This window comes from Bacillus sp. A01H (genome assembly GCF_045277205.1).
In the GTDB taxonomy this organism is placed as follows: Bacteria; Bacillota; Bacilli; order Bacillales; family Bacillaceae_G; genus Bacillus_A; species Bacillus_A paranthracis.
The window spans coordinates 2,559,230-2,674,572 of sequence record NZ_CP117702.1; the positions used below are offsets into that span (position 1 = coordinate 2,559,230).

The 115,343-nt window shown below is 32.1% G+C and carries 119 protein-coding genes, 8 pseudogenes, 2 riboswitches and 1 other annotated feature (2 of these 130 running past the window's edge); of the genes and pseudogenes, 76 read left to right on the forward strand and 51 right to left on the reverse strand.

The genetic code is table 11. From position 1 onward, the window contains the following. The 6 genes and pseudogenes from ddlB to PSR14_RS13455 all read left to right on the forward strand — a co-directional run. Positions 1–343 carry the final stretch of a D-alanine--D-alanine ligase gene (gene ddlB, locus PSR14_RS13430; RefSeq protein WP_001997545.1) on the forward strand. The gene continues 572 nt to the left of window position 1, outside the view, so 343 of the gene's 915 nt are visible here — the last part of the coding sequence; the start codon falls outside the window, past its left edge; the stop codon is at positions 341–343. 74 nt (positions 344–417) lie between these two features. After that, positions 418–523: riboswitch (TPP riboswitch) on the forward strand. 123 nt (positions 524–646) lie between these two features. Then, on the forward strand, positions 647–1,336 hold the full coding sequence (gene tenA / locus PSR14_RS13435; RefSeq protein ID WP_073541699.1) for a thiaminase II: 690 nt from the start codon (positions 647–649) through the stop codon (positions 1,334–1,336). 213 nt (positions 1,337–1,549) lie between these two features. Further along, positions 1,550–1,720 (forward strand): annotated as a pseudogene (locus PSR14_RS13440) (helix-turn-helix domain-containing protein); the annotation flags it as partial. Continuing rightward, positions 1,701–1,820 (forward strand): annotated as a pseudogene (locus PSR14_RS13445) (TenA family transcriptional regulator); the annotation flags it as partial. The pseudogenes PSR14_RS13440 and PSR14_RS13445, both read left to right, overlap by 20 nt. A gap of 295 nt (positions 1,821–2,115) precedes the next feature. Next, positions 2,116–4,503 carry an RNaseH domain-containing protein gene (locus PSR14_RS13450; RefSeq protein WP_000413141.1) on the forward strand — a complete coding sequence of 796 codons (2,388 nt, stop codon included), beginning with the start codon at positions 2,116–2,118 and terminating at the stop codon, positions 4,501–4,503. Between the two features lie 92 nt (positions 4,504–4,595). Continuing rightward, positions 4,596–4,960 (forward strand): annotated as a pseudogene (locus tag PSR14_RS13455) (N-acetylmuramoyl-L-alanine amidase C-terminal domain-containing protein); the annotation flags it as partial. 69 nt (positions 4,961–5,029) lie between these two features. On the opposite strand, the gene PSR14_RS13460 reads toward PSR14_RS13455, so the two are convergent. The 4 genes from PSR14_RS13460 to PSR14_RS13475 all read right to left on the reverse strand — a co-directional run bounded on the left by PSR14_RS13460 (position 5,030) and on the right by PSR14_RS13475 (position 7,572). After that, a complete protein-coding gene (locus tag PSR14_RS13460) occupies positions 5,030–5,458 on the reverse strand; it encodes an SMI1/KNR4 family protein (RefSeq protein ID WP_073541701.1) in 429 nt (142 codons plus the stop codon). 123 nt (positions 5,459–5,581) lie between these two features. Continuing rightward, positions 5,582–5,860 carry a hypothetical protein gene (locus PSR14_RS13465; protein WP_001997557.1) on the reverse strand — a complete coding sequence of 93 codons (279 nt, stop codon included), beginning with the start codon at positions 5,858–5,860 and terminating at the stop codon, positions 5,582–5,584. A 14-nt stretch (positions 5,861–5,874) separates the two neighbouring features. After that, a complete protein-coding gene (locus tag PSR14_RS13470) occupies positions 5,875–6,876 on the reverse strand; it encodes a WXG100 family type VII secretion target (RefSeq protein ID WP_000249924.1) in 1,002 nt (333 codons plus the stop codon). 183 nt (positions 6,877–7,059) lie between these two features. Further along, positions 7,060–7,572, reverse strand: a complete 513-nt coding sequence (locus PSR14_RS13475) for a hypothetical protein (RefSeq protein WP_227494869.1) — start codon at positions 7,570–7,572, stop codon at positions 7,060–7,062. A 27-nt stretch (positions 7,573–7,599) separates the two neighbouring features. On the opposite strand from PSR14_RS13475, the gene PSR14_RS13480 reads away from it, so the two are divergent. The 6 genes from PSR14_RS13480 to PSR14_RS13505 all read left to right on the forward strand — a co-directional run bounded on the left by PSR14_RS13480 (position 7,600) and on the right by PSR14_RS13505 (position 11,509). Then, positions 7,600–8,790 (forward strand): FtsK/SpoIIIE domain-containing protein, encoded by a 1,191-nt coding sequence (locus PSR14_RS13480; RefSeq protein WP_000571534.1) that lies wholly within the window; start codon positions 7,600–7,602, stop codon positions 8,788–8,790. Between the two features lie 31 nt (positions 8,791–8,821). After that, positions 8,822–9,352, forward strand: a complete 531-nt coding sequence (locus tag PSR14_RS13485) for a replication-relaxation family protein (protein ID WP_000110724.1) — start codon at positions 8,822–8,824, stop codon at positions 9,350–9,352. Between the two features lie 111 nt (positions 9,353–9,463). Then, positions 9,464–9,592, forward strand: a complete 129-nt coding sequence (locus PSR14_RS13490) for a hypothetical protein (RefSeq protein ID WP_001997560.1) — start codon at positions 9,464–9,466, stop codon at positions 9,590–9,592. A gap of 208 nt (positions 9,593–9,800) precedes the next feature. Then, on the forward strand, positions 9,801–10,574 hold the full coding sequence (locus PSR14_RS13495) for a DUF3959 family protein (RefSeq protein ID WP_000732208.1): 774 nt from the start codon (positions 9,801–9,803) through the stop codon (positions 10,572–10,574). 175 nt (positions 10,575–10,749) lie between these two features. Then, positions 10,750–11,166, forward strand: a complete 417-nt coding sequence (locus tag PSR14_RS13500) for a DUF3995 domain-containing protein (protein ID WP_406644224.1) — start codon at positions 10,750–10,752, stop codon at positions 11,164–11,166. 139 nt (positions 11,167–11,305) lie between these two features. Further along, complete coding sequence (locus PSR14_RS13505) at positions 11,306–11,509, forward strand: hypothetical protein (protein ID WP_000878365.1); 204 nt, start codon at positions 11,306–11,308, stop codon at positions 11,507–11,509. Between the two features lie 244 nt (positions 11,510–11,753). Here the strand turns inward: PSR14_RS13505 and PSR14_RS13510 are convergent, their stop codons facing one another. Then, a complete protein-coding gene (locus tag PSR14_RS13510; RefSeq protein ID WP_000416564.1) occupies positions 11,754–11,966 on the reverse strand; it encodes a hypothetical protein in 213 nt (70 codons plus the stop codon). Positions 11,967–12,143: 177 nt separating this feature from the next. On the opposite strand from PSR14_RS13510, the gene PSR14_RS13515 reads away from it, so the two are divergent. The 6 genes from PSR14_RS13515 (at position 12,144) to PSR14_RS13540 (ending at position 17,490) form a co-directional block, all read left to right on the forward strand. Continuing rightward, complete coding sequence (locus tag PSR14_RS13515; RefSeq protein WP_000565722.1) at positions 12,144–13,148, forward strand: DUF1835 domain-containing protein; 1,005 nt, start codon at positions 12,144–12,146, stop codon at positions 13,146–13,148. A 144-nt stretch (positions 13,149–13,292) separates the two neighbouring features. Further along, entirely contained in the window at positions 13,293–13,697 is a 405-nt protein-coding gene (locus PSR14_RS13520) for a hypothetical protein (RefSeq protein ID WP_000282686.1), read from the forward strand. Between the two features lie 158 nt (positions 13,698–13,855). Next, the gene (gene cypA, locus PSR14_RS13525; RefSeq protein ID WP_000062107.1) at positions 13,856–15,091 is read left to right on the forward strand and encodes a cytochrome P450; all 1,236 of its coding nucleotides are present in this window, start codon (positions 13,856–13,858) and stop codon (positions 15,089–15,091) included. 267 nt (positions 15,092–15,358) lie between these two features. Next, positions 15,359–16,642 carry an MFS transporter gene (locus PSR14_RS13530; RefSeq protein WP_000106380.1) on the forward strand — a complete coding sequence of 428 codons (1,284 nt, stop codon included), beginning with the start codon at positions 15,359–15,361 and terminating at the stop codon, positions 16,640–16,642. Next, positions 16,632–17,264 carry a Vat family streptogramin A O-acetyltransferase gene (locus PSR14_RS13535; protein WP_001069220.1) on the forward strand — a complete coding sequence of 211 codons (633 nt, stop codon included), beginning with the start codon at positions 16,632–16,634 and terminating at the stop codon, positions 17,262–17,264. Before PSR14_RS13530 ends, PSR14_RS13535 begins: the two co-directional genes overlap by 11 nt. A gap of 70 nt (positions 17,265–17,334) precedes the next feature. Next, on the forward strand, positions 17,335–17,490 hold the full coding sequence (locus tag PSR14_RS13540; protein WP_000046091.1) for a DUF1540 domain-containing protein: 156 nt from the start codon (positions 17,335–17,337) through the stop codon (positions 17,488–17,490). Positions 17,491–17,591: 101 nt separating this feature from the next. On the opposite strand, the pseudogene PSR14_RS13545 reads toward PSR14_RS13540, so the two are convergent. Continuing rightward, positions 17,592–18,044, reverse strand: a pseudogene (locus tag PSR14_RS13545) (PadR family transcriptional regulator). A 92-nt stretch (positions 18,045–18,136) separates the two neighbouring features. Here PSR14_RS13545 and PSR14_RS13550 point away from each other — a divergent pair. The 5 genes from PSR14_RS13550 to PSR14_RS13570 all read left to right on the forward strand — a co-directional run bounded on the left by PSR14_RS13550 (position 18,137) and on the right by PSR14_RS13570 (position 25,862). Continuing rightward, a complete protein-coding gene (locus PSR14_RS13550; protein WP_000954454.1) occupies positions 18,137–18,715 on the forward strand; it encodes a cysteine dioxygenase family protein in 579 nt (192 codons plus the stop codon). A 176-nt stretch (positions 18,716–18,891) separates the two neighbouring features. After that, positions 18,892–19,743, forward strand: coding sequence for a Cof-type HAD-IIB family hydrolase (locus PSR14_RS13555; protein ID WP_000766401.1), 852 nt, complete (start codon positions 18,892–18,894; stop codon positions 19,741–19,743). 475 nt (positions 19,744–20,218) lie between these two features. After that, positions 20,219–22,006, forward strand: a complete 1,788-nt coding sequence (locus tag PSR14_RS13560; RefSeq protein WP_000994080.1) for an ATP-binding protein — start codon at positions 20,219–20,221, stop codon at positions 22,004–22,006. Positions 22,007–22,220: 214 nt separating this feature from the next. Then, positions 22,221–24,347: a penicillin-binding protein 2 gene (locus tag PSR14_RS13565; RefSeq protein ID WP_073541702.1), complete on the forward strand. Its 2,127-nt coding sequence runs from the start codon at positions 22,221–22,223 to the stop codon at positions 24,345–24,347. Between the two features lie 336 nt (positions 24,348–24,683). After that, positions 24,684–25,862, forward strand: a complete 1,179-nt coding sequence (locus PSR14_RS13570) for a macrolide family glycosyltransferase (protein ID WP_000932125.1) — start codon at positions 24,684–24,686, stop codon at positions 25,860–25,862. Between the two features lie 49 nt (positions 25,863–25,911). Here PSR14_RS13570 and PSR14_RS13575 read toward each other — a convergent pair whose 3' ends face one another. Next, entirely contained in the window at positions 25,912–26,592 is a 681-nt protein-coding gene (locus PSR14_RS13575) for an aspartate/glutamate racemase family protein (RefSeq protein ID WP_000864406.1), read from the reverse strand. Positions 26,593–26,745: 153 nt separating this feature from the next. After that, positions 26,746–26,861, forward strand: a riboswitch (SAM riboswitch). 139 nt (positions 26,862–27,000) lie between these two features. On the opposite strand from PSR14_RS13575, the gene PSR14_RS13580 reads away from it, so the two are divergent. The 4 genes from PSR14_RS13580 (at position 27,001) to PSR14_RS13595 (ending at position 30,296) form a co-directional block, all read left to right on the forward strand. Then, the gene (locus PSR14_RS13580) at positions 27,001–27,549 is read left to right on the forward strand and encodes an ECF-type riboflavin transporter substrate-binding protein (RefSeq protein ID WP_046199162.1); all 549 of its coding nucleotides are present in this window, start codon (positions 27,001–27,003) and stop codon (positions 27,547–27,549) included. A gap of 10 nt (positions 27,550–27,559) precedes the next feature. Next, a complete protein-coding gene (locus PSR14_RS13585; protein ID WP_061536455.1) occupies positions 27,560–29,260 on the forward strand; it encodes an ABC transporter ATP-binding protein in 1,701 nt (566 codons plus the stop codon). Further along, complete coding sequence (locus PSR14_RS13590) at positions 29,253–30,053, forward strand: energy-coupling factor transporter transmembrane protein EcfT (RefSeq protein ID WP_000282909.1); 801 nt, start codon at positions 29,253–29,255, stop codon at positions 30,051–30,053. The genes PSR14_RS13585 and PSR14_RS13590 overlap by 8 nt, the downstream gene beginning before the upstream one ends. Before the next feature lie 135 nt (positions 30,054–30,188). Then, a complete protein-coding gene (locus PSR14_RS13595) occupies positions 30,189–30,296 on the forward strand; it encodes a YjcZ family sporulation protein (protein ID WP_000120182.1) in 108 nt (35 codons plus the stop codon). 92 nt (positions 30,297–30,388) lie between these two features. Here PSR14_RS13595 and PSR14_RS13600 read toward each other — a convergent pair whose 3' ends face one another. Together PSR14_RS13600 and PSR14_RS13605 are read right to left on the reverse strand one after the other, a co-directional pair. Beyond that, positions 30,389–31,657: a HAMP domain-containing sensor histidine kinase gene (locus tag PSR14_RS13600; RefSeq protein WP_098487553.1), complete on the reverse strand. Its 1,269-nt coding sequence runs from the start codon at positions 31,655–31,657 to the stop codon at positions 30,389–30,391. Positions 31,658–31,745: 88 nt separating this feature from the next. Beyond that, entirely contained in the window at positions 31,746–32,627 is an 882-nt protein-coding gene (locus PSR14_RS13605; protein ID WP_074532994.1) for a serine/threonine protein kinase, read from the reverse strand. A 128-nt stretch (positions 32,628–32,755) separates the two neighbouring features. On the opposite strand from PSR14_RS13605, the gene PSR14_RS13610 reads away from it, so the two are divergent. The 12 genes from PSR14_RS13610 to PSR14_RS13665 all read left to right on the forward strand — a co-directional run bounded on the left by PSR14_RS13610 (position 32,756) and on the right by PSR14_RS13665 (position 45,312). Further along, positions 32,756–33,268 carry a GrpB family protein gene (locus PSR14_RS13610; protein WP_000437685.1) on the forward strand — a complete coding sequence of 171 codons (513 nt, stop codon included), beginning with the start codon at positions 32,756–32,758 and terminating at the stop codon, positions 33,266–33,268. Positions 33,269–33,435: 167 nt separating this feature from the next. Continuing rightward, positions 33,436–34,425: a zinc-binding dehydrogenase gene (locus tag PSR14_RS13615; RefSeq protein ID WP_073541705.1), complete on the forward strand. Its 990-nt coding sequence runs from the start codon at positions 33,436–33,438 to the stop codon at positions 34,423–34,425. 261 nt (positions 34,426–34,686) lie between these two features. Beyond that, positions 34,687–35,286, forward strand: coding sequence for an undecaprenyl-diphosphatase (locus PSR14_RS13620; RefSeq protein ID WP_001104979.1), 600 nt, complete (start codon positions 34,687–34,689; stop codon positions 35,284–35,286). 313 nt (positions 35,287–35,599) lie between these two features. Next, positions 35,600–37,738: a penicillin-binding protein gene (locus tag PSR14_RS13625; protein WP_000549357.1), complete on the forward strand. Its 2,139-nt coding sequence runs from the start codon at positions 35,600–35,602 to the stop codon at positions 37,736–37,738. A 179-nt stretch (positions 37,739–37,917) separates the two neighbouring features. After that, on the forward strand, positions 37,918–38,514 hold the full coding sequence (locus tag PSR14_RS13630; RefSeq protein WP_001042680.1) for a TetR family transcriptional regulator C-terminal domain-containing protein: 597 nt from the start codon (positions 37,918–37,920) through the stop codon (positions 38,512–38,514). An 84-nt stretch (positions 38,515–38,598) separates the two neighbouring features. Beyond that, entirely contained in the window at positions 38,599–39,420 is an 822-nt protein-coding gene (locus PSR14_RS13635) for an SDR family oxidoreductase (protein ID WP_000504475.1), read from the forward strand. Positions 39,421–39,475: 55 nt separating this feature from the next. Beyond that, positions 39,476–39,734: a binding site (T-box leader), on the forward strand. 65 nt (positions 39,735–39,799) lie between these two features. Further along, entirely contained in the window at positions 39,800–41,038 is a 1,239-nt protein-coding gene (locus tag PSR14_RS13640; RefSeq protein ID WP_073541706.1) for an MFS transporter, read from the forward strand. Between the two features lie 111 nt (positions 41,039–41,149). Then, entirely contained in the window at positions 41,150–42,172 is a 1,023-nt protein-coding gene (locus PSR14_RS13645; protein ID WP_000849933.1) for a serine hydrolase, read from the forward strand. Between the two features lie 4 nt (positions 42,173–42,176). Then, a complete protein-coding gene (locus tag PSR14_RS13650) occupies positions 42,177–42,770 on the forward strand; it encodes a GNAT family N-acetyltransferase (RefSeq protein ID WP_000350625.1) in 594 nt (197 codons plus the stop codon). Between the two features lie 142 nt (positions 42,771–42,912). Beyond that, a complete protein-coding gene (locus tag PSR14_RS13655) occupies positions 42,913–43,545 on the forward strand; it encodes a VanZ family protein (protein WP_000281835.1) in 633 nt (210 codons plus the stop codon). 254 nt (positions 43,546–43,799) lie between these two features. Beyond that, positions 43,800–44,306, forward strand: coding sequence for a DUF3189 family protein (locus PSR14_RS13660; protein ID WP_000576331.1), 507 nt, complete (start codon positions 43,800–43,802; stop codon positions 44,304–44,306). A 199-nt stretch (positions 44,307–44,505) separates the two neighbouring features. Then, positions 44,506–45,312 carry a DegV family protein gene (locus tag PSR14_RS13665; protein ID WP_000831948.1) on the forward strand — a complete coding sequence of 269 codons (807 nt, stop codon included), beginning with the start codon at positions 44,506–44,508 and terminating at the stop codon, positions 45,310–45,312. Between the two features lie 173 nt (positions 45,313–45,485). Here PSR14_RS13665 and PSR14_RS13670 read toward each other — a convergent pair whose 3' ends face one another. Next, positions 45,486–46,058 carry a DJ-1/PfpI family protein gene (locus PSR14_RS13670; protein ID WP_000684439.1) on the reverse strand — a complete coding sequence of 191 codons (573 nt, stop codon included), beginning with the start codon at positions 46,056–46,058 and terminating at the stop codon, positions 45,486–45,488. A 250-nt stretch (positions 46,059–46,308) separates the two neighbouring features. Then, entirely contained in the window at positions 46,309–47,538 is a 1,230-nt protein-coding gene (locus PSR14_RS13675) for an IS110 family transposase (RefSeq protein WP_098487274.1), read from the reverse strand. Between the two features lie 847 nt (positions 47,539–48,385). Between PSR14_RS13675 and PSR14_RS13680 the strand changes: the two are divergent. The 5 genes and pseudogenes from PSR14_RS13680 to PSR14_RS13700 all read left to right on the forward strand — a co-directional run bounded on the left by PSR14_RS13680 (position 48,386) and on the right by PSR14_RS13700 (position 53,465). Next, positions 48,386–48,917, forward strand: a pseudogene (locus PSR14_RS13680) (recombinase family protein). Between the two features lie 63 nt (positions 48,918–48,980). Continuing rightward, on the forward strand, positions 48,981–49,943 hold the full coding sequence (locus PSR14_RS13685) for a YafY family protein (RefSeq protein ID WP_001124121.1): 963 nt from the start codon (positions 48,981–48,983) through the stop codon (positions 49,941–49,943). Positions 49,944–50,017: 74 nt separating this feature from the next. Then, positions 50,018–50,650: a type 1 glutamine amidotransferase family protein gene (locus PSR14_RS13690; RefSeq protein WP_001193573.1), complete on the forward strand. Its 633-nt coding sequence runs from the start codon at positions 50,018–50,020 to the stop codon at positions 50,648–50,650. Between the two features lie 320 nt (positions 50,651–50,970). After that, the gene (locus PSR14_RS13695; RefSeq protein WP_000072998.1) at positions 50,971–51,420 is read left to right on the forward strand and encodes a GNAT family N-acetyltransferase; all 450 of its coding nucleotides are present in this window, start codon (positions 50,971–50,973) and stop codon (positions 51,418–51,420) included. A gap of 821 nt (positions 51,421–52,241) precedes the next feature. Continuing rightward, positions 52,242–53,465 carry a MerR family transcriptional regulator gene (locus PSR14_RS13700; protein WP_000690086.1) on the forward strand — a complete coding sequence of 408 codons (1,224 nt, stop codon included), beginning with the start codon at positions 52,242–52,244 and terminating at the stop codon, positions 53,463–53,465. 127 nt (positions 53,466–53,592) lie between these two features. Here PSR14_RS13700 and PSR14_RS13705 read toward each other — a convergent pair whose 3' ends face one another. Further along, positions 53,593–55,026: an IS4 family transposase gene (locus PSR14_RS13705; protein ID WP_098487850.1), complete on the reverse strand. Its 1,434-nt coding sequence runs from the start codon at positions 55,024–55,026 to the stop codon at positions 53,593–53,595. A gap of 216 nt (positions 55,027–55,242) precedes the next feature. Here PSR14_RS13705 and PSR14_RS13710 point away from each other — a divergent pair, with 216 nt between their 5' ends. Then, positions 55,243–56,547: an MFS transporter gene (locus PSR14_RS13710; protein ID WP_073541707.1), complete on the forward strand. Its 1,305-nt coding sequence runs from the start codon at positions 55,243–55,245 to the stop codon at positions 56,545–56,547. A 40-nt stretch (positions 56,548–56,587) separates the two neighbouring features. Here PSR14_RS13710 and PSR14_RS13715 read toward each other — a convergent pair whose 3' ends face one another. After that, positions 56,588–57,286 (reverse strand): hypothetical protein, encoded by a 699-nt coding sequence (locus PSR14_RS13715; protein ID WP_001990662.1) that lies wholly within the window; start codon positions 57,284–57,286, stop codon positions 56,588–56,590. 508 nt (positions 57,287–57,794) lie between these two features. On the opposite strand from PSR14_RS13715, the gene PSR14_RS13720 reads away from it, so the two are divergent. The 3 genes from PSR14_RS13720 to PSR14_RS13730 all read left to right on the forward strand — a co-directional run bounded on the left by PSR14_RS13720 (position 57,795) and on the right by PSR14_RS13730 (position 59,942). Beyond that, the gene (locus PSR14_RS13720; protein ID WP_001009625.1) at positions 57,795–58,595 is read left to right on the forward strand and encodes a GNAT family N-acetyltransferase; all 801 of its coding nucleotides are present in this window, start codon (positions 57,795–57,797) and stop codon (positions 58,593–58,595) included. 45 nt (positions 58,596–58,640) lie between these two features. Continuing rightward, positions 58,641–59,507, forward strand: coding sequence for a glycerophosphodiester phosphodiesterase (locus PSR14_RS13725; protein WP_000725530.1), 867 nt, complete (start codon positions 58,641–58,643; stop codon positions 59,505–59,507). 87 nt (positions 59,508–59,594) lie between these two features. After that, positions 59,595–59,942, forward strand: coding sequence for a VOC family protein (locus PSR14_RS13730; RefSeq protein ID WP_001022864.1), 348 nt, complete (start codon positions 59,595–59,597; stop codon positions 59,940–59,942). Positions 59,943–60,097: 155 nt separating this feature from the next. Here the strand turns inward: PSR14_RS13730 and PSR14_RS13735 are convergent, their stop codons facing one another. Continuing rightward, complete coding sequence (locus PSR14_RS13735) at positions 60,098–60,559, reverse strand: DUF2306 domain-containing protein (RefSeq protein WP_000021777.1); 462 nt, start codon at positions 60,557–60,559, stop codon at positions 60,098–60,100. A gap of 159 nt (positions 60,560–60,718) precedes the next feature. Between PSR14_RS13735 and PSR14_RS13740 the strand changes: the two genes are divergently transcribed. Then, on the forward strand, positions 60,719–61,249 hold the full coding sequence (locus tag PSR14_RS13740; RefSeq protein ID WP_000495173.1) for a DUF4269 domain-containing protein: 531 nt from the start codon (positions 60,719–60,721) through the stop codon (positions 61,247–61,249). A 44-nt stretch (positions 61,250–61,293) separates the two neighbouring features. Here the strand turns inward: PSR14_RS13740 and PSR14_RS13745 are convergent, their stop codons facing one another. Then, complete coding sequence (locus tag PSR14_RS13745; protein ID WP_000213547.1) at positions 61,294–62,727, reverse strand: PLP-dependent aminotransferase family protein; 1,434 nt, start codon at positions 62,725–62,727, stop codon at positions 61,294–61,296. Positions 62,728–62,875: 148 nt separating this feature from the next. Here PSR14_RS13745 and PSR14_RS13750 point away from each other — a divergent pair, with 148 nt between their 5' ends. From PSR14_RS13750 to PSR14_RS13815, 14 genes are all read left to right on the forward strand, one after another. Then, positions 62,876–63,787, forward strand: coding sequence for a DMT family transporter (locus tag PSR14_RS13750; RefSeq protein ID WP_098487554.1), 912 nt, complete (start codon positions 62,876–62,878; stop codon positions 63,785–63,787). A 106-nt stretch (positions 63,788–63,893) separates the two neighbouring features. Continuing rightward, positions 63,894–64,352, forward strand: a complete 459-nt coding sequence (locus tag PSR14_RS13755; RefSeq protein ID WP_001025608.1) for a GNAT family N-acetyltransferase — start codon at positions 63,894–63,896, stop codon at positions 64,350–64,352. Between the two features lie 30 nt (positions 64,353–64,382). Continuing rightward, positions 64,383–64,721, forward strand: a complete 339-nt coding sequence (gene cutA, locus PSR14_RS13760) for a divalent cation tolerance protein CutA (RefSeq protein WP_001160785.1) — start codon at positions 64,383–64,385, stop codon at positions 64,719–64,721. Between the two features lie 25 nt (positions 64,722–64,746). Next, positions 64,747–65,193, forward strand: coding sequence for an NUDIX domain-containing protein (locus PSR14_RS13765; protein WP_000066164.1), 447 nt, complete (start codon positions 64,747–64,749; stop codon positions 65,191–65,193). Positions 65,194–65,396: 203 nt separating this feature from the next. After that, entirely contained in the window at positions 65,397–65,663 is a 267-nt protein-coding gene (locus PSR14_RS13770; protein ID WP_001071388.1) for a heterocycloanthracin/sonorensin family bacteriocin, read from the forward strand. Positions 65,664–65,764: 101 nt separating this feature from the next. Next, positions 65,765–66,781, forward strand: coding sequence for a serine hydrolase (locus tag PSR14_RS13775; protein WP_098487555.1), 1,017 nt, complete (start codon positions 65,765–65,767; stop codon positions 66,779–66,781). 31 nt (positions 66,782–66,812) lie between these two features. Continuing rightward, positions 66,813–66,956, forward strand: coding sequence for a hypothetical protein (locus PSR14_RS13780; RefSeq protein ID WP_000653680.1), 144 nt, complete (start codon positions 66,813–66,815; stop codon positions 66,954–66,956). Between the two features lie 284 nt (positions 66,957–67,240). Next, positions 67,241–68,449 (forward strand): OFA family MFS transporter, encoded by a 1,209-nt coding sequence (locus tag PSR14_RS13785; RefSeq protein WP_000815154.1) that lies wholly within the window; start codon positions 67,241–67,243, stop codon positions 68,447–68,449. 270 nt (positions 68,450–68,719) lie between these two features. Then, positions 68,720–69,346, forward strand: a complete 627-nt coding sequence (locus PSR14_RS13790; protein WP_000258891.1) for a cadmium resistance transporter — start codon at positions 68,720–68,722, stop codon at positions 69,344–69,346. 189 nt (positions 69,347–69,535) lie between these two features. After that, the gene (locus PSR14_RS13795) at positions 69,536–69,961 is read left to right on the forward strand and encodes a GNAT family N-acetyltransferase (protein ID WP_000706719.1); all 426 of its coding nucleotides are present in this window, start codon (positions 69,536–69,538) and stop codon (positions 69,959–69,961) included. A gap of 214 nt (positions 69,962–70,175) precedes the next feature. After that, a complete protein-coding gene (locus PSR14_RS13800; protein WP_000757639.1) occupies positions 70,176–70,619 on the forward strand; it encodes an NUDIX hydrolase in 444 nt (147 codons plus the stop codon). Between the two features lie 30 nt (positions 70,620–70,649). After that, on the forward strand, positions 70,650–71,780 hold the full coding sequence (dnaN, locus tag PSR14_RS13805) for a DNA polymerase III subunit beta (RefSeq protein WP_000394454.1): 1,131 nt from the start codon (positions 70,650–70,652) through the stop codon (positions 71,778–71,780). Positions 71,781–71,802: 22 nt separating this feature from the next. Then, positions 71,803–72,324, forward strand: a complete 522-nt coding sequence (locus tag PSR14_RS13810) for an 8-oxo-dGTP diphosphatase (protein WP_000276526.1) — start codon at positions 71,803–71,805, stop codon at positions 72,322–72,324. Between the two features lie 45 nt (positions 72,325–72,369). After that, positions 72,370–73,203, forward strand: a complete 834-nt coding sequence (locus tag PSR14_RS13815) for an alpha/beta fold hydrolase (protein ID WP_000269889.1) — start codon at positions 72,370–72,372, stop codon at positions 73,201–73,203. Positions 73,204–73,256: 53 nt separating this feature from the next. Here PSR14_RS13815 and PSR14_RS13820 read toward each other — a convergent pair. After that, positions 73,257–73,658, reverse strand: a pseudogene (locus PSR14_RS13820) (MBL fold metallo-hydrolase); the annotation flags it as partial. 249 nt (positions 73,659–73,907) lie between these two features. Between PSR14_RS13820 and PSR14_RS13825 the strand changes: the two are divergent. The 3 genes and pseudogenes from PSR14_RS13825 (at position 73,908) to PSR14_RS13835 (ending at position 76,611) form a co-directional block, all read left to right on the forward strand. Beyond that, positions 73,908–74,885 (forward strand): annotated as a pseudogene (locus tag PSR14_RS13825) (LAGLIDADG family homing endonuclease). Between the two features lie 135 nt (positions 74,886–75,020). Then, positions 75,021–76,106, forward strand: coding sequence for a hypothetical protein (locus PSR14_RS13830; protein WP_000494909.1), 1,086 nt, complete (start codon positions 75,021–75,023; stop codon positions 76,104–76,106). Between the two features lie 109 nt (positions 76,107–76,215). Continuing rightward, complete coding sequence (locus tag PSR14_RS13835) at positions 76,216–76,611, forward strand: RidA family protein (RefSeq protein WP_001169703.1); 396 nt, start codon at positions 76,216–76,218, stop codon at positions 76,609–76,611. Between the two features lie 724 nt (positions 76,612–77,335). Here PSR14_RS13835 and PSR14_RS13840 read toward each other — a convergent pair. From PSR14_RS13840 to PSR14_RS13860, 5 genes are all read right to left on the reverse strand, one after another. After that, entirely contained in the window at positions 77,336–78,151 is an 816-nt protein-coding gene (locus PSR14_RS13840; protein WP_000799784.1) for a YwqG family protein, read from the reverse strand. Positions 78,152–78,229: 78 nt separating this feature from the next. Next, on the reverse strand, positions 78,230–79,855 hold the full coding sequence (locus PSR14_RS13845) for a DnaJ family domain-containing protein (protein ID WP_000207492.1): 1,626 nt from the start codon (positions 79,853–79,855) through the stop codon (positions 78,230–78,232). 87 nt (positions 79,856–79,942) lie between these two features. After that, positions 79,943–80,308 (reverse strand): hypothetical protein, encoded by a 366-nt coding sequence (locus tag PSR14_RS13850; protein ID WP_000428034.1) that lies wholly within the window; start codon positions 80,306–80,308, stop codon positions 79,943–79,945. A gap of 253 nt (positions 80,309–80,561) precedes the next feature. Next, a complete protein-coding gene (locus PSR14_RS13855; protein ID WP_000765967.1) occupies positions 80,562–80,933 on the reverse strand; it encodes a YxiJ-like family protein in 372 nt (123 codons plus the stop codon). 12 nt (positions 80,934–80,945) lie between these two features. Beyond that, a complete protein-coding gene (locus PSR14_RS13860) occupies positions 80,946–81,797 on the reverse strand; it encodes a patatin family protein (protein WP_000789271.1) in 852 nt (283 codons plus the stop codon). Between the two features lie 179 nt (positions 81,798–81,976). On the opposite strand from PSR14_RS13860, the gene PSR14_RS13865 reads away from it, so the two are divergent. After that, a complete protein-coding gene (locus PSR14_RS13865; RefSeq protein ID WP_000522480.1) occupies positions 81,977–82,354 on the forward strand; it encodes a PH domain-containing protein in 378 nt (125 codons plus the stop codon). 121 nt (positions 82,355–82,475) lie between these two features. Here PSR14_RS13865 and PSR14_RS13870 read toward each other — a convergent pair. The 5 genes and pseudogenes from PSR14_RS13870 to PSR14_RS13890 form a co-directional block, all read right to left on the reverse strand. Next, positions 82,476–82,949: pseudogene (locus PSR14_RS13870) on the reverse strand (GNAT family N-acetyltransferase); the annotation flags it as partial. 1 nt (position 82,950) lies between these two features. Continuing rightward, entirely contained in the window at positions 82,951–83,472 is a 522-nt protein-coding gene (locus PSR14_RS13875; protein WP_406644228.1) for a YfiT family bacillithiol transferase, read from the reverse strand. A 16-nt stretch (positions 83,473–83,488) separates the two neighbouring features. Continuing rightward, on the reverse strand, positions 83,489–84,016 hold the full coding sequence (locus PSR14_RS13880) for a GNAT family N-acetyltransferase (RefSeq protein ID WP_000708331.1): 528 nt from the start codon (positions 84,014–84,016) through the stop codon (positions 83,489–83,491). A 63-nt stretch (positions 84,017–84,079) separates the two neighbouring features. Next, complete coding sequence (locus tag PSR14_RS13885) at positions 84,080–85,402, reverse strand: FAD-dependent monooxygenase (protein ID WP_000482072.1); 1,323 nt, start codon at positions 85,400–85,402, stop codon at positions 84,080–84,082. Between the two features lie 82 nt (positions 85,403–85,484). Further along, positions 85,485–86,264, reverse strand: coding sequence for an undecaprenyl-diphosphate phosphatase (locus tag PSR14_RS13890; RefSeq protein WP_001104264.1), 780 nt, complete (start codon positions 86,262–86,264; stop codon positions 85,485–85,487). A 132-nt stretch (positions 86,265–86,396) separates the two neighbouring features. Between PSR14_RS13890 and PSR14_RS13895 the strand changes: the two genes are divergently transcribed. Beyond that, a complete protein-coding gene (locus PSR14_RS13895) occupies positions 86,397–86,603 on the forward strand; it encodes a hypothetical protein (RefSeq protein WP_001225587.1) in 207 nt (68 codons plus the stop codon). A 53-nt stretch (positions 86,604–86,656) separates the two neighbouring features. Here PSR14_RS13895 and PSR14_RS13900 read toward each other — a convergent pair whose 3' ends face one another. The 4 genes from PSR14_RS13900 to PSR14_RS13915 all read right to left on the reverse strand — a co-directional run bounded on the left by PSR14_RS13900 (position 86,657) and on the right by PSR14_RS13915 (position 89,890). Then, positions 86,657–87,037, reverse strand: a complete 381-nt coding sequence (locus tag PSR14_RS13900; RefSeq protein WP_001048949.1) for a nucleotide excision repair endonuclease — start codon at positions 87,035–87,037, stop codon at positions 86,657–86,659. Positions 87,038–87,114: 77 nt separating this feature from the next. Continuing rightward, positions 87,115–87,678 (reverse strand): GNAT family N-acetyltransferase, encoded by a 564-nt coding sequence (locus tag PSR14_RS13905; protein ID WP_000282916.1) that lies wholly within the window; start codon positions 87,676–87,678, stop codon positions 87,115–87,117. Positions 87,679–87,705: 27 nt separating this feature from the next. Continuing rightward, a complete protein-coding gene (locus tag PSR14_RS13910) occupies positions 87,706–88,278 on the reverse strand; it encodes a hypothetical protein (protein WP_001079219.1) in 573 nt (190 codons plus the stop codon). A gap of 181 nt (positions 88,279–88,459) precedes the next feature. After that, the gene (locus PSR14_RS13915) at positions 88,460–89,890 is read right to left on the reverse strand and encodes a sorbosone dehydrogenase family protein (protein WP_000169972.1); all 1,431 of its coding nucleotides are present in this window, start codon (positions 89,888–89,890) and stop codon (positions 88,460–88,462) included. Positions 89,891–90,026: 136 nt separating this feature from the next. Here PSR14_RS13915 and PSR14_RS13920 point away from each other — a divergent pair, with 136 nt between their 5' ends. Both PSR14_RS13920 and PSR14_RS13925 read left to right on the forward strand, forming a co-directional pair. Further along, positions 90,027–90,284 (forward strand): hypothetical protein, encoded by a 258-nt coding sequence (locus tag PSR14_RS13920; protein ID WP_000173558.1) that lies wholly within the window; start codon positions 90,027–90,029, stop codon positions 90,282–90,284. Positions 90,285–90,374: 90 nt separating this feature from the next. Further along, positions 90,375–90,554: a hypothetical protein gene (locus tag PSR14_RS13925; RefSeq protein WP_000026330.1), complete on the forward strand. Its 180-nt coding sequence runs from the start codon at positions 90,375–90,377 to the stop codon at positions 90,552–90,554. Positions 90,555–90,656: 102 nt separating this feature from the next. Here the strand turns inward: PSR14_RS13925 and PSR14_RS13930 are convergent, their stop codons facing one another. The 8 genes from PSR14_RS13930 to PSR14_RS13965 form a co-directional block, all read right to left on the reverse strand. After that, complete coding sequence (locus PSR14_RS13930) at positions 90,657–91,319, reverse strand: serine/threonine protein kinase (protein WP_113732703.1); 663 nt, start codon at positions 91,317–91,319, stop codon at positions 90,657–90,659. A gap of 335 nt (positions 91,320–91,654) precedes the next feature. Then, positions 91,655–92,095 (reverse strand): NUDIX pyrophosphatase, encoded by a 441-nt coding sequence (locus PSR14_RS13935; RefSeq protein WP_001202608.1) that lies wholly within the window; start codon positions 92,093–92,095, stop codon positions 91,655–91,657. A 202-nt stretch (positions 92,096–92,297) separates the two neighbouring features. Further along, the gene (locus tag PSR14_RS13940) at positions 92,298–93,413 is read right to left on the reverse strand and encodes an FAD-binding oxidoreductase (RefSeq protein WP_002163627.1); all 1,116 of its coding nucleotides are present in this window, start codon (positions 93,411–93,413) and stop codon (positions 92,298–92,300) included. A 125-nt stretch (positions 93,414–93,538) separates the two neighbouring features. Further along, positions 93,539–94,192 (reverse strand): YdeI/OmpD-associated family protein, encoded by a 654-nt coding sequence (locus PSR14_RS13945; protein WP_073541710.1) that lies wholly within the window; start codon positions 94,190–94,192, stop codon positions 93,539–93,541. 148 nt (positions 94,193–94,340) lie between these two features. After that, positions 94,341–95,108 carry an arylamine N-acetyltransferase gene (locus tag PSR14_RS13950; protein WP_073541711.1) on the reverse strand — a complete coding sequence of 256 codons (768 nt, stop codon included), beginning with the start codon at positions 95,106–95,108 and terminating at the stop codon, positions 94,341–94,343. A gap of 138 nt (positions 95,109–95,246) precedes the next feature. Further along, positions 95,247–95,750, reverse strand: coding sequence for a MepB family protein (locus tag PSR14_RS13955; RefSeq protein ID WP_163262431.1), 504 nt, complete (start codon positions 95,748–95,750; stop codon positions 95,247–95,249). A 108-nt stretch (positions 95,751–95,858) separates the two neighbouring features. Beyond that, on the reverse strand, positions 95,859–96,227 hold the full coding sequence (locus PSR14_RS13960; RefSeq protein ID WP_000403460.1) for a DUF4180 domain-containing protein: 369 nt from the start codon (positions 96,225–96,227) through the stop codon (positions 95,859–95,861). Between the two features lie 135 nt (positions 96,228–96,362). Beyond that, positions 96,363–97,055 carry an HAD family hydrolase gene (locus tag PSR14_RS13965; RefSeq protein ID WP_113732701.1) on the reverse strand — a complete coding sequence of 231 codons (693 nt, stop codon included), beginning with the start codon at positions 97,053–97,055 and terminating at the stop codon, positions 96,363–96,365. Positions 97,056–97,319: 264 nt separating this feature from the next. On the opposite strand from PSR14_RS13965, the gene PSR14_RS13970 reads away from it, so the two are divergent. Both PSR14_RS13970 and PSR14_RS13975 read left to right on the forward strand, forming a co-directional pair. Next, positions 97,320–97,856, forward strand: a complete 537-nt coding sequence (locus PSR14_RS13970; RefSeq protein ID WP_073541714.1) for a DinB family protein — start codon at positions 97,320–97,322, stop codon at positions 97,854–97,856. A gap of 147 nt (positions 97,857–98,003) precedes the next feature. Further along, on the forward strand, positions 98,004–98,186 hold the full coding sequence (locus PSR14_RS13975; RefSeq protein WP_000273226.1) for a hypothetical protein: 183 nt from the start codon (positions 98,004–98,006) through the stop codon (positions 98,184–98,186). A 169-nt stretch (positions 98,187–98,355) separates the two neighbouring features. Here the strand turns inward: PSR14_RS13975 and PSR14_RS13980 are convergent, their stop codons facing one another. The 4 genes from PSR14_RS13980 to PSR14_RS13995 form a co-directional block, all read right to left on the reverse strand. Further along, positions 98,356–98,955 carry an undecaprenyl-diphosphatase gene (locus tag PSR14_RS13980; protein WP_073541715.1) on the reverse strand — a complete coding sequence of 200 codons (600 nt, stop codon included), beginning with the start codon at positions 98,953–98,955 and terminating at the stop codon, positions 98,356–98,358. Positions 98,956–99,306: 351 nt separating this feature from the next. Further along, positions 99,307–101,853, reverse strand: a complete 2,547-nt coding sequence (gene pulA / locus PSR14_RS13985) for a type I pullulanase (protein ID WP_098487558.1) — start codon at positions 101,851–101,853, stop codon at positions 99,307–99,309. Between the two features lie 482 nt (positions 101,854–102,335). Continuing rightward, the gene (locus PSR14_RS13990; protein WP_073541717.1) at positions 102,336–104,039 is read right to left on the reverse strand and encodes a M4 family metallopeptidase; all 1,704 of its coding nucleotides are present in this window, start codon (positions 104,037–104,039) and stop codon (positions 102,336–102,338) included. A gap of 382 nt (positions 104,040–104,421) precedes the next feature. After that, positions 104,422–104,922, reverse strand: a complete 501-nt coding sequence (locus PSR14_RS13995; RefSeq protein WP_073541718.1) for a GyrI-like domain-containing protein — start codon at positions 104,920–104,922, stop codon at positions 104,422–104,424. Between the two features lie 219 nt (positions 104,923–105,141). Between PSR14_RS13995 and PSR14_RS14000 the strand changes: the two genes are divergently transcribed. Then, on the forward strand, positions 105,142–105,609 hold the full coding sequence (locus tag PSR14_RS14000) for a VOC family protein (protein ID WP_000589645.1): 468 nt from the start codon (positions 105,142–105,144) through the stop codon (positions 105,607–105,609). A 353-nt stretch (positions 105,610–105,962) separates the two neighbouring features. After that, complete coding sequence (secY, locus tag PSR14_RS14005) at positions 105,963–107,267, forward strand: preprotein translocase subunit SecY (RefSeq protein ID WP_073541719.1); 1,305 nt, start codon at positions 105,963–105,965, stop codon at positions 107,265–107,267. A gap of 18 nt (positions 107,268–107,285) precedes the next feature. Here secY and PSR14_RS14010 read toward each other — a convergent pair whose 3' ends face one another. Continuing rightward, a complete protein-coding gene (locus PSR14_RS14010) occupies positions 107,286–108,317 on the reverse strand; it encodes a DnaA N-terminal domain-containing protein (RefSeq protein WP_073541720.1) in 1,032 nt (343 codons plus the stop codon). A 421-nt stretch (positions 108,318–108,738) separates the two neighbouring features. Here PSR14_RS14010 and PSR14_RS14015 point away from each other — a divergent pair, with 421 nt between their 5' ends. Then, positions 108,739–109,602 (forward strand): alpha/beta fold hydrolase, encoded by an 864-nt coding sequence (locus PSR14_RS14015; protein ID WP_048557908.1) that lies wholly within the window; start codon positions 108,739–108,741, stop codon positions 109,600–109,602. A gap of 110 nt (positions 109,603–109,712) precedes the next feature. Here PSR14_RS14015 and PSR14_RS14020 read toward each other — a convergent pair whose 3' ends face one another. Together PSR14_RS14020 and PSR14_RS14025 are read right to left on the reverse strand one after the other, a co-directional pair. Further along, positions 109,713–110,048, reverse strand: a complete 336-nt coding sequence (locus PSR14_RS14020; RefSeq protein WP_001257754.1) for a hypothetical protein — start codon at positions 110,046–110,048, stop codon at positions 109,713–109,715. An 11-nt stretch (positions 110,049–110,059) separates the two neighbouring features. Next, positions 110,060–111,229 carry a ParM/StbA family protein gene (locus PSR14_RS14025; RefSeq protein WP_000025610.1) on the reverse strand — a complete coding sequence of 390 codons (1,170 nt, stop codon included), beginning with the start codon at positions 111,227–111,229 and terminating at the stop codon, positions 110,060–110,062. Between the two features lie 209 nt (positions 111,230–111,438). On the opposite strand from PSR14_RS14025, the gene PSR14_RS14030 reads away from it, so the two are divergent. Next, the gene (locus PSR14_RS14030; RefSeq protein WP_001015806.1) at positions 111,439–111,843 is read left to right on the forward strand and encodes a hypothetical protein; all 405 of its coding nucleotides are present in this window, start codon (positions 111,439–111,441) and stop codon (positions 111,841–111,843) included. A 44-nt stretch (positions 111,844–111,887) separates the two neighbouring features. On the opposite strand, the gene PSR14_RS14035 is transcribed toward PSR14_RS14030, so the two are convergent. From PSR14_RS14035 to ypeB, 6 genes are all read right to left on the reverse strand, one after another. Further along, positions 111,888–112,424 carry a DUF1697 domain-containing protein gene (locus PSR14_RS14035; RefSeq protein ID WP_048557909.1) on the reverse strand — a complete coding sequence of 179 codons (537 nt, stop codon included), beginning with the start codon at positions 112,422–112,424 and terminating at the stop codon, positions 111,888–111,890. A 16-nt stretch (positions 112,425–112,440) separates the two neighbouring features. Beyond that, a complete protein-coding gene (locus PSR14_RS14040) occupies positions 112,441–113,508 on the reverse strand; it encodes an aromatic acid exporter family protein (RefSeq protein WP_048557910.1) in 1,068 nt (355 codons plus the stop codon). Between the two features lie 108 nt (positions 113,509–113,616). Then, the gene (locus PSR14_RS14045; protein WP_048557911.1) at positions 113,617–114,114 is read right to left on the reverse strand and encodes a GNAT family N-acetyltransferase; all 498 of its coding nucleotides are present in this window, start codon (positions 114,112–114,114) and stop codon (positions 113,617–113,619) included. A gap of 25 nt (positions 114,115–114,139) precedes the next feature. Next, entirely contained in the window at positions 114,140–114,496 is a 357-nt protein-coding gene (locus tag PSR14_RS14050; RefSeq protein ID WP_000976537.1) for a hypothetical protein, read from the reverse strand. 112 nt (positions 114,497–114,608) lie between these two features. Further along, a complete protein-coding gene (locus PSR14_RS14055; protein ID WP_000698002.1) occupies positions 114,609–115,205 on the reverse strand; it encodes a YhcN/YlaJ family sporulation lipoprotein in 597 nt (198 codons plus the stop codon). Between the two features lie 26 nt (positions 115,206–115,231). After that, on the reverse strand, positions 115,232–115,343 hold the 3' end of the coding sequence (gene ypeB, locus PSR14_RS14060; RefSeq protein WP_000943715.1) for a germination protein YpeB. It continues 1,229 nt past the right edge of the window; the window shows 112 of its 1,341 coding nt (coding positions 1,230–1,341); its start codon lies off the right edge, out of view; the stop codon is at positions 115,232–115,234.

The window sequence follows — 115,343 nt, forward strand, 5'->3', positions numbered from 1 at the left end:
TATCATTTCAATTCGACATGCGGCTGAGTTCTTTGATTACAATGCGAAATATGATGATACTAGTACAATTGAAGAAGTTATTGAACTTCCAGCTGAACTTAAGGAACGTGTAAACAAAGCGTCACTGGCTTGCTATAAAGCATTAAAATGCAGCGTTTATGCAAGGGTGGATATGATGGTGAAGGATGGTATTCCATATGTAATGGAGATTAATACATTACCAGGGATGACGCAAGCGAGTTTACTACCAAAAAGTGCAGCTGCAGCGGGAATTGAATATAGTAAACTATTAGATATGATTATTGAAACTTCATTAAGAGTAAGAAAAGACGAAGGATTTTAAGTAGTGGTATCATGAATAACTTTTGACAGTTACATGAAGTATGTTATGATGAATACAATACGAAAATTAAATATTTTATCCACTAGGGGGGCCTATTATAGGCTGAGATCAAATTGGAATTTGAGACTCTTAGTACCTGATCTGGTTAATGCCAGCGTAGGGAAGTGGGAAAGACATTGCTGTTTCATGTATAAATACTGTCAATTTCACTTTCTTTACGTCTGTAAAGAAAGTTTTTTTGTTTTACAGATTTAATAATGGTGGGTAAATACTTAAATTTCATACATAATTGGAGGGATTTACATGACTTTTTCACAATCATTACGTAAAGAAGTAGACTCAATTTGGGAAGCTAGTTTTCATCATCCTTTTGTAAAAAAACTTGGTGAAGGAACGTTAAATTTAGCTAGTTTTCGCTATTATGTGCTTCAAGATTCGTATTATTTAAGTCACTTTGCTAGAGTACAAACTTTAGGAGCTGCAAAAGCACTAGAATTAGAAACGACAGCTCGTATGGCACACCATGCTCAAAATACATATGAAGCGGAATTATCTTTACATGAGAATTTTGCGAAGAAATTAGGGATAACACAAGAAGAAAAAGATAATTTTATCCCTGCTCCAACTGCATATGCGTACACTTCACATATGTATCGTGCTGCGTATGAAGGACATTTAGGCGATATTATTGCAGCAATTTTACCTTGCTATTGGTTGTATTATGAAATTGGTGAGCGTTTAAAAGAGTGCCAGCCAGAAGAGCCGATTTATAACGAATGGATTTCTGCTTATGGATCTGATTGGTTCCGAACATTAGTTGAAGAGCAAATTACAAGGTTAGATACTATCGCTGAACAAGTAACAGAGGCAGACCGTAAGCGTATGAAGCAGCATTTTATTATTAGCAGTCAATATGAATATTCATTTTGGGAAATGGCTTATACATTAGAAAAGTGGCCGATAAGTACAAAAGAGAAAAACGTAATAGGATAAAGAGAAGAGGTATTGCTATTTACAGGTATGAATCATACTTATGTATATGATTTAACAAAAGAAGTATCGCAAAAAGGCGCATCAATCTAAATGCGTCTTTTTTTAATTTGACGAATTGTATTATTAAGTGCGACACCTAAAAAAACAAAAAAACTCACCTCGCTTCGTGTAAAGTAGAAGTTACCACACCACTTACTTACACGGAGGACGAGTATGAGCTATTCCCATGTTACTACGTTTGAATGTGGACAACTAGAAGCACTTCATAAATTAGGTTATTCAACGAGAGAAATTGGTGCCATTCTGAAGCGACATTACTCCTCTATTGCACGAGAATTAAAAAGAAACGTACAGAAAGATGGTACGTACCGCAGTGAAACAGCATTGTATTATTAGCAGTCAATATGAATATTCATTTTGGGAAATGACTTATACATTAGAGCAGTGGTCAGTGAATAAAGAAGCGAAAAAGGTAATAGGATAGTGAAAAGAGGATTTGATATACATATGTATGGTCAATACCTCTTTTATAATCTTTTGTAAAATTATTGTAAATCACAAATACAATACGTGACTAATATTATATAATCTCAATATATTATATTTATTATATAAAAGGAGGGATATGTATGAAAATTTCTTTTAACTTTTATCAGAGTCATGTCATTAATATATAAGTCGGATAAGCAGTATTTGCTTCTCTTTTAAATAATTAAATTATGTGATGATACTTTAGTTTTTTGAGATCAAGAAAAATGAAGAAAGGAAGTAATCATTTTATGGAAAAATTAAAGTTGTTAACATTTGAAAATATAATAGAACCCCTTTTAAACGAAAGCGTATCATTTATATATTTTCCTATTGAATGGCTCGATATTGTAGAGATACATTATAAGACATTTTTATTAACGAGTAAGTTGAAACGATTAAATGAAAGATTATATGATATGTTTTCTGATATATTATTTATTCAGCATAATCCATATGTACTAAATGAAAATACACCATGGATTGTATGTAAAGAACCTATTAGAAAAGAACAACTTGATTATATTTTTCAAAGTTGGTATGAGATTATTCATGATTGGAAACCTAATAAATTAATAGGATCGCCAAAATATGAATGGCATTACGATTTAATTTCTAATTTAACAGTACTACATGATAAGGAAGTATATTCTAAATGGGTGCCCGCTTTAATTTCACATATTTTTTGTGAACGTCCTGTACAATTAGAAAATATAAATGAAGAAGATATATATTTTTCTCCTCTTAGATCACAAAATATTTGTGAGGCGATGTCAGAGCCTATTAAAGATGAAAAAACACAAGACTATTTCGCCTATGTATTTCGGTTCGAATATATAACGCGCGGAGGAGAGAATATTCCATTATTAAATGTTTCAATAGGAATTCGGAGATTTTATCAAGAATATAACCATCCAGACATCCCTTTGCTATTAAGACGAAAACGGGGCATGATATTAATTTCTACTCCAGAATTTGCATTGAATAATAAGAAATTACGATTTGTAAAACTAAAAGTTCAGCAGGCTACAAACGGCATCAAATGGATTAAGATATTTAGAAATTTAAAAGATGATTTTCGTATAGGTGGAGAAGTTGAATTAGATCATATTCTTCAATATCCGAAAGATTATATGCTAGGAGCAAATCTTAGGGTACTTCTTCCATACAATGAGAGAATATATAAAGTTCAAGGTACTAAAATAAGATCTGGTATAAAAGCAAAAGAAAGAGAGTATCTATTTAAAGGGTTTCAGCAAAAATTTTCTTATTTCACATTACTACCAGAATGTAAAAAGATTGAAACAGGCAATAGGAAAGAAGTATTCCCTTTAATTGCACCAAAAGGATTAGAGACTATAACGCTAGAAATATGGTCTGAAAAAATATCGCTGGAAGTAGAACAAGCATTATTTGAAAGTGAAATGGTGTTAGCTCAAATCAGTGAGTCATCATATATATTAAATGCAGATTCTCCAGTGTTGTTAAAAATAGTAAGATGTAATATTGAAAAAGTATTGCAAAATCCATATAAGATGCAATATTGCCAGAAGTATAAAACGAATTTAGTAGAGGATGTTATGAAAGCGGTTTATGCTACTGCAGGTAAGCGTAATGATGCGACATTGGCGTTAATTGCAATGAAAAATTGTGATGGACGTGAAAAAATTGATCCAAAGCAAATTGTTAGAGAAGGATTTGCACGAACAAACCGTATTTCAGCATTTATTAATTTATTTATAGGCCAAAGTGTGTCTCGTAAAACGATTATAAATGGTATTTTGAGTTTATTAGAACAAAAAGGATTTTTAAAACGTAGTTGGAATAAGATAAATTTACCTTGTACATATGTTAATTTATCAATTGAACGAATCTCGAAATTTGATTTCTTACCCATTTTTTCAAAAATAAAAGGAAAAGAAATTTCATATAAATTATATGGGAATATAGAGTGGCAAACGATTGATCGTTTATTATTAAATGTAGATAAACATAACACTTTTTTACCGCAGCCTTCAAAAAGAAATGATATGGGCATTCAATTTAAACAATTTGTTTCTGAAACATTAGCGGAAATTTTACAACCTGCAAAAGAGCAAAATGAGCAAGTATACTTCATTATAGATGCGAATGTAAGAAAACATTGGATAAAAGAGTTACAAAATGAAAAAATTGATATAGATACTTTCCCTGACATTGTTCCAGATGTGCTAAAGGTTCCAAACTTAAATGCTGTAAGAATAAATACATCTTTTGATGTACCCAAATACGGTGTGATAGAATGTGATGACGTATTAGATAGTACGAGTTTATATATAGATCAAAAGGGAATGTATTATAGCACTGGTGAGTATCTGTGTAATGATAGTGAAACATTGCATCGATATATACTTGAAATATTACCTCTAGGTGTAAAAGCTGTTGAAAGGAACTATATTGCCAAAATGGTACATTACATGTGCTGTAATTCAAGTATGCTTTTGGAAAAGAATATACACATGCCATATTCCATGCATATGGCGAAAGTAATAAAGAGCTATATGACGGATATAGATGCAAGAGAGTTTAAAGAGTTTGATGATGAATTGGATGTAGATATTATAAAAATAGAAAAGAAAGATTCAATTATTCTACTTTAAATAATAATAGACAAATCCATGGAGGATATGAGAGCCGGCATATAAGCCTTTATCGATGAGTTATACTGTTGAGGTGCTAAGAAAGTTGGTAATATGTTGGTAATAAGCCAGCATATCCTTGCGATTTTTGGCGTACATGGAAACAGGAAATGTACCTGGTATCGGTAATTGTGATTTAAATCAATTGATAGGAGGAAAGCTGCTTTCTTGGTTTACTGGAGCAGTGCAAGAGCAAGTTCAAACAACTAAACTAAATATCATCCAATCAGGAGCATTTTCAAGAGAGTATATTGAAGATGTTATGGGAGCATTGACATCGTTAAAAATGACAGCTAAGTTCATTTTACAACCTGATGGATTAGCATATTTTATTTCTGATCCAACTTCAGATGCTCAATTAAATGCGATGAAGGAGTACCTTGATCGTAGAGATTGGTGGTATGAGTATTTGAAGTAAAACAAAAGGATAGCTTAATCAAAAATAACAGCCGACTCGATATAAATGATTCGGCTGTTATTTTATTAACTATGACAACAATTCCTCTACTCCGACACCATCTATTAACAATGCTTTTAATGAAGGAGCTATTTTAATTGCTTCTTCAATATCTAAATCTCCAAAATCCACTGTATATAATCCGAATCCTTCTTTTCCATCTCCATATAATAATGCTTTTCCGCCTTCATCATCACCGATTGCCAGTGAATTTGGTATATATTTTTGAATATCATGTGCTTTATTCATCTCTATGCAATCAGTAGGGCCCCAAATACGTATGTAAAGTTCATTTTGTACATTAATCTCTGCGTTTGTACAATTTTGGATTACTTCTAAATAATCTAATGGTACATCTATTGATGAGAACTTTTGTAATTCTTGAATGGTCTCTTTACTCGCTGGTGATTCCTGAGCTTCTAAAGTGAAGGAATCGTTTAATTTTTCTAGAATATTCATTAATGATCAATCCTTTCATACTCTTGGGTGGTATGAAGTTAAGTGAGATTTACTATGTAATAGCAAATGAAACCTATGTATATGTGAAGTGAAAAAGGTTCTCTTAACTGAGAACCTTTTTATTTATCTCCAACGCCATTCTATTTCATTTGAATCAAAGTAGACGGCAGGTATTCCAATTCCCTCTAATTGATTATTTTTAGATACAAACCAATTATTTTCATCCAATAGGATTGGATTTACATCATCTAAAGGCGGATTATTTTCATCTACCATTTTGTTAAGAAACTCTTTGAAATCAGAAATGTTATTAGTGAAATTAATATTTCCATACATCCAAAAACCATCACCATTTACATTTGAAATGTCTCCTAAATGTATATCTTTAAAGTATAGTTTCATAGCGAATATCCCTCTCATTTCTTAATGTTAAAATATTTACTAGGAATTTCTCCTCTAATAAGGTATTCAGTATCTCTTTTAGTCCAATTTAAAGCGAGATTTTTCCAGTGATCTGTAGTGGCGGAATCTTGCTTTATTAAACGCTCTATTTGCTTAGGGCTTAAAATAGCAACATCTTTTACTTCACCGTCCCTAATCCCCTTTCTTAGAGCAGGTAAATCAATATCAATAATATTTTTACCATAATTACTTGCAACCTCAGGTTTTATCGAGAAACTAGTATAAGGACTATTATGTTTTGCTCCTCTGCGATATCCACCTAAGATATGTTCAGTTACAGTTACTTGTCGGCCTTTATACATCCCTTCTTTATTTGCTGGGATTAGGTTTCCGTTCTCACCAATATGTGGTTTACCGATACCATTTGGTCTTGTTGCTGCTTTTAAGTAATCTTCTCCTCGTAAAAGGTTTTTACTTTCTATTGCAGCATGCGTCATCTTAACGCCTTTTCCCACTTTAGCAAGTTTCCCGACTGGTGTAAGACCAGCTACTGCCATCCCACCCGCAAAGATTCTATCCCAGGTTGATAGTTTTTCACCAGTAGATGGATCAACACCATCCCACGCTCTTTTAATATCATACTCACCACTTATTTCACCGGCTATATCTCGAGCTAGTTTACCGCCATCAAAACCTTTTTCTTCAGAGGAAGGTTTACCACACATTGCACCTTCTTCCATTGTAACATCTTGATTATCTGCATTGCGGAATTTTTCAGCAATCCGTTTCAAGTCTTCTTCTACTTTTACAAGTGAATTGATAGATGTAAAAGCCTTTGGTCTCGCATCATTGAACATTTGAATGAACTGTTGATTAGAGGCACCAATCCACTGAAAACACAATTGATCTATTTCGTTACATAAATTATTATGTATAGATTCTAATGCGATTCTGGTATTATTTGCACGATTAGCCACTTCTTCTAGCATTTCAGGTGTTACTTTGATTTGAACCATTTTTTTCCTCCCTTTCCCAATTAAAATTATGAGATAAAAAGAAAAAAATGTAAATACGGAAATTTTAGATTAGTATAATAATATTTATGTGAACTAAAATCTGCTTAATTGTAAATAAAGCGTATGTGTATGTGAAATAAAAAAGAGCCGTCCTGTTGGGCGGCTCTTTTTTATTTCTATCAATTATTTTCTTTTAACACTTATGTCTATTCTTTCATAACCATTTGATGCAGGCATTGTGCCTAACTCCATTTTGTAGTTACCCTTATCTAAATATGCGTGATAATCTCGCTCCCCTGAATTTTTGAAAGGCAATGCAACAATATCGTTAATTTCTTTATCTAGATTTAAATCTGGATTTATTAAAGTAATCCAATTTTTTGCTAACTCTACAGTAGCTTTATCAATTATAAATGTAATCATGAAATCATTTTCATTCTCACCTACTAAATAGAGTTGCCCTTGTCCATAATCATAAATCTTTCCTAAATTAGGATTAGAGGAAAGTAATTCTACCCTTTCACCATCGCCCATCTGGCCGCCGCTGATATATACGCTTTCGTATTTGAAATCTTCATTATAATTCTTGTTTATTTTAGTAATTAGATTTTGAGCTTCTTTAGATACAGATTTTAGTAGCAACGGTGAACTGTTTATCCAGCTACTACTGTCGTAATGAAATTCACTTGTAATCATAGAGCTTGGGAGATCAAACGGTGGTAATTGATTGAATTATTACTCGTTCCAGCTGCAGGTTTGACAGTGGCATTATTCGGTGAAAAGTTCAAAAGTAAAAATGATGATAAGAGAAAAATACAGGTGTTTTTTGAGGTGGCTGGAATTGCGATTAAAAGAAATAATGAAGACAAATTGCAATATCCAAAGTTCCAAAAACAAATTGATGATGATCGTAGTACGACTTATGTATATACTTTACCGCTTGGTATGCCGAGTAAAATCATACAGAAGGTTGAGGATGTAGTTTCAGAAGGGCTAAATAAACCAGTACGTATCCAGTACGATAATTATAAATTGAACATCCGTGTGTTCCGTAAAGAAATACCGAAGAACTGGTCATGGTCAATGGATTTAGTAACGAAAGGGAAATGGCGTATTCCAGTTGGCCAGAGTTTAGAAACAATTGTTTATCATGATTTCGATGAAACACCGCATATGGCTGTAGGGGGATTAATTCGTATGGGGAAAACAGTCTTCCTTAAAAATATGTTCGCTTCCTTATCATTAGCAAATCCTGATCATGCTCATTTTTATTTGATTGATTTAAAAGAAGAAGGACTTGAATTTAGTGAATATAAAAAACTGAAACAAGTCGAACAAATCGTAGAAACTTCAGAGCAAGCACACGGCATGCTGCTGAAAGTGATGGAAAAAATGCATGAACGTGGGAAGTACATGAAAGAACGTGGTATCAAGAATATTGTTCACACGAAAGAAAAGGACCGGTATTTCATTGTAGTGGATGAAGGAGCAGTACTTGCACCTGCAAAAGGGCTACCGAGAGCTCATAATAAAATGCTGGAAGAGTGCCAATACATGATTAGTCATATTGCGCGTGTTGGAGGGGCACTTGGGTTTCGTATTGTCTTCTGTACGCAATATCCTACAGGAGATACATTGCCAAGGGTAGTAAAACAGATGGCGAACGCGAAACTCGGCTTCCGTTTACCGACTCGTACCGCATCAGAGGTTGTAATCGATCAGTCCGGATTAGAACAACTACCATCTATTCCAGGAAGAGCTATATATATGAAGGAAAGCTTCACCGTACTGCAAGTGCCGTATATCGATGACATAGTTATGTGGAAACATCTAAAAGAATATGAGGTGGAAAAACATGAACATCCAGAGCCATATGAAAATCAACCGTCAGATGGCGATACTTGCGACGATTAGGAAGCTTCAGTTTGCAACGAGAAGACATTTAATGAGTGTGCATAATATGGGTGGTATACGTAATGCAAACCGTATTTTGGGGGATTTAAAACCATACGTGAGTAAAACCATGCAAGGGAAAGAATATGTGTATTATCTCAATAACGAAGGGCACGCGATGTTTGGTGATGATGGTAAGGTTGTTTCGAGAGGGAAGCTTGCGCATGCGTTATTACGGAATAAAGCGTGGTTACATTTATTTTGTCCAGATAACTGGCAGATTGAAACGGATATACGTTATATAAAGAATAAAGAGAAAAAGAAAATAGTTCCGGATGTGAAGTTTCGGGATGAAGAAAATATACTTCATGCAGTTGAGATAGATCGCTCGCAGAAAATGAAAGTGAATGAAGAGAAGATAAAAAAATATGAAGAGTTTACCCAAATTTATAAACAGAAGCATAACGGGAAAATGCCAGTGATTCATTTTTTTACAGTGACGAAATATAGAGAAAAGAAATTGGAAGAGTTAGCTGCTAAATATGATGTTCTTGCGAAGGTGTATGTAATAGAAGAAATATAAAAAAGTGCTAACAAGTTTGCAAACGAACTTGCTAACACCTATTCGGAATAGACATAAATTATCGCTGATATGTCGTCTTTGAAAATAGCTTTAGTTAATGAAATCACACTTATGCGAAATGCTTATAAAATCATTCGTGATATGACGGATATAGATGCAAGAGAGTTTAAAGAGTTTGATGATGAATTGGATGTAGATATTATAAAAATAGAAAAGAAAGATTCAATTATTCTACTTTAAATAATAATAGACAAATCCTGTTCATTATATAGGTCAGGATTTGTCATTTTTTCATGTAAATAAGGATATCTTTTGTCATGTATCTTCTCTTTTACATATTTACTTTATTTCCATACAGGATTAAGATGTTTTTTAGAAATAAAAAACTACATCATATGGAAAAGCAATATGTATTAACTCAAAAGAAATTTGAAAGGAATGAGGAATTGTGAAGAAATTAGATGTGCTATTAATGCTATTGAGCGGCCTCTTTCCAGTTGCAGGAATTTTAAAGCAAATCCCGCTAGAACAATCTTTATATATTGGAGGCCTTTTATTTTTTACTAGTTTCGGTAGTTATTTTGCGAAAAAAATATATTCACGTATATGTAGTTGGATAGCGTATGCACCATTTATTACACTATTGTTAGTCATTTGGCATCAAGATATTTCAACTAGTTCAATAATAGCGAATGCGAAAATTGCCGCTTGTATCGCTTTAATTCCATGTTTATTTCGTTTTCGTACATATGGACTTACTTTCGGTTTATTCGCATTATGGGCCGCTTTAATATGGGATATGAAAGAAGTACAGTCGTTAGTCATACTTGAACGTATGTCTAGTTTAATGACAAGCAATTTCAAATATATCATGCTTTTAGTTGGTGGACTGATATTAGGTGGATTACTTGCGATGTTAATTCACCGCAGAGAGAAAAATGATAATAAAGAAAATATAAATCTATTTAAACAAAAAAAGAAACAGAAAAAATTATCCTTTAAGATTCCACTTCCAAGATTACCGAAATTTAGGATGCAATTATTTAAGTTTGGTGGAAAAGTATCAAAACGAAAAACGCCAGAAAAAATACGTGAGCATAATTACGAAGAACCGGCTCCAGCTGCAACATATGAACTGAAAGAGCAAATACATCAATATAAAGAAGGTACTGTTCAAGGACAAACAAGGATGGAACGTCGTAGAAATAGGTATAATGCATAAGAAACTTTAGTAAGCCTTTAATGAGTTATCATTGAAGGCTTTTTTGTAATTACATATTGATTGCTAATGAGAAATGTATCCCGCTTTAATGGGCAGTAAGACCCCCACTAATTAAAGTTTCACTTTATAGCATACCTTAAAGTTAAGGAGTTAAATAAAATAATGGGAGGACAAAATGCTTATTATTACATATATTTCTGTCTGTATATTATTTTTAGTTAGCTTTTTACATGTTTACTGGGCTTTTGGAGGTAAGTGGGCGACAAATAGTGTTATTCCAACAAAAATGGGAAAAAAGGCGTTTACACCAGGTGCAGGAATGACATTGCTCATTGCGTTATTATTAAGTATGGCAGCGATGATTTTATTACAACAAACAAATATTGTTCATTTTGCATTTCCTAATATTATTGTTCGAGTGGGATCCTGGGTGTGTATGATTGTATTTTTCATAAGAGTAATTGGTGAGTTTCATTATTTTGGTATTTTTAAGCGAAAAAAAGATACCCAATTTGCTAGAATGGATACTGCTTTATATACACCACTTTGTGTATTTTTATCTTTATCATTCTTATTAGCAATTATAGCGTGAACATAAAATAGTGGTTGTTTTCTTCAAAATAATATAAACGTGAATTGGCAAATGTAAAAGTGAAAAATCTAGGAGTAAATAAAAGGATGTAAGTGCCTTTTTACCGAATTATAGATTATTATGAAAGGCGGGTGACACTATGAAGTACGTAAAAGTCAGTATGAATGGTGGAAGTGAACACAAATTCTCGATGACTTTAGCTCGGTTTGAAGAACTTATTACTACAGAGAATGGGCTACTAGAAAATAAATTAGTTAGTATTGAAAATGTAATGATTAATCCTACTAATATATCTTCTGTAGTTGAAAAAATTGGTGTACCGGCTAAGTTTATGGAAGCTTAAAAATCGGTACATAAAAAAACATCCACGGGGGATGTTTTTTTTATGTATAAATATGTTAATTGTACAAGGGATTTATGAGGAGAATTTATAGTGATACTTCGTACATGCACAAAAAATAAGTACAAGCATATATTAGATAGTGGGACAAGACCTTCGTGTCCTACTTAATACTCAGAAAAACCTCTATCACATGAGAGCATCTGATTGCAGGGTGCTCTTTTTTTATCCCACTTTATCCGGATCTTTAACTTTTAATTTTAAACATATCTTTGATGCTCATAAATATTAAAAATAAAATAATAGCAAAAATTAAGTTAGATAAATAGAAATCTTGATGAAATATTAATTCAAAGATGACATCAAAAGCAAATAAAAAGGCGATAGTAGGTAATATACAAATAAATATAAATCTCCAATTTTTTAGATAATGTTTATAATTAGGAAATACTTTCTCCATAAACATAGCTCCTACATTTTTTATTTTCTATATAATTATACATTTAAATAAAAGGATTTACAAAAGATTATTTAGCAATCTTTCTAATACATGATTTGACTAAAAAACTTTTAAAGATTAACACTTAAATGATACACTATAATCTACGTTATTTTTGAAATGAATAGAGGGGTTTACATGATAGATAAAATCAAAAATGTTGTAGAGGATATGTACGAAGATGAAGCAAAACATTTACTTCAAAGCATTCTAATTCAGTTAAATTTATTAGAAGAAAACTATAGTGAAGATACTATTAAAAATTTAATGGATATTCCTAATCAACTACTGAGTAATACATCTTATAAAAGAAATGTAAAAGAAAGCTCACACATTCATATTGCATTTGATGATTCAACAGCTGGATGTTTAAAGCATATGCTAAGTCAAGAAGAACGATTGGAAGAGATGGTTATTGCTTTTTCTGAATTCTTTTCAATTGGGCCGATACACAAGTTACATATGAATAAGTGGCAACTAGCAAGACAGGAATGGTTAGTAAACAACTTAAATGCTTATGAAAATTATTTTGAAGAAGAGTATTTACCAAGGTTTTTAGAAACTATGAAAGAACTATACGCTATTCCTAGTGAAACGCCTATTACAATTTGGAAAGCCGATAACGCACATGAACATGTAGGTCTATGTTTTGTAATGGCGCAATTAAAAGATAAGAAAAATATTCGCGTTATGAATACATCTGAAGCAAGTAAAGAAATATTAAAACTAGAGTATGTTATTCGTGGAACAGGAGAGTTACCACCTGAAAGTTTAGCTCTAATTCAAAAAAGTTTTGTAAAATTGCCGTATTTAACTGTAGAGAATCGGATGCAGTTTGAACATGAGTGGGATAGTCTCTCGAAAAGTACGGGATTTTTAAGAGTTTGGACAGACAATGAAGTGCGTTCTGTACAAGAAAATTATTTTGATCAATTTATTATTGAATGTGCGAAAAGTATAGGTGCTGATCAAGAATTCCTAAAAGCTCCTAGAGTAATTGGTGAAGCACTTGGTCTTGTAGAGCAATCAGTTGGCGATACGTTTTTAGAATATCGCTTAAAGGAATTAATTAAACAAGAAGTATTTGAATTTGAAGGTTCATTAGATGAAATGCGTTTCTATAGTGTGAAATTAAGAAAATAATACATCTATTCCGTTTATGAAGAAGCTCGTATTTTTAAAATACGAGCTTTATTTTTTGTTGAATTTAGGCTATACATAAGCTTCCCAGAGAGGGCATATCACATATGAATGGTAAAGGTAATGAAAAGAAGGTGATTTATTAATATGTATAACCAACAAAATTATCCATATGATCAAGCGATGTATTATAATCCACAAAACTACGGGTATGAACCTACAAATGAAGTGAGAGATATTGAACAAGAAGATTACAGACCAGATGATGCGGAAGATGCTCCAACGTCACCACCTCCGTCACAAGCGCCGTCGTTACCGTCTACATTTGCTTCTCCTGCACAACCAGGTAATATGAAATCTTGGATGTGTAACTGTCTAGGAAGATGGGGCTATTTACGCTTACATCGTCCTGGTCCTTTCGGAAGGGATTTATGGTTCTTCCCGACCGAAGTGAGAAGAAATGGAGTATCAGGTTACACGTGGCAAGGTGGTCGTCGTCGTAAAATAAGTTATCGCTATCAACAAATTAGTAATTTCATGTGCTTCGCATAAAGAAAAGTGAGAGAGTAGAAAGATTTTACTCCCTCACTTTTTTATTTTTCAATATACGAAGTAAGGTTTTGATTAAAAAGTTGCAATTTTCACGTTTTTATTAGCGTATAATGCATATGTTGGTTGTTTTTTTAAACAAATGAGAGTGAGGGAATACAATGTCAATGAAAAATAAAGTTGGGCTAAGAATAGAGGATGGCATCAATTTAGCTTCAGCTCAGTTTAAAGAAGATGCATATGAAATTTATAAAGAATCTCGTAAAATGCAACCTATCTTATTTGTGAATAAAACTGAATTAGGTGCAGAGTGGCTTATTACAAGATATGAAGATGCTTTACCGCTTTTAAAAGACAGTCGCTTAAAAAAAGATCCGGCCAATGTATTTTCTCAAGATACATTAAATGTGTTTCTTACTGTTGACAATAGTGATCATTTAACGACGCACATGTTAAATTCAGATCCACCTAACCACAATCGTCTGCGATCACTTGTGCAAAAAGTTTTCACACCGAAGATGATTGCACAACTGGAAGGAAGAATTCAGTATATCGCAGATGATTTATTGAACGAAGTTGAGCGAAAAGGTTCATTAAACCTTGTGGATGATTATTCATTTCCTTTACCGATCATTGTGATAAGTGAAATGCTCGGCATTCCAAAAGAAGATCAAGCGAAATTTAGAATTTGGTCGCATGCTGTCATTGCTTATCCAGAAACACCAGAAGAAATAAAAGAAACTGAAAAGCAACTATCTGAGTTTATTACATACCTTCAATATTTAGTTGATATGAAACGAAAAGAACCGAAAGAGGACTTGGTTAGTGCTTTAATACTTGCAGAAAGTGAAGGACATAAACTTAACGCTCGGGAACTATATTCAATGATAATGTTACTAATTGTTGCAGGGCATGAGACAACGGTAAATTTAATAACAAATACGGTATTAGCACTTCTTGAAAATCCGGATCAATTACAGTTATTAAAAGAAAATCCAAAGTTAATTGATGCAGCAATTGAGGAAGGATTACGATATTATTCCCCGGTTGAGGTTACAACTTCAAGATGGGCAGATGGACCTTTTCAAATTCATGACCAAACAATTGAAAAAGGAGATATGGTTGTCATTGCCTTAGCTTCTGCAAACCGTGATGAAACAGTATTTGAGAATCCAGAAGTATTCGATATTACTCGCGAGAACAATCGTCATATTGCCTTTGGTCATGGTAGCCATTTCTGCCTAGGTGCTCCACTTGCTAGGTTGGAAGCAAAAATTGCTATTACTACTTTGTTTGAGAGAATGCCAAAACTACAAATAAAAGGGAATCGTGAAGACATTAAATGGCAAGGTAATTATTTAATGCGTTCTTTAGAGGAATTACCATTAACATTCTAGAATATTTATTGTAAGACATGCATACATAGAAAATGATTTACATAGAGTATGTATGTGTAATTTAAATTCGAAACGGAAGGGTGAAAACATCCCAATGATCAACTAATTCTATTTGTAAGAGATCTTCGTTAAAAAACGAAATATTCTTCTGAATAGGATTAGTCTGTACATTTATAGAAAAGGGATGTATTTCGCTCTGCGAAAATATAGTCTTTTCATATGATTTGTGCTGCCTCCTGTTCAGAACATGAAATAGGGGGCTTTTTTATGTCGACAAATGTAGAAACGAAACAAAATAATGGGGTATCACAAGTATTAAAAAACCGGTTTGTACAGGGGATTCTAGCATCAGCATTATTTTTACAAATTGGAATATGGGTTCGGAACTTTGCGGTATTACTATATGTAATGGAAATGACAAAGGGTGATGCTTTTGCTATTTCGATGATTTCAGTGGCGGAGTTTGCTCCAATTTTCATCTTTTCCTTTATTGGTGGAACGTTTGCTGATAGGTGGAAGCCGAAGAGGACTATGATATGGTGTGAGACTTTAAGTTCTTTATCAGTATTTGCAGTATTAATTACTCTAATGTTTGGAACGTGGAAAATCGTGTTTTTTGTCACACTTATTTCTGCAATCCTTTCGCAATTTTCTCAGCCATCTGGCATGAAATTGTTTAAACAGCATTTATCGGCAGAACAAATTCAATTAGCAATGTCTATTTATCAAACAATATTTGCGATATTTATGGTGTTAGGACCGATTCTTGGAACATTTATTTTTCATAGTTTTGGAATTTATATTTCAATCATTATTACAGGTATCGCTTTTTTACTTGCAGCAGCTGTGTTGTTATTTCTTCCGAAAGATCTTGAGAATGATAATGAGAAGAAAGAAATCACTATATTACAGGAAATGCTTGATGGTATTAAATATGTGAAAAAGAAAAAAGCATTAACTTTGCTAGGGCTTTGTTTTATGGCAGCAGGACTAGGAATTGGTTTAATTCAGCCGTTAGGTATTTTTATTGTGACTGAGCAGTTAGGATTATCAAAAGAGAGTTTACAATGGTTACTAACAGTAAATGGTGCAGGAATGATTGTTGGCGGTGCTTTAGCGATGGTGTTTGCAAAAAATGTTGCGCCGCAAAAGATGTTAATTATCGGTATGCTTGGTCAGGCAATCGGCATCGGTATTATAGGTTATTCCACCAATTTATGGGTAACACTCACAGCACAACTTTTTAGCGGTTTAGCTCTTCCTTGTATTCAAATAGGTATTAATACGCTCATTATTCAAAATAGTGATACTGATTTTATTGGTCGTGTAAATGGCATTTTAAGTCCGCTATTCACCGGTTCAATGGTAGTAACGATGAGTATTGCTGGTTCATTAAAAGAAATGTTTTCATTAAGTACGATGTACGAAGGCACAGCTTTACTATTTATAATTGGATTATTATTTATTTTACCTATATACAATTTAAAGCCAGTTATAGCAATAGAGAGTGAAATGAATAGGAAAGGAAGTGCTGTGCAACATGAATCCTAATCCAAATGTTAAATACCCTATCGAAGGAAATAAAAATGTTCACTTTATAAAAAATACAATAACGAAAGCTAATATACTCGCCGGAGATTATTCATATTATGATGCGAAAGATGGAGAAACATTTGAAGATCGAGTATTACATCATTATGAATTTCTTGGAGATCGCCTTATCATTGGAAAGTTTTGTTGTATTGCAAATGGAGTTACCTTTATTATGAATGGAGCGAATCATCGGATGGATGGATTCTCGGCATATCCATTTAATATATTTGGAAATGGATGGGAGAAGTATACACCTAATTTGTCTGATTTACCTTACAAAGGTGATACAGTTATAGGAAATGACGTTTGGATCGGTATGGATACAACAATTATGCCTGGAATAAAAATAGGGGATGGTGCAATAATAGCAGCTAAATCGGTTGTGACTAGAGACGTTGCACCATATACAATTGTTGGTGGAAACCCTGCATATAAAATAAGGGAGAGATTTTCAAATGCAATAATAGAAGAATTATTGCAAATACAATGGTGGCATTTTCATATTGAAAAAATAACTGAAAATATAGGTGCTATTGTACAAGGAGATATAGAGCCATTAAGAAAGCTAAAAAGGGAATAAAAAATGCATAACAAAAAGTATCATACCTCCGAATTTTGTTAATGATAATAGAACGAGGAGGTGTGATACTATGGCACAAGACGTTTTATGTGAAGTAAACAACTGTAAATTTTGGGCTAACGGCAATAAATGTAGCGCAGACGCAATTTATGTAGTAAGTCATAAAGGAAAACAAGCATCGACTACAGAAGAAACAGATTGCAAAACTTTCGATCCGGAAGTATAAATTTTTGAAGGGTAGCCAAATCGTGGTTGCCCTTTTATTAATTATAGTATTGATAATAAATCTCATTTTCATTCATTGTTTTTAACTTTTCTTTTATTTTTTCATATTTTCTTCATAAGTGATGTAATCCAGAGCAATTCATGTTCGATACGTGATTTACTAAATTCAATTACTTCTGTAATAAAAGGTGAACTAGCATCTAAAGATTGAATAGCAGTAAGTTGTTTTATGTAGTATGTCTTGGCGTATTGTTAAAACTTCTTTTCTAGCTTCATAATCAAGCTTTTCAAAAAGCGCGATACGAACAAGAAATTCTATATTGTTTGTCGCGAGTTTTTTGGGAAACTCGCGCAACATTTCAGAAAAATTTCTTCTCCTGTTTCAGTAATTTCATACATATTTCGGTTTGGTTTTCCGACTTGTGTATGTACTTTTTTCGTTATAGCCCTCATACTCTCAAAACGTCGAAGAGAAGGATAAAGCATATTATGATTTAATTCAAAATTCTTACCTATTCGCTTAAAACTCAATAAACTGTTCAGCAAGGTACAAATTTACTGTACCTTGTTTTTTTATTTCTCAATTGTAAAATTTTAGTTGGTTATTTAGTATGGAAGTGTGTGAATAAGAGTAGAGGAGGATGCTTATGTTAACGTGTAATGGAAGTAAGACGTTCCAAACATTTATTAAAGCTGTAACGGATTTAATAAATAGTAATTTGTTAGAAGATCAAATTGTTTGTGGGATTGAAAAATTATTAGAAGAACTTTTAGAAAAGAAAACATGGCTTCCGTTAGAAAAACAGAAGGCGAATTCGGCTCAATATGCACGACACTTGCTTTATGAAGATCCTTTAAATCGTTTTGAAGTATTAGCTCTTGTATGGAAAGATGGACAATCGACTCCTTTACATGATCATGATGGCACATGGGGAGTAGAAGGCGTATTTACAGGAAGAATAATGGTGCAGAACTTTATACAAACGAAGCAGCTTGAAAATTCACTTGTTTATTTAACTCATACAGGAAATCTTTATTTGGGAGAAGGAGAAACAGATAAAGTCATTCCACCAGCTGATTGTCATATTCTTGAAATAGCAGAAAATGAAAGCGTTGTCACTATTCATGTTTACGGAAAACGTTTAGAAAAGTTTAAAATATATGTCCCAACTGAAGAAAAGAATGTGTACATGTGTGAGACGAAATATATTAGTTATAGTTCATAGTTTAAAATCAGAAGCTTTTCTTTAAAAAGAAAAGCTTCTGATTTTATTTTTAATTATTTCTTGACCTGAAACGCTTTTCATAAATTATAACTAAAGAGAACCTCACGAGATCAGTGTGAAAACGATACCTTGAATATAGGTAGAACTCGTGTATTTTAGAAAGTGGTGAAGAAATAATGAAATTAATAGCAATTGATTTAGATGGAACCCTTCTTTCAGGGAATAAAATGATTAGTACAGAGAATGCAAAAGCAATTCGAGCATGTCAAGAAGCGGGCCATGTTGTAGCGATTTGTACAGGACGTTCTATTGTCGATATTGAACGATTATTGTTAGAAGCTGATTTAGAGTGTCCGATCATTGCAGAAAATGGTGCACTTATATATAAAGATAAAAAAATGATGAAAAGATATCCAATTCAAAATATGCAGGCACTTAAAATAGTAGAATATCTTGAAGAGAATGGTTTATATTATCAACTTTATACAGATAAAGGCGTATATGTTCCAGAATATGGAGTGGAAAGTGTACGCAGGGAAATTGAGGATTTGAAAAATTCAAAAACAAATGTGGATATACAAGAATTAGAAACAATTGCAGCATTATACCTTGAGCATACAGCATTTCATAGTACGGAAAGTTGCAAGTCAATTGTAGAAACAGAAATACACGTGCATAAATTGTTGCCATTTTCTTATGATATAGAGAAATTAAAAAAACTAAAAGAAACATTTCTTCATAATTCAGATTTAGCAATTACATCTTCATATTGGCACAATTTAGAGATTAATCATCGAGATGCTCAAAAAGGGAATGGATTATACACTTTAGCTGAATATCTTAATATTTCAGTTGAAAATACTGTTGCGATAGGTGATGGGCTAAACGATGTTTCTATGATGGAAAAAGCGAACATTTCAATTGCAATGGGAAATGCTGTTGAAGAAATAAAAGCGATGTGTAAATATGAAACATTATCTAATGAAGAACATGGTGTTGCACATGCTTTATATAAATATGTAATGTAACATAAAAAGAAAAAAAGAATCCAATTGGATTCTTTTTTTCTTTTTATTAGGGGTAAGGTATTCTATGAGATTCATAGAAGCCTTATTACATTTTATTATATAGAATATATTGGAATAAATGTTTATATTTTTCATGATAATTGTGAAAGTTTTATGAACTTTATATGTAATGTATTTTTATATTGCTACTAGTGTGTATAAAACTATGTCAAAACTTAACGAATGTAAGGATGTTAAGGAGAGTTCATGCAACATAAAAGATCATGATTGGCTCAGCTAATAATCAGTCGGAGATGAATAAAACTTACTAATTAGAGTTTCAATTTGCATGCATATATTTTTTGTTTTTAATTGAAAAATAAAATTTGTTCGAATAATTATTCTTCAGCTATATACCTACAGGCACATTCTTCGTATAATGGAGAAGTATGAATTTAAAGTTTGTATGAATTTTACATATTGAGGTGAAAAAGGAATGAATGCGCGGCTAATGGAACTTATTGATGTGAGTACAATAGAAACCATGGCAGAACAATTTTATCAATTAACCAACATATCACATCAACTTCTTGATGCTGAAAAAGAATGTATATTTTCATTTGGAATAAATGAAAAGAAAATATGTAAACTTCCCAAAATTGAAATCCCCATTTTTTTATACAATCAATATTTAGGATCTTTTGTTGTATGGTCTCAGAAAAGCGAAATTTTCAATTCCCAAAAATACTTTGAAATGCTTTCAAATCTAATTATAGGTGGGGTAATGAAAGGATTTCAAAATAAAAATACAACGTTACTTACTCGAAAAGAGGAGGAACTACATACAATCTTACAAAACATGCCTGTTATGGTTGATGCACTTGATTATAATGGAGATTTTGTTTTGTGGAATCGCGAATGTGAAATTGTAACAGGATATACTGCGGAAGAGGTAATTGGAAATCCAAACGCACTTCGCTTACTGTATCCTGATCATAATTATCGTCACGAGATACAAAAGAAATTTTTGACTCGTGGAAAGAACTTTAGAGATTGGGAAATGCGCTTAACATGTAAAAATGGTGAAATTAAAACGATAATGTGGTCCAATATATCAGAACAGTTTCCTGTAAGTGGATTTAGTTATTGGGCTGTTGGTGTAGATATTACACATTTAAAAGCAATAGAAGAGAAATTAATACAACAAACGTCTGAATTGGAATTAATTTTTCAAGCTTTACCAGACTTATGTTTCTTAACAGAAGATGACGGCACAATTATTGATTATAAAGCAGGATCCCCTACAAAATTTTACGTACCCGCAGAAGCTTTTATGGGAAAAAAGTTTTACGATGTCTTACCATCTCCAGTAGCACAGCAGTTTCAGGAAGCCATTAGTCAAGTGAAGGAAAAAGGAACGAATGTAATAGTAGAATATCCACTTACACTTAATGGCAGTGTTGACTTCTTTGAAGCCAGGTGCTTACCATTATTACAGGATAAAATTATGATTATCGTACGCGATATTACAGAGCGAAAAAAGACAGAAGAATTGCTAAATAAATCAGATACGCTTGCAGCAATTGGACAATTAGCGGCTGGTGTAGCTCATGAAGTAAGAAATCCGTTAACTGTAATTAAAGGGTTTATTCAATTATTCCAAATTAATAAAGAAGATCAAGAAAAATATTTTAATCTTATGCTTTCTGAAATTGAACGGATAGAAGCAATCCTTCAAGAATTTCTATCCATTGCTAAAACGGATGAAATAAATACAGAAAAGAAAAATATTTATCAAATTTTTAAAAATGTCGTATCGCTAATGAATACAAAGGCAATTATGACGAATATTCAAGTTGAACTATTTACAGATACCAAAGATATAATCATTGAATGCTCAGAAAATCAACTGAAACAAGTATTTATTAACATTTTGCAAAATTCAATCGAAGCTATGCCAGATGGTGGGAGAATTTCAATTCACATAAAAGAAATAGGCAAAGATGGTATCATTATTAGTGTAATTGATAAAGGAATAGGAATACCTGAAGAACGAATTAAAAGATTAGGTGAACCATTCTATAGTACGAAAGAAAAAGGTACCGGTATTGGATTGATGTTAAGTTATAAAATTATTGAAAGTCATCAAGGGAATATAAGTATTATGAGTGAGGTTGGCGTCGGAACAACAGTAACGATTTACTTGCCAAAAATTCAGAGTAAAAAGCCTTTATCAAATTATGATGATAGATTAGAATCAATACGTTCAATTATTAATTCTTAAATACCCAATAACGAAAAGTTAAGCTTTTCGTTATTGGGTATTTTTGTATTTAATTTAGAAAACTTTACCTTTTCTTTAGATTTGCTTTAATTTCTATTAAGTTTTTATCAATATATTAGTATTTGTGCAAAGTAATGTATAGAAAATGTGCATTACTTTTAATATATAGATTCAATTATTAATAGAAATACAGTAAGGAGGAGATTATGACAAGGTGAAAAAACAAGAGAAAAAAAGCGGTAGAGCAGTACCGATGCGGTTAAACATTTTATTCTTATGTGTATTTATATTGTTTTCTGCCATGATTATACAATTAGGTAAAGTACAAATTATTGATGGTGAGACGTATAAAAATGAAGTGGAGAAGAGAGAAAATGCAACCGTAAGCCTTTCTGTGCCGCGGGGGAAAATATTTGACCGAGAAGGGAATCCAGTAGTTGCTAATAAGTCTTTACGTACAATTACATATACAAAGATGAAAGGTGTAAAATCAGAAGAAATATTAAAAACAGCAAGACAACTTGCAGACATAATTGAAATACCAAAAGAAGATATAGATAAACTAACTGAGACGGATAAGAAAGATTTTTGGATGCAATTAAATCCGACACTAACCGAAAAATTAGTATCTAAAAAAGAAATAAATAGGTTCAGAGATAAAGATATTACCGGAAAAAATTTAGATAAAAAAATTGAAGAGTTAAAAAGAAAACGAGTTACGGATAAAAATCTTCAAGATTTAACAGATAAAGATATAAAAGTGTTAGCTATTAAAAGTAAGATGACTTCTGGTTATCAAATGGCTCCACAAATTATAAAAAAAGACGTTAGTGAAAAGGAATTTACTATAATTAGTGAAGGTTTAGCAAATCTCCCAGGTGTAGACGTGTCGGTTGATTGGGAGAGAGTGTATGTGAATGATGGATTATTCCGATCTGTTCTTGGAAATGTTTCTAATTCTGATGAAGGATTACCAAGTGAACGATTAGATTATTACTTAGTACGTGATTATAGCCGAAATGATAGGGTTGGAAAAAGTTATATCGAGCAGCAATATGAAGATGTACTTCATGGTACAAAAAAAGAAGTAAGAAGCGTTGCAGATAAACAAGGTACTACAATTAGAACGGAAACAATTTCTGAGGGAAAGAGCGGTAAGAACTTAACTTTAACGATAGATATGGAATTACAGAAAAAAGTAGAAGAAAGTATAGAAAAAATATTAAAGGCATATAAAGGATCTGAATCTATGTTGGACCGTGCTTTCGTTGTAATGATGAATCCGAAAAACGGACAAGTATTATCAATGGCTGGGAAAAGACTTGTAGAACAAGACGGGAAAACAGAAATTGAAGACTATGCATTAGGTACAATGACTAGTTCATATGAGCTGGGATCAACAGTTAAAGGTGCCACAGTTTTAACTGGATTTGAAACGAAAGCTATAACACCAGGTACTTATTTTTATGATGCACCTATGAAGTTTAAAGGTACTAGGGAGAAGAAATCTTGGAAAGAGTTTGGAAACATTGATGATTTAAGAGCGTTACAAGTCTCTTCAAACGTTTATATGTTTCATACAGCATTAAAAATTGCAGGTGTGGATTATGTGAAAAATAGTTCATTAAATATTAAACAGGAATACTTTGATAAAATGAGGTACTATTTCAGACAATTCGGATTAGGTGTTCCAACGGGTATTGATTTACCGAATGAAACAGCTGGACAAATTGGTAAAAAAGATAATCAGCCGGGTTTCTTATTAGATTACTCAATTGGTCAGTATGACACGTATACACCACTTCAGCTCGTACAGTATATTTCAACAATTGCAAACGGTGGATATCGAATGAAGCCACAAATTGTACAAGAGGTAAGAGAGCAAACGTCGCAAAAAGATGAGATTGGTAAAGTGGTGCATGCAGTAGAACCAATTGTTTTAAATAAAATTGATATGAAAGAGGAATATATAAATCAAGTAAAAGAAGGATTTAGAAAGGTATTCCAAGAGGGTGATGGAACAGGAGTAAGGGCGTTCCAAAAAGCATCTTATAAACCAGCAGGTAAAACAGGAACAGCACAGACAGTTTACGGTGGAGAAAGCGATATTGGAAGAAATGAAAAGGGCGAGAGAAGAGAATGTTATAACTTAACGTTAGCAGGGTATGCGCCATATGATAATCCAGAAGTAGCATTCTCTGTAGTTGTGCCGTGGGTTATGAATGATAAATCTGGCATTAACTCTGATATTGGAAAAGAAGTTTTAGATGCTTATTTTGAATTGAAAAATAAGAGATTTACTGGAGAAAATTTACAAATAGATAGCTCTCAAGAAGGTTAAAACATATGAAATAATATAGAAACTAGAGTCATTTAATTTAGGGATAGATTCAAAATGGGTGATAGAAAGGTAAAATCATTCTATCAATTGTTCACGTTTTATAAAATAAATCATATATTGATAGCATAGGACAAGCTGAAAAGCTTATTCTAACCTCACAGAACACTCCTTATCACGGTTAGGCATCTACTTATGTAGATGCCTTTTTTAATTAAATAACTGACAATTATTTATCAATCTAAAGTAGCAAGTATATTAGGACTATTAGGGGAAGATTGACGGTAATCATTACAGTATGATTAATAAGAGTGTTGAAATGTAAGGAGTGAGAAAGAAGTGCTAAATATTTTAATGATTAATTTTCCAGCAGAGGGACATGTAAACCCGACATTAAGTTTAGTCAAAGCCTTTACTGAACGGGGGGATCACGTACACTATATTACTACAGAACACTTTAAAGGCAGAATTGAAGATTTGGGAGCTACTGTATATACCCATCCAGATTTATTAAAGGATATTTCTATTGATACTGAAACTTCATATGGATTGAACTCTTTCTTTCATGTACATGTTCAAACTTCTTTATATATATTAGAAATTACGAAACAATTATGTGAAAGCATTAATTTTGATTTCGTAATTTATGATATATTTGGTGCTGGAGAGTTAGTAAAGGAGTATTTACAAATTCCAGGCATAGTTTCTTCTCCTATATTTTTAATTCCTACTGAATTTTTGGAGACTTTACCTTTTCATCCTAATGCAGAAATACCATTCCAACCTGATGAAATTTCTGAACAGTTACTATATCGAATGGAACATGAATTTGGAGTAAAGCCTAAAAACAATCTTCAATTTATGCATAACAAGGGAGATATTACTCTTGTGTACACAAGTCGTTACTTCCAACCTAATAGCGATTTGTTTGGAGAAAATAACATTTTTATTGGACCAAGTATTTCAAAGCGTAAAACAAATGTAGAGTTTCCACTTGAATTGCTTAAAGGTAAGAAAGTTATTTATATTTCAATGGGGACACTGCTTGAAGGACTTGAACCATTCTTTAATACTTGTATTGATACTTTCTCAGATTTTAAAGGGGTAGTTGTAATGGCAATTGGTGATAGAAATGATCGTTCTAAAATTAAGAAAGCGCCAGACAATTTTATAATTGCTTCATACGTACCCCAATCAGAAATATTAAATGAAGCAGATGTTTTTATTACACATGGCGGCATGAACAGTGTACACGACGCTATTTATTTTAATGTCCCATTTGTCATCATTCCACATGATAAAGATCAACCGATGATAGCACAAAGACTAACTGAGCTGGAAGCTGCACATAGGTTATTGAAAGAGCATGTTAATGTACAAAGTTTAAAAGAAGCGGTAACAGACGTACTTTTAAATGAAAAGTATAAGCATGGTATACGAAAACTGAAGGATAGTTTTTTAGATTGTGGTGGTTCAAATGAAGCAATCACAGTGATTACATCTCTTTTAAATAAATAGTGTGGGTAATATAAAAGCATAGAGGCTCAACCTTTATGCTTTTATATGATTATCCCGCAAACTGCACAGCAGTATTTGCATGTAAAAAAGCAGTATCAAAAACAGGAACAGTAAGGTCGTTTTGGGAAATGAGCAACGGTATTTCGGTGCAACCTAGTAGTATACCTTCTGCGCCATTTTGAATTAATGATTTTGTAATTTGTAATAGCTTTTCTTTTGATGTTTCTGAAATAATTCCTTTACTTAATTCATTTAAAATAACATGATGAATAAAATTTCTTTCCTCTTCATTTGGGATGATTGTCTCAATGTTATAGTTTGCTAGACGTGATTTATAGAAGTCTTGTTCCATCGTTTGTTTCGTACCCAATAATCCGATACGCTTTATATTCTGTTCTACCATTTCTTTAGCACTTACATCACCTATGTGAAGAAGTGGAATGGATATTGCACTTTCTACTTCTTCAGCAAATAAATGGACCGTATTGGAACACATTAATAAACATTCAGCTCCGGATTTTTCAACCTTCTTTGCAACAGTAACTAATTCGTTTTTCACTTCTTCATATTGATGATTTTGTAATAAAGTCGTTACTTCACCAAAGTCCATGCTATATAAAACAAGCTTTGCATTTTGATCGTATTGAGAGAGTGTAAGTGTATTAATATGTTTATAATATAATGATGTAGATTCCCAACTTAGTCCACCAATTAAACCGATTACTTTCATCGTACATTCCTCCCGTAACTATTTTGAATTCATTATTTCACAATTCCGATAAGAATACAATGATTTAAATGTATTGTTAAACAAAAAATAAAAATAATTAGAAAAGTGTTGAAATTTATACTTTTTAATGCCATAATACGAATTATAAATTAATACTTATCCAGAGAGGTGGAGGGACCGGCCCTATGAAACCTCAGCAACCCCTATGTAAATGTATAGGAAGGTGCTAATTCCGCAGAGAACACGATGTGTTTTTTGGAAGATAAGAGGATTCTTGAACGTGAAAGAAAATGGCCTCTTATATAAGAGGCCATTTTTTGTTGTATAGAAAGGGAGTGTCGATGCATAATTCATTTTGAAAATAAATATAGAGTAATAAAAGTTGACTAATAAGAGAGGGGAATTGTAATGAACAAATTATCAACGAAGTTAGTAGTGGCAATCGGGATTGGAGCAGCATTATACGGGATATTAGGACTTTGGGGATTTTCTATTGCACCAAATACATTTATTAAACCTGCATTAGCTATTTTAACCGTTTTTGGAGCGTTATTTGGTCCAGTGGCAGGGCTGTTAATAGGACTTATCGGTCATACTGTAACAGATACAATTGCTGGCTGGGGTATTTGGTGGGGCTGGGTTTTTAGTTCCGGCATTATCGGCTTTGCAATGGGGTTCATTCAAAAAAGAGTTGGCTTTAGTGTGAAAAACGGGACATATAATAAGGGAGATATTTCTTATTTAGCCATTACTGGCTTAATTGGAATTGTCATTGCTATTATATTTGCTGGGGCATTCGATATTATTGTAATGGGAGAACCGTTTGACAAAATTGTTATACAAGTGTTAGGTGCAACAATTGCTGACGTTATTGTATTTTTAGTTCTTGGATTGCCGATTACAATAGGCCTAGCTAAATCGAATAAGAAACATACACATTTAAAAATTGAAAAGTAGGGATATTAAAATGCAACCAATTATTTCTTTTGAACAATTCAACTTTCAATATAAGCATGCAGCGCAGCCTACTGTGAAAGACATTACATTTCATATATATCCTGGGGAAAAAGTGCTAATTGCTGGACGAAGTGGTTCAGGGAAATCAACGTTAGCTCATTGTATGAATGGGCTAATCCCATTTTCTTATGAAGGGACTAGTACTGGTAATATTTTAATTGCTGGAAAAGATCCGAGGAAAAAGAGTGTTTTTGAACTGAGTAAACATGTAGGCACAATTTTGCAAGATCAAGATGCACAATTTATTGGTCTTACAGTAGAAGAAGATGTAGCCTTTTATTTAGAAAATGAATGTGTAAATCAGGATGAAATGAAAAAGATTGTCTCGGAGTCATTAAAAAAGGTAGGGATGCATACTTTTCATAAACAAAGTCCGCATGAATTATCTGGAGGGCAAAAACAAACTGTTTCTTTAGCGGGTTTGTTAACAACAAATGCTCCTATATTATTGTTCGATGAACCGTTAGCAAATTTAGATCCAGCTAGCAGCTTACATACAATTGAACTTATTAAAAATATACATAAGCAATATAATAAAACAATTGTAATTATTGAACATCGAATAGAAGAAATGTTAAATCTGGATTTAGATAAAATTATTTTAATTGATGAAGGGGAAATTGTTGCGATAGGGGCACCAGATGAGATTTTAGCGTCAAATATATTACCCTCAATCGGATTAAGAGAACCTATGTACATAGAAGGATTAAAAAGATTACATTTTGATAGTAATAATGACGTAATATATCCACTTGAAAATCTTCATAAGGAAAGTATTAGTGGCGTAATAAAAGAGTGGATGGAGAAAAAAGCTTTTTGTAAAGATACTCCTACAAAAAAAGAATTATTGAAAGTAGAGAATTTATCATTTTCATATCCTAATAAACAAAAAGTATTAGAGAATGTAAAATTATCCATATATGAAGGAGAAATTGTAGCACTTTTGGGCCATAACGGAGCTGGAAAATCAACATTAGCTCATAGTCTTATAGGAATAAACAAAACAAAAAATGGAAGGATTTTAATTGATGGAGTAAATATCAATTCTTGGTCTATACGTAAACGCGGTGAGATTATATCTTATGTCATGCAAAATCCAAATCACATGATTACACAACCTACTGTTATAGAAGAGGTTTCATTCACATTAAAATTAAAAAAGGTTTCAAAGAAAGAAATTAAGTTTAGAGCGGAGGAAGCGTTAAAAATTTGTGGTTTGTATCCATTTCGAAATTGGCCAATTCAGGCGTTAAGTTATGGACAAAAAAAGAGATTAACGATTGCATCTGTACTAACAGCAAATCCAAAACTTATCATATTAGATGAACCGACAGCGGGACAAGATTATTATCATTATAAACAGTTTATGTCGTTTATTAGAAAATTAGCTAAAAAGGGAATATCATTTATTTTTATCACACACGATATGAATCTCGCATCAGAATATGCGGACAGAGCAATAGTTCTACATGAAGGGGAAATTATTGCGAATAATACCGCGTCTACTGTATTAGGGCATCCAGAAACATTAAAAAGAGCGAACTTAAAGGAGAGCTCTTTATTCAAACTCGTTAAATTTAGTGGTATTGCAAATCCTGAAAAATTTATGGAACTTTATTTTAATGATATTAGGAGGGAGGAAGGTGTATAATACATATTTCCATCGCATGGACGGAGCAGTGAAATTGTTGTTATTTATTTTTGGTATGACGCTTACCTTTTTATTTTTTGATTTTCGCGTATTGCTATTCGTATTTATAATTGGATGTATCGGACTTTTAGTTGCTAAAATTCCATTTCGTAAAATTTTTATTGTTTTTACTGTTATATTTACATTTAGTTTATTAAATTCTGTCATGATCTTATTTATTACACCAACCCATGGATCTGAATTAACTGGATCGTATACTTCATTTATGTATATTGGATATGCAACAATTACATACGAAACATTATTTTATGCAGCTACACTTTCGTTAAAGTATTTTACGTTATTACCATTTACACTTATTTTTATTTATACGACTGATCCAAGCAAATTTGTGAGTAGCTTAAGTAAATTTCGAATTCATTATAAAATTACTTATGCGATAAATATTGCATTACGTTATATACCTGATATTCAGTCCGAATATAAAGTTATTAAACATGCCCAAGAGGCGAGAGGAGTAGCTTTCGAAAAAGGAGAAGCAAGTTTATGGATCCGCATGCAAAACCGTGTCTTAATTTTTTGGCCTTTAATTATTCATTCTTTAGAGAGAATCGATACAGTTTCAAACGCAATGGATTTAAGAGGGTTCGGAAAGAAGGATACACGTACGTGGTTCTATACAAATAAAGCGAAAAGCCAGGATTTCATTGCTTTATTTGTAGGTATTTTTATTTTAATTGCTGCAGTATATGTAAAGTTACATGTATTTCAAAATTTTTGGTATCCATTTTAAAGCACTCTCAAATGAGTGCTTTTACTTATTTTTATATAGACATGCTCAAAAAAGGGATATTTACATAATGTATAATACGAACCAGTTAAAATGATCAACTACCTATTAGTTTTCAAACCAAAAGGAGGAGAAAATATGAGTTACGGTGGTTCTTGTGGTTTTGGTGGAGGTTTCGCTTTATTAGTTGTGTTATTTATTTTATTAATTATCGTTGGATGCAGCTGCTGGGGCGGAGGGTACTAATTTTTAATTAGTCTCCACAAATGTAAAACTAAAAAACATAGAAGATACTTATGTATCGAAACAAATAAAAAAGGAGCATAATTGCTCCTTTTTTATTTATTGTTAAATGCGTTTGTATTACATTTCGGAAATGTAATTGTCAAAGTAGTACCTTTATTCATAACGCTTCGGATTTTCAAATTACCTTGCATCGTTTCAATGATCTTAACAGCAACCATTGTACCTAAACCTGTACCTTTCGTTTTTGTACTAAAATACGGTTCGCCAAATCGATTTATTTGCTCTTGTGACATACCAATTCCGCTATCTTCAATTCGTATGATAACTTTATTATTACTAATAGAAGAGGAGATATTTAAAGTACCGCCATTAGGCATTGCTTCAATACCATTTTTTAATAAGTTTAAAAAACATTGCTGAAAGTGCTGTTTATTACCAACTATTGTTGCCGTAGAGAAATCTTTTGTAATATGTATTGTATTCATATTACATAAAGGTAAGATCATATTAATAACTCGATTTAATTCTTGTTCTACTGAAATCTCATCTAATTTTTCTGAAGCAGGTTTGGCAAACGTTAAATAATCATCAATAATTCCTTGGGCGTGATGTAATTCTTCCAGTATATGCTTAATATACTCGTCTCTTGATTCTGGAGTTAAATTTGGTGTTTTTAAAAGTTGTGTAAATCCTTTTACAACAGTTAAGGGATTTCTTACTTCGTGCGATATACTAGCAGCGAGTTGGCTAACAATCTCCATTTTTTCCATTTTAATTAACTTCGATCGTATGCATACTGCATCTTTTAAAACTTCATTAAAATAAACTACAAACAACATTAAAACGGTTGGTAATATTATGAAATAAATGATGTACAAATTATTCACTTCAAAATCTGATAAAGTTAATACAATTACAGTTGTAAATATTGCTAAGAAAAATGTTAAAAACATTGCATAAGCTACTTTAATTTTTCTATTATACGTATTAAATTTTGCGGATGCGAATGCTGTAATGATAAACATTGTTCCATACACTACTATTGTTAACATACTAAATCCATAAAATGAAAATCTTGTAATTAATAAAATAGCAAACAATGTTATACCGACAGGGAAGCCACCATAAAGTGTACCTACTATAACCGGTATTTGTCTTAAATCATGAATACAATTTTCATCCATATAGATAGGATAGCGCATACATAAAATAAGAGGGATACTCGTACAAAGTATAATAAGTAGTTTTTTATATTTCTTCAAATTGCGCCCGCTATCATATATAAAATAAAAAATAAATATGCTACTTAAAATGTATAGAAGGTTATTTAACACGTGTTGATTGATATACACAAAGTTCATAATATTTGCCTCGTTATTTTTAATTTCCTTTTCATATATATTATCATGATAATAGTATAAACTATATATTTGTTTGAATAATATAGATTTATATCTTTTTAGTATTCGACACGTTTACCCACTCTTCATAAAATTCTTTAACTGATGCATATCGTTCGGTTCGGTTTTCATTTACTGCGCGATACGCTATTTCATATAAATCCCTACTTGCTTCCCATTTTGTAAAGGAGCGATCTATTCCACCACCTAAAATCGCGAAAGCCATTGCCCCCATATTAAATACATTTGTTCTCGAATCAATTATAGCGTTTAGCTCAAATTCTTCAGGAGACATAAAACGTGAGGAGCCCCATAATCTTCCCATTTTATTTACGTATGGTTTTTTAGAATATAAATCAATATCACAAATTTTCGTTTCATTTGTATTAAAATTATACATAATACTACCATCATAAAAATCTATCGCTACATATTTTTTCTTTTCGACATATGTATGGAAAGAAAAAATGGAATTTAAGGATTGAACTCGTTTTCTAACAGGTAAATGCTTAAATTTATAAAATGGAGAGTTTGGATTTTTATATTTTTCAGGAGGCGGGAAACTCCAGTGCGAATGAAGACATTCACCATCAAACCAATCGAAAATTAATACATATCCAGATTGAACTGGAAAGTGTTCAATTAGTTTTATAAGCGAGTTGTGTTTTAATTCCTCGTATAGGAAAACTGAATTTTTCAAACGTTCAATAGCGTCGTTTATTGTTCCTTCGTATGCAATTGTTTGTGCCCCTGCGTATTTAATGAATTTTTTATGGCCATTTTTTTCAACACCAAAACTTATATTACCTGAATCTTGCTGGTCAAAAACTGCAAATACGGTTCCTAATTTCAATAGCCAATCAAAATTATGATGTTCTTTTAACTGGAATGTAACTTGATTTAACTGAATTTCAACTGGAATATCTTTCATATTATACCTCGCATTTATTATAATTAAGTTATATATTTCAGTATTCGACACGTTTTGTAAAAATCCTATGTGAATCACATGAAATTTATATAAATATAATAATAAATAATTATAAAAAGGTGGATAAAATGGAACAACAAATCGTTATTAAACCATATGAAAAAGAGTGGCACGAAGAGTATTTAATAGAAAAAGAGAAATTTATTTCTTTATTCGGGGAAGATTGTATTGCTATTGAACATATAGGGAGCACATCTGTACAAGGGTTAGGAGCGAAACCTTTAATTGATATGATGATTGGCGTAACAGATTTGCAAATTATCGAAAAGTGGATTGATGATCTATTAAAAATCGGATATGAGTATGTTCCAAAAGAAACACCTAATTGGCGTTTTTTTAGAAAGGGAAAATGGAGAGCAGGTACTCATCATTTACATGTTTATATTTATAATAGTGACGAATGGAAAAACAATCTTTTATTTCGAGACTTTCTAATAAAGCATGAATGGGCACGTAAAGAATATAGAGAACTAAAAGAGAGACTTGCAGCTACATATCCTTTTGATCGTGTTTCTTATACAAATGCAAAAGCACCATTTATTCAAAAGATATTAGAATTAGCTAAAACTCAAAAGAATTAACATTACAGATTTTTATCTGAAAAAATTTAAAAAATCCCTTCCTGCGTTATTTATAGGGAGGGATTTTTTCTTTTGTCATAACGATATACATCTAATTATTAGAGACAGATTAGTTTATTTATTTCGATATTTCTAGTACATTGAAAATATTAAGGGGGAATGAAGCAATGAAAGCTATTGTACATCAATATAAAAAAGGGGTAGAGGGATTAGAATATAAACTTTCATCTGAAACAAATCCTAATGCCGGGGAAGTAAAAGTAAAGTTAAAAGCAGCAGGATTAAATCATAGGGATTTATTTATTATAAACAATAGAAAAGAAATGGATCTACCGTTAGTAATAGGGTCAGATGGTGCAGGTATTGTTACAGAAATAGGAGAAGGTGTTTCAGCTGATTTATTACAAACCGAGGTCATTATTAATCCTAGTATTGGATGGGATAATATTGCCGAAGTACCAGAGTTACCAGAGGTGTTAGGGGGACCAAAAGATGGAACGTTTGCTGAATATGTAATAGTGCCCGCTGAAAATGTAGTAGGAAAACCGTCATATCTTACTTGGGAAGAGTCTGGCGTTCTATCTTTATCGGCACTAACTGCATATAGAGCGCTTTTTACAAAGGGTAGATTAAAGCGTGGGGAACATGTTTTAATTCCTGGGATAGGCGGCGGTGTAGCGACATTTGCTATGTTATTTGCAAAAGCAATTGGCGCAAAAGTAAGTGTTACTTCAAGGGTAGAGAACAAAAGAAAATTTGCCGAAGCATATGGCGCAGATTTTTCTTTTAATAGTTCTGGAAATTGGGAAGAGAGTTTATGCGAAAGAAAAGTAGATTTAATAATTGATAGTATAGGTCCAGCAACATTCTTAAAATACTTTGATGTATTAAAACCGAATGGGAGAATTGTTAATTTTGGTGCAAGCTCCGGAGATAAAATTGAATTACCTTTACGAGCGTTATTTTATAATCAAATCGATATTATGGGGACATCTATGGGTAGCAGTGAAGAATTTAATGAAATGATTAAGTTTATAGAGAAATATAAGATTAAACCAATTATGGATAAAGTTTATTCGTTGGAAGAAGCGATTCAAGCGTTAAGACGTATGGAGCAGGGAGAACAGTTTGGTAATATCGCTCTACGTATGGAATAAAAATATGATTTAATAACCTATGTTTTTATATGTATATGTTATGTAATATATACACTTTTAGTTAGTGGGTTATATGATTTTAAAGGTTTTTCCATCATATATATTTTTAATGCGTGTAAATAGTTACATAATTGTCAAATGAAAAATAGTAACATGAATAAAGTGAAAATCTAAATGTGTGTAAATGTTGTATACTGTGTAAATCAAGTAAACTTGTATCTTAATTTCAAGTGAAATAAGAAATTATAAGGAGAGAGTAATGTGAATTACGCAGTATTTCAATGGATAAACAATTTAGCAGGTACATCTGTACTCTTAGATAAGGTAATGATTGCTATTACAAATAGTGCTGCATATGTGGCTATTCTATTCATGCTTATCTTATGGTTTCATAACGGAAAGAAAGAGAATGCGATAAGAAAACAATATACAGTGTTGTATACGACACTTTCAGTAATAATTGCATTGCTAGTAAATGTTTTTATTCATTTAGTATACTATCATCCACGTCCTTTTGTATCATATGATGTGAATCAATTAGTACCCCACGCAGAAAACTCATCCTTTGTTAGTGATCATTCTGTACTTGTATTATCGATTGCATTCATGTTTATTCTTAGAGGAGAAAAGTTAAGATATATCGCACTTTTGTGGGCAGTATTAGTTTGTATATCACGTTTGTATGTAGGTGTTCATTTTCCTTTAGATGTAATGGGTGCGGCTGTCATAACGATTTTAACAAGCTGTTTATTATTGCAGAAAAAACGTATTTTTGAACCAATAGCAAAACTTGTTTTCAAAATGTATGCATTCGTAGCGAAACGAATTCGTTTTTTAGAGAAATATAACCATGTAGCTTAAATTTCATAACTAGCCTTTTATAGTTTAGGAAAAAATCCCCCTTTGGAAATTCAGAGGAGGATTTTTTGTTGTATACAAGTGAATAGATTACTTGCAATAACAATTTGAGTGTTATGTAAAAAAAGAATGAATATTCTTAAATTTCACGTACTGTATTTTAAGTATTTAAATAACTGACAATAACTATAACTAGTTTCACACTGTTTTAAAGGAATTCATACGAAAACTTCGAAACATATAGTATTGAAAGTAAAAACTACATATTTTGTAGCACATCTTTGTAGTAATTAATGGTGAAAGAAAGGAGCGAAATATGCATAAACTTCAAACGAATAAAGGCGCGCGGTATTTTATGATTGCTTTTATTGTTTTGTTTCTTATTATGCTTTTGCGTTTTTTCTATATTCAAGCAGTAGGGGTCGTGCATAATGTGAATGTAAAGGATCTTGCAACTGAACAACATAATAAAAATGGTGTTTTGGAAGCGAATCGTGGCACGATTTATGATCAAACTGGAAAAGTGCTCGTTCAAGATTCAACAACGTATCGTGTTGTTGTGAATTTGAAAGGTAATGGCAAATTGAAAAATAAAGATGAAACCGCAGCGCAATTAGCTGATGCGCTTGAAATTAATAAAGAAGATGTGTTAAAGAATTTCCATGAAGGGCGTACGCAAGTTGAAATCGGAAAAGTTGGCCGGAATTTGTCTAGGGAAAAGAAAGAACAAATTAAAAAATTGAAAATCCCAGGTGTTTCTTTTATGCCTGAGAAAGCAAGAGTGTATCCAAATGAAGATTTTGCATCTTATATACTTGGTTTTGCTAGACCAGACGATAAAGGAAATACAGAAGGGAAGTTTGGGCTTGAAAAAAGTTTAGATAAATATTTGCGCTCGACAAATGGGAATATAGAATATGTGGGAGCGCGAGGAGGTATCCCGCTTACAAATGATATAGGAAAAATAGAACCTGCTAAACATGGAAATAACGTATATCTTACGCTTGATAAACAAATTAATAGTTTTTTAGAAGAAGCGATGAATAAGGCGCAAGAGCACTATGATCCTTCTATGTTAGTAGGTATTATAGCGGATCCAAAGACGGGGAAAGTTTTAGCTATGTCTAGTAAACCTAGTTTTAATCCTAATAAAGGGGATATTGAATACTTTTTAAATGATCCAATCGCAAATGCATATGAACCAGGTTCAACGATGAAAGTATTTACGTTAGCTGCAGCAATTAATGAAGGTGTATATAACGGGAAAGAATATTTTCAATCCGGCAAGTATTCAGTAGGTTCATCTGATATAAAAGATCATAATGGTGGATTTGGATGGGGATCTATTACATTTGATGAAGGTTTTGAAAGATCATCAAACGTAGCTTTTTCTATTTTAGAAGATCAGTTATTAAAACCAAATAAATTTAAGCAATATATGAACAAATTTGGTTTTAACCAAAAAACGGGAATAGATTTACCTGGTGAAAGTAAAAATACTTTATTATTAAATACACAAATTCAACAAGTAACAACTTCTTTCGGACAAGGTTCTACAGTAACTCCAATTCAATTAATCCAAGCTGCAACCGCTATAGCAAATGACGGGAAAATGATGCAACCATATATCGTTGACAAAGTTGTAAATCCAACAAACAAGCAAGTTATTATGGAAAATCAACCGAAAGAAGTTGGCAATCCGATAAAAAAAGAGACTGCGGACAAGGTAAGAGACTTAATGGAGCGTGTTATTACGTCTTCAAAAGGTACAGGTACAATGTATAAAGTCGATGGTTACCCAATAGGAGGCAAGACAGGAACAGCGCAAATTCCGAATCCTGAAAATGGACGATATATGGAAGGAAAAGAAAATTATATTTTTTCATTTTTAGGTATGGCTCCAATTGATGACCCAGAGTTAATTGTATACTTAGCTATTAAGCAGCCAAAGTTAAAGGGAGATGAATATGGAGCTCAGCCACTCGCTGAAATATTTAAACCAGTTGTGAAAAATAGCCTTGAATATTTAAAGGTGAAACCATATACAGAACAACAAATGACCGATGCAACGAAAAAATCCCAATTAAAAGTGCAAAACTATGTGAATCAATCAATAGATACGGTAGAGAATAATGTAAAAAAAGAGAAACTCCAACCGATAATTTTAGGAGAAGGAAAAATTAAAAAACAATATCCGCAGTCTGGTGAAGTAATGAGCGAAGGTGATCGTATATTTTTATTAGGAAACAACGCAACAATGCCCAATTTACAAGGTTGGTCCATGCGTGATGTTATGTATTTTTCTAAACTATTAAAATTAGATTTAAAAACTTCAGGTACGGGTTATGTAACAAATCAAAGTATTGAAAAAGGACAAGCTATACAAGAAGGCGATATATTAGAACTAGAATTAGAACCACCGTTACAACCGTTAGCAGAGGCAAATACAAATTAATTCAGGAAATATGAAGGGTCTATATAATAGACTCTTTTTTTATGATTCAAGTAATTTCACGCACCGTAATTTTTAGGGGAAATATTAAACTTAACAGTTACTAAAACAGAAAAACCTACATATATTGAAATTAGAACGACTGTTCAAATTTTTGTATGAAACGACGGAAGGAGTCTACATTGAATAAAAGACGATACGATAGCGATTTAGCCAAAGAAATAATAGCAGAGAAGGCGACAGAATTATTTTCCTTAAAAGGATATACAAGAACTTCAATTGATAACATTGCAAAAGCCTCTGGTTATAGTAAAGGACATATATATTACCATTATAAAAATAAAGAAGAATTATTTGTTTATTTAGCTAAAGACAGTATGAGAAATTGGCACGATAAATGGGAATTAGCAGAAAAACAGTATACAAACGCTACTGGGAAATTATATGGGATAGCTAAATTTGTACTTTATAATTACACAACGCCATTATTAAGAGCAGGACAAGAACTTGCCTCTGATCCGAGCGCGAACCCTTCTACAATTCAACAACTCTATGGTTTAGCTGTTATCCCTTTAAAAACATATCAAAAAATTTTGGATGAAGGTATACAAAGTGGTGAATTTTATATAGAAAATGTTGAGGATTCAAGTCTTTTATTAGGTTCATGGCTAGGTGGATTATGTCAATTCATTCATTCATTTGAAACAGAGAAATTAGAAGTTTTATTTAATGAAGCCATTACGATTTTTTTACTTTCTATTTCAAACAAACATGCGTAGCATTACAAGCGAATTAGAACGATTGTTCAAATCTTTACACTCGTCCGTTTTCATTATATGTATTAACAACAGGAGGTTTTTTATATGGGTGAACAAAGAGTCGCAATTATAACTGGCGGAGCTTCTGGTATCGGTAAAGCTTTAGCTATTCAATTAGCAAATAAAGATATATTTGTAATTATCGCAGATATTAATGAAACAAGTGGTCAAGAGCTTGTGAATAATATAAAAAATAATAATCAACTAGCTAGGTTCGAATATTTAGATGTTACTAACGCTGAATCCGTAGAGGAACTTATTATAAAAATAGTTAATGAGTTTGGTAGAATTGATTATATGTTTAATAATGCTGGGATTGCTATGTATGGAGAAGTATTCGATATGTCTTTAGATAATTGGAAACATATTATTGAAATAAATTTATTAGGAGTAATTTACGGGACACAATTGGCTTACCAATTCATGAAAAAACAAGGATTTGGTCATATCATTAATACTGCGTCTGCAACAGGTTTAGGACCTGCTCCACTTTGTACCGCGTACGCAACAACAAAACATGCTATCGTCGGTTTAACAACGTCATTACATTATGAGGCAGAAGAATACGGTGTAAATGTAAGTGTACTTTGTCCAACTTTTGTAGATACACCCATATTTGAAAAATCAATTGCAATTAATATGAATAAGGGCCAAATTATAAAACAACTAAAAACAAATAAGCCGATTTCAGCAGACAAGTTTGCTGAAATTGCACTGAAAGCTATTCATAAAAATAAATTAGTTATATGTCCAATGCCGTTTAAAAAAACAATGGACGTATTCTTTACCTTATTTCCTTATCTTCATAAAAAGCTAATGCGTTTCATATGCCGAATTGGTCGAAAAGCAAAAATGAGGCAACTATAAATATCTGATTATTTTGTATTTACAGTTAAAGTAAATTGTGATAATATGGAAAAAATCAAATGCAGTGAAGAGAAGAGTAAATAAGATGAATTTTTCACAGAGAGCTCCATTTAGCTGAAAAGGAGTAAAAATTCTTTATTGAACCAAGCCTCTGAGCAGCGCATCGGAATCTATTAATAGAGGGTGGTGTGACGGGAGCTCCCGTTATAGAGCTATGGTATAAGCATGAATGAAAATGCAGTACCAGATAAGGTTAATATGGTGACATATTAACAAACTAGGGTGGCACCGCGATGATAAATCTCGTCCCTAAGATTAAAAGTCTTGGGGGTGGGATTTTTTTATTGGTTTAAAACAATTTGGAAAGCGGGGGCCAAAAATGAAAAACTTACTTAAAGATTGGAAATATCCTTTATTACTACTGTCCGGAGTTGGTATTGCAAATTTAGGGGCATGGATTTACTTAATAGCACTGAATGTACTTGTCTATCATATGGGTGGCTCAGCCTTAGCTGTTGCTACTTTATATGTAATTCAACCATTGGCTGCTCTATTTACAAACGCTTGGTCAGGAAGTATGATTGATCGTTTAAATAAACGGAAATTAATGATTTACCTCGATATATATCGCGCGGTATGTATCGCTATTTTACCATTACTTCCATCACTTTGGATCGTTTATGTATTCGTATTCTTTATTAGTATGGCCAATGCAATTTATGAGCCAACTGCGATGACGTATATGACGAAATTAATACCAGTTGAACAAAGACAACGTTTCAACTCATTGCGTAGTTTAATAGGGTCTGGTGCCTCTGTAATTGGTCCATCGATAGCGGGAGCATTGTTAATAGCAAGTACACCAGAGTTTGCTATATATATGAATGCTATAGCATTTCTCTTATCAGGAGTAATTACCTTGCTGCTACCTAATCTTGATAAAAAACCTGATATTCATACATCAAATGACAGGTTGTCTTTAGCTTTACTAAAAAAAGATTGGACCATCGTTTTAAATTTCAGTAAAAAATCTTTGTATATCGTTTTCGTGTACTTCTTATTTCAAGGGATGATGGTGTTAGTTGCCGCAAATGATTCACTTGAATTGTCATTTGCGAAAGAAGTTTTATTGTTAACAGATAGTGAATATGGTTTTTTAGTTAGTATTGCTGGAGCCGGATTTATTTTAGGAGCAATAACAAATACAATTTTATCAAAAAAATTAACACCTTCATTTTTAATTGGAATAGGATCATTATTCATCGCAATCGGTTATATCATTTATGCTTTTTCAAATGATTTTTTAATAGCTGCTATCGGATTTTTTATTTTATCTTTCTCTATGGCATATGCAAATACAGGGTTTAATACCTTTTATCAAAATAATGTCCCTGTCCATATAATGGGACGGATTGGGAGCATATATGGATTATTTATTGCAGGTATCACCATTTTAATTACGATTTTGTTCGGAGTTGCCACTCAATTTATTTCTATACAACTTGTGGTTATTATAGGTTCTTTAGTAATGTTATTTATTACTATCATCTTGTGTGTGTTTACTTTATTGCCATCACATTCTAAAGTGCATTCTTCTGAATCAATACATTCGAAATAATTCTCTTAGTTTTGATTTAAATCTTACGATGTTCAATAGGAGGGTTATCCCTCCTATATATGGAAATATAAGAAAGGAGAACAATATTGATAAACGAGGGTGATTTTTGTAATGAAAACAAAAGATCAAATAGATAACATTGTAAAAGAAACATATCGTCATATAGATTTCTCTGGGGTAATTTTAGTGAAAGAAAAAAAGGGCATAGTTTATGAAGAAGCGTTTGGTTATGCAAATCGAAATGAGTGTATAAACAATACGCTACAAACTAGGTTTGGAATTGCCTCTGGGTGTAAAATATTCACAGCTATCGGTGTCTGTCAACTTGTTGAAAATGGGGTAATTACTTTTCAAACAAAGTTAAAAGAGTGTTTAAGTGTTAACTTTCCAAACTTTAATGAAGATATTACAATACATCACCTTTTGACGCATAGTTCGGGTATTCCAGATTATTTTGATGAAAGTATTATGGATAACTTCGAAGATCTTTGGAAACAAACACCTATGTATTTATTAAAAAGTTTAAAAGACTTTTTACCATTATTTCAAAACAGAGATATGATGTATGCACCAGGAAGTAAGTTTCACTACAACAATGCAGGTTTTATCATACTGGGATTAATAATCGAAGAACAGACAGGACTTAAATTTACGGAGTATATAGAAAAAAACATATTTAATCCAATTGGTATGAATCATTCGGGCTATTTTTCTTTAGATAGATTACCAAGGCAGACAGCTCTCGGATATATAAAAGATGAAATTAGCCAGACATGGAGAACAAATGCTTACTCTATTCCGATAAAAGGTGGTTCGGATGGTGGAGCTTTTATTACTGCGTCAGACATGCTGAAGTTTTGGGAAGCGTTATTTAACTATGAAATTATAAGCCAAGAATATACAAAAATACTTTTAACTCCTCACATCCAAGTAAATAATAATCAATCTTATGGCTATGGAATATGGATTGAAACAAGAGAAAACAAGATATTCAAATATCATGTAATGGGATATGACCCAGGCGTCAGTTTTCGTTCGGCCGTATATCCAGACTTAGGAATTACATTAGTTATTCCATCAAATAAAGAAGCAGGACCCGAAAAATTAATGATAGAAATAGAAGGAGGTTTTTAATTATATGGATATAGAAATTAGAGCGTATAGAAAAGAGGATGAAACCGGTTGGGTACGTTGCCGTGTGTTATCTTTTTTAGATACAGCTTATTACGATAATGTATTTAGAGAAAAGGAAAGATATGAACATCCGGCTATTGAACTAGTAGCTGTATATGAAAATCAAATTGTAGGTTTAATAGATATCGAATATGAATTAGAAGAACGTACAGTTTGTTCAAGAGGAACTGGTCTTGGTGGTATGATTTGGCATATTGCAGTTCATCCGGATTTCCGTAGAATGAAAATTGGTAATCAGCTATTAAAGGAAGCGGAGAAGTTAGCGAATGAACGTAACCTAAATCGCCTAGAAGCATGGACTAGGGACAATCTATGGGTACATGGATGGTATGAAAAGAACGGATTTGTAAAAGTAGATTCCTATTTACACGTATATAGCGATCATACAGACGAGATAAAAGGTGTAATGAAAAGTAATATAGATCAGTTATATCCAGTTCAAACATTTGCTCATTATACAGGTGAAAATAAAGAAGACATAAGAAAACAATTTAAACGAGTGCATGATTGTTTTTGTTTTGAAAAGTATTTTAGTTAACGAGAAACCCTTTATTTACTAAATAAAGGGTTTTCTAATTCTGTACGATTACATATGGATATATGGATTTTTAAATTAAAAAACATTACTATATAGTTATAAATTTTAATTATTAATTCATATGAAAGGATGTGTTAACAATTTGTATATGATCAACGGTAGCTTGTTTATTATTTTAGGGGTTATTTGTTATTTAATTGTACGTGGAATATTAATTGGTATCAAAAATAAAAAACATGTGATTTGGTGGAAAGAAATAATAAGTTTTTTATTCTTGGTCTACATTTGTATGGTTGTTGCAGTAACTTTATTCCCTTTACCAATCGGTTTTCCTTCTAATATTGAAAATCTGAATCGCTCGGTCAATATAATACCATTTGCATCAATTATTAAAGACATCAATCAAATTGGTAGTGCTTATGATGGAGATGCCCTATTTATGATTGGTCTAATTATAAGAAATGTAGGCGGAAATATTTTATTATTAATGCCTTTAGGATTTTTAGCACCAATCCTATGGGATAAATATAAAAAATTCAAAAATACAATTTTATTAGGATTTTCTATATCAACTAGTATTGAATTGCTACAATTAATTCAGTCTTTATTTAGTGGAGTGGGACGAGTTACTGATATTGATGATGTAATATGTAACGTTATAGGTTGTATTCTTGGATACTTTATTTATAAAATCACTATTATGCTAGCTGCTAAATTTAAAATTCAAGTATTTAATGAGACGGATTCTAAAAGAATAGAAACTATTGATAACTAACAATTCATACGTGTTAAAGTATACATTTATTTTGAATAAAGATGATAAAAGACGTACGAGTCAAAAGTACGTCTTTTTACTTTTATAAATAAGCTTATGGCTATTACATGGTGTAACATAATAAATAGACAATAGTATAATCGGAAATGAATAATACATTAATAAAAAAGTATAAATACATTCATCCCTTGTTTATCAATGCTGTGAACGGTAATACTAAATAACATTGAACTTTTATAACAAGGGATGATCATATGATATTCATTTACACGGATTTCGGCGGAACGCATTCAACTGCACTTGCAGCAGCTTATCATTTAAATAAATTACCAACGGATCGTAAGCTAACAAAAGAAGAAATATTAAATGTGGATTACTTTAATAAATTGAAAACTGAAGATATGGGGAAAATTATTTTTCATGGAGTAGATGAAAATGGTAACCCGGTTTATACGATTGGATGCGGCGCATCAAAAATCGTTGTACCTGCGATGAAGCATTTAGGAGAGATTCTGCAAAAACATTATCAAAGTCATGAAAAGATTGTTTTTTCTAATACATCACCAACAGTACCTTTACCAATGACTTTTGGCGGTCTGTTTTCTAGAAGGTTTCACATCGACTTTATCGGCGTACCATTACTCGTATGGGGTGCAAAACTTAGCTGTGATAATGTACAAAGACTTGTTAGTTATACGAAAGAAGCCGGACGATTAACAAATGATTATGTTGTGATTTTAGATAATGAAACTTTTAAATAATGTAGGATAAAAGGAAAATCAAGCAAATTTCTTGATTTTCTTTTTAATTTGTGAAAAAGACAAGAAATATTCACATTTATCATCTATCTACTATAGCCAAAACAATAAAGTCCTGTTACTATTACAGGGATATTCTCTTTTCATAACATAAATATATAGAAAAATTAGAAAAGAGGAATTGAATTAAGGGAGGAACAACATGAAGCGTGTTGCTTGGATTACTGATAGTACAACTGCGAGTTTTACAACAGAAGGAGATAACTTTGTTATCCCAATTGAAGTTATTATTGATGGTGTGTCGTACAAAGATTGTGAAGAAGGTGTGCGTGAGCGCGTTTATAATGCTTTAAACGAAGGTAAAACTGTCACTACATCACAACCTAACATAGGGGAAATGGTAGAGTTATTTTCGAAATGCAAAGAAGAATATGAAGAAGGATTTGCAGTTGCTATTAGCGGAAAAGTAAGTGGAACCTATCAAAACATGAAGTTAGCTGCAGAAATGGCAGGTTTCCCATTAACGGTATTAGATAGTGAAACAACAAGTTATCCAATGGACGAACTAATTAGAAAAGCAAAATCGTTATACAATGATGGTATGACTTTACAAGATATACACAAAACATTAGTAGATGAAAAAAGAAGACCTTTCCACGTATTCCCGAAAAGTTTAAAAGGCCTTTATGCAAGTGGACGTGTAAAGGGAGTTCAATTTTTACTTGGAAGTTTATTAAGTGTCAACTTAATATTAGAAGTAAAAGGTGGAGAGCTTTTACTTGAAAAGAAAGTACGTAAAATCCAAAAATGTCGAGAATACATTAAAAATGAACTTGAAAAAGAATTACCAAAAGTACTTCACATGTTCCATGCTAACGATAAAGATGGAGCTGAAGAATGGATTTCAGATATTAGACAAGCATTCCCTGAAATGGATTTCAAATTATATCCATTACCAATTTCATTTGCGGTACATGCAGGTGAAGGTACAATAGCAATTAGTTATTAAGAAGAAAACCCGTGAATGATACGCGGGTTTTTTTATTTATAAATGGTGCATACCACGCCACCATCAAGTTGAAGTTTTATAGCACTCTAGAACGAAATTTGTGTTAACTCGAAACAAAAATCTTATTTTATCATTTTTGGAGAGCAACCACAATTTCTTGACTTGATTTGAGATTAAAAATATAAACCTTTTCCTACTGGCTGAACAGTTTCTAGTACAATATCAACCATTTCTTCATTAAGTAGGGTCCTTATAATCCAAGCCGATAGTTCTTGAGCAGCAAAACAACCCGCAGCAGTCGATATATTTCCTTCGTTTACGAAACTTTTCTCAATAACGTCTACACCAAATTCTTTTAGCTGTTCTACTGCTGAGGGATATGTAGTAGCTTTTTTACCAGTTAGTAATTTTTTAGCTCCTAATAGTAGTGAACCAGAACACATAGATCCTATTAATTGTCTTTGAGGATCTACATGAATGCTATTAATATATTGTTGATTTTTATATAAATCCTTTACACCTTTACCACTCGCAAAAATTACAGCGTCGGCAAAAGGGATATCAGATATGCTTCCTGTCATGGGAATACGCAAGCCAGACATAGATATATGAGATTGTTCCGTCCCTAAAAGCTGGACATCCCAATCGGAAATACCACCGACTAAACGTACACGATTTAATAAATCCCATGGTAGAAAAACATCTATATCGGTAAAGTTATCGAAACAGACTATTGCAATTTTCATTTTCTAACCCTCCACTTATGTATATCATTTTATTAATAATATAAACATCTCTTTTTTATGTTCTATATCCAGTTATAAATCCCTGTATATTACACGTATATGAAGACCTGCGGTAGTATGTCAACTTAGAAATAACAAAGTTTAAAGTTGTCAAAGGTCAATTTGTTTAAAAAAGGCATCACAAAACTAAACCAGTAACGAATGTAATTTACTGGAAAATAATGAAAGGTAGCGATGACAAAATTTTATGTCATTCTTTCACACACCTTCCAGGCGTAAAAAGTTGGTGGCTACGTAGTAGCGCATCCACCAATCGCACAAATTTTCTTGCGGTTAGAACGAGTGCACGTTTGTGTTGATGTTTTGGTACTTCATTATATTTTTTCACGTAATACTCTTGATAATCTGATACATGCTTTCTTACTGAATTGGCGGCTTCAACTAAGTAATAACGCAAGTAATGATTACCTGTACGGGATAATGAAGTATCTTCGGCTGTAAAACGACCGGATTGGTGCTTTCGCCAGTATAATCCAGCGTATTTGGCTATTTTTGTTTCATCGTCAAATCTTTCGATTTGGCCAATTTCAGCAATGATACCGGCAGCGAAAACAGGGCCTACTCCAGGAATAGATTCAAGTGTTTGGGTCAAACCAGCCATGATTTTTTTAATAGACTTTTCTAATTCCTTGATTTGCTGTTGAAACGTACGAATGACTGCGATGGATGTACCTAAGATGACATCTATTGAATCTTCTACAACCTTATCCAAGCGATAAGAAACTTTCACAGCTTTGTGAATGGATGCTGCTACGCATTTTGGATCACCAAAACGGTTTCGACTTTTTTTCTGTAGGAACTCAGCGAGTTCTTCTAAAGGCATATTAGCGAGTTCCTCTAAGCTGAATTTTTCAAGAAATAGTTCTGTCATGGCGCTACCGAATACGGAAGTATCCACCTCTTGTGAAAATGTATTACATTTAAAACTTAGGTGTTGAAGAAAGTGTTGTTTTTCTTTCGTTAACATTTTGACAAGTTGGTATCGTGATCGAGTTAATTGCTGCAGTGCCACGTACTGGCTTTCTTTTACGATAGACATTTGATTACGGCCAAATCGTAAGTAATCAGCAATGACAAAGGCATCAATCTCATCGGTTTTATTCATGTCAGAATAACTTTTCTTAAAATTTGCGACTTGCTTTGGGTTTAGGAGAAATACTTTTGCTCCAAAACGCTGTAAATCTATATCATGGTGAAGAAACATAGAAGGATGAAAGCTGTAAACAGAGGTGGATTCTAGACCAATCTTAAGGATGTCGACCTCTTTACCTGCAACACACTGTAATAATTTTTCTTTGAGTGTAGTAGCTCCCGGTAGGTCATTACTGACCGAAAAAGAATCCAGTTTTTCTCCATCACCATTTAAAAAGCAAACTTTCATATCAAACGAACTTACATCTAAACCAACAAATAATCTCATGTAAGAGACCTCCCTTCTATATTAGAATCATTTCTTGGACGTCTCGAGATATCTCTAGTGTGTACGCCGACCAACAACCTCGTGTATGAGAGCTAGTCCTGAATCGAAAGCCGCCCTAGAGCTACTATCATCTAGGTTCGAGGGTCAGGCTGCTCAGCCTGCGAGTAGGGAGTCCCGCACGTTCACTGAGAAACACTCTTCAAATGTGGTAAATCCACAGGAGGTGAAAGAATTGTCCCAAATGATCCTAAAATCATTATCTAGAAATATCTTGGGACGTCCAAGTATTTTTATTTATAGGGCTCTTATTAAGAAGAAAATCTAAGCCTGTAATAGGGCTTAAATATTAATATACGAGGAGGTGTAGTAATTTTTTAACGCCTCTAAACATAAAAAGATATAAAATCTTTTTCTTGGTTTCTATCTGTTTTTTGTACAAAACCAAGATCTGTAGCAATAACTCGTAAGGTATTGGGGATGAGAATCTTTAAAATTCTCAAGGAAATAGGTGTAATTTATTACACATACAAATAGAAATAAAAACGTCATCATTTTTTATAAATTCTCAGATAGAAACACGTTTTTCGGTTTTAGGAGGGCATTTTTTCATTAGCTTGTTAATCTATATATAATATGATTTTTATAATTTCCCTAAAATAATTTTGACGTATTTATTTTTTCAATATAAAATAATATTCATCCAAATTTAACCAATACCATATAAAAGATGTATCTTTTTATATGCATAGGTATAAATCTCTTTAGTTTTAAGGGGAAAGGTTAATATGAAAGTAAAGAAACTAGTTACGCTTGTAGTACCATTTACACTATTATACGTGTCAGTTCAATTAACCGAAATTCTTCAAGGCCATTTCAGCAACTGAACGAAATCGGAATGGATATTAATTTGAAGGAAAAGTCCCCAGAGAAACGAAAGATTGTAAGAAACCCCCAAAAATGTTACATGGTATACAAGAAGGTGACATCATTTATGTTACGGACTTAACTCGAATTACTCGTAGTACAAAAGATTTATTTGAATTAATCGATAACATACGGAGTAAAAAGGCAAATTTAATATCCTTAAAAGATACATGGCTAGATTTATCAGAAGATAATCCCTACAGCTAATTCTTAATTACTGTTATGGCGGGTGTAAACCGATTAGAACGTGATCTTATCCGTATGCGATAGCGCGAAGGAATTGAACGAAAGAAAGTTTAAAGGTCGGTCAAAGAAGTACCATAAAAATCATGCAGGAATGAATTATGCAGTAAAGCTTTATAAAGAGGGAGATATGACTGTAAATAAAAAACTTATGAAATTACAAATGTGTCTAGGGCTTATTATATAGAAAGCTATCGGAAAGGAACAGTTGATGAGTTATACCAAAGATCGGAAATATATAATAGAAAATAAGTTTCATATAGAGGTGAAATTATATGCCTAAAATTGACAATATGCTAGCAATTCTATGGATGCTTCGTTCAGGTGAAAAAATCACTGCAAAACAAATTTCAGAAAAGTTAGAGATAAATATAAGGACTGTGTATCGTTATATTGATACAATTTCAACTAGTGGCGTACCTATAATTTCAGAACCAGGACATAACGGTGGATACACTTTATTGAACAATTTTGTAGAGGCTCCTCTTTTTTTTGATTTTGAGGAGCAAACTTCACTATTTCACGCTGCTGTTTTTGCAGAAGAAGCCGGATATTATGGAGGTGAAGCATTAAATAGGGCCATTTCAAAACTAAGTAAATACTCAAATCAAGATCAAGAAACAAAGATAAACCAACATTTAACTAGTCTTGAAGTAATAAGTCGATTAAGTTCACTTTCTATAAAAACTTTTTTGAAGGAGTTGGAGCAGGCCGTAGCTAACGGGTATTCAGTAAAAATTCTTTACCATAAAAGTGGCGAAAAGCAATTAAATTATAGATCGGTCGATCCATACAGAATTATCTATTGGAATAATAAATGGTATGTAATTGGATTTTGTCATCTTAGGAATGATATCCGTAGTTTTAAAGTAGATCGAATTGAAAGTTTAATACAAACCGAAAATAAGTTTAACCGGCCAGATAATTTTTCAGCAAGTGATTTTTTTATAAAAAGTCTTCTTCCAACTATAGAAGATAAGGAAAGTATTATTTCTTTGGTTATTAATGGGGATAAAAATGTATTGGCTGATATTTGCCAACATTGGTTTTTAGGACATTATTTACAAGAACGGACTTCAAATCAAGCAGTTTTTCTTCTTGAAAAAGATATGATACATAAATATGTACCTTATTTACTTTTACCGTACAATAAATCTATTAAAGTTATTGAGCCAATAAGTCTTAAGAATAGAATTATTGAAGTTCTGTCTGAATTAATAAAATTTCATCAAGTATGATAACTTCCCTGACGTTAACTGTCAGGGAAGTTATATTATAATAGCTATATAAATTGTGATTGGAGTGTTATTAGATGCAAACAAAAAAAGCTTTTTTATATGTATTTAATACAATGTCGGACTGGGAATATGGATATTTAATTGCTGAACTAAACTCAGGAAGATATTTCAAAAAAGATTTAGCACCTTTAAAAGTAATTACAGTAGGAGCTAATAAAGAAATGATAACTACTATGGGAGGACTGAGGATAAAACCAGATATTTCCCTTGATGAATGTACTCTTGAGAGTAAAGATCTTTTAATTTTACCAGGAGGGACTACTTGGAGTGAAGAAATTCATCAACCTATCTTGGAAAAAATTGACCAAGCTTTAAAGCGTGGCACTATTGTTGCTGCAATTTGTGGTGCAACTGATGCCCTTGCGAATATGGGATACTTGGATACTAGAAAGCATACAAGTAATAACTTAGAATATACTAAAATGGTATGTCCTAACTATAAAGGAGAAAAGTTCTATGAGTTGGGACCTGCGGTATCTGATGCGAATTTAGTTACTGCCTCAGGAATAGCTCCTCTGGAATTTGCAAGGGAGGTACTGAAAAAAATAGATGTATTTACACCAGATACATTACATTCATGGTATAACCTAAATAAGACTCATAAACCTAAATACTTCTTCCAGTTAATGAATTCAATAAAAAAATGAAATAACTAAAAAGCTCAATTTCTCTATTTTGATTTGCAGAGAAGTTAGGCTTTTTAATTTGGAATTCTCTTATCGATAACGATAAAAATGAACTTCGGTGTTATAAAAAACAAAATTCCCGTTTAGAGGATACGATAAAATCTTAGCTTGATAGGTATGTATTTGTACCCCTAGTATGTCAATTTTAATCTGTTATGAGAAAACACACGGATTTGTATCATCTTATGGTAAAATAAAGTTAAATATTCAGAAAAATCATTGTTTAAAACAAGCAGGATGATAATTAAATAAGATTTAAGTGATGGGGGTATAGTTAATACATGAGTAATGTACATTTTAGAGATATAGATGATACTAATGAATTCAAAGTTAGAAATATAAAATTAAGGTCTGGACAAGAAAAATTTATTGAAACCATAGATGAATGTTTAAATGAAGCTAATACCTATCATGAATGGCATCCGGTAGCTATATATTATGATGAAGAAATTATCGGATTTGCTATGTACGGTTCTTTTGGTCCTAATAAGGATACTTGGATTGATAGAATAATGATAGATGAAAAATATCAAGGCAAAGGCTATGGGAAAATTGCTATGATGAAACTTATTAATATAGTTTCAAAAGAATATGGGGTAAACGTTATATATTTAAGTGTCACTGAGGAAAACAGAACAGCTTATAACTTATACGAAAGTATAGGATTCGAGTTTATGAATGAAAGAGACCTAAATAATGGAGAACTCTTATTTAAGTACGCAATTAAATGAGAGCCATTTGAAATCGATTATTTCTTTACCAAAAGGTAAAGAAATGTTTACTATTCAACTCTTATAGGAGTAGCTCCCCATTGCTATTAAGATAGCAGAACAAAATTTCCTTAAATTAAAAATTACGCTATTCTATTTTTAGAATCATAGGAAAGGATGGCGTTTTTGTATGTTTATTCCTGTATCTGATGAATTACAATTATTTGCACAGGACATTCAAAGTTTTTTATCTCCAAATGCCTTACGGGATCTTGCTAGAGATGTTGGTTTTGTATAACGAACCAGTAAGTATCCTTTGGTTAGTGGTTTATTAAGAATAAGCTTTTTATACAGAATATCTTTGATGTTCGAGATAATATATTTAGATTTATTTAATTCTAAAGAGTCCATTTCCCACCTCATAAATTATAAAATAAAGTAAATTCCCACTTAATTATATCATCATCCTAATTGAAGATTTCGCCTTTTCCTTGCTACCGATAATGAGACGTTATGTGAGCATTATACAACCTAAAATACAGAACATATCACTTTTCACTTTACCCCTATGTAATCTTCTACAGTAATCCTACTCCAATAGTTCACCGTTTATAGGTACATTTCATTAAGTAGAAATTAATAAATTTATTGAGGTTTAATAATTCTAATACTGATAATTTGACATACATTAAACCAAAAGTTGCATGTTATATTACTAGGCACAACAATATAAATGATACCATTTGTTTATTCCGTAAATATTGTTGATAAAAAAGGTGAAAGGATTTTTAAAGGTAAAAATAGAAATCTATATAAAAAAATATTTAAATGGTAGGGATATTATGAAAATCGGTAAGTTTGGAGAAGTAAATAACTTAAGTATTGATACAATTAGACATTATATGGATCTCAGTCTTATTATTCCTGAAAAAAAGGGAGGCCACTATTTTTTTGATGAGTATTGTCAAACAGATTTAGAACTTATAATACATTACAAAGATCTAGGATTTAGCTTGAATGAAATCAAAGAACTATTTTTTTATAAAAATTTAGCAAAATCTATGAATTACGAAAAAGATATCTTTTACCAATCTTTATTCAAACTAAAATATGACAAAATGGAACAGGAAATAGAACTTTTGGAGAAGAAACGGGATAAATTAAAGGGAGTGTTACATGATTTATTATTAACAAATGAAACTTCCAATACAATTATAGGGATAGATTTAAGTATACTACATTTACTTACATGTTCTAAGTGTAGACAAAAACTAATTCTTCAAGATGGAATTATTAATAACAATCAAATTACCGAGGGAAAGTTAATTTGTAATTGTGGTGAAGAATATATAATTACTTCAGGAATAATAACTGCTGGTAAATCATTTAAAGCAAATGAGCGAACGTCACTTGAAGATACTATTTCGGATTATATTCATGAAACTGATAATGCATATTTGGAAAATATGCTTAAAGAAGGGGAATGGGCGAAAAAGAAACTAATACATTTAGATTTAAATAACAAATTAATACTAGATATAGGATCAGGACTTGGGTTCTTTTTGAGGAGCATTTATGAAGAACTACCCGAAGATTGCCTATACATCGCAGTAGATAGAGATTTCAATAAACTTTTATTTTTAAAAGACGTATTAGCGAGAAAAAATCCGAGAAGAAATATTCTCTTTATCTGTGCGGATTTTTTGAACATCCCTATTCAAAATCGGTCAGTAGATATTGTAATTGATCACTCTGGTACGAGCAATTATAGTTTTGAACATGCGGATTTTTTACTTCACGAATTAAACCCACTTTTTAAATCCAATTGTTATTTATTAAGTTTATTTATTTTATTTAAAAATTTCAGCTTAAATAGCCAAATTACAAATAATTTTCGAGCAAATTTTACACTTTCAAAAATAAAGAAAGAACTCCAAAATCTACAGTTTCAATCCATTGATGAAAGTACTTCAAATTATTTGAAACGAGGCGGAAAGTACGAGGATTTCTTTGTTCAAGGTGAAGAAATTTATACATATTCATTTTTCGGAAAAAGATGGGGTTAACCCATGCCCATCAACTTAAGGATGGATACAAAACAAAATTTTGTTCATTTGAACTAAAATCTCCCCAAATGGAGGGATTTATTAAAAATAAGCACGCAAAATAAACCCTAACGGGTTTCATTTTTTCTTATGCAGCTTTCTTTTGCTTGCTGCATCCACTATACTCATAGATAACACCCATGATATCAAAGACAGTTTTCTTCTCATATCGATGAGATTTCCGTCCGTTTTGTTGTAGAAGGTGGAACAGGCGGGTTAGAAGATTTGTTATCTCTTGGGTGTTTTGTATGGATTGATAGAGGAGAAATAGATGGTCTTGAATCATTCCAATTGCTTTATATTCACTTAATTCTTTTTGCTTCTTCTGTAATAAAAGTTGACGCATTTTAAACATGGTAGAAGAACATAAGAAAATAGCGATCAGTTTTCCGTATAAATGGCACTCTATTCTTTCTTGTTTGACAGTGCGACAATGATCTATATCAAATAATGATTTCCACGTTTTAAAAACAATTTCTATCTGCCAGCGTAATGTATACAATTCATGTACTTGTTCCATCGGAACCCATTCCCAAGGTGCATTTGTCACATATACATTTAATCCCGCTACTAATTTACTTTTCTCTGAATAGGTTCTGTGTTTTGACTTTTCTTTTTCTGTAATTTTCTCTAGGCGTTTTTGTAATTGTGCCGCTGTTAAACGATGAAAAACGAGACGTGAAAATAACTGCTGTTTATCTCCAATATAAGCTTGCTGATATTCTATCGTTTCCCCTGGTTGGAGTTGATTCAAAATCTGTATGACATTGATTTGTATGTATTCTGATTGTTTTTTAATGGAACCATTTTTAAAATACTCCGGATCTGGATTTTTTACATATACGTTTGTATTTAACTTTAACCGCGAAATATAATACGTACCCCGTTGATCCATTTGATCTAAATCCTCTAATGAAAAATACCCTAAATCACGAATACATAAATCGCCTGGCCGTAACGTATCTAAACATTCTGTTCCGAATGTTTTATCATTATTTTTTCCAGGTTCCACTTGAAAATTAAGAAATTGTCCACTATGCAAATCATATTCTAATTGAATTTTGATCCCAGCGGTTTGCGCACAGCCACCTGAACCAGGATATATATGTTCCAAAGTATGGGGTACTTGAAACATAGTGGCATCCATGATGCGAATACGTTTAAAATGCGCAAAAAGTTGGCTAGAAATGTGTGTTTGTTCACAGATTTTTTGTTGTAACAACAAAGAAAAGATATGTTTTAAAAATAACACTGATTTTTCATTAAATCGTTTATTTAAGCCCTCCGGGCTAAGTACAGTACCTGTAACTGCGTGAAGTCTACTACATAATCGTACTAAAGGATCACTGGCCACCCTTTGACTAATCCAAATACAAATGGTAGCTAAATCTGATCCCGAAAATTTGCGTTTTCTCTTTACAAACTTCATCTCTCTTGCTAGTTCTTCCAAAAATTCAGGTGTGATATAGCGCTGTAATTCTTCCGCAAATGGTTGTAATTCATCTTGAATCGCGAGATTCATAAAAAAACGTCACCCTTTCTCATTTATATTATGTAAGAAAGAATAACGTTTTTTTGTACTTGGGGGTAGTAAAAAGCCTTAAGTTGATGGGCATGTGGGGTTAACCCCATCTTTTATTTATTTCCCCTTAAAATTATTCAAATCGTACATATTGCGATTGGGTTGACCCAAGAACTTACAATGTACGTAACACAAAATTAGGCAGGGGGAAAAGTTATGACAAGTTTACGGTTACATATAGAAAATAAAAAAAGAAACCAAGAACTAAGGAATATTTGTTTATATTCAATTGCAAAAACAGTATCAATATTCGGTAGCTCTATTTATAGTTTCGCATTAGGATTGTATGTATTACAAATAACCGGATCTGCTTTAAATTTCGCGATTACGCTTATTTTAGGAACGATTCCAATGATTGTTATGAATCCATTTGCCGGTGTAATTGCTGATAAGGTTGATAAAAAGAAACTCGTCGTTTGTATGGATGTACTAAGCGGATGCTTATTAATAACTGTTTATATAGTAAGCAACTATTATGGGTTAAACTTATTCATCATTTATACTACTACCTTTCTGATGACAGTATTTACAACATTTTTTGTAATAGGTTTAGAGGCTGCAAAACCAAATATCGTCTCTAAAGAGAGACTAATGAGTCTTAACTCTATAAGTAAAATTATCGATTCTATATCTTTAATTCTAGGGCCTATGTTAGGGGGCATTGTTTTTGCAGTCTTTGAGATGAACACTTTTATAATCATTAACGGTATTTCATTTATCCTTTCGGCTATATCCATATTGTTTATCAACTTTAAATTATGCGAGCAATACATAAATAAGGAATGTTCAATAAGGGAAATTAATTTTATGAAAGATATAAAGGAGGGATACTCTTACTTAATGGAGCGGGAGAACTTAAAAAATACGTTTCGTATTTTAATTTCACTTAATTTTTTTCTAGGATTTTCTGTAACTGTTCCATTGCCATACATTATGAATACAGTTCTCAATATTAGTTCTAAACAATTTGGTTTGATTCAAGGGACTTTTCCAATAGGTATGGTAGTTGGTGCAATAATAGTAAAAAAGATAACGAATCGTTTTTCTTATTCCTATCTATTGAAAAAAACAAGTTTTATGATGGCAATTTTTATGATAGTTTCAGGTGCACCTGTTCTATTCAAAAGTATTGAAGTGAATAAAATTGTATTTGTGACCATGTACTGCGCCATTATGTTCTTTTTAGGGTTAATGATAGCATTAATCGATATCCCTTTAATTTATTTTATGCAAAGAGAGATTCCAGATGAATATAGGGGCAGAGTGCTTAGTATTGGATTAAGTTTAGGTAAAATGATGCAGCCGATAGCACTGGCATTATCAGGTCTATTATTAAATCATATTCCATCCTACACGCTTCCAATTGGAGGAGGAATCGTATTTCTTATTTTAAATCAGGCTTACTCAAATAAATTGAATTTAGAAATTCATTCAAAAGGGTATAGTGTTGAACGTAATTAAATAATATCGAAATAGCGCAGGATCATCATCCTGCGCTTATCTATCGTAATTCAGCTGTTTTTCTAATAACAATCTTATCAATATCGTCTTCTTCATCACCAATAAATAACCCGCGTTCTTTTAAATACGCCTCAAAATATAAATCTGCTTCTGCACGTTCATCATATGGTTTTACAGATAGAACGAAACCTAATTTGTTTTGTTCCTCTAGATGAGAAGTGGAAATGTATGCCGGTACATTGTGGCGTAAAAAGAGTTCTTTAACCGGAATAATCATATCTTTCATTAATTTCGTTAACATACCCATTTCAAACTCGAAATTAAAACGATCTATACTACATAAATCGGCGAATACTACACCAATAAAACCTGTATTATATACTTCTTGATATTCTACTTCCTCGTTACCGTAAAAATTCTTTTCGATTAAATAATTTATAAAGTAAGCAACACCGTCACTTTGTTCAAAAGGCTTCGTTGAAAGAACAAATCCGATTTTCTTTTGTTTATGTAAATATACACATGACATGTATGCTGAAATGTTATGCTCTTTAAATAGAGAGCTTGTTGCCCCAGATAGACCATCTAATACGTGATGAACAATTTGAAGTTTTTTACGGGCGAAATAATAGGATTTCTTTTGTAACTCCAATGTATCAATAAAGACAGAGCCGATAAAGCCTGTATTTGAAATAATAGGTGTTTGCTTTTTTCTTCCTCTGCGCTTTGTTTGAGCCATTGTAAAAATCATCCCTTCATGTACAATTAAAATAAAAAAGAACATTTGTTCGTATATGTATATTTTACTATTAAAACGCTCTAAAGTAAAGGGTTTTTGACGAAAAAACAACAAAAAAGACACCTGTAAAAGGTGCCTTAAACGTTGTAGGGAAGAGGGTTCATCCCAACTATTTATATTATGATACAGAAACAATCTCTTCCGTATCTTCTACATCTAAATGACAGTCCATTGTACGAACATCTTGATCTTCATGACTTCCGAAATAAATAGTAATTTTCATATGTATCGCTCCTTTATTCTAGGAATACCTAAAATAATTACTAGTAATGTTAATATTTATTATATACCACTTTTTTCATTCCGACAACGTTATATCATATTTAATTCTTTAAGGAGACAAAGAGTGATTTATAGAGATATTTTTATAGAAATAGGTATATTTCTTATATGTTATATTTAATACTGAAAGATTCGAATTTGAATTTTTATGAAAGGGGCAAAATGAATGAATTTTAAAAAGTTACTAATAGATAATTTTACATATAAAACTTCATATATTGCGCGGCAGGCACAGGGAATGAATGTGAAAGAAACGAAGGATTACATCGCTGTCGACTGTGGTTTACCTGCAGATACATTTAATATCATTACTTTACTAAACAATAATGTAACGGAAAATATCGAGAAATTATATAAGGAGGTAGCGTACTATAATCAAAAGAAATATCCAATGAGTGTTTGGTTTTGGGATGAGAAGCTAGAGGGTAATATAAAGAATGAATTAATAAAGCTTGGATTAAAAGAAGCAGAACAAAATATCGCGATGGTAGCAAACTTACATACAATACATCCAACAACAAACTTGCCAGAAGGTTTTACAATACAAAAAGCATCTTCGTCAGGACAAATTAAAAAGTTTGGAGAAGCGTTAGCTAGTCTATTTGGTACATCCGAGGAAGGTATACATGTACAAGCATTCTACAATCAAACTGCTTCTTTCCATTTATGGAATAGTGAAAATATGAAACTATACTTAGGGTTTTATAAAGATGAAGTCGTATCGGTTGGTTCATTAGTGTGTACACAAGATAGTATTGGTATTTATGATATAGCAACGAAAGAAGAAATGAGAGGAAAAGGATTTGGTTCTACTATGTTTCATTACTTGCTGCAAGAAGCAAAGGAATTAAACGTTGCTCAATGCGTATTACAAGCTTCACCTGATGGGATTACTATTTATAAAAAAGCTGGTTTTCAATCTGTTGGACAAATGACTGTATTTGAAAATCGACATTTATTTGAATAAATTATCCAAGCCAAATTGCTTTCATGTAGGAGCTAATACATCATTATGAAAAAGATTTATATCGTTACAATCATTTGCGCCTTTCTATTAATAGGTACTTTTGTTTATCATAAAGTAAATGAACTTAAGTACACGAAAGCTATTAATCAATCAAATCACATAAAAAATATTGCACATAGAGGCGCCTCTGCGTATGCGCCGGAACATACAATACCAGCTTATACATTAGGACAACAATTAAAAGCAGATTATATAGAAATAGATCTCCAAATGACAAAAGACGGATATTTAGTAGCTATGCATGATGAAACAGTAAATCGTACTACAAATGGTACAGGGCTAGTTAAGGGACATACATTAGAGGAATTAAAGCAATTAAATGCAGGTTCTACTTACAATAAAAAGTATCCAAATTTAGCAAAGAAAGAATATGAAAATGCTAAAGTTCCAACACTAGAAGAAATAATTGAAATGTTTGGGCATCACGCGAACTATTATATTGAAACCAAATCACCTGATGAATATCCAGGAATGGAAGAAAAGTTATTAGAAATTATCAATCACTATGAAATACAGGATAAAGTTATTATTCAATCATTTAGTGAAGAAAGTTTGCAAAAGCTACATAGTTTACATGTTAATATACCTCTAGTCCAATTACTATCTTACAAAAAAGCAGTTCAATTAACTGAATCAGAAATAGAGAAGTATAGTACATATTGCATAGGTCTTGGTATGAACTACAAATATATTGATGCAGCTTATGTAAAGAAAATAAAGAAACACGGATTAGAAGTTCATCCATTTACTGTAGATAATGAAGCAGACATGAAAAAGTTAATATTATGGGGAGTTGACGGGATGTTTACGAATTATCCGGATCGATTATATTCAGTTTTGAAGTTTAATTAAAAGATACTATTTTTAACGTAATAGTTTATAGAAATTTTCGATTAATATATAATTAATCTAGTTAAAATAAAAAGGAGTGTAAGTAGGATGAATATATTAGCTGTTGTTCCACGCCTCTATGTTTCAGACTTACAAACTCATCTAGAATTTTACAAAATACTATTAAAGCAAGAAAAACCACAGGAATTTCAAATGAATGGAACGCATGTAATTAGATTTACAAATTTACTTTTAATTGAAGAATTAAATGAAACAATTAAGAATCATGTTGCTGCAACGATCGTAATTGATGATCTCAACGAAGTAAAAGAACTAATCTTAAACTATAACGGCGTAATGATTACTGAACCAATACAAGTACCTACAGGTATGAAAATGATAATTCGTCATCCGGATGGTAACATTATTGAATACATAGAGCCTACATTAAAATGAAATTCGAAAAAGAATCCAATACTTTATTGGATTCTTTTTATTTAGCTATAAGTGACTAACTTAAAGCAGTACAATTTTGAATTTATTAATAAAATATTACATTGAGTATAATGTTTTATAATAATCATCAGAAAGTAACGAAAATGTAATGAATTTTAACTACGCTTTTTATATTTTTTTGATACACTGGCTACGAGAGGAATACCGATTAATGTAGGTAAAAACCAAAACCATATAGGTGGCAGTAAATTAATTAAGGGGATATGAATGCCGACGTTTACTAAAAGTGCGGTTACCGCACCTATATAAGAACCTAACATACCTCTAATATGGTGGTGGATCCAATTTTTCCAGCGTTTTTTTCGTGCTAGGTATCCATAAATCGCAAAAGCATAAGAGAAAATTGCTACATAAAATAAATATGCGATTTTATCCCAGTTTATAATGGATAATATAATTGCAGTGAGGGTAATGACAACATAGGATGCATGATATATTTCGCCCCATTCCGTATGTTTCCCTTTCTTCTTTTGAGCAACCATCGCTACAATACCGGTAATTAAACATATTGTTCCAAATAAAATGTGGATGGTTAAAAGAACATTGAAAATACTCATAATAATTCCTCCTTTTTTATTTTTATAGTATTGCAGTATAGGAGAAAAGTTGAAACATATCGTTTATTCGTCTTAATATATTGAAATAAAGGTACTCTTAGAACAAATTTTCTTGAATTTAGTGAGTCACGTATTACGTGAAATGAAGGAGAGACTTCCATGTTTACATCTATTACATATTTACAATCAGGGAATGACAAGCAACAAAAGGTTTATGATGTTTTGAATAAACTAAACATCATGGAGGATTTAGCTTTATATAATCCCGTTCTTTGTGGGACTATACCTATAAGAATTGATACGCTTCAATCTGACTTAGATATAGTAATGGAAGTACATAACTTTGATGTTTTTGAACAAGAAATGAGATCTTTATATGGCTCTTATGAAGGATTCAAAATAAAAAAGAAAAAAATTAAAAATACTGAATCGATAAAAGTAAATTTTGAATTTGAAGGTTTTAAATTTGAATTATTTGCTCAGCCTAAGCCAGTGCGCAACCAAAATGCATATAGACATATGATAGTAGAGCACATGTTATTAATGCAACATCCACATATAAGAGAAGAAATTATTCGCTTAAAAGAGAACGGTTTAAAAACAGAACCTGCTTTTGCTCAAGTATTAAACATTGACGGGGATCCTTATGAAGGACTTATTGTGTTGGGGCAGGAAATGCGGTTGTGGTAAATAAAATACACAAAAACTCCTCTATGGAAAAAGAGGAGTTTTTATTATGTCATTAACTTACGAATTAATTCGCTTAACAATTTAATACCGTTAGTCATTTGCTCTGGAGAAGCATATCCATATGATAAACGAATGTATCGATCTGTTTCTTCTTCATAGATACGTCCCGGGTTTAATAGAATCCCTTTTGATAGTGCCTTTGAAAATAATTTCTTCATCGGAATGCTAGGTACTACCTTTAGCCATATAAAAAATCCACCACTAGGAATATCCCAGGTGGCAATATCTGCACAATACTTATCTAAAGCTTGTATCATTATTTGTCTTCGTTCTTTTAGTTTAATTCTTACGTTTGCAACATGTTCCTCATAAAAACCTTTATTTATCCATTCAGCAGCAACTCTTTGAGATAATGAACTCGATCCATAATCTGTTTGCATTTTTATATCTGATAATCTATCAATAACTGGTTCAGGTCCAATAATCCATCCAATTCTAAGTCCTGGGGTAAGTGTCTTAGAGAGACTACCAATATATAATACATGTCCATGTTTATCCCTTGATTTTAAAGGCACTGGTGGTGGTTCATCAATCCATAACTCGCGATAGATATCATCTTCAATAATAGGTAACTGTTCCTTTTCGCATATTTTTAATATTTCTTTTCTTCGCTCTTTAGACATTAATACCCCTGTTGGATTTTGAAAACAAGGGATTGAGTATAAAATATTTTTCTTCTGACTGTATTTAATTCGTTTTAATAACTCGTTAGGTAATATACCGTGAGGATCCATAGATATACCAGATAGATTTATATTTGTTGATTGAAATACATGAAGTGAATATAAGTAAGAAGGTTGTTCAAGTAAAACGGTAGACTCTCTATGTAAAAGACCAATTGATATTAATTGCAATGCTTGTAATGCACCCGAGACGATTAATATGGAACCCGGTGATGCTTGTATTCCAAATGATTTTACGTATTTACTTATTGCTTCACGTAACGGATAAAACCCTTTTTGTTCCTCATATCCAAAATAGTCTAATTCCTCACTTACTTTCTTCATAATGGACTGCATCGTTTCTAATGGAAAAAGATGAGGAGAAAGTTCGCCTTTACTAAGATGGATAAGTTTGTTATTTGCTTCTGCTTCATTTATTTCTCGTACCATTAACTTGCTTGGTTTATGAATACCAGCCTTTACATATTCACTCCAATCAGGTGGTGGATTTGTTGCTAATAATGACCATGTATTATTCGTTACAATTGTTCCTGCTCCAATTTTCCCTTGAATCAATCCATCAGCCATAAGTTCATCTAGTGCAGTTATTACAGTGCTGCGATTTACTTGAAATAATTTCGCTAACTGCCTTTGACTAGGGATCTTACTTCCAATTGGCCATTCTCCATTTTCAATTTTTTCTTTCATATAATCTACTATCTGCTGATACTTAGGTAGTTTTTTACTAGTGGTCATCAAAAAACTCCTTCGCTCACTTGAAAAATGCCAAGTGGTTGGTTTTTACGATAAAAAACTGGTTGAAGACATTGTATCAACTATTAAATATGATGGGAAGAAATAATTGGTAATTATAAAGTGGTTGGTTTGAAGGGGGAGAGAAAACATGAATTATAAAAAATGGGATTATCGAATTATATGTGCTCATTCTTTTACAATTTTAATTTGGGGAACGGCCTTTCCGGCAATTCGTATGGGCCTTGAATCTTACACACCTGAACATCTTACTTTACTTCGTTTGTTAATCGCTTCATTCATACTTCTTTTGTTTTCGTTTTTATACAAACTACGATTACCTAATCTAAAAGATATTCCAGCGATTTTTTTATTTGGTGCTTTAGGATTTACTTTTTACCACATTGCATTAAACTATGGTGAAAAAACAGTAAATGCTGGATCGGCAAGTTTAATCGTTTCAGTTACTCCTATAGTAACGGCAATTCTTGCTTTTGTTTTTTTTAATGAAAAAATGAAAGCAAATGGATGGATCGGTGGTGTAATTAGCTTTATAGGAATTGCTTTCATATCATTTAGTCAAGGGGGGGCTATTCAATTTAATAGCGGGGGATTATTTATATTATTAGCAGCCGTTTCAGAAAGTCTATTTTTCGTTTTTCAAACATCGTACTTAAAAAAGTACGGCTTCTTGCCATTTACCATATATACAATTTTATCTAGTACGGTATGTATGCTTATTTTCTTACCGGGAATGTATCAAGAAATACTGGTGGCTCCTCTTGAAGTGAATTTGAGCGTTATATATTTAGGTTTATTTCCAACAGTACTCCCGTATATTGCATTGGCCTATATTATATCTCATACTGGTGCTTCCGAGGCAACAAGCTCTCTATATTTAACGCCAGTAATTGCTTGTTTTATAGCTTGGGTATGGTTAGGTGAAGTACCTACTTTTATTTCGGTAGTTGGTGGAGTAATTACTATACTTGGAGTTTTAATAGCGCATGTATCATTAAAGAAAAATATTCGAAGTGAAAAGTACAGCGATATAACTGGATAGATTTTTTAGAAGTGATAATTCCCTGTTTCTTAAAATTAAGAAACAGGGAATTATTTTATTGCGTTGAATATATAAATACATTCTTTTTATAAAGGAGCTTACCATATTGAATATCCAGTTAAAGGTTGTTACGAGAGAGAATTGGGAAGATGCATTAAAGTTACAAGTTAAAGAAAATCAAAGGAAATTTGTTCCGGCTGTAGCAGTTTCACTTGCTAAAGTATATATAAAACCAGATGGGGACGCTGTAGAATACCAACCATTTGCGATATACAATGGCGATCTAATGGTTGGTTTTGTTATGCATGCTGTTGTAAAAGAAACAACTGATATGTATTGGATAAACGGATTTATTATCGATCAAAAGCAGCAAGGTAACGGTTATGGAAAAGCAGCATTACAAGAAAGTATATATTTAATAAAAAATACGTTTAAGGCGTGTAAAGAAATTAGATTAACAGTACATAAAGATAATATCTCTGCAAAGAAACTATATGAAAGTTACGGTTTTCAGTCATTGGGACATGATTATGATGGCGAGCAAGTATATCGCTTATTCGTTTAATTATTATGTAGCAAAGGTGTGAAATGAATTATGCAATTTACTGAAGTCAAAATTGAAGTATTTATCCCTGAAGAATACATTGAAATGTTGAGGAATGAGTTAAATAAAATTGGTGCTTGTAAAACGGGAGAATATGATCATTGTCTGTCCTATAGTTCTGTGAAAGGATACTGGAGACCGTTAAAAGGTGATGCGCCTTTTAACGGGGAAATTGGTCAGATTTGTGAAGGGCAAGAATGTAAAATTGAAATAAAGTGCAAACGGGATCTTGTAAAGGATGCACTTGAAGTTATTAACGAAATTCATCCGTATGAAACACCTATGATTTATATTATCCCGATATTAAATGACTATTTTAATCAAATATAAAATAAATGAATGGGAGGAATAGCAATTGAGCAATAAATTTCATCATATTGTACGAGCTGTTATGATTAAGGATAAAAAATTGTTAGTGGCTGAATATATTGGCCATCATTATTTTTTACTAGGTGGTCATGTTGAAGTTGGCGAATCAGCTGAGAATGCATTAATAAGAGAACTAAGGGAAGAGCTCGGAGTAAATTGTAGTATAAAACAATTTTTAGGAGTCATAGAAAACCGATGGCAAGATCGAGAAGTTCTTCACCATGAAATCAATCATATTTTTGAGATAGATTCACAAGAGCTACATATTGATTTCATACCAAAATCTAAAGAATCTCATTTGGCGTTTCACTGGATAGATTATAATCAAGAAGCTTTACATACTTATAAAATCATGCCAGAACCTTCAGTTAAAGAGTTACTAGAAAGAAAATTAAGTGATGAACTACTAAACTGTTGGATTAGTAATTTTTAAAAACCTCTATTAATAATAAATTCGTCCAGCAAAAAGTGATTAAGAAAATAGGCTGAAAAACAAGGTACATCACCTAGTGTAAGTTCATATTTTGTTGATGTACGTATTCAAGTATATAGCCATTTGTTTCTACTTTGTTTATTAAAATTTATTAACTTCAATATGTGGACGGAATTTATATTTATAAATGGAGGGGTTTCATAATGAATCAGTTTCAACAAGAACTACAATCATTAAACCTTAATGATTATCAAACTGGTAATGTTGTGTATTGGGATCAACAACAAAGTCAATATCCATACTACTACATTCAAGACGATGCACGTCGTTGCGGCGGATGCGGAGGTTGTGGTGGACGCTGTGGCGGATGTGGCGGCAGATGTGGTGGTTGTGCAGGTCGTTGCGGCGGATGCATAGGATGCGCTGGATGTTTCGGTTGCTTTAATTGCTGGAACTGGTGGATCATTTAAGTATAGAACATCAAAGATATTTTGCTTGAAGGAAAGGTGTGAAAACTATTTTGCACTTTTCTTTCAAGCTGTAATTTTTATGTGTATTAAGGGGGATTTATTTGTATACATATGATAAGTTGATTTCTTGGGTAGAAAATATAAAAGAACAAAACCATAGCTCTGCAGCAGCGCTTTGCATAATGAAAGATAACAAAATTGTACTGGAGCATTATAGTGGCTATCACTCAAATACATCTACAAGCAAGAAAGTAACAGCATCTTCACAATTTAACGTTGCTTCTGCTAGAAAAAGTTATTTAGGATTAATGATAGCGTATGCGCTTTACGAGGGGAAAATAAACTCTATTGATGATGAAGCGATAAAATATTTTAAAGACTTTGATCCTGTATTGCTTAGTAAAACGACGATAAGAAATTTAGTAACACATTCGCACGGATTAGAAGAAACGAATGACGGGATAATTTTTCGTGAATTTGAACCGGGGCAAGGATGGGCGTATAGAGATATTAATGTAAGAATGATGACACGTCTTATTTATCAGCTATATAACAAAAGTTTTCCTGAATTGTTAAAAGAGCGTGTGTTTAAACCTGCTAATTTCCAAGAAATAGGATGGAGAATACAGCAAGATGATAATTTAGTTGCAGTTGTTGATGATCCAAATAAAGACGCAATTAGTGAAATTGGTACAGTAGATGACGGTACTGAAAAAAATCTGTTTGTCTCCGCTAGAGAATTTGCACAGTGGGGCAACCTTCATTTAAATCAAGGTATGATAGATGATAAACAAATTGTTCCAAAAGAAGTTATAAAAATCGCTACGAGTTTGCAGAGTCCAACATATGCAAATAAAGAGCTACCACAAAATGGCTTGTTTTGGTTCGTTCAAAATGAACCTGCACAATTAAGTGAACTAGGCGAACGTGTACCAAAAGGCTCGTATCAAATATTAGGAATTACGGGACCAACTATATTAGTAATACCTGAATATAATGTAGTTGTTGCGAAAATGTATAATAAAAGATACAACTACGGCGGTGATAATTATTTATATTATTTACGTGAATTTAGTAATTTAGTCGTTGATACATTTCGTAACAGTAATAGGGAATAATTACTCCTATAACAAAAAGGAGTGATTGAAAGTGAAAGATAAAGTGAACAAAAATAAAAAGCAAAATATAAAAGATGTAAATACAGAACAAAATGCAATTTATAGTGATCCAAAAGATGCAGCTAATATGCAAACGGTACCGCAGCCGAAAGATTTTGATGAAATTGAATATTAATTTTTCGTTTATCCGACTATATGATGAATGAAAAATACATCTTAAGTCCCATCTCATGACAGAAATCTTTTGGTATTCTATATACATAAGCATTTGAAAATGTCTTATCTTAACAAAGCTTTCTTTAAGTAAATCTAATATAACCTGCAGAAAGACACTTCATAATGGAGTGTCTTTTTGTGTACATGAATTCAATTTCCATTTTTCATGCAGTATCTTGCTTTTTAGGATGGTTATACTAACTGTGAAAATTCATGTCACGATAAAAGAAGGGGACAGTTAGTATGAAACAAACTTCTATAAATCCGTTACTAATTGTTCTAGGTACAATCATTGTTCAAATTGGCCTTGGAACAATTTATACATGGAGTTTATTTAATCAGCCCCTTGTAAGTAAGTTTGGATGGAACCTTAATTCAGTTGCTATAACTTTCTCCATTACAAGCTTCTCTTTATCATTTTCAACATTATTTGCAGGAAAGTTACAGCAAAAATTAGGGCTTCGAAAACTCATCGCTACTGCAGGGATTGTGCTGGGACTCGGTTTAATACTAAGTTCACAAGTTTCCTCCTTACCATTACTATATTTATTAGCTGGTGTAGTAGTTGGTTATGCCGATGGAACTGCTTATATCACATCATTATCTAATTTAATTAAATGGTTTCCGAATCGGAAAGGGCTTATTTCAGGTATATCTGTATCAGCATATGGAATGGGCAGCTTAATCTTTAGATATATAAACGGAAATCTGATCGACAGCCTTGGTGTATCACAAGCCTTTTTATATTGGGGGATTATCGTCTTACTTTTAGTATTAATCGGATCGTTCTTCTTACGTGAAGCAATAGTAAGTAACACTGTAGCTGAGACTTTACACAATGATTATACACCTCGTGAAATGATGCGAACGAAACAAGTATATCTTTTGTTTTTTATGCTATTCACATCGTGTATGGGCGGTCTATATTTAATCGGTATGGTCAAAGATATCGGAGTGCAGCTCGTTGGACTTAGCGCAGCAACCGCTGCTAATGCCGTCGCAATGATTGCGATTTTTAACACTGTAGGTAGAATCGTTCTTGGAACGTTATCAGATAAAATAGGTCGAATGAAAATCGTTTCTGCAACGTTTATTATCATTGGATTGTCAGTCTTTACATTAAGTTTCATTCCGCTAAATTACGGCATATATTTCGCATGTGTAGCAAGTGTTGCCTTTTGCTTTGGCGGTAATATCACTATATTCCCAGCTATTGTTGGAGATTTCTTCGGATTAAAAAACCATAGTACAAATTATGGGATTGTATACCAAGGTTTCGGATTTGGTGCACTTGCAGGATCATTCATCGGGGCGCTTCTTGGAGGATTTGAACCAACCTTTATTATAATCGGCGTTCTTTCTGTTATCTCTTTCATTATATCTATTTTAATTCGTCCACCAAAAGCAGAAAAGAAAAAAGAAACACAACATTTATATCGAAAAGTAGCTTAAGTTTAAAAAGAGTCCTCATAAAGGGCTCTTTTTATATTACACAACATTTAATTTTCCCTTTTTAGCCATTGTGTAGGAAGAATACACTTACTTAATTTAAAATGAAATGATTTGAGAAGCAATAAAGTTGTTTATTTATTAACGAATCAAGTAGCAGATAAGTAAAATATTCATATTGTTTTATAAAAGAATCAAAATATTGATAAAAAACTACAGTTAATCCGCTTCGCTAGTAGGCATACATTTCATTATAAAGGTAGTTGGCTTATTTTGGTTACAACTATAATTTCTTCTTTTATTGCATTTACTTCAACAAATATTGATGATATTTTTATACTCCTTGTTTTATTTTCACAAGTAAAGACAGGAGTATGTAAGGAAGAAGATAGAACTTTCCAGGGGAAAACTAAGATAAAAGAACTTTATATTGTTATTGGACAATATTTGGGGTTTAGTGTAATTATTTTTCTAAGTATTATTGGTTTCTTAAGCTCTTTTTTCATTCCTATATCGTGGATCGGATTATTAGGATTCGTGCCAATTTATATGGGGATTAAAGGACTATTCTCGCTTCGTTCTAACAAAAGTAATGAAGTCATTGATAACACTTCTGGCTCATTATTTAAAGTAGCTGCGATTACATTAGCTAATGGAGCTGATAATATCTCAATTTATATACCAATGTTCACTAGTCAATCCTTGGAAGCAAATTTCGTTACATTAATTATCTTTTTTTGCATGATAGCAATATGGTGTTTTATTAGCTACACATTGTTAAGAGCTCCTATTTTAGCTAAAGTACTTGAGAGAAATTGTCATATTATCGTTCCAATTGTTCTAATTGGTTTAGGAATGTTCATTCTTTTTCGCAGTAATACAATTGAATTATTGTACTAATACGTTCAAACTAATGGAAGTTTTAAGTAAAAAGAATCAAACGCGGTAAAAAGCTGTACTACAAATAAAATGTAGTACGGCTTTTTTAAATTTTAGTGAAATGAAACATTGCACTACGACAATTAAGTTAGACAGGATATTACGATTATTAAATTGAATAGATACTTTAAAAGGAGCGTGATAATTAAAATGAAAATAGTAAAACAATGGGTCCAAGAAGATAGTGATTACATAAGAGAAAAAGTAATTGAATATAATCAAAAACATATTTCAGATGAAGAGAAAAAGCCTTCAGAAAAAATTAGTTTTATAGTGAAAAATGAAAATGAAGAAATAGTAGGCGGAATAACTGGAATTACATTTTGGCACCACGTACATGTTGATTTCTTATGGGTTTCTGAAGAATATAGACACGAAGGTTATGGAACCAAGTTAATAAAACTTATTGAAGAATTTGCACTTGAAAAAGAGTGTAGCCTAATCAATTTAGATACTTTTAGCTTTCAGGCACCTGCTTTTTATAAAAAACATGGATATAAAGTAATTGGAGTAAGTGAAGATCACCCTAAAGGGCATAATCGATACTATTTGGAAAAAAGGTTAGAAAATATATAGAATCCCAAAATGAATCAATCAAATCATAAAGAGCGTACGTTGAATAATTACTTTCAAAATACGTTCTTTTTATTTAGAAATGAAGGGGGATCAATTATTACCTTTACTAAGGGTAGATAAATGAAATACTCTATTAATTTTTTTATATTTTAAAACGATTAAATGGTAGAATGTAACAAAGACAGAAAATTCTCGTTATTGAAGGTGGACTTAGATGAAAAAAGTAAATGTTACATATGCGCTTTTATACGATAAAACAAATGAAAAGATCTTAATGGTAAAAAACAAAGGGAAGAATGGTTCTTATTACACACTACCAGGTGGTGCAGTTAAATTAGGAGAAACGTTAGAGGAGGCAGTCATTCGAGAAGTAAAAGAAGAAACCGGTCTACATATAACTGTAAATGGTATTTGTTACATTAGCGAAGCTTTTTTCGAGGAGAGAGGACACCATGCAATATTCTTTAATTTTTTAGGTGAAATAATCGGCGGGGAAACAAATATAACAAGGCCAAAAGAAATTGAAGAGATTACTTGGATGGAATTACATAGAGCAGAACCGCATTTACGTATACCAGAACACTTATTAAATATATTACAAAAGAAAGAAACAGTACCTTACTTTTTTAACGGAACAATCATTCATCAATCTTCATAAAACTATCATTTCATGTAAGGCGGGGAAAAAATGGAGTTTATCGTTAATCATAAACATTTCACTCAAGCACTTTCAGAAGTAAGTAAAGCAATATCTACGAAAGCTATAATTCCTATACTATCCGGTATAAAAATAACTGCAGATCAATCTGGAATTACTTTAATCGCAAGTAATTCAAATATTTTCATCGAAAAATTCATCCCTAGTTCCATGGATGACGAACAAATTACGACTACCTTAAAAGCAGGAACAATTGTTGTACCTGCAAAATACTTCATTGAAATTATAAAGAAAATGCCAAGCGATATAGTAATAAAAAGTAAGAATGAGCAAACAATTACCATACAATCAGAAGAAATCACATTAAACTTAAATAGTTTTCCAGCGAATGAATTTCCTAACGTACCACAAATAGACGATCATGCAGAAATACAAATAGAAACAAAACAATTGATTGATGCGTTTAAACAAACAGTCTTTGCAGTAGCGAAAAATGAATCTAGACCCGTTCTTACTGGCGTACATATCGAGTTAGACCACAACAAATTAATATGCGCTGCAACTGACTCTCATAGACTAGCTATACGTGAAACATTAATTTCTACTAATGTGAAAGCGAATTGTATTGTACCAAGTGCAACCATTAATGAACTTTTAAAATTAATGAACAGCAATTTAGAATTCGTTTCTATTTATCTATCAGAAAGCCACATTATTTTTACATTCGGCACAACTACATTATATTCAAGATTAATTGAAGGGAAATATCCTAATATATCTAGTTTAATTCCAAATGAATTTCAAACAGTCATTAACATAGATAGACAAAGAATGTTACAAGGGGTAGATCGATCAAGCTTATTAGCAAGTGAATGGGCAAATAACAATGTTAACTTAGAAATTGTAAATGAATCTACAATTAAAGTTTCTTCTAATGCTTCTCAGATTGGAAAAATATCTGAGACACAACAGATAGATGTAATTCAAGGTGAAAAACAATTCAATATATCTTTCGATGGACGATTTATGTTGGATGCTTTAAGGGCAATAAAAGAAGAAACGGTTACTTTAAGTTTCAGCGGTTCTATGAGACCGATATTAGTTGAAGCAGGGACACACTCTGCAGCAATCCATCTTATATCTCCAGTAAGAGCTTATTAAAAACGGAGGAAGGAATCACGTTATGTACAAGCACACTTTATGTTTTATAAAAAGAAATGAAGAGATACTTATGTTAAATAGAGAATATGATCCGGTAAAAGGATTATGGAATGGTGTAGGAGGAAAGATAGAAAAGGGCGAAACACCTTTAGAAAATGCCATTCGTGAAATAAAAGAAGAGACTAATATAAAAGTTACGCATGATCAAATTCAATTTAAAGGCATTATTACATGGGAGGATTCTTCATATTCTGGCGGAATGTATGTTTATCTAGTAGAGTTACTTCATGAATTTATATATCACACTCCAAAAAAAGTCTCAGAAGGAATTCTAGATTGGAAAGAGATTTCTTGGATTCTTAGTGATTATAATTACGGCGTAGGAGAGATGATACCTAAATTTTTAGTTGAAGTGCTCCACAATGAATTCATATTAGAGCATAATTTTATTTTATCTAATCATAAATTAATAAATTATAGGAATCAGAAATTGGTTAAGCAGGATAGGTTACTTACTTCTTTATATAATACTATTCGCTTATAAATAACAAACTAAGAGAAAATGAAAATTTCAGATAGGAGATTCGATATGTGGACAACAAATATTATCAAAACTCCAAGAGGAAAGTTTGAATATTTTCTAAAGGGAGAAGGACCTCCACTTTGCGTTACTCATTTGTATAGTGAGTATAATGATAATGGAAATACTTTTGCAAACCCATTTACTGACCATTATAGCGTATATTTAGTTAACTTAAAAGGATGTGGCAATTCAGATTTGGCTAAAACTGATTCTGAATATAGTATGACCGAAACGATTAAAGATTTAGAAGCGATTCGAGAAGCTTTATATATTAATAAGTGGGGGTTTGCTGGTCATTCGACAGGAGGGATGTTAGCTCTTGTATATGCGACTGAAGCACAAGAAAGTTTAACGAAAATAATTGTTGGTGGCGCAGCGGCGAGCAAGGAATATGCATCTCATAAAGATAGTATATATTGTAGTGAAAATGTAAAATTTAATAGAATCGTATCAATTATGAATGCATTAAATGATGATAGTACAGTACAAGAAGAAAGAAAAGCATTAAGTAGAGAGTGGGCACTTATGTCTTTTTATTCTGAAGAAAAGCTTGAAGAGGCATTAAAATTGCCAAATAGCGGAAAGACAGTTGGCAATCGGTTAAATTATTTTAGACAAGTTGAATATAAAGATTATGATGTTCGTCAGAAACTTAAATTCGTAAAAATCCCAAGTTTTATATACTGTGGTAAGCATGATGCACAATGTCCCTACATATTTTCTCGTGAAATAGCAAATTTAATCCCGAACGCAACATTAACTAAATTTGAAGAAAGTAATCATAATCCATTTGTTGAAGAAATAGACAAGTTTAATCAGTTTGTCAACGATACATTATAATCAATAAGTAAAAAGCGAATCTTTTATATAAGACGATTCGCTTTTTATTATAATTAGACTTTTTGCCACCAAGCATACCTAGGATAGTCTGTAGATTTTAACGTAATAGATTCGCCAATTTGAGGTGTTGTAATTTTAACTCCTAAACGGTTAGCTTCTTTCGTAACACGTTCTATCGGGTCACTCCATTCGTGTAATGCTAATGTAAAAGCACCCCAATGAATCGGAAGAAGTAATTCTCCTTGTACATCAATATGAGCTTGTACTGTTTCTTCAGGCAACATATGAATTGCAGACCACCTTGGATCATATTGCCCGCATTCCATTAACGTAAGATCGAATGGACCGTATTTTGCATCAATCTCTTGAAGATCTTCATGCTCTAAAGAAAAAGCACCACTATAACGTTTACTATTAAACAGAGGAAACGGGGAAGAGGCATCTCCAAACTGTGGCTATTTGTAGTTTAAACGAAATCATTTTACCTTTCACCGTAATTGCAGTACATTTAATAAATTTGTCAAATTCATTATTCTTATATACAAAATAAAAACCATGCAGCAGCAGATAAAACGAATACTAAGTAAATGTAAATTGTTTTAATTTAGTAAATTTCTTCTTACAAGTAACAAAGAACATACGTTTTGTTATATGTTATAGAAGAAAATATGTCCCTAATTATTAAAAGGAAGGGGAGGATGTAAGTGCAAATAGAGAGAAAAAAGAAATCAAAATGTAAACTATCAAAATCTGAAATAACGCAGCTATATACAGAAGGGAAGAGTACCTCAGAAATAGCTACGCTTGCTAATGTGTCTGCAAGGTATATTCGTATGGTTCTATCAGACAGCAACGTGCCAAGGCGCACTATAGGGAGCTGGAAGAGAAAGTATGACATAACAGAAGATTATTTTAAAACGTGGTCAAATAACATGGCTTATATTTTAGGGTTTATAGCAGCTGACGGTGTTATACCAAAAGAAAATCAATGCGTCAGTATATCACAAAAAGAAAGTTATATTTTAGAAGACATAAAAAAAGAACTAAAAACAAATCAGCCGCTATACCAAAACAAAAAAACAGGTGTATATATGCTAAATATTAATAGCAAAACAATAAAAGATGACCTTATGAACATACATGGAATTATGCCATGTAAATCTTTTAACATTGAATTCCCTTTCGTACCAGAAGAATATTTACATCATTTTGTTCGTGGATATTTTGATGGGGATGGTTACGTCAAGTATGAAACTTATACAGTAAGCTTTGTAGGAGGATCATATAGCTTTATGAATTCTTTAAATCAGGTACTACAAAATCATAATTTACCAGCCGAATTACTAAATCAAAATAAACATTATCGCGTCATTTTAACCGGAAGAAAACCAATACAACTATTTCCAAAGTGGATTTATAAAGATAAAGATATTTATCTGCATAGAAAATATAAAGAATTTCAGAAAGAAAGTCTAAGTCTAGATCAATTAAAAGATCGAAAGCTAAAAAGAACTTAAGCTGCTGTTAAGCAGAGAAAACAAAATTTCCTTAAGGAATATATGAAAAATAAATGTATCGCTAAAACTTGTTCCATTTTAGAAATAAAAGAACCAACTTTTAAAAGTTGGTTAAAAAATGATAATCAATTTAAAAAAGACTATGAAAGAATTCATTCATTATAAAAATGTAAGGAACCTTAGTATATCTATGCTAAGGTTTTTAATTTGGGATTATTAGAGGACACTCATTTTCGTTTATAGAACTTAATAAATACATAGATTTTATAATGAATTTATTAGTAAGGGAGAGAATATGAAATGTTCACTAATAATAGTCCGGAGAATATATTACATACAGCTTATGAAGCAAAAATGATTTCGTCTGGAGATAATTCGCCATCTATAAAAATAAAAGGAACGAAACTTCAATATTTACTTGTATTGATTCATCTTGGTTTTGAGTCAAATGCTATAAAAATGATGTTAAATTGGACGAATGATGAATTTGAAAAGCGCGTTAATTTATTAGAAGCAGAGGGGCTATTGAAACAAATAGGAGGGAGGTACTATCCAACGTGTATGATTATAACAGTTTGTGAAGGAGAAAAGCTTTATAATCTTTGTGAACCTCTAATTAAACCAACACTTAAGATTTTTGAAAACTATTCAAGTCATATTGAAGATATTTCAAAAAGAATCGACACGTTTAATCATTTATCTAGAGAATCTTATAGTCTTTTATTGTATAGTGGTGTGTTATTAGATTTTGGACAAATAAATTACATTGAAGAAAACTATTTAAAAAAGAAACGACCTTTAAGAAATAAGAAACGATATTATTATGCTATTCAAGAACAAGAACTAACAGATATAGAGGCTTTCGGGATGTATGGTAATACGTATTTAGATTTAGGAGAAGTTCAAATTGGTCTTTATGGAAATTCTCGATATTCAACATTAAATTTAATAACAGCAGATAACGAAACATTTAAAGAATATTTTCAAAACAATAGTACCGATATTAATTATAAGAAAAAACAATTAGTAAAAGGTTTCGTAGCAGCAGATAGACAAAAAGACTTACATTTAAACGTAGTTTACGAAAAATTAGGCTTATATCAAAATTCACAACCTGTTATCCCTGTATTTAAACCAACAGACTTATTTATACTTAACGAAATTGCAAACACAATCAGTGAAGATTTAGTCTTATTATTCAATGAAAACGATAAACCTTTAAAACAATACTTTGCCAGCAGCAGATACTCAAAAGAAATTACTTATGAAGAGTTTTTTATCTGGTGGTATCACTTTTTCTATACAAAAGTAACTGAAGAATTAATAAAACAAGGTGTAATTATAACAAGCACACAAAAAAATCAAACGTACATAATCCATCAATAACTTTAAATTAAAGTGTTAATATACTTTTACAAATGTAGCAGCTGAACGGTAAAATTTGAATTTAAAATCTAATATAAAGAAAATAAGATATTCAAAGAGGAGAAGAGCCATGCAAAAGAAATTTATCAATCCAGAAACGATGCCACCAACTTTTGGATACTCACATGTAGTGGAAGTTAGTAACGCTAAACGAACGATTTACATATCTGGACAAGTAGCAATTAATATAGACGGTCAAATTGTTGGAATTAATGATTTAGCTACACAAACACGACAAGTATTTGAAAATATTAAAATCGCATTAGAAGCGTCAGGCTTAAATTTCAATGATGTAGTAAAATTAACATTTTTCTTAACAGACATTTCTCAAATGGCCGTTGTTAGAGATATTCGAGATCAATACATTGATACTAATAATCCACCGGCAAGTTCAGCTGTCGAAGTTAGAAAGTTAATTAACGATAACTTATTAATTGAAGTCGAAGCAATTGCTGTAGCAAACTAATTTTAAAAACTTATTATGAATCATATCCATGCAATTCGTTTAATGTGTTCATTTAAAACGAATTGCATTTTTTATTGTCTTAAATATAATTTATATCTGGAGACATTATCATCAACAACTCATAAAACAACAACAAATAAGCACACAATTGATTATACAGAATGAATCTGATGAAAAGGGAAGCGTAACAATATAAACTAACATATAATAAGTTTATTACTTTTATCCAGTTAACATAATATATATTATAGGCAGTTATAGAAACGAAGTAATACCAGGTATCAAAACCCAAGTAAACTATACTTAATGAGACGAAACAGAGATTTTTAGTGAGATTCACATAAAATCTTCTTTAAACGCATTTATACAGTTTTTTATCTTTTTTTTATTTATAAATTCATCACAGCAAATCTTAATCGATTATTGATTAAGATTTAACGAATCAAAAACATTTTTGATCAGTAACAATTTTTTTATGCGGAAAAATCTTTTTACAAAATATAAATTAATAATTTTATTTTATGTTGTACTTTATAAATTTATTGCTATTTACACACGTTTTACAACTTTACATTATTTCTTGTTATTTCTGTTATTTACGCTTGACTTTTATTATTCGTATTATCTTACACTCTAGTTAACATAACGTTTATTTTTAACATAAAAAAATCTCCCTCACCTTCAGGAAGATTTTTTAGCTTGCTAGTATTTCATTTATATCTTTTTAGTAGCAATCCCAGTTGTAAATAACATTGGAAAAATCTAGATTTAACAAATCTTCTTTTTTAATAAAGAAATTAGCAACACCAGAATCTCCCCACATAATATTTAATGAGTCGTCTGTATCGATTTGTAGTAATAATATATCATGTTGTTGGTATTTTTCTTCCCATTCCCTTGGATCTGTCTGTGTAAAAAATGGATAACCACCAATTTTATGTCCGAAATCTTTACATAAATCATCATACAGTTCGCCTAATTCTGTATTATTTTCTTCATCAACAATTTCTTCCCAATCAATATCCTCACTAAACATCTTTTCAAATCGATAATCTCTAGATGTTATGGGTTGATAATCTAATTCAAATTGTAATTTTGCCGCTTCAGGTATGATAAAGTCTTCTATTTCTAAAATGTTTAAATAACTAAAATCAGTAATTACCTTATTTAAATCTTCAGTAATTGTAGAATGATAAATAATTCGAAAGTCTTTTTGGATTGTTGGGTGATCAAAATCTGCTCCATAAAGCTCATCATCAGTACTTACGAAAAACTGCAATATTCCTTTTTGGGGCATATATTCAACATGCGGAATTTCTTCAAAGTTTAACTGTGCAAGTAACATCATAGGTTGTCCATTTGAATCTTTAGGATGCTCTTGATCTATAGGTAAATACGGATAACCACCAAACTTACTTTCAAAAAGGGTTGTCTCTGCTAATGTTCCAGACACTTTAATATACGGTTTTACACTTTCTTCTAAAATACTACGATACTGCTCTAGTTCTTTCGGAATTTGAAGTTGATACGTATTCTTCATCACATTTGCCTCCCTTTCATAATGAATTGAAAATGCCTTACTTAATTATATAGCAAGAGATAGCTTCATGAAAAATTGTTAAAAGTCCGTTTTCACCCTCGTTTTTTGCGCACTTGCTGGACAAAGTAAATTATGTTCTAAAACCTTTTTATTAATAGTCCGAATTAAATTCGCTGCTTCTGCAGTATTTGTATTTTCTTTTAGTTTTTCTTTTAAGTCATCAATTTCCTTTGAAATCTCAATCCACCTAGGTAAAACATGATTATTTTTCAAAGTTCTATACAGTTGTTTTTCAGGATTGTACGAAAGATCTTTATCAAGATTCAGTGGTTTCCCTTTACCAGGTAAATTATCAAAAGACCCTTTCTTTTCTGCTTCTTTAACGATAGAACTAATATGATCCTCATACGTATAGGACCAAACTTTCTCATCTTTTACTAAAATCTCTTGCTTTTTTAGTTTTTTATCTAGTTCTTCTTGATTCATAGATTCTCTCTCCTTTTTATTTTTTAGTGTCGTTTTTGTAAGTTCTAATGCCCTTAATCCATCGAATAGCTTTTCTCGCCACCACACGCTATCATGTCCGCCTTGAAACTCTTCATAAGTGGTTTGGTATTTCTTTTCTTCTAAAGCTCTATATAGCCGTTTATTAGCCGTTAAAAGAGGTTCGTTTTCAAGTTCACCTACTGCTATGTAAGAATTGAGATGAGTCGTATTAAAATCTATTGATGAAATTTGATTTTCAATCCAAGGAATTGTATTTTCGTAATTATCCTTTTCCCAATGTACGGATCCAGACATTGACAACACATTTCCGAAAATATATGGATTTTGAAGTGCTGCATAAAAAGCTGCTAGGCCACCAAGACTGAAACCTGCAATTGTTGTATGTTTCGCTTCTTTATGCACACGATACTTAGCCTGAATCCACAGAAGTAATTCCTTCCTTAAAAATGTATTCATTTTATCGTTATAAGTTAGCTCTTCTAATCTATCAACAGGATCTATGGCAACAGCAATACACGATGGGATTTCTTTTTCGTAAATTAAATAATTAAGTGTTTTTATGATTGAAAGGTCATTAATGAATGAATTCCCATCAAATACAATGAGAAGTTCTTGAAGATGTGAAGTGTGAGAATAATCATGAGGCGTATAAATATGAATTTTACGTGTGTTATTTAAAATCGAACTATAAAAAGAATATGTTTCAATCTTTCCGGATGGATAATCATTTGAAGGAAAACGACTGCTATACTGCACTTCCATATCTATTTTTAACACAGACGCTTTATTGGCACCTTCTCCAAATACATTTTCATTGAATGGGTCTAGTCGGTACTGTTCACTACGCTTTCTCCAATCATTTTTGAAAAAATCATTTACTGTAAAATAATAAGTTGAAATGAACCTTTTATTCGTCCTAAACGTAACATACCAAATATCTGTCTGTAACAATCGTTGTAATTGATTTACAGACAGATCCCAACCAGGAAAACTACCGACTACATAAACATTTTCAGTATTTTGATCACCTAACCATATATACGTTATAAGTTTATACTGATTATCTATAGGACATTGTTCTACTAGTGGTGTATGATTTGACTTGATTTCATCCAAAAAAGTATAAAGAGCTTTTTCGTTTCCATTCTTTAATTGATTTTTAAGCTTCTCTAACTTAGGACTGATTATTGTAGTCACCTCTCTTCCTCCTTTGTAGTATTCTATATGTAGTTTTTCATTAGAATCCCTATATAAAAGTAGTCGTAAGTTATGTGTTTAGAGAAGTTATTGATTAGAAAAATGATCAATTGCTTGAATAGAAAGTTCCAATGATTTTATTCTTCTTTCTAAAAGAGTTCTTTGAGGACTCCCGAGCTTTGACTTAACATAAATCTTTTCAATTGATGGAAGCAAACCAATTAGAACATTTCGAGCGTCTGCTAAATCCTCTTGCGTGTAATGATGGGTTTCTTGATTCCAAATACTTTCTAACATAGCTAAGCCGATACTAGCTGCTTTGAGTCTTTTTTTCACTAAAGTAGTGTTTGAGCCTTTTTGAGTCATTTGAGATAGCGCATTTTCAAGTTTACGGATTGTTGACTGTAAAGATTTAATTGATTCTACTTTATCTACATTTGATATGTTTTCCATATTAAACCTGTCCCTTCTTCGTTTCTAAATTAGTTTTCTTGATATTTGATAATACCATTTAGAAGCGAATTTTACTCGAAATATTTGAGTTGGACATGAATTGAAAGGAAAACAGCTAACAAACTTCTATCTCCTCCCTCACACATTCTCTATATGTACTTCTTTTTTCTCGTTAAAATACCTACATGAACAAGTTGTTAATATTGAATATTTTATGAACAAAAAACGTACAAGTAGCACCGCTTGTACGTTTTTAATCAGTAAGGTAATAAAGTAATAACTTTCGAGTCTTTTCATAATTCATGAAATCTCTATACAAAATGGGATACTTCATAATCTCTGTTTCTAAAAAACGATATTGTGGAAACCATTCAAACAAAGATTTCCTTAGCCACTTTATTTGATTGAACACAATCTCCTGTTCATTATTATTAAGCACGTAACTTAAAGTACCTGCTGTATGCATCCAATAATAATTTAAATCAGCGCTTATACAATCATCTTCTGTAAACATATTATTAAAATCTTTTCGTATTTTTCGAATGTCACAATTCGGAAACGGTTTATGCAGTGGACTATGCATTTTCTGCAATTCATTAAAAATAACCCTTTTTCCTAACTTCAACTTTCCACCCCTTTAGTTTTCTATCCAATTTAATAAGTTTTCATAATGATATTGAGCATCTGTATAGCCAAGATTATATAAATTAACGAGCTTTTCTTTACTTCTTTCTATTCCGCTTATTGGAAGCTGTACGCTAGGCTGAATAATATAAAAGTTGTCTTTTTGTTCTATTTGATTCATATAAGATATCGTCTCATTATAAAAACGATAATGTTCTACTAAAGATTGTGCGATATTCGGATATTTCCTATATAAAATTTTAGCTAGGCTAGAAAATTTATTTCGTTGCTTCTCATATCCTTCTGGTTTTGTCATAATTACAACGTTCTTTTCATAACCATCAGTTTGCGCTTTTAAAACCGGAATAGGATCTATAATTCCTCCATCTAGTAATTTTCGATTATCATATTCTACAGCAGGCGCTATAAACGGTACTGAGCTAGATGCACGAATGATTTTTAAAATATCATTTCCGTGTTCTGCTTTATTATAATAAATAGCTTGTCCTGATTTGCAGTCAGTCGTTCCTATAACAAACTGTTCATTTGAGTTTAAGAAAGTTTGAAAATCAAACGGTACAATTTTATTCGGTACTTCATCAAATAAAAAATCCATTCCAAATAATTCACGTTTTCGAATTAAATTTCGATAAGATATATAGCGATGATCTGCTACTAACTCTGTATTTACTTTTTTATTTCTCCCTTTTTGACGTGATAAATAAGTTGCTCCCATACAAGCTCCGGCGGATACGCCCACTACATAAGGGAAAAATAAGTTCTTTTCCATAAAATATTCGAGTACGCCTGCAGTATATAAACCTTTCATTCCTCCGCCTTCTAATACTAAACCGATATTTTTCATGCTATATCCCTCTGCTTCTTTTTTCTTACTTACATATTAGCATAAGATATTAAGATGAGGTTGTATAAAAGGATTACAACAATAGCCAGAAACTACTAATGTAATATCATAACTTCACACCGAGTTGCATGGTACAATATAAGTAACACATTCCACAAATAATGGAGGAGGAATTTCCTATGGGTTTATTTAGCGGTATTTTAGGAAATGCATCAAATACGAGTACAGAAAGTGTAGAACGTGATTTAGAGAAGATTATGTTAGACGATGAGAAAGTTGAACATGCTTATAAATTAATTCGTGATTTAATTGTATTCACAAATCGTCGTCTTATTTTAGTAGATAAACAAGGAATATCAGGTAAAAAAACTGAGTATCATTCAATCCCTTATAAAAGCATTACACAATTTAGCATTGAAACAGCTGGGCATTTTGATTTAGACGCTGAACTTAAAATTTGGGTATCTAGTTTGAGCACGCCAATTACGAAAGAATTTAAAGGTGACGATAGTGTTTTAAGCATTCAAAAAGCGTTGGTAACATATACGACGAAATAGTGCATTTTTGCATGTTTATTCATTTTAAAAATTACTAATCCGATTGTTTTGGAAGAATATACATTAAAATTGTATATTTAATCTAAAATAACATAAAAAGGTAAAGCGTATTTTAAACGCTTTACCTTTCTTTTTTGTAATAAATAAGTGTAGTTTTATCATTTAATTTCTTAGTTACTTCTGTTCTTTTATATCCCATCTTTTCGTATAGAAAACAATTTCTTTCTTCTTCTAAAATCGTAGCAAGTTCAAAACTTCGTGCTTCTGGAAACATCTCTTCAATTAAAATAAGTACCTTCTGAGCAATTCCTTTCCCTTGATAGATTGGATGAATAAACATTGGACTGATCCAAAATTTATAAGGTAGTTCTTTTTGGGATATACATATCGCTCCAACAAGTTTCGAATCTATTATCATCTTATAAAAATTACTGCTGGGATTATTTATTCTAAATATAGTTTTTTCAATAGATTCATTTGCTGGGTTTGTTTCATAGTCTTTATATTTATGTAATAAAGGGTTAAATGAGTCTATTTGCATTTGAAATAAAACTGCTGCATCACTTTCTGTTGCCTTCTCTAATGTAATCTCCATGTTACCAATTTAGTCGTTTTCTTAATGAAGTTATATGAGCTGTATGATGACGACCATGCCATGCATATAGTCCAATTGCAGCAGCAAGTTTTGTTTCACCAGTATCTGGATGGTTAAATGTCTTTTCTAAATCTTCAAGTTCTAAAGAATATAAAAGGTTAACCCATCTTTTATGTAATAACTCTAACATTACTAATGAAACATCTACTGGTAATTTAGAATCAGGTAATTCTGCCCACTTTTCTTCTTTATATGGTTTAATCGTTGGATTCTTTTCTGTTAGTGCTAATTTAAAGCGTATGTAGCTATTCATGTGGCTGTCAACAACGTGATGGACTACTTGACGAACTGTCCATCCACCAACGCGGTACGGTGTGTCTAACTGCTTCTGATCTAAATCTTTAATAGCTTTCGTTAGTTCATTAGGTAAATCTTCAATTTCTTGAATCCATGTATCTATCATGTCTTCCGTTATAGGACGTTTGTATGTAAATTGCCCAATTGGATATCGTAAATCATTCATGAATAAGTCCCCCTTCTTATAAGCGCGAAGTATTTCTCCAAATATAATGTACAAAATTCACCTGTTCCCCATTCAATTGTACAGATGTTGTATCTGCTTCGTTTTGATAAGAAGAAAACCCGCTTTTTTCTAGTACAATTTGTGATGCAAGATTATTAGAAGTTGTTTTAGCATGAACCTCATTAATTTCATTATTTTTTGCTACGTCTAAAATTAATTTTACGGCTGCAGTTGCAACTCCTTTTTTAGTAAATTTTTCTCCGACCCGATAACCTAACGAACTGATTCGAGTCTCCGAATCTATATCTATTAAATTTATTCTTCCTACAATTTCATTTTCTTCGTTACGAATTAAATAAAAATAAGATTCTCCATCCGCCTGTTCTATTAATAAATCATCTAGTAGTTTTTGAAAATATTCAAAATCAAAATATTGCGAGCCACGATTAGGTACCATTGTTTCAAAAAAAGACTTATTCGTAAGTTCAAACGTAAATAAATCCTTAGCATCGTGTTTCTTTAATTGTTCTATGTATATTTTCATTTCGATTACCCCTTCTATATCTACTAACTGTTATATATTCTTTTTTAATCAACTATTTTCCTGCTATTTCTTTCGTTTTAATAACACAGCAAGTAGCACTTTTGGATGAAATAGGTGAAATGGATTACGAATTAAATTCATCACTCGTACTAACCGAATATAAACATCAGAATTACTTGCGGATAGTCGATATATTTGTTTCGTATACCATAGCTGAAATTTTTGTTTTGTAGTTAATTCTCTCTGTAGCTGCGGGTGACGTGATATTTCCGTTGTTGTCATATCCCAAGGGGTTTCTATTATAGTAGCTGCCTTTTTATAAAATTGTTTTGTAAATGTTTTATCAAGTTGTTTTCTACCTTGCAGAAGTAATTGCAACTGGTGAGCTTCCATAGCTGCAACGGAAACACCTTGACCGAAAACAGGATCAAAACGACAGTGTGCATCTCCAACGACTAATAATCCTTCTGGCATATTTGTAGTGAGATCAAATCTCCGACGTACTTGATAAGGAATTTTATACGTTTTGATATCTGAAATTGCCTCCGCTTTATTTAGGAAATCTGTAACATTGGAGATTGATAGATTTTCAGCAAAATTATAAAATTCCTCATCTGTTTGTGGTGCTTTCTCACTTGCATACCCGCTGAAAGTAACAAAATAACGATTATCCTCAATCGTTTGAATAAGAACACCATGCGGATTGTCAGGGAAACTTGGAGACATTAGCATATTACAGCAGTCTAACTCCTCATTTTCTTTAAGTTTAAACATTTTCGTTGCGTAAAATAAATTAATACGAACTTTCTCTTCTTGTACTTCAATTTCGTATTCTCGTAGCCACTCTATACTTTTTGAACTAAATCCACTTGCATCAACAACAATATCTGCATGTATTTCTTCTTGTATGCCTGTCTCTAAACATTTAACTTTTACTCCACATACTTTGTTAGCCTTTCTGTCTACTATTAACCCTTCCACTAGTGTTTTAAATTTACTGGTGATATTTGAAATTTGATGTATTCGTTTTTGAATATGCCATTCAAGCAAAAACCTACTTTGTTGAATCATATGTACTTCTCCTGTGAATGGCTGTTTCCATAAACCAAATTGATGCCATTTTAAATCGCGAGTAAAGTTATTTACGATACTACCTGCTTCTATTAATTCGTTCGTAATATTTGGAAACAATTCCTCAATGGCGTTTTCTCCGCCTTTTAATAACACATGAGGATGATTACTTTGTGGAACTCTTTTTCTCGAAGACTTTCCATCCCATCTTTCACCAGCTTCTATAATGATTATTTCTTTAAAAGAAGTTGATAATGCTTTTGCTGCGAGCTTTCCTGCCATACTTCCACCAATAACGATAGCCTTATTAAACATGTTTTCCCCCTTAATAAAAAGAGATCCTGCCTTGTATGAATGAAACAGGATCTTAAACTAATTAACTTCTTTATCATTATACTTAAAACACATCAGTAAATTGCAATGTTAAAATTAAAATACCTAATCCCCATACATAATACGCGAATACTTTTAAGGAATGATTTTTTAGATATTGAATCATCCATGAAACGGCTATGTAACCGAAAAACGCAGCTGATAACGTTCCGACAATTAAAGATGTACTAGAAATAGATTCTGCTTTCCCTTGAAAAACATCTGCAAATTGCAAAATGATAGCTCCGACAATAGCTGGCGTTGATAATAAAAAGGAAAAGTAAGCAGCGGTTTCGCGGTCTAACTTCCTCCATAATGCAGCGACGATTGTCATACCAGAACGAGAAATAGCCGGAAAAATAGCCGCTGCTTGAAATGAACCGATGATAAATGCATCTTTATATGTAATGTCATCCATTTTTTTACGACCATTCTTTTGTTTATCCGCCATGTAGAGGAAGAATCCGGTCACTAAAAACTCCCAACCAATCGTAATACCTGTTTTTGAAATATCCTCAAAAAAGTCTTTAAATAACAACCCTATTACAACCGCAGGTATCGTCCCAACAATAAGTAGTAGCATCAGCTTTGAAAACGGATTTTTGATTAAATATATAAATTCTTTTTTGTAATAAATAAACACCGCAAGTAAAGTCCCAATGTGCAGCATCGTATCTAAAAACAATCCTGCTTCATCTAATTGAAACAAATGCCTTCCTAAATAAAGATGACCTGTACTACTTATCGGTAAAAACTCTGTTAAACCTTGTATGATCCCTAATATAAAAGCTTCTAACCAATTCATGATGGGCCCCTTTCTTGTTTGCTTGTACCAATATATGAAGGTTAAATTTTCGATATGAAAAAAACTATATTTCTCTATGAATTTACTTTCAATTCATGGATATATATGTAAAAAGGGATGAGGAGGCTTACTATGCGGAAACATACAAAATTCGGCAATGTATTACTGTGGATAGGACCTATCCTTGTATTTGTAGGGTTATGTATGACAAATGTTATTTCTGATATTCCTTTCTTTTTTGGAAAACATAAAACAATTGGAATTGTACTTATATGTATAGGTGTAGTTTGTTTTATTGCTGCTAATCATTTAAAAAAAGGAGAAAAATATGAGGGCTAAATCTAACTAAAAAAACAATCCCAGTATATGTGCTAGGATTGTTTTTTTATTGCTTATTTATAGAATACTTTATCAACGTTATATTTTGCTTTGTATTCGTTAATGATATATGTTTCGTAAATTTCTCTTTCAGTTGGATCTTCTACGATACATGCATCAATGCGGTATACTTCATCACGGTGGTTTTTGATTGGAGAAACATTATCTTCAAAATGCTTCTTAATACGTTGTCTAATTTTACGAGCTTTACCTACGAAAAGTAGTTCGTCATTAATATTGTAAAACATAAAAATGCCGCCTTTATCTCTAGGGAACAAGTGGAAATCGATAAAACCATTGATTGGCGTAATTCTTGGCTCGTCTCCTCTAATAACTTGTTTACGTTCAGTAATTGTAACATCAACTTCAGGGATACTAATTTTAATCAAGTTCATTCACGTCCTCTTTTATTATAAAGATAAATAATAGCATACATATGTAAGAAAAGCTACGTTCATAGCCATATTTCATTTTATAATTCAAATATTATAGGTGTATCATATAAACTCTTCTTCCAAATTATATGATCACTTGATTCTCCCCAATAATTTTTCAGTACATAACTAGGCTCTCCAAACTTCTTCGTCCATATACTTTGTGCTTTTTTGTAGCCACTATCTAAACAGTACTCTGTTATACCTTTGCTAAGTAACGTAAGAAATATTGCATTTAGTAGTAAACTCCCGATACCCTTTTTTTGATACTCCGGCAGTATAAAAACAGTTCCTATTTCATACAAATCTTTAAGTACACCGCCTGTACAACTATTAATCAACGTACTTGCTGGACCAACTTCAATTGTTCCGATGATTTTATCGTTATTTGTATCAATTGCTAATAAAAAGTAACGTTTTTCTCCATTACTATCAAAATCTGTTTTCAAATATTGCTTTTTCATGTCAATTTCATTTTCTATGTCATCCAATAGTTGTGATAATCCTTCGTCTTTATATGTATTCGTAATAACTATACGGAAAAATAAGTGTAGTTCCTCTAAATCATCCGAATTTGGTCTCCTAATTGCAACGTTATACATGTTTTAAGTCTCCATTCCATACAAGTGTTAAAACCATACTCTATATACTCTATTCAACAATATTCTACAAAGCCCTGCATAGATCCAGCAGTATAGAAAGCTCAGTATAAATATTGATAAAATAATTTTTATATCCATAGTTGTATGAATAGTAGGACCAAGTACTGGAAAACGGAAAATATCGAGAACTATCATAATTCCTATAAGTAGACAAATTGCAGAAAAGGAAACAACCCAAATTCTCCTCTTGAATTGTATAAAGGAAAGCCCTAAGGCTATACCTAATAAACCTGTAGTAAAAGGAAAAACAATTAGTTCACTTGGCTCAATAATAAATAATAGGAGAATAGTAAGGAAATAAGAAAGTACTCCCTCACGAATAGAGTAGCAAATCGCCAAAAAAATTGGTAACGTCGCAAAAGGGCTAATAAATAACCCTATACCAGGAATTAAGTTACCTGCTGCTTGAAACATGGTGGCCAAAGCACTCATTAAAGCTGTAATGACTACTTTATTTGCTAGGGATAATTTTCTTTTATGAACAAAGTCCCCATTATTCTTTATCATAAGTTGACACCAATAACGTACAAATCGATTCATCAAAATACCCCCTAAAGATATCTCATCCATCACTTTCTATCTTATTCATACACTAGTGGTTTATGAGCTGTGTTCTACTTGTAATGAGTTACTATACAATAAAAGGCTTTTAGGGGGAGAACTTGTACGTTTTAAAACAAAGGGAATTCCTTGTACGATTAAACTACGAGTGTATATCGTATTAAGGGATAATTTCAAAAATGGTACCTTTGTTAAAATCAGTTACTTTCATAGAACCGTAAACTCCTAAATATAACCTAGTTTGATCCAAATTTGTTCCTAAACTCATATAATAAGCTGATTGCGTACCAAAATCATAATCAGTTTCAATAACATGAAAATCAGTATGTTTACCATCTGTACCTGCTCTAGTATATGCTAATACACCTTTAACTGGCGGCCGAGACTCTTCTTTTCTAGCAAGGTCAGTAAACACAACACTACCATGTAAATTCGGGATTGCAGTTCCCATATATGGTTGAACGCCTGTTAGTGAAGTTCCTCCAAACTTATCCGGTCTTGGATCTTTATGAAAATAACTAATGAGTGGCTGAATTCGCTTCACTGATGTTTCTATTGTTTCATTATAATAAGCCATTGTTCTCTCATCAAAAGTAGGATTTTCAGAACAGTGTTTTATAAAAGAAGTAGGCAATTCTCCTTCCCATCCTCTCCAACCAAAATTAATAAATCCATCTTGATTGGGGGTGAGTCTCATTACATGCATTTGAACAAGTTCGGTAACCCGGATTGGTTTATATTGAACAAATGAAAAAATAGACTCTACAATATCCTGTCCGACATTACCTGCATATTTAATATACTGATTATAAAACCTTTGGAATGAAATACCGGTTATATTACGAACACCTTTCGCAATTACTGTAAGTGTTTCTTGTATAGATAGAGGAAGTTCATTAAAGCGTGTAACGACTGGAGGATTATTTATGAATGTATTTTTACTTACATCGATTTCAATAATTTTACCTGCTATTTCTAAATCATCTTGGCTTAAATTGAACGGATCATAACCCGAGCCACCATCTCCATTTGTAAAAACAAGTTTCCCCGTCTCTGGAGAAAAGTTTAAAGTATTTACTCCATTATGATTAAAAAATGGGCGTTTTATATTAAGTAATGTTCTACGTTTTTGAGGGTGACCGTTTGATTGTAAAATCCATTCTTCAATTGTATCGATATGATCATATTGCGTATCTCTATTTAGCCATTTTAAATTTAAAGTTTTCGGGTCACAAGGATTCGGTTTAAATTGTTCAGAAAGTGCACTAGGTCCTTGAGTGCCAGCGACAGAATAATGAAGATAAAATAAACCGTTTTGATAAAATTGTGGATGAAATGCTAGTCCTAGCAATCCTCGTTCATCATAACCACTACTAGAGACACCTTCTTCAGATGTGCCTAATTTTATAATTCGCGGACGAATATTTAAAAATGTTTTTATGACGCCATCTCCTATGTAGAAAACCTCTCCTAATTGCGTTGCAATAAATAGCCTTTCAGCCGATTCACCTGGAAGAATTGCTGTTTTTATTACAGTGGGTAAATTGATGTTATGAACAATGGGTCGTAAACGAACTTTAACTTTTGTCAATTAACTTTACACCCCTTTATATTCTTTTTAATAGAAGAGTATGATTAGAGGGATCTTATTAGTATCAAAAAGAGAAATTCCTTTTTATTACAATTTTGTATATAATATAATTATAAATAAACTAGGAGGGCTACTTATGACACTTTTACTACAAATCATCTTACCGCTTATATTTGCACTATATTTATTTACCCTCTATCGTAATACAACTATTGGAAAAGCTGCTTTTCTTTTAGCGGTCATTATTGGGATTTTTGGATTAGAGAACATTTTTCAGCATGCTAATCTAACAGATCATGCTATTTATCCATATTGGGGCAGTTTGAAGGTTGTTGTTATTATTTTATCAGTCGTATTTCTATTTAAAAAAGATGGTTTAACAGGAAAATATTGATTTATAATGCTGTACATATTTTATTGTTAAACTGCTTTTAATTTATAAAAAAGAAATGTTTATGTAAAAACACGAAGGGATGTGTTACATATGTCTATAAATATTATTTCTATAGTTTCTATAATAATATGGATTGTGTTGATTACAGAACTTATAAAACCTTCAAAAAAACAGAATGGACGAAAAATAGTAATGTTATTAACTGCTGGTTCCGCATCAACACTTATTTTGACGATTTCATTTATTCAAAATATCTCGTTTTGGGATTGATAGTGATATAACTAGCAAAAATATGTATGCATAAAAAAGATTAGGACCGTACATCTCTAATATGTACGGTCCTTTTGTTTACTAGCGGTTCACTTATAAGTATTACAACTTGAATTTCTTTTTAAGATTCTTATATTTTCTATACGAACGTCTAACAATGTTTAACATAAAATACGGAATTTTAACAGGGAAAGGCAATTTATAAATGAAAGGCAAATAAAATGTAAAATATGCCTTTTCTAGATCTCTCCACTTACTATCTTCATTTGTTTTTAAGAAATCAGATACATCGACTACATATCCCCTTCCTTTTTCCATCATCACATTTTTCCCGTGAACATCGCAGGGGGTTAATCCTTGTTCTCTTGCATACTCTAAAGCTTTATTGATATCAAGGATCACCTGCTTAGGGATTTTAATCCCTTTATGAACAGCATCGTATAAGGTAATTTCTTTTAACCGTTTCAATACTATGAAATTTTCTCCTTTATAAATAAGCTTTGAATAAGAAGGATGGTTTCCGATTCTGCGGTATACTTCTGACTCTTTTTCAATGCCTTCTCCTTCGCGCGCGTATACTTTCACTACCCAATCTTTGTACTCTTTGTGCATGAATACCGCGGCATAATTACCTTTCCCTAAACACTTCCAAAGTTTAGGAATATCTTTAACTACTACAGGCTCGGATTCATCCTCGCTTCTTATGCTTATCTCTTTTAATAATTCATTCTTTATCAATCCCACAAAACAATTTATACTCATCATTTCCACTCCGGTTTTGCTAAAAGTGGGCCTGCCCACATTTTAACGAAAATATACACTAAGCGAATTTTAGCATAAAACTGGTCATCTTTCTTCTTCAAATAAAAAGATGACTCGTTTTATTTGAACTGTTGAATACTTAATATGTATTCCGCTATTCAGAGCCAAAAACCATACAACAAAAAAATATTTCTAACTATTTTCATTTTTTCAGAGGCAACTGTATAGAGCTTTTCTTAGTGCAAGTTCTCTTGGTTCATTGGTCATGCCAAATCTATATTTGATTTTTTTAAATTGTTCAATTCTTGTTCTACTACTATCTTTGTTAGCTAACACTTTTATTGTTTTAATAGTCTTTTGTTTAATTCCCACAATGCTGTTTTGTTGCTATCCCACTTCAAATACGTTACGGCTTCCTCAAAGCATAACCATTTATAATGTAAGTGTTCTTTAGATAATGAGATGTTTTTTGTAGGTACTTTAACTCCAAACGAAAATTCTTTTATTACATAAACGTCATCTCCCCAAAGGAATTCTCCAACTACATCCTCTACTGGTAGTGAAGACACAGAATCTAATTGTATATATGAACATTCTCTTGTAATACCAGCCTCTTCAAACGCTTCACGTTTTGCTGATTCAATAGGAATCTCACCGTCTTCTCCACCACCAGCTATTCCTTGCCAATAACCATAATCACTTCGGTTGAAAATCGCATATTGAATAGAATCGTCAGTTTTTATATAAGGAAATATTAATACTTGATATGGTGCTCTCATTACTTAACCTCCTCTCAAAAAAAGCTTTAAATAAATAGAAATAAAGAGCAAACATCACAATTCTACATTAATAATGCACGTTCATGGTGTCGGCTCTTTATTTTTAAAGAATTTCATTTTTCGTAAACAGTCTTACTCTGAACGGAGAAAAAACTACTTATTTCCTATCGAATTTGCTTAGTGTATTTTTTCATACCCGATGTTATTCAATTGCGCCCGCAACGTCATAATCATTTAAATCTAACTCAATTGGTTGTCCCAGCGCTAACTTAGCAAGTTCTGATCCTAAATATGGACCTGCAGTTAAACCTGAGGCACCTAATCCGTTTGCAACGAGAATACCTTCAAAGTTAGGAAGCGGGCCAATTACAGGTAAGAACCCTGGTGTGAATGGTCTAAATCCAACTCTCGTTTCAAGCATAGTAGCATTTTCTAAGCCAGGTGCAACTGTTAATGCTTTATGGAATACTTCATTTAAACCACCAGCCGTTACACGGTGATCGAAACCAGTATCATTCTCATGTGTTGCACCAATTACGACATGGCCATTGTCAAATGTTAAAATGTATTGATCATTTGGCGGCATAACAACTGGCATATTTTCTGTTGCTGTATTTTCCATTTGCAAATGAACAATTTGTCCTTTTTGGAATGTAACTAAGAAGTTAATTCCTAATGGGTTTAAGATTTCGTTCGCCCATGCACCAGCCGTTACAATAACCTTCTCTGCTAAAATTGTTTCATCGTTTACTTTAACTCCCGTAATTTGACTACCTTCACGGACTAATACTGCATTGCCTTTTATAAAAGTTGCACCATGTTTTTTCGCAGCACTTATTAATGCATTACGTAATAACCTTCCATTTACTCGTGCAGCACCACTAATATGAACAGAACTAAATTCTTCTGATAATGCTGGGAATAATTTTTTCGTTTCTTCAGCTGATAAGCGATTGATTTCACCAATCTCTGGGGCATCTTCACGACGTTTATACGCTCGCTCTTCCATTTGATCTAGTTTTTTCTCATCAGTATGTAAACTAATTGCACCTACACGGTTGTAACCTGTATCCGTTTCACCGTCGTCTTCTAATTGCTGAATTAACGAAGAATAGTAACGTGCACCGCCTTTAACGATTTTATACCATGCTTTATTACGACGTTGCGAAAGCCATGGACAGACAATACCTGCTGCTGCATCTGTTGCTTGACCTACTTGTTGACGATCCACGATAGTAACGTTCGCGCCAGCCTTAGCAAGATGGTAAGCAGTAGACGCTCCTAAAATACCAGCTCCAACTACAATATACGATTTCATTTCAAACACCTTTTCTCTTTTGCTAATTATTTAAATATAAGAACATACTTTAGTATACTGAAAGGAATCCTTTTTACAATGTGCTAAGCTCAATTAATTGTTGCATCATTGTGAATTACCTAGTTTTACTTTTTCTTTTTACGAAATAATTCAATTGTTTTATATCCTTGGGAAAGAATTTCGATCATTTTCTCAAGACGTTTTTCACGTGTTTTTTCTTGTTTGACAGAAAACAGATTACGTGCCCAATCTTTTTTGTATCCAGGTGTTAAACTTTGATAAAACTTAAGTTCATTTGGATGATTAACTAATAAAGCTTCAACATCTTGAATTCGATCTGCATAATCAGCTACACATTGGCTCATTGCAGGCGTTTTCGTCGCTTTTTTCTTCTCACGCTTTAAACCTACAACAGTAAAGATGTCATCCATACTTACCATTCGCGCAAATTTAATATCGCTTTCTCCCACATATCCATCTTCTCCAACGTTTAATGCTGGAAACATCTCATCACGGTGAATAAACGTACTGTAGCGAGAATTACCTTTTTTCGGATATGCGAAGAATATGTATCCTTTTTCAATTAATAATTCTTCATTACTAATAATATAATTCGTTTGTTTCACCATTTCATCCAGTGTTTCTACAAAAATAAAAATAGCATCGTGTTCTTTTGAAAATGTAGTTTCTTTCCCGGTAAAAATATCATAATCACTTGGTTCATTAATTACGACCATATTTGTATACTTATTAAGCTTTAATTTATCGATTATTGACATAAAAATCTTCCTTTACATTTAAAATTCATTGTTTATCCTTTTTTATACTGTTCTAGTGTATTATATCTATTAAGAAAATCAAACTTTAATAATTGTTTTAAATTAAAATAACCGATTCTTCATAAGAACCGGCTAGCTATTCGCGTTATCATAACTCAATAGCAAATAAAGTATTTAAAAGCTCTCTATATTGCTCTTCTGTAATTTCACGTTTCGCTTTTTCGCCATGAACTATTTCAGTGAAACTAGTATTGGTTAAAGAGACATGACCAGATTCCGTCAATTTCACTGCAATTGGTCCTTTATTGAAAATAGATTTCTCATCTTCTACTACTCTTTTTTGAACATCATTCACTACTATTTCATCAATGATACGATTATAAAAAGCATGACATACTTTCCACTCACCGTTCGTATCTTTTCTTTCTAGAACGTAATTCCCTTTACTCGTATCTTTTCGTCTCACTCGATACGTACCATTTTTAGAAGAAACAGCCTCACCAGTAAAAGGCACAGGGACTAGAGGTACTAATGAAGCAATACCTACATCAATTACGTATCGTACGTTATCATAATTTAGAATAATCGTTATATGTCCATTCTCAAGTGCCCATGCGTTTATATCATTTTTATATACGGTACCTAATGCGAGTTGTACATCATAACCACAATCTTTTAAAAAGTAATAAAAAAGCGTATTTAATTCATAACAAAGTCCACCGCGGGATCTGCTTAAAATTTTATTCTGTAAATTTTCCATAGTAATTGTATTCGTGTTACTTGCTATAACATCTAAATTCTCAAATGGTATCGTGTGTGCAAATGCAAAAAGAATTGTATTTAATTCTTCAAACCTCACTTCAGTACGCTTTGCAAGATTCAATCTTGTAAAAAGCTTATGTTGTAGACTTGTCATAGTCAGCACCCCTTAAAATGTATAAGTTAAACTAGTATATGCTGATTGTAATTTTGATGGGGTACTGAAACAATGTACATTTCGTTTAACTGTACCGGTACAAAAAGTAAAACTCGCAAGATTACTTAAGATAAGAAGCTACGAATACAAATGTAATAGTTTGTCTATAGGTAAATTATTATGATCGCTTAAATCAACAAAATACTGAAGCTGCCACATTTGGCTCTTTTTAGCTTGGTTGCTAACAGGAGTATCCCAGATCGGATAAATCCTCATAGCCATCTTGCCTTTTTGATTTTGTGTTCTCAAGATTTTTTCTTTAAGAAGAATATCTTTAGGGAAAATAAATTGTCCTAGTTTGTTATCATCTATACAAGTAATAATTAATAAGTCAGGAGCAGCGTCATAAGAGAATGCTTGATTTTGCATATCGTCATCTTTCTCCCAAAAAGAAACAAATTGACCAATTTTATTAGGAGTAATTTTTGATTTTCTAAAACGAATGGTTTTGTTATTTAAGTGAAATAAACATCCTGCATATTCTGCGTTTTGCTTTTCTTCTTTTAGATTCGTAATTATTAAATTGTTAGGTTTGTAAATTATGTTGTTTAAGTTTTGTATCGTATCAATATAACTGTTCAAGAAAACTCCCCCTTTATTCATTTCTTAGTTTAACACAAACATCAGTTCTTATATGTTATAAATAATAAGCGATGTGAAAAAGAGGGTAATTTTACTGGGGTATTGTTATTACTTTAATGTACTTAGTTTTTCAATTGCTTGTTGTTCAGTTGCTAAGTAAAAAATATCTTTACCTTTATTACATTCATAAATAAAATCCTTTAAGCTTTTACTAGTATACATAGAGAAATCTCCAACAATAGCAAATTTCACCTTGTAGTTTATAAACTTTTGAAGAATATCGCCCGCAAGACGTGTTTTTAGATCAAAGAAATCTTCACTTATTAAAGATTTATGGATAATAATATGCTTCGCATCTACTTCATATTGAACAGTTGCCATAGTATCTAATGCAGATTGAACATCGGATATTAATACCTTATCATTTCTAATGACCGCAATATTGATTCCATCGATTACTACTTTCTTTATTTCCATAGTCTCACCCCTTTATAATTTACACAGTATAAGTAAAATTGTTTTACAAAACTTCGTATGAATCATAGATTAAATTAACCGCAGCTATTAAAATCGCCTCTATTTTTATTACTAATACGGTCAATGAAATTAATTTTACTTGTTAAAAAAATATTGTGGCGTAACATAACTTAACAAGCTATCCAAAGTGTTAATCTCGGCATATGGTTGTATTTTGGTAGTATTCTTGATTTTCTGAGGATTAAACCACACACCTTTTATATTTGCATTTTGAGGACCAGCAATATCCTTTTCTAAGTCATCTCCAACAAATAATACATCTTCTGGTTGCACATCAAGTTTATTTAATGCTAGTTCAAATATACGTTTATCCGGTTTACTCAATCCTACTTCTTCAGAAATAATGATCGTATCAAAGTAATTGTTTAAATTTGTGTTAATTATTTTAGCCTTTTGCCTTTGAGTTGAGCCATTTGTTATAATTCCAACTTCAAAGTGCTTCTTTATATGATTTAAGAAATCAATAGTATTTTTGTCTATTGAAAAACATTTAGGGAAATTATTATTCCAAAAATCTTGGATATAATTGCGTTGCAACCTATACTTCGGCGGGAATTCATCAAACAACGATTCTAAAACTATCGCTTTATCACTCATGCCGTATTCCCTTTTATCATATTCTTTAAATTTCCGTAGCATATTGTTTTTAACTGTATCACTAACATCTTCATAACATTTTTCTAAAACAAATAAAAACAATGTATCTACTGCCTTATCCCTATTAAGTAACGTATCATCTAAATCAAACAGCATAGCTTTATAACCCATCAAATAAATTCACAACCTTTCTATATTTCCTAGATATCATCAAAAGTAATCAAAAAAACAATTCATATGAAAGAGCTCGTAATAGAACGATATTCTAAGAGTTAAATCAAAAATCCTTTTTCTATTTGTTAATTGATGTGAAAATAAACAATTTCAACTAAGGTAGTAGGTGAATTTTTTAATCGTAATTTCGAACTTTCAGATTAATTTGAAACTATTTTGTGATAAGCTGTACGTAAAGGTTAAATATAAAGGATGATTCGTATGCAAATTAAACCAAAGGCAAGTGAATATAACTCCTATTATGCAACGTATGTTAACTTAGTATCAGAAGGAAATATCATACAAATTTTAGCGCAACAAATAGAGGAAACAAATCTTTTATTAAAAGAGATTTCTGATAGTGAGGGACTTTTTCGATATGCTCCTACCAAATGGAGTATAAAAGAAGTAATCGGCCATATTGCAGATACAGAACGTATTATGGCGTATCGCTTATTATCTATTGCTCGAGGCGAGACAGCAGAACTTCCAGGCTATAACGATGATATGTATGTTCTTAAAGCTGCTTTTGATAAGCAATCTATGCAAGATCTTCTTGATAATTTAATAGTTGTTCGCCAATCTACCGTGCATTTACTGAAAAGCTTAGATCAAGACACTTGGTTACAAAGAGGAAAAGCGAACAAATCTGAAGTTACAGTTCGTGCATTAGCATACATCATAGCTGGACATGAGCTTCATCATCTACAAATTATAAAAGAACGTTATCTTGGTTCTAATGCATATCCAGTAAGTTAATACTTGAAGAAAAAGAGTCCCATTTATATAGGACTCTTTTTTGCTATTTATAAAATTCACCACGCAAGATGCAAACGAGCCCGTATACATAATTTTCTTCAGACTGATATACTATAAACACAATAGTTCTAGAAAGGTGATGATATTATGTATGAACAACAAAATAATAGGGATAGAGATCAAAAAATGATGTTTTTTATGCAAGGAGTTCCCACAAATAGAGTTAACATGAATCAATTGCCAAAATGGATTAGAATCTTCGGCTATTGTGCGTTTGGTTGGATGATACTATTTAGTTTCATTATGATTGTAGGTTTAATTCTGCAATAACGATACATTCAAAATGTTAACGGAACAGCATTTAGATTATACATCTAGGTAACAAGCTATTTTATTATCTAGATGTACTACCCATTCCTTTTCATCTTCATGAATGTAAATAAGTGCATTGAACATTCAACTTGTGAAGAATAGTAATGAGGGTGATAAAGGTCTATACTCACAATCCTTTTGATTTGTTTTTGGATGGTAAAACATGTTTCTCTACTCTTTCATATTGAGTAAGTAATTGCCTAATAAAAGATAATTTCGGTACTAACCAATGCGAAAATACCGCTGAAATACATCCTATTAAAGCCCCTACTGCAACATCAAAAGGATAATGAACCCCTACCAAAATACGAGAAATCGCTACACAAAATGCAAGTATAAGCCATAGCCATCCAGCTTTTTTACGCACAAGCGAAAATGAAAAACAAATCGAAAAAAAGAGAATTGTATGGTCACTAGGAAATGAATTATCTACAGCATGGTCGACAAGTTTATTAACATGAGGCAATACTGCAAACGGTTGATAATTTAGATGGAATTTCCCTGCTATTTTCCCGATTACCTCAGCAATTACAAAAGCAACCATCGCTTGAATAACCATCATCCTACTTTTTCTAGATCCAGTAAACCAATAAGCTAAAATAATTAAAGCTAAAATATATACCATATATTCAGCCAAAAATACTATGGCCGGGTTTAGGAATGAATATTGTTTACCTAAATCATTAATGGCTCGAAAAATATCGATATTGAATTGAGAAAAAGACATTTCAAATCCCTCCTTATTAGTAAGGTGTCTTACTGATTGCCATATACTTTTATTACATGGATAGTGTTGGTTATTGTACCCACCTAAAAATACCAACCTCTTATGACACCGCTTTCTTCTTTTTCACTTTAATAAAAAAAGAAAAAGGAAAACATCGAACTTTCTTACAATCATTCATGCATTCTTACAGTTTTGTCATTTTTTCGTCACTTTGAAAATAGATTCATCGTCTTGCCTTTTGCTATATTCACAACCACGGAAACGATAATTACACATAAAAAAGAGAAGAACCTTGGTAAGTTCTTCTCTTTTTTATTAAATTGTAATATAATTACAGTATGTGAAATTATACTATTTTAACTTTAAAACAAATGAACTTAACGCAGGAACTTTAATTTTATTGTCATGCACAACATAAAGAGATTTACTTCCCGCCTGCTTCCCGTCTACTAGTACTTTCCAAGGACCTTTCGATGGAAATGTTATTTCAACAGCTTCTCTATTTGCATTGTGAGCCACCGTAAAGTATTCATTTTTATTCCCCTCTATTGTATAAGCTACAGTATTTTTCGGAGCATCAATAAATAATACATGTGTTTTTATTTGCTCTGCAGATGTCATTCGAAAAGCTGAGTACTTTTTGCGTAATTCTATTAAACCTTTCATATAATCTACTTCATTATTAAACGTTGCTCGGCGCAGCCAATCCATCTGGTTGATTGAATCTGGAGATTTGTAACTGTTATGATCACCATATTTCGTGCGCATAAACTCTTGTCCCGCATGTAAGAACGGAATACCTTGTGATGTTAATAAAATCGAAGAAGATAATTTATGCATTTGTTTTCGCACTTCTTCACTGTCACTTGGATTAGTCAACTCAAGTTTATCCCATAATGTATGATTATCATGTGCTTCCACATACGTTAGTACCTGCTCTGGATCTTGGTAAGTCGACGAATTTGTATCGTAGTCAATGCCTGCGGTAATACCTTTTTTAATACGGTCTTCCATGTGTTCCTTTCCATTTACAAACCCATTTTCTTTCTCTTCAAATACACTACCTTTTAATCCATCACGTATATTATCGTTAAAATGAGCAATCCCTTTCATTTTCTCTGCATTTTTTTGATTTGCTTTCAACTCTGCTGCAAGAGGTGTATTTAAATCCCAACCTTCTCCATGCAGTATAATAGAAGGGTCAATTTGATTAACAGCTTTACGTATTTCATTCATCGTTTCATAATCATGAATACCCATTAAATCAAAACGGAATCCGTCTAAATTGTATTCTTTTGCCCAATATGTGACGGAATCTATCATAAATTTCCTCATCATTTTTCTTTCTGAAGCCGTATCATTTCCTACACCGGTTCCATTTGCAAATGTTCCATCTTCATTGTAACGATAATAATAACCGGGAACTAACTTATGAAAATTAGATTCAGCAGCATTATACATATGGTTATAAACTACATCCATAACAACACGAAGATTATTATCATGTAGTGTTTGAATCATTTGTTTTAATTCAGTTATTCGAACAGTTGGCTCGTATGGATTTGTAGAATAGGACCCCTCTGGTACGTTAAAGTTTTTTGGATCATATCCCCAGTTATATTGTGGTTCGTTTACATTCTCTTCATTTACTGAAGCATAATCAAATATCGGCAAAAGCTGAACGTGTGTAACACCAAGATCTTTTATATGATCAAGTCCTGTTTTCACATCTTCAGGCCCTCTTGTTCCTTTTTCTGTTACACCTAAATATTTTCCTTTCTGTTTAATGCCACTTTCGGGCTGAATAGAAAGATCACGTACATGCAATTCATAAATAATAGCATCTTCCGGATTTTTTAATTTAGGCTTTTTGTTAGTGTTCCATTTTTTCGGATTTGTTTCTTCTAAATCAATAACCGCACCTTTATCTCCATTTACAGAAGCAGCACGTGCATACGGATCAACTGCTTCTGTCCACTTATCACCAATTTTTACCTTATACGTATAATAGAGACCTTTTTGATTCCCTTTAAGTTCTGCTTTCCAGGTGCCCTTTTCACCTTGTTGCATATTTATTTCAGTACCTATTTTATCGTTCCATTTTTTATATGTAACTAACTTCGCTTCACTCGCAGTAGGAGCCCATACACGGAACTTTGTATGTTGCACGGTATATGTATTTCCTAAATCGTTACCACCATAATAAAATAAATGATCAAATTCCTCACTACGAATGACTTTACCAATTTCAGTATTCGTATCAGCTAAGTTTTCTATTTTAACTTTGTATGTTTGTTTTAAATCAATTTTCTGTTCCGTAATTATTTTCACCTTATTCGTAATATCTCCACTGTTTATATCATAAGGAGTAATATTCTTAATTTTAATACCTTCAATTTCGATTTTCTGTTCCTTAATATGAAATGGAACATTCGTCGTTACAGTGATTTCATTGAAACTATCAATAGTTGCTTTTTGAATTGATAGATCCGAAGAAGGCTTAGCGTTATATACCTTTTCATCACCAGAAAGAATCCATACTTCAGCACGACCGTCCTTTATATTTTCAATCCAACGATCCCCACCATCTTTTTCCCACTCATTTGTACGAATGATGAATCCTACACGATTATAGTCACCATCTATATTAATCTTAGCGTACTTTCCAAATTCATCTTCACCAGTAAATTCATAAGATGTACCATTTGCATTTTCTCCCCATAACCAAAGATTCCAGTCTTTTGTATTTCCAAGCTGCTCTTTGTAATGAATGATAACTTCAGTTGTTTTCGAATTTGAAACTGCCTTTACACTTTGAAAAGAGAAAACAGATGATAACATAACGATTATAGTAAGCAATAAAACTGATTTGTTAATTAATCTTTTTGTCATTTGCACTACATACACCCTTTCTTTAAATAGTACGGACGATTTATTATGCCCGTACTACATTACACAATTTAAATTAATATAGAAATCTCTTTTGCTTCCCCCTGTATTGGTTATTTTCACATATGTATTTCAATGATCTTTCCAATAAGAAAACGTTTGCATTAATTGATAAAAAAATAGTTTATTTATGTCTTCATACATCTGTAAATACGAAAAGATCAGGGAAATTATTTTAAAGCAATCGTTTGTTATCGCTTTCATTTTATAGCACTTCCCATTAAGGGGTCAATATATTATTAATTTTCTGTTTTTATATACTATAAACCTAAAATCTTTGTCGCAACTTCTTAAAGGTAGAGTACCTAATTATTGCTTAGTAAGTTTATTTTTCAAATACATTGGTATGAAAAAAACAGCTAATATCCTTAAAACGACATTAGCTGTTTTTCATAATGTAATAATATATGAATAAAAACTATATTTCTAACTTACTTAATTTTTGCTGCATCAAATGCCTTTTGTACTGTTTGAACTTCAGCTGAATTTGCACCATATTTGTTAGTTGCCACTCGAATACATGCTGATCTTAATTCTTTGAAATTAGAAGTCATGTTTAACTCATCTGTATTTGCGTAATAGAAAATATCAAACATTTTATCTTCACCAATTCCTTTAACAGTTACACCGTTATGAGTTCCGCCTTTTGCGATGAGATACGCAACTTTATTAATAATGCTTGAATTAAAATGAACGCCACCTTGATCCCATCCATTAAAATCATTAAATTCGCTGTAATCATCTGGATAAGGTACTCCAAGTGAAGATGGAACAGAAGCTGGGTTTTCCATATCACGGAAGACAGATCCAGTTTGTTCTCCCATCGTCCAGTTAAAGCTTCCATTATTTACGTATTTCTCAATAGATGTTCCCATAATATCAGATAGTGCCTCATTAATCGCACCAGATTCACCGTAATATTCAAGATTAGATTCACTAGAAGTAACAGCATGTGTAAATTCATGGCCAGCTACGTCATATGCTTTGACGATAGGATCTCCATATACAAGCATACTTCCATTATTAGCACTCAATGCATTCTGCCAATTTTTCGGATCATTCGTCTCTTCAGAATCCCAAGCGTGTACAACTGAAACTACCTTTTGTCCCTTATTATCAAAGCTATTACGGTTGTATTTATCTTTATAAAAATCAAAAACTTTTGTTGCTAAGTAATGAGCACTTACTGCTTTTGGATCGTTAAATGTTGTTGAAGTACTAGTTGCTAATGTACCAGGATAATAGCTTTCTTCTTTCGTAATATCTCTGTAATTCACATCATATGTTTCAATTCCTTGCCCTCTTGTATAATCAGCAAGAGAATATTTGCCATTACTTTGTTTAGAAATGCCAAATGAACGAGAGATCCCTAAATCATCTTTTCCAGTGCCCGTTAATGATGTAAGGCTGCTTTTTTTACTTTTCTTTAAGGCTCCAACTAGTTTTTCACTTGCTTTCAAGTTAGACTCTTGTACCATATTTTTTAACATATCACCATTTTGTGCATTTACTAAATATGTTCCGGAAACATATTTTGGTGTTGCCGCTTCAAATGTAACCTGGTATGCATTGCTAGCTTGGCCATTATTTTCATCAACAAAAATAACTTCCTTAACTTCTGGCTCAGAAATAAAATTGATATCGTTCCCGTACTTCGTATAAATATATTGTTTCGCTTCATCTTTTGATAGATTGATAGGCTTTTTCAATTCTTCTTGTTTTAAATTTTGCGCGCTATCGCCTGAAACACTTTTAATAACACCGTTATGATCTACGTGTGCAGTTAATTGATGGCCATATACTTCTTTTCCTTCATATGTTTGCTGTATACGTACAAGTGTAGTCCCATCATATGAACCACGTTTTTGAAGAACTTTATAATCTACTCCAGTTTCTCCATTGACTTGCTTTGGAGAAAGAGCTTGTTCTGTTTTCTCCTTCAGAGCATCTTTTACTACATTCTCTGGTGCCTTTTGTGACGGTTGTGTAAGTTCACCTGAACGGAATGATTCCTCCTGAATTTGAACTTGTAGTTGATCTGTTTCCTCTGCATGACCTACTCCGTATGGTGCTACTGCTGTTAAAGCTAAACCTGTTGTTAATGCTACCTTAGTTAACGTCTTTTTGTTTTTCATTTTTTCACCTCGTATAATTTTGAAATAGAAAGCTTGTACAAAGTATACTTGCTGTTCCTGTCGAAAAAAAGGGAAAATACACAATTTATGTAACATTATGCAAAATTACATAATATAAGGACGATGATTCAAATTAAGAACAACTTATATAAGTGCATGAATTTCAATAAAAAAAGAGCACTTTAAAGTGCTCTTCAAATACGATTATAAATTATGCATTGTGTCATTTATTAGTATATGCTCGTCTCATTTAATTGTTTATTTAATGTTTTCTCTACCCAATAATCTTTTAAAAATATATCATCCAATACACCGGTATCCTCCGTTACTATTTGATTAGCAAATAAAAAATATAGTAAAGATAGTGCTAGATAGAAACATACTACTTATTTGCATTCATATTTATTGGTACTTTTTTAATTGGCACAAATAAATCAACCTTTAACTTTCCTTCTAAATCTTCTGCAACATTATTTAAGCAAAACTCTAAATTATCTCTATCATAATCTGCATCATACTCACTATTTGGTAGCCACTCTGCGTACATGTATTGATACGCTACACTTAATTTATAAGGTTCATCATAGAATTCGTATAGAGCGTATAGACCTCCATCTACACTTTTAAATTGCACACCCTCATGTTGTTCTTTCTCAAAGTTTTCAGGTATGGTCACGCAAGCATCATGTCGGCACATATGGCTTGCAACAAGTTCAGGATTATCTAATGAGATTCCGATAAATGATTGCTCCGGTGGATAAAGCTTATTTTCAATAGACCAGTTCAATAACTTTCCCCAATGATCTTGTGGTTCAAAGTAACTACCCGTTCTTCTTATGAATGCCACTTCTAATGGTCGTAATTCTTTTACAACTACTTTCATCTATATCATCCCCTTATTAAGTATCTACTCAATTTATTTATCTTTCAATTTGATAAATCCCTTTTAAATAAACAAATTTCTTAATTGCATAAATCTTAATTGAAATAAGATTATTTACTACTAAAGTTATATGTACTTTCATACCTTTACTCGATTCTATATTCTTTTTTAACAGCTATAGTAATGATAAGAAATTGTAAGAATAAAGGAGGATTTAAATTGATTAAAGGAATATATGAAGCACACTTACCGGTTAGCAATTTAAGAAACTCAATTGAATTTTATGAAAAACTAGGGTTGAAATTAGCTTGGAGCGATGAATCAACAGCATTCTTTTGGATTGAAGAAGGAATGAGTTGGCTGGGGTTATGGGAAGGTTCTGAATGTGAAACGAAATATCATCCTTCTTTACGTCATATTGCATTTAGAGTTTCATATGAGGATTTAAAAGAATCATTAAATTGGTTACACTCACTTCAAATTAAAGCTGTTCCGTTTGGGAGTAATGAATCTATTGCACCTTTTGTCCGTCCACATCAAGGCAATGCATCTGTTTATTTTATTGATCCAGATGGTAATAGCTTAGAACTTATTTGTCATATTATTGTACCTAATGCACTAAAACATATAACTAATAAATTATCCTTTAAAGATTGGGAGAAACTATTAGCTGACACATTCGAATGAATATTAGCTATAAATCATAATGTCTCACCTTTATTTTTATAACATGTATAACAATCCCTAATAATAATGTCCTATCAATTTATCATTAAATAAATGTAAAAAATGACCCTATTTATTCATTTTTCATGCGTATGTATGTACATTTGTTAATTTATTCGATATATTATGTGTATTGAATGATTACGAAAAACTTATAGCTCGCTAAAAATACCTTATATTTTTATATCCGTGAAAACTACAAAATGTATAAAATTCCATTTGTCAAATGAATTTAATGCGGAAGGAGGTTTGTGGTTACTTCATCGGAATATAATAATCAGTTTTAAACTGATAAAAATATAGGAGGCGATATAATGTTTCGTACGATTTCAAATTTCATGAGAGTAGCTGAGATAAGAAGGAAAATCCTTTTTACATTAGCGATGTTAATCGTTTTTCGAATTGGCACGTTTATTCCAGTTCCTCATACTAACGCAGAGGTATTAAAAGTACAAGATCAAGCTAACGTTTTAGGTATGCTAAACGTATTTGGCGGAGGAGCATTGCAACACTTCTCAATCTTTGCTGTAGGTATTACACCATATATTACAGCTTCCATTATAGTACAATTACTACAAATGGACGTCATACCAAAATTTTCGGAATGGGCAAAGCAAGGAGAAATGGGCCGTAAGAAATCAGCTCAATTTACTCGATACTTTACAATCATTCTCGCATTCATACAAGCCATTGGGATGTCTTATGGCTTTAATAATATAGCAGGTGGACAATTAATTACAGATCAAAGCTGGACTACATACTTATTTATTGCGACAGTTTTAACTGCAGGAACTGCATTTTTACTTTGGTTAGGTGAACAAATTACCGCTAACGGAGTAGGTAATGGTATTTCGATGATTATCTTCGCAGGACTTGTTGCAGCGATTCCAAATGTTGCGAACCAAATTTATTTGCAACAATTTCAAAATGCAGGCGATCAATTATTCATACACATCATAAAGATGGTCTTAATTGGTCTTATAATTTTAGCGATAGTTGTTGGGGTTATTTACATTCAACAAGCTGTGCGTAAAATACCGATTCAATATGCAAAAGCTGTTTCAGGCAACAATCAATATCAAGGAGCAAAAAACACTCATTTACCTCTTAAAGTAAATAGTGCTGGTGTAATTCCAGTAATCTTTGCTTCCGCATTTTTAATGACGCCGCGTACAATTGCGCAGCTCTTCCCTGATTCAAGCGTATCAAAATGGTTAGTTGCAAACCTTGATTTCGCACATCCAATTGGAATGACCCTATATGTAGGTCTTATCGTTGCTTTCACATACTTCTATGCATTTATTCAAGTAAATCCTGAACAAATGGCAGAGAATTTGAAAAAACAAAATGGATATGTACCTGGTATTCGTCCTGGTAAATCAACAGAACAATATGTAACGAAAATTTTATACCGTTTAACATTTATCGGTGCAATTTTCTTAGGTGCAATTTCAATTTTACCGCTTGTATTCACAAAGATTGCTACATTACCACCTTCTGCACAAATTGGTGGTACAAGCTTACTGATCATTGTCGGTGTGGCACTTGAAACAATGAAAACGTTAGAAAGTCAGCTTGTAAAACGTCATTATAAAGGGTTTATAAAAAAAGCGAATTAAGTAAAAAAACACAGTTGGTTATTTTTCCAACTGTGTTTTTAATTCTACTGCATCTAATTTTTCTACTAATGTACCAATGATCTTTTCCAAGTTCATTATTTTTTCTTCTAGGGCTCGAATGCGTTTATTGCTCTCGTCTACATCGTTATATTTTAAACTGTTATTGGATACTTTGAACTGCTCCCCTAATTCGGAAGTGATATCTTTAATAGTTGATTTTTCAGCATTACCTAGTGCATTTGTATTTGATTTTAATTCAAATTGAAGCTCATATGTATTTCCAGTTAACTCTTTTGCTATTTGCGAAATTAAATCTTTATAAGACTTTTTAACCCACTCTTGTTGGAATTCGTTTTCAAAATAAATGATTAATGAATCTTCATTTATTCTAGCTGTCGTTTCTTTGACCCAAGTTTCATATGACGGTCTCGAAATTTTCAATTGCATTTTATCTTTTATTTTATTCCAAATTGTTTTTGATTCCTCTTGTCCGGAAGTACGTTGATTATTTTTCACGTGATGAACCTGTGCTTTAGAAGTAGCGCTTGATCCTATTTCGAACCAAATTTGATATTCTTCATCAGTAAGTTTCTGTACGGTACTTGAAATTATATTTTTATACTCACCTTCAAGCAAATCACGATGAAACGCATCTTCACAAAAGATTATTACTTTATTATCTTTTATCGTAGCGTTTGTATTTCTAATCCATGTCATAAATGTTTTCTCTGCTATTTTAGGTCTTAATGCTTTCTTTACTTCATCCCAGCTACTAAGCTTTTCTTTTTGGACATCTTTCAAGTTAGATGGTTCGCCATTACATAGATCAAACTGAATTTCAAAAGTCGTATTAAACATTTCTCTTAATGTATTAAATACTAATTCTTTATAATGAGATTCTAACCAGTCACGTGCAAATTCATTTGGACAATAAATTGTTAATATATCATCCTCTAAATAAACAGTAGTATTCGTAAACCAAGTTTCATATGATGGTTTTGAAATTTGCGGTCGAATTTTTTCCTTTACTTCAGTCCAATTTATTTTCATAATAACTCCCCTCTTCTTACAGATCTCTTTCATATAGCTTAATAATATTACGCCTTTCCAATAAATAAAGTCAATCCGTATCATGAATAAAATGAAACATGTTTATATTCACTCAAAATATAAGCTTCTCTAACGCCTTCTTCATTTTAATACCTCGTTATTCTTAACAACTGGTTTTAAAACTGGTCTGTCTTTTCATTCTTCAACACTACTATATTGATCTATAACAATTGCTTTCATGTCCTCTCCCTTGCTGTTTATTTTAATAACATACAATTATTTCTCAAAATTTTTCCCCTTAAATTATCATAAACTTATTTTTGGGGGTAATTACGCAAAAAACAAAGCAAATCTAACACACAACTTAGAGTCATTCAAAATTTTATGTTTAATTACATTCAAAAGAAATGGAGAGAACTCTATGACTGAAAAGATATTTAAAATAAACGAGATTGATGTATGTACAGAAAGCTTTGGAAACCCTAAAAATCCAGCTATTTTATTAATTATGGGTGCTACGTGTTCAATGGTTTATTGGGATGAAGAATTTTGTGAACAGTTGGCTAACACGGGGAAATTTGTTATTCGTTTTGATAACCGTGATGTGGGACGCTCTGTCGCATATGAACCTGGAACTTCTAATTATTCCGTTACGGATATGGCTGAAGATGCAATTGGGGTACTAGATGCTTATCATATTGACAAAGCGCATCTATTTGGTATGTCTTTAGGCGGTATGATCGCTCAAATTGCTGCTGTAAAACATCCCGAAAGAATATTAACATTAACATTACTAGCTACAAGTGTGATAGGCTCTGACAATAACACACGTGACTTACCCCCGATGGATGAAAGAATTTTAACACATCACGCAAATGGCACGCATTTAGATTGGACAAATGAAAATATTGTAGCAGAATATTTAGTTTCAGGGTCCCGTCTATTATGCGGGTCCAAACGCACATTTGATGAAAAAAGAGTCTATAATCAAGTAAAACAAGAAATTGAACGAGCTAACAATTTATTAAGCATGTTTAATCACGCTTTACTTCAAGGCGATGATGCATATGAAGGGGTGCTTCACTCCATACAAGCACCTACATTAGTCATTCACGGAACAGACGATACCGCACTCCCTTTTGAACATGGTCTCGCACTTATCGATGAGATTCCTAACTCAGCTCTATTAACTCTTGAAGGCGCTGGACATGAGATTCATCCTGATGACTGGGAAGACATCATTCATACTGTTACTGAACATACAGCCAAAATAATAGAAAAATAATGAATAGGAGGGGCACGCCGCAATTTGTGTCCCTCCTATCTTTACATGTAAAAACGCCCATCACTGTATCCGTATGTATAGTGATGGGCAATACTTATATTTTTCTATGTTTAAAAAAACGGACAATCTAATTGATCAACAGCTTCCCATGATTTTTTTTTTATATTATCGGTGGATTTATTTGCTTCTAGTGGTAAGCTTTTAAAAGGATTAACTTCTACTTTTAATAAAGATGATGGCTCAACGTATAACGAGAAAACATGGCTACTTGGTATAGCTTTTGACACATCAATATCTCCTACTTGTTTAAAAAGTTGCTGCGCTGCAAAGAAAAAGAAGTTGGTTGGATTTGATTGTTTATTCAGCCATGCAAGCATTTCAGGTGATACTGACTTATGAATATTAATTTTTACTCGGTCACCACGTTTATATCGCCTAGATCGCATACTTCCACCAACTAACTTATTGTTAAGTTTGTAAATCCTAACTCTTTTTGCTTATGCTCTCTATATTTTGGCGAACAAGTGTAGACTAATAACCCACGTGCATTTGTAAATAATGGATTATCTACAAAGATTACATTTGTTAAACGCCCTTTTTGTTTTAAAATCATTTTCAGGCTATTTTTTATGATAACTGCGCCCCCGCCATAAATAAAAACATATGGATCGTCTTTCATATCATCAATTTTGTTAATAATATCCGTTGCAACGCGCGCTGCTAAACCTAATAGTGCTGGTTGTGATTCCTCAACTAATAATGCATTTCTAGGGTGTTTATCATTTAAATAAATTTGATTGAATTCTGTAATACTATCAATTGTCTTTGTTGGATACTTCCGGTTCCATCTCGTAATAATTTGTAGTAACGTTTCTTTCACACCGTACGATAAACCCTTACTTAGTTGTGGTCTAAAGTTTACACCTAGTGAAACGACTTCTTCTGTCGTTCCTGCACCAATATCAAAAGATAATAATGTTTTATCAACAAAATCAATTTCTGACACTTTATTTTGTTCACATTCTATTTTATGTTTTACAACATTTCCTTCTTCATCATATACAATGCCCCACGTCCCAGAAGCACCCTCAGGTAGGCATTTGCAATATTCGATGGAAATATTAATTGTAACATCACGTCCGTTTGGATAATGGAACACAACCTTATGATTCCCCATATAACGTTTCGCATTTTCCGCCGCTATTTCTTGTGTAATAAGCTGCATAGGGAGAGCAACAGATAAATCATATCGAATGTTAATATGGCTAGAAGTTGGACTTTGACGCATAGCACTTACGGCTAAACCAGATAGAATCGTAATAACCATTAACTCATCAGTTGACTTATTCGATTTCTTCTCAACCTCAGTACCTTTTAATTGATCTTGAATGACTTTTTCTCCAACGATATACCGCACATTATTTAACATTAACGATGGAGAACTAATGGTCACGTCAATGTGATTTTCTAATTCAGATAATGAAACATCTTCCTCATCTAAAAGTCCTGTAGGCTCTCCTATATATAAAGCATATATACTCGGAATAAAAATAGGATCTTGCCCTTTCACCATTAACTTCAAACCATTATTTCCTGCATCAGCACCAGCTTTTAAAAGAATAGACATAACTACCCCCTAAATTAATCTGACATCCCTTCCAAATATATGCGAGCCCATTCTTTTACATTCAAATGTAATATAATTTTTTATTAACCGTACATACAAAATATCATTTTCGCGGCTCTGTGTGTAAAAAGTATTTGACATTAAACTTTCCCAATTTTATACTATAGTTGTAAAGAGTTTTTTACAACAATGGAGGTGCCATTTTTAAATTGAACCATAAAAAATTTATTTTCATAATTATCGTTTTATCATTACTTGGAGTGCTTATACATGGAGTTTATAAATACATCGCTGAAGGTGAAATTTTAGGTGGCACAATTTTCACTAGTGCTATAATAATTAGCTACCTTATCAATCATATTACATGGGGAGATCCTCACGGTGTATCAGAAGAAAGTCAAGATGAAATGGGACAACAAATTACATATAAAAGCTCTAAAATTGCATATTTTACGCTCGTAGTTGTAATGTTCCTTATATTACTCTTCTCTGAAGGGTTTTCTATGGGAGCTAATTTAGATGGGGTTAAAAACTTCCCTCTTTTTATTGCACTGTGCTCTTCATTCTTTATTTATCCTATCATTGAACTCATTGTAGCGAAACAATATAAATAAAAAGAAGAGGTTTTCTATAGACAGAAAACCTCTTCTTTTTATAGTTATATACTCTCTACAATCGCTTTTAATTTATTCACAGTCCGCCAATTTCTTACTGTAGCTGGTGTATGCAACTTCTGAAACTGGTTCATTAATTTAGAGTTTCGAATGCTATTTTTGAAAAATAAATACACAACTTTTTCATGAATACAACAATCTTCAATCTCATTTTTTTGCATAAGTAGCTGATCTTTTTCTGTTTTAGAAAGTTCATGTGCTAAGAAGGCAATATGTATACTTTCGCCTTCTCGCAATGAATTGACTTCATAGGGGCATCTTTTTGTAATGTTTATAAATTCCTCATGTGTTCTTAACATAACCGGAACATCAAAACCAAAAACGTTTTTAATTTCAGATTGTATTCGTTTGTTTAGAAAATCAATATCTTTTTCAGATTCGAACACGATATTCCCACTTTGAATATATGTTTTCACTTGTTTCAACCCTATTGATTCAAACGCTTGTTTTAAATCAGCCATTTTGATTATCTTATGCCCGCCTACATTGATTCCTCTTAGTAATGCAATATAAATTGTCATATCAATCCTCCGCATTTTAATGAACTGAGCAATTAAGTTGATTTTCACTCTCATATTTCTCGAATATTTGTTCTAATTCCTCTAACATATCATGTATAGATAATATCTCAAATAAAATGATAGATTCACTTGAAAAATGATGATGATATTGATTCGGTTTACAATGTGCTAAATCATTTTTATTAGTCCAAAATTGCTTATCTAATTCATCAATCAGTTTAAAATGTTCCTCATCTATTTTTTCACAATGATTTCTTAATATAGAAATTATAGAATGAATTGTTCGTCGTAAAATTTCTTTTTCATTTTGTGACCAATCACATGTTTCAATTGGTGCTCGAGCTAAATTATCTATATGATAAATAATTTGCTGTAATAAATGAAGTTGCTTTTGTACAAGTAAAAAGCTTCTCATTTCTTTTTTTGTATGTCGATGGTATTTCCAATCTTTTTGCTCATATTGAACAAATTGTACTGCTTTATGTAATAATACAGTTAATTTAGAAAGAGTATAGGTTGTCTCCTTTTTTATAACTTTCCCATCCATTAACGCAGTAAGCCATTCCTCCATAACATTTGCCGTTTTAACAAATAGCTCTTCTGTACATCCCGAAATTGTTTTAACATAGTGTGGTGGTAAGATGAAAAAATTCACTAAAGTAGACACTATAATACCAGTAGATGTAGTAGCTAATCGAATTAAAAATGCAGTAAAATAATGATCTGCCGTAATGGGAATCATTGCAACAGCAGTTAAAGTTGCGACTAACGTTCCTGCGTGTAGCCTTAGTTTTTGACATGTAACGATTGTAAACATTGCCGCTAACGCATAAGAAAGCGCCTGATGACCTAGGAAAAATGTGAAAGTCATTGCATACGCTGATCCAATTGTTGAAGCTGGAAAACGAACTAGTCCTTTTTTTATAGAATCCGTTGCGGTTGGCTCAATTGTTACAATTGCTGTAATAACAGCAAAAATAGTTGGTATATTGAAAAATTCGCAAACTAGAACTGTAAGAAAAACCGCAATTCCTGTTTTTATCACCCTTCCACCAATAATATTCCATTTTCTAACTTGATTCATTTGTATTTCCTTCATTTCTATTTCGTTTATTTATATATTTTACAACATATATTGTTCCAAATAAAAAAACTTACTACTTTACTATGCAAGAGTAAGTTTTTCTTCTCATTATTTTATGATAGGTAAATGCATTATAATTTGTTGACCAATTGGTCCCATTCTTCTAAGTCCTTTATCTTGGAAACCAACTTTTTTATATAAATTTTGTGCTGGAATATTTTTTTCATTCACAGCAAGTACAACTTCATTTTTCATCGAAAAATAACGTTGTACAAACTCTTGTAATAGTGCCAGTGATTTTTTAGCGTATCCCTTCCTTTGTCTATTGTGATTTATAGAAAATGAAGTTAAAAGTAAAGCGTTCTCATTTTCTGTGAATTCCTGTACTCTATCTCCTGTTTGCAATGCAAAAAGACCAACAGGTACCCCATTGTAATCTAAAATAACAATGACATTTTTTGTACGATCATTTTTTGCTTTTTTCAATAATTCAGCTGGGTCCGACGTAAATTGAACTTGTTCACTTGGTAAAGTAAATGTTTCTATAACTTCTTTATATTCCTCTTTATACGGAACTAATTGAATCTCCCCTGTATGTATGTTCATGATAAACTCTCCCATTTTTTACTTATTAACTTAAACCTTGCTGCACTTTAGAATGTACTTTGCCATCTAAAAATGTAATTTCAACTAATGCAGTTGGATTGCTTCCCTTCCAAGCAAAAATTTGCTTAATTTGTGTAGAATGTTCCACCCCTTCTTCTATGAGTAAATCCCCTTCAAAACCAATTAAATCTTTCACTTCTTTATAAGTCATTCCTTCATTTATATTGGAGAAATGATTTATATTGATAGATTTTTTCTTTTGATTTTCCATCACAGTAGAAGAAGTCGCTGTGTGCTTTTTTACTTCTTTCTTCTGTTCACACGCTGTCATACTGAAACCTAAGCATAAACTACATAATATTAATGTGCTTTTTTTCATCATAACAGTTGTCCCTCCCATAATAATTAAACCATATATTCCCTTAAAAATAAACTGAATATTTAATATTATATTGAAAAACCCTGTACAATTTAGTACAGGGTTACTGTTAAATTTATTTATTTAAATGATTATTTGATTGGTCATTCTGTTCTTTTCTCAGTTCTTGCTCTTCATCTTTTGGTAATTGTTTATCATTATCTTGAATTGGATTCGTTTCTTTATTTTCAATCATGTCATTTGGAACTTGTGGCATTACACGGCCAACAATTGCTGCTAACTCATCCAGTATACCTTCGCCTGTTTTTCCTTTTTTAATTTGCTTTCCAATTTGTTTCAGTCGTTCATACGTATCAACATCTGCTACAACAACTGCATTAGCACCATCAGGATCGTTTTTCAAACTTTCTGCAACAGAGTATTTAATGGATTCAACACGTGTTCGATCTAGTTTCGCTTTTACATCAATTCCTACGATAGCATATTTCCCAACTACTACCGCTGTCGCATCATTCACACCTGGCACACTTGCCGCTAAAGACGCTAAATGGTCCGCTGCTTTTTCATTTGGCTTATTTGACTTATTTGTATAATTAACATTTTTCATTGAAACATTTTTTTGCTCGGGCTTTTCGTTTGGATTATCCTTTTTTCCAATACTGCATCCAGTTATTAAAAAACAAACCATCAACATATATATTAAAATCTTCATTATTCTCACCACTTTACCATTAAAGTTTAATCATAAATTTTTTCAACAGCTTGCATTTTCTTCACTTTTTCTTCTGCTCCGCTATTTGCATTGATGAAAATTTGGTACGTATCTTTCCCTAAAGTACCTACAAATTCA

What these genes read in the sequence shown, in the direction of transcription:
- PSR14_RS13595 (WP_000120182.1), top strand. Translation starts at nt 30,189, where the DNA reads ATGAGTTACGGTGGTTCTTGTGGTTTTGGTGGAGGTTTCGCTTTATTA.
- PSR14_RS13815 (WP_000269889.1), top strand. Translation starts at nt 72,370, where the DNA reads ATGTGGACAACAAATATTATCAAAACTCCAAGAGGAAAGTTTGAATAT.
- PSR14_RS13520 (WP_000282686.1), top strand. Translation starts at nt 13,293, where the DNA reads ATGTATAACCAACAAAATTATCCATATGATCAAGCGATGTATTATAAT.
- PSR14_RS13485 (WP_000110724.1), top strand. Translation starts at nt 8,822, where the DNA reads ATGAGTGTGCATAATATGGGTGGTATACGTAATGCAAACCGTATTTTG.
- PSR14_RS13465 (WP_001997557.1), bottom strand. Translation starts at nt 5,860, where the DNA reads ATGAAACTATACTTTAAAGATATACATTTAGGAGACATTTCAAATGTA.
- PSR14_RS13475 (WP_227494869.1), bottom strand. Translation starts at nt 7,572, where the DNA reads ATGATTACAAGTGAATTTCATTACGACAGTAGTAGCTGGATAAACAGT.
- PSR14_RS13875 (WP_406644228.1), bottom strand. Translation starts at nt 83,472, where the DNA reads ATGAATGATTTACGATATCCAATTGGGCAATTTACATACAAACGTCCT.
- PSR14_RS13610 (WP_000437685.1), top strand. Translation starts at nt 32,756, where the DNA reads ATGGAACAACAAATCGTTATTAAACCATATGAAAAAGAGTGGCACGAA.
- PSR14_RS13515 (WP_000565722.1), top strand. Translation starts at nt 12,144, where the DNA reads ATGATAGATAAAATCAAAAATGTTGTAGAGGATATGTACGAAGATGAA.
- PSR14_RS13580 (WP_046199162.1), top strand. Translation starts at nt 27,001, where the DNA reads ATGAACAAATTATCAACGAAGTTAGTAGTGGCAATCGGGATTGGAGCA.
- PSR14_RS13650 (WP_000350625.1), top strand. Translation starts at nt 42,177, where the DNA reads ATGGATATAGAAATTAGAGCGTATAGAAAAGAGGATGAAACCGGTTGG.
- PSR14_RS13540 (WP_000046091.1), top strand. Translation starts at nt 17,335, where the DNA reads ATGGCACAAGACGTTTTATGTGAAGTAAACAACTGTAAATTTTGGGCT.
- PSR14_RS13510 (WP_000416564.1), bottom strand. Translation starts at nt 11,966, where the DNA reads ATGGAGAAAGTATTTCCTAATTATAAACATTATCTAAAAAATTGGAGA.
- PSR14_RS13800 (WP_000757639.1), top strand. Translation starts at nt 70,176, where the DNA reads ATGAAAAAAGTAAATGTTACATATGCGCTTTTATACGATAAAACAAAT.
- PSR14_RS13965 (WP_113732701.1), bottom strand. Translation starts at nt 97,055, where the DNA reads ATGGGTTATAAAGCTATGCTGTTTGATTTAGATGATACGTTACTTAAT.
- PSR14_RS13645 (WP_000849933.1), top strand. Translation starts at nt 41,150, where the DNA reads ATGAAAACAAAAGATCAAATAGATAACATTGTAAAAGAAACATATCGT.
- PSR14_RS13995 (WP_073541718.1), bottom strand. Translation starts at nt 104,922, where the DNA reads ATGAAAGTAGTTGTAAAAGAATTACGACCATTAGAAGTGGCATTCATA.
- PSR14_RS13880 (WP_000708331.1), bottom strand. Translation starts at nt 84,016, where the DNA reads ATGAAAATATACATAGAACAATTAAAGAAACACGATGCTAAGGATTTA.
- PSR14_RS13460 (WP_073541701.1), bottom strand. Translation starts at nt 5,458, where the DNA reads ATGAATATTCTAGAAAAATTAAACGATTCCTTCACTTTAGAAGCTCAG.
- PSR14_RS13555 (WP_000766401.1), top strand. Translation starts at nt 18,892, where the DNA reads ATGAAATTAATAGCAATTGATTTAGATGGAACCCTTCTTTCAGGGAAT.
- PSR14_RS13850 (WP_000428034.1), bottom strand. Translation starts at nt 80,308, where the DNA reads ATGGAAAACATATCAAATGTAGATAAAGTAGAATCAATTAAATCTTTA.
- PSR14_RS13935 (WP_001202608.1), bottom strand. Translation starts at nt 92,095, where the DNA reads ATGAGAGCACCATATCAAGTATTAATATTTCCTTATATAAAAACTGAC.
- PSR14_RS13535 (WP_001069220.1), top strand. Translation starts at nt 16,632, where the DNA reads ATGAATCCTAATCCAAATGTTAAATACCCTATCGAAGGAAATAAAAAT.
- cypA (WP_000062107.1), top strand. Translation starts at nt 13,856, where the DNA reads ATGTCAATGAAAAATAAAGTTGGGCTAAGAATAGAGGATGGCATCAAT.
- PSR14_RS13705 (WP_098487850.1), bottom strand. Translation starts at nt 55,026, where the DNA reads ATGAATCTCGCGATTCAAGATGAATTACAACCATTTGCGGAAGAATTA.
- PSR14_RS13450 (WP_000413141.1), top strand. Translation starts at nt 2,116, where the DNA reads ATGGAAAAATTAAAGTTGTTAACATTTGAAAATATAATAGAACCCCTT.
- PSR14_RS13685 (WP_001124121.1), top strand. Translation starts at nt 48,981, where the DNA reads ATGCCTAAAATTGACAATATGCTAGCAATTCTATGGATGCTTCGTTCA.
- PSR14_RS13770 (WP_001071388.1), top strand. Translation starts at nt 65,397, where the DNA reads ATGAATCAGTTTCAACAAGAACTACAATCATTAAACCTTAATGATTAT.
- PSR14_RS13605 (WP_074532994.1), bottom strand. Translation starts at nt 32,627, where the DNA reads ATGAAAGATATTCCAGTTGAAATTCAGTTAAATCAAGTTACATTCCAG.
- PSR14_RS13530 (WP_000106380.1), top strand. Translation starts at nt 15,359, where the DNA reads ATGTCGACAAATGTAGAAACGAAACAAAATAATGGGGTATCACAAGTA.
- dnaN (WP_000394454.1), top strand. Translation starts at nt 70,650, where the DNA reads ATGGAGTTTATCGTTAATCATAAACATTTCACTCAAGCACTTTCAGAA.
- PSR14_RS14010 (WP_073541720.1), bottom strand. Translation starts at nt 108,317, where the DNA reads ATGAAAATAAATTGGACTGAAGTAAAGGAAAAAATTCGACCGCAAATT.
- PSR14_RS13900 (WP_001048949.1), bottom strand. Translation starts at nt 87,037, where the DNA reads ATGAACTTGATTAAAATTAGTATCCCTGAAGTTGATGTTACAATTACT.
- cutA (WP_001160785.1), top strand. Translation starts at nt 64,383, where the DNA reads ATGCAATTTACTGAAGTCAAAATTGAAGTATTTATCCCTGAAGAATAC.
- PSR14_RS13690 (WP_001193573.1), top strand. Translation starts at nt 50,018, where the DNA reads ATGCAAACAAAAAAAGCTTTTTTATATGTATTTAATACAATGTCGGAC.
- PSR14_RS14020 (WP_001257754.1), bottom strand. Translation starts at nt 110,048, where the DNA reads ATGCGATCTAGGCGATATAAACGTGGTGACCGAGTAAAAATTAATATT.
- PSR14_RS14015 (WP_048557908.1), top strand. Translation starts at nt 108,739, where the DNA reads ATGACTGAAAAGATATTTAAAATAAACGAGATTGATGTATGTACAGAA.
- PSR14_RS14050 (WP_000976537.1), bottom strand. Translation starts at nt 114,496, where the DNA reads ATGATGAAAAAAAGCACATTAATATTATGTAGTTTATGCTTAGGTTTC.
- PSR14_RS13940 (WP_002163627.1), bottom strand. Translation starts at nt 93,413, where the DNA reads ATGAAATCGTATATTGTAGTTGGAGCTGGTATTTTAGGAGCGTCTACT.
- PSR14_RS13670 (WP_000684439.1), bottom strand. Translation starts at nt 46,058, where the DNA reads ATGAAAATTGCAATAGTCTGTTTCGATAACTTTACCGATATAGATGTT.
- PSR14_RS13615 (WP_073541705.1), top strand. Translation starts at nt 33,436, where the DNA reads ATGAAAGCTATTGTACATCAATATAAAAAAGGGGTAGAGGGATTAGAA.
- PSR14_RS13810 (WP_000276526.1), top strand. Translation starts at nt 71,803, where the DNA reads ATGTACAAGCACACTTTATGTTTTATAAAAAGAAATGAAGAGATACTT.
- PSR14_RS13830 (WP_000494909.1), top strand. Translation starts at nt 75,021, where the DNA reads ATGTTCACTAATAATAGTCCGGAGAATATATTACATACAGCTTATGAA.
- PSR14_RS13490 (WP_001997560.1), top strand. Translation starts at nt 9,464, where the DNA reads ATGCGAAATGCTTATAAAATCATTCGTGATATGACGGATATAGATGCA.
- PSR14_RS14055 (WP_000698002.1), bottom strand. Translation starts at nt 115,205, where the DNA reads ATGAAGATTTTAATATATATGTTGATGGTTTGTTTTTTAATAACTGGA.
- PSR14_RS13745 (WP_000213547.1), bottom strand. Translation starts at nt 62,727, where the DNA reads ATGACCACTAGTAAAAAACTACCTAAGTATCAGCAGATAGTAGATTAT.
- secY (WP_073541719.1), top strand. Translation starts at nt 105,963, where the DNA reads ATGTTTCGTACGATTTCAAATTTCATGAGAGTAGCTGAGATAAGAAGG.
- PSR14_RS13710 (WP_073541707.1), top strand. Translation starts at nt 55,243, where the DNA reads ATGACAAGTTTACGGTTACATATAGAAAATAAAAAAAGAAACCAAGAA.
- PSR14_RS13990 (WP_073541717.1), bottom strand. Translation starts at nt 104,039, where the DNA reads ATGAAAAACAAAAAGACGTTAACTAAGGTAGCATTAACAACAGGTTTA.
- PSR14_RS13560 (WP_000994080.1), top strand. Translation starts at nt 20,219, where the DNA reads ATGAATGCGCGGCTAATGGAACTTATTGATGTGAGTACAATAGAAACC.
- PSR14_RS14045 (WP_048557911.1), bottom strand. Translation starts at nt 114,114, where the DNA reads ATGAACATACATACAGGGGAGATTCAATTAGTTCCGTATAAAGAGGAA.
- PSR14_RS13980 (WP_073541715.1), bottom strand. Translation starts at nt 98,955, where the DNA reads ATGTCTTTTTCTCAATTCAATATCGATATTTTTCGAGCCATTAATGAT.
- PSR14_RS13500 (WP_406644224.1), top strand. Translation starts at nt 10,750, where the DNA reads ATGCTTATTATTACATATATTTCTGTCTGTATATTATTTTTAGTTAGC.
- PSR14_RS13885 (WP_000482072.1), bottom strand. Translation starts at nt 85,402, where the DNA reads ATGTTTAATAAGGCTATCGTTATTGGTGGAAGTATGGCAGGAAAGCTC.
- PSR14_RS13470 (WP_000249924.1), bottom strand. Translation starts at nt 6,876, where the DNA reads ATGGTTCAAATCAAAGTAACACCTGAAATGCTAGAAGAAGTGGCTAAT.
- PSR14_RS13575 (WP_000864406.1), bottom strand. Translation starts at nt 26,592, where the DNA reads ATGAAAGTAATCGGTTTAATTGGTGGACTAAGTTGGGAATCTACATCA.
- PSR14_RS13970 (WP_073541714.1), top strand. Translation starts at nt 97,320, where the DNA reads ATGCAAATTAAACCAAAGGCAAGTGAATATAACTCCTATTATGCAACG.
- PSR14_RS13715 (WP_001990662.1), bottom strand. Translation starts at nt 57,286, where the DNA reads ATGGCTCAAACAAAGCGCAGAGGAAGAAAAAAGCAAACACCTATTATT.
- PSR14_RS13890 (WP_001104264.1), bottom strand. Translation starts at nt 86,264, where the DNA reads ATGAATTGGTTAGAAGCTTTTATATTAGGGATCATACAAGGTTTAACA.
- PSR14_RS13840 (WP_000799784.1), bottom strand. Translation starts at nt 78,151, where the DNA reads ATGAAGAATACGTATCAACTTCAAATTCCGAAAGAACTAGAGCAGTAT.
- PSR14_RS13945 (WP_073541710.1), bottom strand. Translation starts at nt 94,192, where the DNA reads ATGTCAATAATCGATAAATTAAAGCTTAATAAGTATACAAATATGGTC.
- PSR14_RS13600 (WP_098487553.1), bottom strand. Translation starts at nt 31,657, where the DNA reads ATGAACTTTGTGTATATCAATCAACACGTGTTAAATAACCTTCTATAC.
- PSR14_RS13635 (WP_000504475.1), top strand. Translation starts at nt 38,599, where the DNA reads ATGGGTGAACAAAGAGTCGCAATTATAACTGGCGGAGCTTCTGGTATC.
- PSR14_RS13860 (WP_000789271.1), bottom strand. Translation starts at nt 81,797, where the DNA reads ATGAAAAATATCGGTTTAGTATTAGAAGGCGGAGGAATGAAAGGTTTA.
- PSR14_RS13910 (WP_001079219.1), bottom strand. Translation starts at nt 88,278, where the DNA reads ATGAATCGATTTGTACGTTATTGGTGTCAACTTATGATAAAGAATAAT.
- PSR14_RS13730 (WP_001022864.1), top strand. Translation starts at nt 59,595, where the DNA reads ATGAATATATTAGCTGTTGTTCCACGCCTCTATGTTTCAGACTTACAA.
- PSR14_RS13660 (WP_000576331.1), top strand. Translation starts at nt 43,800, where the DNA reads ATGATATTCATTTACACGGATTTCGGCGGAACGCATTCAACTGCACTT.
- tenA (WP_073541699.1), top strand. Translation starts at nt 647, where the DNA reads ATGACTTTTTCACAATCATTACGTAAAGAAGTAGACTCAATTTGGGAA.
- PSR14_RS13785 (WP_000815154.1), top strand. Translation starts at nt 67,241, where the DNA reads ATGAAACAAACTTCTATAAATCCGTTACTAATTGTTCTAGGTACAATC.
- PSR14_RS13740 (WP_000495173.1), top strand. Translation starts at nt 60,719, where the DNA reads ATGTTTACATCTATTACATATTTACAATCAGGGAATGACAAGCAACAA.
- PSR14_RS13960 (WP_000403460.1), bottom strand. Translation starts at nt 96,227, where the DNA reads ATGGAAATAAAGAAAGTAGTAATCGATGGAATCAATATTGCGGTCATT.
- PSR14_RS13625 (WP_000549357.1), top strand. Translation starts at nt 35,600, where the DNA reads ATGCATAAACTTCAAACGAATAAAGGCGCGCGGTATTTTATGATTGCT.
- PSR14_RS13735 (WP_000021777.1), bottom strand. Translation starts at nt 60,559, where the DNA reads ATGAGTATTTTCAATGTTCTTTTAACCATCCACATTTTATTTGGAACA.
- PSR14_RS13700 (WP_000690086.1), top strand. Translation starts at nt 52,242, where the DNA reads ATGAAAATCGGTAAGTTTGGAGAAGTAAATAACTTAAGTATTGATACA.
- PSR14_RS13750 (WP_098487554.1), top strand. Translation starts at nt 62,876, where the DNA reads ATGAATTATAAAAAATGGGATTATCGAATTATATGTGCTCATTCTTTT.
- PSR14_RS13795 (WP_000706719.1), top strand. Translation starts at nt 69,536, where the DNA reads ATGAAAATAGTAAAACAATGGGTCCAAGAAGATAGTGATTACATAAGA.
- PSR14_RS13720 (WP_001009625.1), top strand. Translation starts at nt 57,795, where the DNA reads ATGAATTTTAAAAAGTTACTAATAGATAATTTTACATATAAAACTTCA.
- PSR14_RS13585 (WP_061536455.1), top strand. Translation starts at nt 27,560, where the DNA reads ATGCAACCAATTATTTCTTTTGAACAATTCAACTTTCAATATAAGCAT.
- PSR14_RS13665 (WP_000831948.1), top strand. Translation starts at nt 44,506, where the DNA reads ATGAAGCGTGTTGCTTGGATTACTGATAGTACAACTGCGAGTTTTACA.
- PSR14_RS13695 (WP_000072998.1), top strand. Translation starts at nt 50,971, where the DNA reads ATGAGTAATGTACATTTTAGAGATATAGATGATACTAATGAATTCAAA.
- PSR14_RS13930 (WP_113732703.1), bottom strand. Translation starts at nt 91,319, where the DNA reads ATGATGAGTATAAATTGTTTTGTGGGATTGATAAAGAATGAATTATTA.
- PSR14_RS13675 (WP_098487274.1), bottom strand. Translation starts at nt 47,538, where the DNA reads ATGAGATTATTTGTTGGTTTAGATGTAAGTTCGTTTGATATGAAAGTT.
- PSR14_RS13920 (WP_000173558.1), top strand. Translation starts at nt 90,027, where the DNA reads ATGACACTTTTACTACAAATCATCTTACCGCTTATATTTGCACTATAT.
- PSR14_RS13905 (WP_000282916.1), bottom strand. Translation starts at nt 87,678, where the DNA reads ATGTATAACGTTGCAATTAGGAGACCAAATTCGGATGATTTAGAGGAA.
- PSR14_RS14025 (WP_000025610.1), bottom strand. Translation starts at nt 111,229, where the DNA reads ATGTCTATTCTTTTAAAAGCTGGTGCTGATGCAGGAAATAATGGTTTG.
- PSR14_RS13975 (WP_000273226.1), top strand. Translation starts at nt 98,004, where the DNA reads ATGTATGAACAACAAAATAATAGGGATAGAGATCAAAAAATGATGTTT.
- PSR14_RS13895 (WP_001225587.1), top strand. Translation starts at nt 86,397, where the DNA reads ATGCGGAAACATACAAAATTCGGCAATGTATTACTGTGGATAGGACCT.
- PSR14_RS14035 (WP_048557909.1), bottom strand. Translation starts at nt 112,424, where the DNA reads ATGACAATTTATATTGCATTACTAAGAGGAATCAATGTAGGCGGGCAT.
- PSR14_RS13865 (WP_000522480.1), top strand. Translation starts at nt 81,977, where the DNA reads ATGGGTTTATTTAGCGGTATTTTAGGAAATGCATCAAATACGAGTACA.
- PSR14_RS13725 (WP_000725530.1), top strand. Translation starts at nt 58,641, where the DNA reads ATGAAAAAGATTTATATCGTTACAATCATTTGCGCCTTTCTATTAATA.
- PSR14_RS13550 (WP_000954454.1), top strand. Translation starts at nt 18,137, where the DNA reads ATGTTAACGTGTAATGGAAGTAAGACGTTCCAAACATTTATTAAAGCT.
- PSR14_RS13835 (WP_001169703.1), top strand. Translation starts at nt 76,216, where the DNA reads ATGCAAAAGAAATTTATCAATCCAGAAACGATGCCACCAACTTTTGGA.
- PSR14_RS13925 (WP_000026330.1), top strand. Translation starts at nt 90,375, where the DNA reads ATGTCTATAAATATTATTTCTATAGTTTCTATAATAATATGGATTGTG.
- PSR14_RS13640 (WP_073541706.1), top strand. Translation starts at nt 39,800, where the DNA reads ATGAAAAACTTACTTAAAGATTGGAAATATCCTTTATTACTACTGTCC.
- PSR14_RS13950 (WP_073541711.1), bottom strand. Translation starts at nt 95,108, where the DNA reads ATGACAAGTCTACAACATAAGCTTTTTACAAGATTGAATCTTGCAAAG.
- PSR14_RS14040 (WP_048557910.1), bottom strand. Translation starts at nt 113,508, where the DNA reads ATGAATCAAGTTAGAAAATGGAATATTATTGGTGGAAGGGTGATAAAA.
- PSR14_RS13505 (WP_000878365.1), top strand. Translation starts at nt 11,306, where the DNA reads ATGAAGTACGTAAAAGTCAGTATGAATGGTGGAAGTGAACACAAATTC.